Origin of the sequence: Sorangium sp. So ce836, assembly GCF_028553905.1 — a bacterium.
GTDB lineage: Bacteria > Myxococcota_A > Polyangia > Polyangiales > Polyangiaceae > Sorangium > Sorangium cellulosum_D.
The window spans coordinates 5,885,071-6,000,413 of record NZ_CP102233.1 but is presented as its reverse complement, the minus strand read 5'-3'; the positions used below and the strand labels follow the sequence as shown (position 1 = coordinate 6,000,413).

The 115,343-nt window shown below is 73.0% G+C and carries 83 protein-coding genes (2 of these 83 only partly in view); 43 read left to right on the top strand and 40 right to left on the bottom strand.

The genetic code is table 11. The features are described from left to right. The 4 genes from NQZ70_RS21670 to NQZ70_RS21655 all read right to left on the bottom strand — a co-directional run. A protein-coding gene (locus tag NQZ70_RS21670; protein WP_129575902.1) for a TIM-barrel domain-containing protein crosses the window boundary here: on the bottom strand, window positions 1-839 show its start. The gene continues 1,561 nt to the left of window position 1, outside the view; only the first 839 of its 2,400 coding nucleotides appear in the window; its start codon is at window positions 837-839; its stop codon lies beyond the left edge, outside the window. A gap of 101 nt (window positions 840-940) precedes the next feature. Further along, window positions 941-3,241: a peptide ABC transporter substrate-binding protein gene (locus NQZ70_RS21665; protein ID WP_129575901.1), complete on the bottom strand. Its 2,301-nt coding sequence runs from the start codon at window positions 3,239-3,241 to the stop codon at window positions 941-943. A gap of 45 nt (window positions 3,242-3,286) precedes the next feature. Next, window positions 3,287-4,303 (bottom strand): UDP-glucose 4-epimerase GalE, encoded by a 1,017-nt coding sequence (gene galE, locus NQZ70_RS21660; protein ID WP_129575900.1) that lies wholly within the window; start codon window positions 4,301-4,303, stop codon window positions 3,287-3,289. A gap of 171 nt (window positions 4,304-4,474) precedes the next feature. Continuing rightward, on the bottom strand, window positions 4,475-6,865 hold the full coding sequence (locus NQZ70_RS21655; protein ID WP_129575899.1) for a peptide ABC transporter substrate-binding protein: 2,391 nt from the start codon (window positions 6,863-6,865) through the stop codon (window positions 4,475-4,477). A gap of 128 nt (window positions 6,866-6,993) precedes the next feature. Between NQZ70_RS21655 and NQZ70_RS21650 the strand changes: the two genes are divergently transcribed. Beyond that, window positions 6,994-11,400 (top strand): hypothetical protein, encoded by a 4,407-nt coding sequence (locus NQZ70_RS21650; RefSeq protein ID WP_129575898.1) that lies wholly within the window; start codon window positions 6,994-6,996, stop codon window positions 11,398-11,400. A gap of 26 nt (window positions 11,401-11,426) precedes the next feature. Here the strand turns inward: NQZ70_RS21650 and NQZ70_RS21645 are convergent, their stop codons facing one another. Next, window positions 11,427-12,419 carry an OmpA family protein gene (locus tag NQZ70_RS21645; RefSeq protein WP_272828969.1) on the bottom strand — a complete coding sequence of 331 codons (993 nt, stop codon included), beginning with the start codon at window positions 12,417-12,419 and terminating at the stop codon, window positions 11,427-11,429. Window positions 12,420-12,657: 238 nt separating this feature from the next. Then, window positions 12,658-13,698: an RNA polymerase sigma factor gene (locus NQZ70_RS21640; protein ID WP_237245499.1), complete on the bottom strand. Its 1,041-nt coding sequence runs from the start codon at window positions 13,696-13,698 to the stop codon at window positions 12,658-12,660. A gap of 301 nt (window positions 13,699-13,999) precedes the next feature. On the opposite strand from NQZ70_RS21640, the gene NQZ70_RS21635 reads away from it, so the two are divergent. Then, on the top strand, window positions 14,000-14,425 hold the full coding sequence (locus NQZ70_RS21635; RefSeq protein WP_165374088.1) for an EVE domain-containing protein: 426 nt from the start codon (window positions 14,000-14,002) through the stop codon (window positions 14,423-14,425). 32 nt (window positions 14,426-14,457) lie between these two features. Then, a complete protein-coding gene (locus NQZ70_RS21630; protein WP_129575896.1) occupies window positions 14,458-15,204 on the top strand; it encodes a hypothetical protein in 747 nt (248 codons plus the stop codon). 225 nt (window positions 15,205-15,429) lie between these two features. Here NQZ70_RS21630 and NQZ70_RS21625 read toward each other — a convergent pair whose 3' ends face one another. Continuing rightward, window positions 15,430-16,251, bottom strand: a complete 822-nt coding sequence (locus tag NQZ70_RS21625) for a fatty acid desaturase (RefSeq protein ID WP_129575895.1) — start codon at window positions 16,249-16,251, stop codon at window positions 15,430-15,432. A gap of 337 nt (window positions 16,252-16,588) precedes the next feature. Between NQZ70_RS21625 and NQZ70_RS21620 the strand changes: the two genes are divergently transcribed. The 5 genes from NQZ70_RS21620 (at window position 16,589) to NQZ70_RS53135 (ending at window position 24,258) form a co-directional block, all read left to right on the top strand. Then, complete coding sequence (locus tag NQZ70_RS21620; protein ID WP_237245498.1) at window positions 16,589-17,575, top strand: fatty acid desaturase; 987 nt, start codon at window positions 16,589-16,591, stop codon at window positions 17,573-17,575. Between the two features lie 13 nt (window positions 17,576-17,588). Beyond that, the gene (locus NQZ70_RS21615) at window positions 17,589-18,440 is read left to right on the top strand and encodes a hypothetical protein (protein WP_129575894.1); all 852 of its coding nucleotides are present in this window, start codon (window positions 17,589-17,591) and stop codon (window positions 18,438-18,440) included. Between the two features lie 177 nt (window positions 18,441-18,617). Further along, window positions 18,618-19,517, top strand: a complete 900-nt coding sequence (locus tag NQZ70_RS21610) for an SIR2 family protein (protein WP_129575893.1) — start codon at window positions 18,618-18,620, stop codon at window positions 19,515-19,517. A gap of 44 nt (window positions 19,518-19,561) precedes the next feature. Continuing rightward, window positions 19,562-21,235, top strand: coding sequence for a hypothetical protein (locus tag NQZ70_RS21605; RefSeq protein ID WP_237245497.1), 1,674 nt, complete (start codon window positions 19,562-19,564; stop codon window positions 21,233-21,235). A 290-nt stretch (window positions 21,236-21,525) separates the two neighbouring features. Then, window positions 21,526-24,258, top strand: a complete 2,733-nt coding sequence (locus tag NQZ70_RS53135) for an FHA domain-containing protein (protein WP_324293062.1) — start codon at window positions 21,526-21,528, stop codon at window positions 24,256-24,258. Window positions 24,259-24,340: 82 nt separating this feature from the next. Here NQZ70_RS53135 and NQZ70_RS21595 read toward each other — a convergent pair whose 3' ends face one another. Beyond that, entirely contained in the window at window positions 24,341-25,051 is a 711-nt protein-coding gene (locus NQZ70_RS21595) for an HAD family phosphatase (protein ID WP_129575891.1), read from the bottom strand. Window positions 25,052-25,354: 303 nt separating this feature from the next. Here NQZ70_RS21595 and NQZ70_RS21590 point away from each other — a divergent pair, with 303 nt between their 5' ends. From NQZ70_RS21590 to NQZ70_RS21580, 3 genes are all read left to right on the top strand, one after another. Next, window positions 25,355-27,970 carry an RND family transporter gene (locus tag NQZ70_RS21590; protein WP_129575890.1) on the top strand — a complete coding sequence of 872 codons (2,616 nt, stop codon included), beginning with the start codon at window positions 25,355-25,357 and terminating at the stop codon, window positions 27,968-27,970. 1,160 nt (window positions 27,971-29,130) lie between these two features. Further along, entirely contained in the window at window positions 29,131-30,027 is an 897-nt protein-coding gene (locus NQZ70_RS21585) for a hypothetical protein (RefSeq protein ID WP_129575889.1), read from the top strand. Then, the gene (locus NQZ70_RS21580) at window positions 30,024-30,929 is read left to right on the top strand and encodes a DMT family transporter (protein WP_129575888.1); all 906 of its coding nucleotides are present in this window, start codon (window positions 30,024-30,026) and stop codon (window positions 30,927-30,929) included. The genes NQZ70_RS21585 and NQZ70_RS21580 overlap by 4 nt, the downstream gene beginning before the upstream one ends. On the opposite strand, the gene NQZ70_RS21575 is transcribed toward NQZ70_RS21580, so the two are convergent. From NQZ70_RS21575 to NQZ70_RS21565, 3 genes are read right to left on the bottom strand one after another with little or no spacing between them, the layout of a single operon-like run. After that, window positions 30,926-31,612 carry a hypothetical protein gene (locus tag NQZ70_RS21575; RefSeq protein WP_129575887.1) on the bottom strand — a complete coding sequence of 229 codons (687 nt, stop codon included), beginning with the start codon at window positions 31,610-31,612 and terminating at the stop codon, window positions 30,926-30,928. The genes NQZ70_RS21580 and NQZ70_RS21575 overlap by 4 nt on opposite strands. Beyond that, window positions 31,609-32,607, bottom strand: coding sequence for a hypothetical protein (locus NQZ70_RS21570; protein ID WP_129575886.1), 999 nt, complete (start codon window positions 32,605-32,607; stop codon window positions 31,609-31,611). Before NQZ70_RS21570 ends, NQZ70_RS21575 begins: the two co-directional genes overlap by 4 nt. Further along, window positions 32,588-33,583 (bottom strand): hypothetical protein, encoded by a 996-nt coding sequence (locus NQZ70_RS21565; RefSeq protein WP_237245496.1) that lies wholly within the window; start codon window positions 33,581-33,583, stop codon window positions 32,588-32,590. Before NQZ70_RS21565 ends, NQZ70_RS21570 begins: the two co-directional genes overlap by 20 nt. A gap of 415 nt (window positions 33,584-33,998) precedes the next feature. On the opposite strand from NQZ70_RS21565, the gene NQZ70_RS21560 reads away from it, so the two are divergent. The 5 genes from NQZ70_RS21560 to NQZ70_RS21540 all read left to right on the top strand — a co-directional run bounded on the left by NQZ70_RS21560 (window position 33,999) and on the right by NQZ70_RS21540 (window position 37,447). Continuing rightward, complete coding sequence (locus NQZ70_RS21560; RefSeq protein ID WP_237245495.1) at window positions 33,999-34,283, top strand: hypothetical protein; 285 nt, start codon at window positions 33,999-34,001, stop codon at window positions 34,281-34,283. A 68-nt stretch (window positions 34,284-34,351) separates the two neighbouring features. Continuing rightward, window positions 34,352-35,224 (top strand): DUF692 domain-containing protein, encoded by an 873-nt coding sequence (locus tag NQZ70_RS21555; protein ID WP_129575883.1) that lies wholly within the window; start codon window positions 34,352-34,354, stop codon window positions 35,222-35,224. Beyond that, window positions 35,208-36,122: a DNA-binding domain-containing protein gene (locus NQZ70_RS21550; protein WP_129575882.1), complete on the top strand. Its 915-nt coding sequence runs from the start codon at window positions 35,208-35,210 to the stop codon at window positions 36,120-36,122. The genes NQZ70_RS21555 and NQZ70_RS21550 overlap by 17 nt, the downstream gene beginning before the upstream one ends. Before the next feature lie 9 nt (window positions 36,123-36,131). Continuing rightward, a complete protein-coding gene (locus NQZ70_RS21545; protein ID WP_129575881.1) occupies window positions 36,132-36,563 on the top strand; it encodes a secondary thiamine-phosphate synthase enzyme YjbQ in 432 nt (143 codons plus the stop codon). Between the two features lie 131 nt (window positions 36,564-36,694). Beyond that, window positions 36,695-37,447, top strand: a complete 753-nt coding sequence (locus NQZ70_RS21540) for a 1-acyl-sn-glycerol-3-phosphate acyltransferase (RefSeq protein WP_129575880.1) — start codon at window positions 36,695-36,697, stop codon at window positions 37,445-37,447. 39 nt (window positions 37,448-37,486) lie between these two features. On the opposite strand, the gene NQZ70_RS21535 is transcribed toward NQZ70_RS21540, so the two are convergent. Beyond that, on the bottom strand, window positions 37,487-38,350 hold the full coding sequence (locus tag NQZ70_RS21535) for an SGNH/GDSL hydrolase family protein (RefSeq protein ID WP_237245494.1): 864 nt from the start codon (window positions 38,348-38,350) through the stop codon (window positions 37,487-37,489). A gap of 147 nt (window positions 38,351-38,497) precedes the next feature. Between NQZ70_RS21535 and NQZ70_RS21530 the strand changes: the two genes are divergently transcribed. Both NQZ70_RS21530 and dut read left to right on the top strand, forming a co-directional pair. Continuing rightward, entirely contained in the window at window positions 38,498-39,877 is a 1,380-nt protein-coding gene (locus tag NQZ70_RS21530) for a site-2 protease family protein (protein WP_237245493.1), read from the top strand. A gap of 49 nt (window positions 39,878-39,926) precedes the next feature. Further along, window positions 39,927-40,382 carry a dUTP diphosphatase gene (gene dut, locus NQZ70_RS21525; RefSeq protein WP_129575878.1) on the top strand — a complete coding sequence of 152 codons (456 nt, stop codon included), beginning with the start codon at window positions 39,927-39,929 and terminating at the stop codon, window positions 40,380-40,382. A gap of 22 nt (window positions 40,383-40,404) precedes the next feature. Here the strand turns inward: dut and NQZ70_RS21520 are convergent, their stop codons facing one another. Genes NQZ70_RS21520 through NQZ70_RS21510 form a run of 3 tightly spaced genes read right to left on the bottom strand, consistent with a single transcriptional unit; the run spans window position 40,405 to window position 42,817 of the window. Continuing rightward, window positions 40,405-41,313 (bottom strand): LysR family transcriptional regulator, encoded by a 909-nt coding sequence (locus NQZ70_RS21520; RefSeq protein ID WP_129575877.1) that lies wholly within the window; start codon window positions 41,311-41,313, stop codon window positions 40,405-40,407. An 8-nt stretch (window positions 41,314-41,321) separates the two neighbouring features. Next, the gene (locus tag NQZ70_RS21515; protein WP_237245492.1) at window positions 41,322-41,567 is read right to left on the bottom strand and encodes a hypothetical protein; all 246 of its coding nucleotides are present in this window, start codon (window positions 41,565-41,567) and stop codon (window positions 41,322-41,324) included. Beyond that, window positions 41,564-42,817: a serine/threonine-protein kinase gene (locus NQZ70_RS21510; RefSeq protein ID WP_237245491.1), complete on the bottom strand. Its 1,254-nt coding sequence runs from the start codon at window positions 42,815-42,817 to the stop codon at window positions 41,564-41,566. Before NQZ70_RS21510 ends, NQZ70_RS21515 begins: the two co-directional genes overlap by 4 nt. Window positions 42,818-43,312: 495 nt before the next feature. On the opposite strand from NQZ70_RS21510, the gene NQZ70_RS21505 reads away from it, so the two are divergent. Further along, on the top strand, window positions 43,313-46,054 hold the full coding sequence (locus NQZ70_RS21505; RefSeq protein WP_129575876.1) for a phosphoenolpyruvate carboxylase: 2,742 nt from the start codon (window positions 43,313-43,315) through the stop codon (window positions 46,052-46,054). Window positions 46,055-46,273: 219 nt separating this feature from the next. Continuing rightward, window positions 46,274-47,473, top strand: coding sequence for a 6-phosphofructokinase (locus tag NQZ70_RS21500; protein ID WP_129575875.1), 1,200 nt, complete (start codon window positions 46,274-46,276; stop codon window positions 47,471-47,473). A gap of 13 nt (window positions 47,474-47,486) precedes the next feature. Here NQZ70_RS21500 and NQZ70_RS21495 read toward each other — a convergent pair whose 3' ends face one another. The 3 genes from NQZ70_RS21495 to NQZ70_RS21485 form a co-directional block, all read right to left on the bottom strand. Next, entirely contained in the window at window positions 47,487-48,365 is an 879-nt protein-coding gene (locus NQZ70_RS21495) for an NmrA family NAD(P)-binding protein (protein ID WP_129575874.1), read from the bottom strand. A 104-nt stretch (window positions 48,366-48,469) separates the two neighbouring features. After that, complete coding sequence (locus NQZ70_RS21490; protein WP_129575873.1) at window positions 48,470-49,477, bottom strand: inorganic phosphate transporter; 1,008 nt, start codon at window positions 49,475-49,477, stop codon at window positions 48,470-48,472. Continuing rightward, window positions 49,474-50,091: a DUF47 domain-containing protein gene (locus tag NQZ70_RS21485; protein WP_061621730.1), complete on the bottom strand. Its 618-nt coding sequence runs from the start codon at window positions 50,089-50,091 to the stop codon at window positions 49,474-49,476. Before NQZ70_RS21485 ends, NQZ70_RS21490 begins: the two co-directional genes overlap by 4 nt. 131 nt (window positions 50,092-50,222) lie before the next feature. Between NQZ70_RS21485 and NQZ70_RS21480 the strand changes: the two genes are divergently transcribed. Beyond that, on the top strand, window positions 50,223-52,022 hold the full coding sequence (locus NQZ70_RS21480; RefSeq protein ID WP_129575872.1) for a HAMP domain-containing sensor histidine kinase: 1,800 nt from the start codon (window positions 50,223-50,225) through the stop codon (window positions 52,020-52,022). A gap of 35 nt (window positions 52,023-52,057) precedes the next feature. Here NQZ70_RS21480 and NQZ70_RS21475 read toward each other — a convergent pair whose 3' ends face one another. Then, window positions 52,058-52,546, bottom strand: coding sequence for a hypothetical protein (locus tag NQZ70_RS21475; protein WP_207217911.1), 489 nt, complete (start codon window positions 52,544-52,546; stop codon window positions 52,058-52,060). 170 nt (window positions 52,547-52,716) lie between these two features. Continuing rightward, the gene (locus NQZ70_RS21470; protein ID WP_129575871.1) at window positions 52,717-53,232 is read right to left on the bottom strand and encodes a peptidylprolyl isomerase; all 516 of its coding nucleotides are present in this window, start codon (window positions 53,230-53,232) and stop codon (window positions 52,717-52,719) included. A gap of 166 nt (window positions 53,233-53,398) precedes the next feature. Between NQZ70_RS21470 and NQZ70_RS21465 the strand changes: the two genes are divergently transcribed. Next, window positions 53,399-54,055 (top strand): hypothetical protein, encoded by a 657-nt coding sequence (locus tag NQZ70_RS21465; protein ID WP_129575870.1) that lies wholly within the window; start codon window positions 53,399-53,401, stop codon window positions 54,053-54,055. 272 nt (window positions 54,056-54,327) lie between these two features. On the opposite strand, the gene NQZ70_RS21460 is transcribed toward NQZ70_RS21465, so the two are convergent. Continuing rightward, window positions 54,328-56,211, bottom strand: coding sequence for an OmpA family protein (locus NQZ70_RS21460; RefSeq protein WP_129581485.1), 1,884 nt, complete (start codon window positions 56,209-56,211; stop codon window positions 54,328-54,330). Between the two features lie 2 nt (window positions 56,212-56,213). After that, the gene (gene traA / locus NQZ70_RS21455; RefSeq protein WP_237245490.1) at window positions 56,214-58,298 is read right to left on the bottom strand and encodes an outer membrane exchange protein TraA family protein; all 2,085 of its coding nucleotides are present in this window, start codon (window positions 58,296-58,298) and stop codon (window positions 56,214-56,216) included. 391 nt (window positions 58,299-58,689) lie between these two features. Here traA and NQZ70_RS21450 point away from each other — a divergent pair, with 391 nt between their 5' ends. The 3 genes from NQZ70_RS21450 to NQZ70_RS21440 all read left to right on the top strand — a co-directional run bounded on the left by NQZ70_RS21450 (window position 58,690) and on the right by NQZ70_RS21440 (window position 61,647). Further along, on the top strand, window positions 58,690-59,508 hold the full coding sequence (locus NQZ70_RS21450) for an SDR family oxidoreductase (protein ID WP_129575869.1): 819 nt from the start codon (window positions 58,690-58,692) through the stop codon (window positions 59,506-59,508). Window positions 59,509-59,605: 97 nt separating this feature from the next. After that, window positions 59,606-61,258 (top strand): SBBP repeat-containing protein, encoded by a 1,653-nt coding sequence (locus NQZ70_RS21445; protein ID WP_237245489.1) that lies wholly within the window; start codon window positions 59,606-59,608, stop codon window positions 61,256-61,258. 260 nt (window positions 61,259-61,518) lie between these two features. After that, window positions 61,519-61,647: a hypothetical protein gene (locus tag NQZ70_RS21440; protein WP_020736078.1), complete on the top strand. Its 129-nt coding sequence runs from the start codon at window positions 61,519-61,521 to the stop codon at window positions 61,645-61,647. 18 nt (window positions 61,648-61,665) lie between these two features. Here the strand turns inward: NQZ70_RS21440 and NQZ70_RS21435 are convergent, their stop codons facing one another. After that, window positions 61,666-66,033: a DNA topoisomerase 3 gene (locus NQZ70_RS21435; protein WP_129575867.1), complete on the bottom strand. Its 4,368-nt coding sequence runs from the start codon at window positions 66,031-66,033 to the stop codon at window positions 61,666-61,668. 491 nt (window positions 66,034-66,524) lie between these two features. Here NQZ70_RS21435 and NQZ70_RS21430 point away from each other — a divergent pair, with 491 nt between their 5' ends. The 8 genes from NQZ70_RS21430 to NQZ70_RS21395 all read left to right on the top strand — a co-directional run bounded on the left by NQZ70_RS21430 (window position 66,525) and on the right by NQZ70_RS21395 (window position 76,532). After that, on the top strand, window positions 66,525-67,967 hold the full coding sequence (locus NQZ70_RS21430; protein ID WP_129575866.1) for an ABC transporter substrate-binding protein: 1,443 nt from the start codon (window positions 66,525-66,527) through the stop codon (window positions 67,965-67,967). Window positions 67,968-68,122: 155 nt separating this feature from the next. Further along, the gene (locus NQZ70_RS21425; protein WP_061621928.1) at window positions 68,123-68,560 is read left to right on the top strand and encodes a chemotaxis protein CheW; all 438 of its coding nucleotides are present in this window, start codon (window positions 68,123-68,125) and stop codon (window positions 68,558-68,560) included. Then, entirely contained in the window at window positions 68,557-70,176 is a 1,620-nt protein-coding gene (locus tag NQZ70_RS21420) for a protein-glutamate O-methyltransferase CheR (protein ID WP_165374087.1), read from the top strand. Before NQZ70_RS21425 ends, NQZ70_RS21420 begins: the two co-directional genes overlap by 4 nt. After that, on the top strand, window positions 70,173-70,745 hold the full coding sequence (locus NQZ70_RS21415) for a chemotaxis protein CheW (protein ID WP_129575864.1): 573 nt from the start codon (window positions 70,173-70,175) through the stop codon (window positions 70,743-70,745). Before NQZ70_RS21420 ends, NQZ70_RS21415 begins: the two co-directional genes overlap by 4 nt. Beyond that, a complete protein-coding gene (locus NQZ70_RS21410) occupies window positions 70,742-72,214 on the top strand; it encodes a CHASE3 domain-containing protein (protein ID WP_129575863.1) in 1,473 nt (490 codons plus the stop codon). Before NQZ70_RS21415 ends, NQZ70_RS21410 begins: the two co-directional genes overlap by 4 nt. Window positions 72,215-72,223: 9 nt before the next feature. After that, window positions 72,224-74,293 carry a response regulator gene (locus NQZ70_RS21405; RefSeq protein WP_129575862.1) on the top strand — a complete coding sequence of 690 codons (2,070 nt, stop codon included), beginning with the start codon at window positions 72,224-72,226 and terminating at the stop codon, window positions 74,291-74,293. Continuing rightward, entirely contained in the window at window positions 74,290-75,396 is a 1,107-nt protein-coding gene (gene cheB / locus NQZ70_RS21400) for a chemotaxis-specific protein-glutamate methyltransferase CheB (protein WP_129575861.1), read from the top strand. The genes NQZ70_RS21405 and cheB overlap by 4 nt, the downstream gene beginning before the upstream one ends. Then, complete coding sequence (locus NQZ70_RS21395; RefSeq protein ID WP_129575860.1) at window positions 75,393-76,532, top strand: response regulator; 1,140 nt, start codon at window positions 75,393-75,395, stop codon at window positions 76,530-76,532. The genes cheB and NQZ70_RS21395 overlap by 4 nt, the downstream gene beginning before the upstream one ends. Window positions 76,533-76,551: 19 nt before the next feature. Here NQZ70_RS21395 and NQZ70_RS21390 read toward each other — a convergent pair whose 3' ends face one another. Then, entirely contained in the window at window positions 76,552-77,373 is an 822-nt protein-coding gene (locus NQZ70_RS21390) for a Uma2 family endonuclease (RefSeq protein WP_129575859.1), read from the bottom strand. A 488-nt stretch (window positions 77,374-77,861) separates the two neighbouring features. Between NQZ70_RS21390 and NQZ70_RS21385 the strand changes: the two genes are divergently transcribed. From NQZ70_RS21385 to NQZ70_RS21375, 3 genes are all read left to right on the top strand, one after another. Continuing rightward, on the top strand, window positions 77,862-79,337 hold the full coding sequence (locus NQZ70_RS21385) for a polysaccharide lyase family 1 protein (RefSeq protein ID WP_237245488.1): 1,476 nt from the start codon (window positions 77,862-77,864) through the stop codon (window positions 79,335-79,337). A 117-nt stretch (window positions 79,338-79,454) separates the two neighbouring features. Further along, entirely contained in the window at window positions 79,455-80,561 is a 1,107-nt protein-coding gene (locus NQZ70_RS21380) for a VWA domain-containing protein (protein ID WP_129575858.1), read from the top strand. 380 nt (window positions 80,562-80,941) lie between these two features. Continuing rightward, the gene (locus NQZ70_RS21375; protein ID WP_237245487.1) at window positions 80,942-82,015 is read left to right on the top strand and encodes a pectate lyase; all 1,074 of its coding nucleotides are present in this window, start codon (window positions 80,942-80,944) and stop codon (window positions 82,013-82,015) included. Between the two features lie 49 nt (window positions 82,016-82,064). Here NQZ70_RS21375 and NQZ70_RS21370 read toward each other — a convergent pair whose 3' ends face one another. Then, the gene (locus NQZ70_RS21370; RefSeq protein WP_207217910.1) at window positions 82,065-82,784 is read right to left on the bottom strand and encodes a hypothetical protein; all 720 of its coding nucleotides are present in this window, start codon (window positions 82,782-82,784) and stop codon (window positions 82,065-82,067) included. Then, window positions 82,781-82,924 carry a hypothetical protein gene (locus NQZ70_RS21365; protein WP_165373704.1) on the bottom strand — a complete coding sequence of 48 codons (144 nt, stop codon included), beginning with the start codon at window positions 82,922-82,924 and terminating at the stop codon, window positions 82,781-82,783. The genes NQZ70_RS21370 and NQZ70_RS21365 overlap by 4 nt, the downstream gene beginning before the upstream one ends. A gap of 78 nt (window positions 82,925-83,002) precedes the next feature. Here NQZ70_RS21365 and NQZ70_RS21360 point away from each other — a divergent pair, with 78 nt between their 5' ends. After that, a complete protein-coding gene (locus tag NQZ70_RS21360) occupies window positions 83,003-84,358 on the top strand; it encodes a sigma 54-interacting transcriptional regulator (RefSeq protein ID WP_237245486.1) in 1,356 nt (451 codons plus the stop codon). 1,099 nt (window positions 84,359-85,457) lie between these two features. Here NQZ70_RS21360 and NQZ70_RS21355 read toward each other — a convergent pair. The 13 genes from NQZ70_RS21355 to NQZ70_RS21295 form a co-directional block, all read right to left on the bottom strand. Then, the gene (locus NQZ70_RS21355) at window positions 85,458-86,279 is read right to left on the bottom strand and encodes a hypothetical protein (RefSeq protein WP_129575857.1); all 822 of its coding nucleotides are present in this window, start codon (window positions 86,277-86,279) and stop codon (window positions 85,458-85,460) included. Between the two features lie 28 nt (window positions 86,280-86,307). Beyond that, window positions 86,308-88,077: a serine/threonine protein kinase gene (locus tag NQZ70_RS21350; protein ID WP_272828957.1), complete on the bottom strand. Its 1,770-nt coding sequence runs from the start codon at window positions 88,075-88,077 to the stop codon at window positions 86,308-86,310. Window positions 88,078-88,325: 248 nt separating this feature from the next. Continuing rightward, window positions 88,326-89,495, bottom strand: coding sequence for a VWA domain-containing protein (locus NQZ70_RS21345; protein WP_165374086.1), 1,170 nt, complete (start codon window positions 89,493-89,495; stop codon window positions 88,326-88,328). 387 nt (window positions 89,496-89,882) lie between these two features. Further along, window positions 89,883-91,556 carry a pectate lyase gene (locus NQZ70_RS21340; protein ID WP_237245484.1) on the bottom strand — a complete coding sequence of 558 codons (1,674 nt, stop codon included), beginning with the start codon at window positions 91,554-91,556 and terminating at the stop codon, window positions 89,883-89,885. Between the two features lie 99 nt (window positions 91,557-91,655). After that, complete coding sequence (locus NQZ70_RS21335) at window positions 91,656-92,015, bottom strand: cupin domain-containing protein (RefSeq protein ID WP_129575856.1); 360 nt, start codon at window positions 92,013-92,015, stop codon at window positions 91,656-91,658. 24 nt (window positions 92,016-92,039) lie between these two features. Then, window positions 92,040-92,711 (bottom strand): bifunctional 4-hydroxy-2-oxoglutarate aldolase/2-dehydro-3-deoxy-phosphogluconate aldolase, encoded by a 672-nt coding sequence (locus NQZ70_RS21330; RefSeq protein ID WP_129575855.1) that lies wholly within the window; start codon window positions 92,709-92,711, stop codon window positions 92,040-92,042. 13 nt (window positions 92,712-92,724) lie between these two features. Next, window positions 92,725-93,813 carry a sugar kinase gene (locus NQZ70_RS21325; RefSeq protein WP_129575854.1) on the bottom strand — a complete coding sequence of 363 codons (1,089 nt, stop codon included), beginning with the start codon at window positions 93,811-93,813 and terminating at the stop codon, window positions 92,725-92,727. Window positions 93,814-93,824: 11 nt separating this feature from the next. After that, window positions 93,825-94,586, bottom strand: a complete 762-nt coding sequence (kduD, locus tag NQZ70_RS21320; protein WP_129575853.1) for a 2-dehydro-3-deoxy-D-gluconate 5-dehydrogenase KduD — start codon at window positions 94,584-94,586, stop codon at window positions 93,825-93,827. Between the two features lie 5 nt (window positions 94,587-94,591). Continuing rightward, on the bottom strand, window positions 94,592-95,932 hold the full coding sequence (locus NQZ70_RS21315) for an MFS transporter (RefSeq protein ID WP_237245483.1): 1,341 nt from the start codon (window positions 95,930-95,932) through the stop codon (window positions 94,592-94,594). A 137-nt stretch (window positions 95,933-96,069) separates the two neighbouring features. Further along, window positions 96,070-97,599, bottom strand: a complete 1,530-nt coding sequence (locus tag NQZ70_RS21310; protein WP_165374085.1) for a carbohydrate porin — start codon at window positions 97,597-97,599, stop codon at window positions 96,070-96,072. A 732-nt stretch (window positions 97,600-98,331) separates the two neighbouring features. Then, window positions 98,332-99,624: a TRAP transporter large permease gene (locus NQZ70_RS21305; protein ID WP_129575850.1), complete on the bottom strand. Its 1,293-nt coding sequence runs from the start codon at window positions 99,622-99,624 to the stop codon at window positions 98,332-98,334. A gap of 21 nt (window positions 99,625-99,645) precedes the next feature. Beyond that, on the bottom strand, window positions 99,646-100,311 hold the full coding sequence (locus tag NQZ70_RS21300; protein ID WP_129575849.1) for a TRAP transporter small permease: 666 nt from the start codon (window positions 100,309-100,311) through the stop codon (window positions 99,646-99,648). Continuing rightward, entirely contained in the window at window positions 100,311-101,363 is a 1,053-nt protein-coding gene (locus NQZ70_RS21295) for a TRAP transporter substrate-binding protein (protein ID WP_129575848.1), read from the bottom strand. The genes NQZ70_RS21300 and NQZ70_RS21295 overlap by 1 nt, the downstream gene beginning before the upstream one ends. Window positions 101,364-101,890: 527 nt before the next feature. Between NQZ70_RS21295 and pheS the strand changes: the two genes are divergently transcribed. The 3 genes from pheS (at window position 101,891) to NQZ70_RS21280 (ending at window position 108,572) form a co-directional block, all read left to right on the top strand. Further along, window positions 101,891-102,940 (top strand): phenylalanine--tRNA ligase subunit alpha, encoded by a 1,050-nt coding sequence (pheS, locus tag NQZ70_RS21290; RefSeq protein ID WP_129575847.1) that lies wholly within the window; start codon window positions 101,891-101,893, stop codon window positions 102,938-102,940. 31 nt (window positions 102,941-102,971) lie between these two features. Continuing rightward, window positions 102,972-105,416, top strand: coding sequence for a phenylalanine--tRNA ligase subunit beta (gene pheT / locus NQZ70_RS21285; protein WP_129575846.1), 2,445 nt, complete (start codon window positions 102,972-102,974; stop codon window positions 105,414-105,416). A gap of 759 nt (window positions 105,417-106,175) precedes the next feature. After that, complete coding sequence (locus NQZ70_RS21280) at window positions 106,176-108,572, top strand: glucosyltransferase-I (RefSeq protein WP_237245482.1); 2,397 nt, start codon at window positions 106,176-106,178, stop codon at window positions 108,570-108,572. A 164-nt stretch (window positions 108,573-108,736) separates the two neighbouring features. Here NQZ70_RS21280 and NQZ70_RS21275 read toward each other — a convergent pair whose 3' ends face one another. Beyond that, window positions 108,737-111,586 carry a serine/threonine-protein kinase gene (locus NQZ70_RS21275; protein WP_129575844.1) on the bottom strand — a complete coding sequence of 950 codons (2,850 nt, stop codon included), beginning with the start codon at window positions 111,584-111,586 and terminating at the stop codon, window positions 108,737-108,739. A 293-nt stretch (window positions 111,587-111,879) separates the two neighbouring features. On the opposite strand from NQZ70_RS21275, the gene NQZ70_RS21270 reads away from it, so the two are divergent. The 3 genes from NQZ70_RS21270 to NQZ70_RS21260 form a co-directional block, all read left to right on the top strand. Then, a complete protein-coding gene (locus NQZ70_RS21270; RefSeq protein ID WP_129575843.1) occupies window positions 111,880-112,893 on the top strand; it encodes a hypothetical protein in 1,014 nt (337 codons plus the stop codon). A 110-nt stretch (window positions 112,894-113,003) separates the two neighbouring features. Next, entirely contained in the window at window positions 113,004-115,070 is a 2,067-nt protein-coding gene (locus NQZ70_RS21265) for a glucosyltransferase-I (protein ID WP_129575842.1), read from the top strand. 98 nt (window positions 115,071-115,168) lie between these two features. After that, window positions 115,169-115,343: the beginning of a hypothetical protein gene (locus NQZ70_RS21260; RefSeq protein ID WP_129575841.1), read on the top strand. Its footprint extends 839 nt past the window's final position; the window shows 175 of its 1,014 coding nt (coding positions 1-175); it begins with the start codon at window positions 115,169-115,171; its stop codon lies beyond the right edge, outside the window.

Below are 115,343 nucleotides of genomic sequence, written 5' to 3'. Positions count from 1 at the left end.
ACGTCGAGGGGGAGGCCGCGCGATCGGTAGCCGCGGACGACGCCGCGCACGTCGTCCTCGTTCTCGTAGCCCCAGCGCGACTGATGTGCGCCGAGGCTCCAGAGGGGCGGCATCGCGGGGAGCCCGGTGAGCGCGGCGTAGCGCCGGAGGACGTCGGCTGGGCGCGGGCCGGCGAGGAGATAGACGTCGAGCTCGGGCCCCCACGACTCCCATTCGATGCGATCCGGGCGGCGCAGGGCGATATCGACCTCCGAGCGCCACGTCTCGTCGAGGAAGAGGCCCCAGGCGGCGCCGTCACGGAGGGCCAGGAAGAAGGGAATCGAGGCGTAGAGCGGGTCGGACTCGACGTGCGGCGGGAAAGCGTCGGTGTTCCAGAAGGTGAAGCGCAGGCCGCGCTTGTCGAGGGGCCCGACCTTCTCGCCGAAGCCGAGGTAGGCCTCGCCGGGCGGCGCCGCGAGCGAGAGGCGCGAGCGGCGCTCGTCGACGGGGAACGCCGGTCGGACGTCGCCGGAAACGCCCTCGCTGCGCGCGAGGGCGCGGCCCTCTCCGTCGCCGAAGGTCCATGTGCCCGAGGCGAGCGAGACCTCGAGAGAGGCGCCCTCGGCGCACACGTGGAGCGTGTCCCCCTCGCGGCGCGCGGAGAGCGGCAGCGCGCCGTCGGCCACCACGGCGAAGGACCGCTTGGGCGGCAGATCGGGGTGCGTGAAGCTCGTCACGGCGGACGAGGGGGCGTGGCGCACGCGCAGCACGCCGGGGCCTGGACAGCGGATCTCGACCGCGGCGCGGGCGCCGGAGAGGAGCACGTGAGCCGCGCCGATCGCGGCGTCGGTGAGGAGCATCTGGCGACTCTAGCCGGCTGTGGCCGCCCGGGCCACGAATCGCCCCGGTCGTTCGTCACGGCGCCACGTCATCATCGGAGACCCTCGTCGTGAGGCCTCGCTCACTGCGCACCTGCCAGCCGTCCCGGCGGCGGCAGCTCCAGCACGGGCGGGGGCTCGCCGGCCGGCCGGTGCTGCCAGTCGGGGTCGATCCAGAGCCATTTGACGAGCTGCGTGCTCCGCGCGTTGGGGACGTATCCCCTCACCCACGGCTTCACCAGCGTCGGCTTCTCCTCGAAATAGAGCGGGATCCGGCACATCCCGTCGAGCGCCCGCCGCTCGGCCGCGCGGAAGCGACGGATGCTCTCCCGCGGATCGGCGATCGCGGCGGCCCGGCGGAGCTCCTCGTCGAACTCCGCATCTGCCCAGCCGCTCCGGTTGTTGGGGCTGTACGACAGGAAGTTGCCGAGCCACGTCTGCGGATGGTTGTAGTCGGCGTACCAGGCCAGCCGGATCACCTGGAAGTTGCCGTCGCGGAGGTTCTTGAGCATCACCCGCCACTCCTCGTTCCGCAGCGTGGCGGAGATCCCGAGGTGGCGCTTCCACATGTCCTGGATGGCCACGGCGACCTGCCCGTGCCCCTCCCCCGTGTTGTAGAGGACCTCGAGCGGCGGAAACCCCTTCGCGCGGAGCTCGTCCCCCTCGCGGACGACCTCGTACCCGGCCTCGGCGAGCAGCGCGCGAGCGCGCGCGGGGTCGTGGCCGACCTCGGGGCTCGCGAACGGATCGGCGCCGCGCGCCCGGTCCTCCGCCACCTGCTCGGCGTAGCCGGATCCGGTGATGTCGGGCACGTAATGCGTCGCCGGCTTCCCCACCCGCGTGACCTTCTCGACGAGCTCGCGCTTGTCGATCGCGAGGTTCAGCGCCCACCGCACGCGCGCGTCGTCGAGCGGCGGCTTCGCCGTGTTGACCTCGTAGTACACGGTGGAGAGGTACTCGCTCCGCCGGAAGTCCTTCTTCCCGGACAGCCAGCCGAGGTGGTCGTACGGGAGCTCGGAGTTGTCGCCGACGTAATCGAGATCTCCCGCCTTGTAGAGCTGCAAGGTGGCGTTGTACTGGGCGATCTCCATCCAGACGATCCGGTGGATCCGGAGGGCGTCGTGGGCCCAGTACGCCGGATTCCGCTTCATCGTGATCTCGTACCGGAACTTCCACTCGTCGAGCTGGTAGGGCCCGTTGACGACGATGTTCTCGGCGCGAAACCAGAGCTCCGGCTCGCCGCGCGCCTCGAACGGCTCGATGACGTCGCGGCGCACCGGGAGCAGGGTGACGAAGCTCGTGAGATCGGTGAAGTACGGCGTGGGCTGCTCGAGCTCCACGTCGAGGGTGAGGTCGTCCCGGGCCCGCACGCCCACGGCGCTGTCGTCCTCGACGAGCTCCGAGGCGGCGACGAACCCGGTCACCCCGCCGCCGGAGGGCGGCGATGGCCGCGGCGCGGCGGGGTCGTACGTGGGGACGCTCGCGTGGGGCGCGACGAGCGCGTACTCGGCGGCGCCCCCGGGCGCGAGCAGGCAGCCCGGGAGGAAGCCGCGGCCCTGGGGTCCCTCGATCTCGAACCAGCGGTCGGCCGCGCCGTTGCAAGCGACCGGCGGGCCGACCCCGAGGAGGGCGACCTCGGCGCCGCGCCACGCGCCGCCGGCGGCCGCGTCGACGGGCGCGGGCGCCGGGGCCGAGCCGGCCGCGCCGAACGAGAGCCGCTCGCCGGCGCCGGTCTTCTCGTCGGGCTCGGCGTACGTCACCGAGGCGACCCCGGGGGGCGGCGCCGGGAGGGGCGGCACCGCCGACGTCACCCGGGCGGGCGACTGGCCGAGCACCACGACGAACGCGCCCCGCGGCAGGGAGAGCGCGGGCGGCGCGTCGGGCCGCGGCGCCGCGCGCAGCGTCGCGGCTTCGCGCAGCGCCTTGAGCTTGCCCAGGTTGAAGAGCTCGCCGTTCTTGAGGACGTGCAGGTTCGTCGCGGCGAGCGAGGCGGTGGAGGGGCGCAGCACGCGCTTCCACGCGTACTCGAAGTCGTGCGCCGTCACCGGCTTGCCGTCCGACCAGCGCGCCTCGGGCCGCAGGTGGAACCGGAAGATCCGGTTGTCGTCGCTCTGCTCCCAGCGCGTCGCCACCCCCTGGACCGGGCGGAGGTCGCCGGCGCCGTAAGCGGTCAGCCCCTCGAACATCTGCTGGAGCAGCGAGATGCTCACCGAGTCGACGGCCTTGCCGGGATCGAGGTATTCCGGCTCCTCGCCGTTGTTGACGTAGAAGGTCGCTGCGTCCTTGCCGGTGCGCGCCGTCGTCCCGACGTAGCCCTCGCTCTCGCCGGAGCAGGCCGCGAGCGACGCGAGGAGGGCGCCGAGGACTGTGCCTCTGTGGTTCAAATTCCCCCCATCACGGATCCAGGGACGCGCTCGGGAGATGCGGTGTCAGTCGGCGAACCCCTTCGGGTTCTGCTCCTGCCAGCGCCAGCTGTCGCGGCACATGGTCTCGAGGTCGCGCTCCGCGCGCCAGCCGAGGAGCTCCGTCGCGCGCGCCGGGTTCGCGTACACGGAGGCGACGTCCCCGGGGCGCCGCGCGACGATCTCGTAGGGGACCCGCTTGCCGCTGACCTTCTCGAACGCGGCCACCACCTCGAGCACGGAGTTCCCGCGCCCGGTGCCGAGGTTGACCGTGAAGCTGTCGCCGACGGTGAAGATGCGGTTCAGCGCGGCGAGGTGCCCGAGCGCGAGATCGACCACGTGGATGTAGTCGCGCACGCCGGTGCCGTCCGGCGTCGGCCAGTCGCCCCCGAACACCCGGAGCTTGTCGCGCCGCCCCACCAGCACCTGCGTGATGAACGGCGTCAGGTTGTTCGGAATGCCGTTCGGGTCCTCGCCGATGAGCCCGCTCTCGTGCGCGCCGACCGGGTTGAAGTAGCGCAGCGACGCGAGCGACCAGCCCCCGGTGGCCGCGACGTCGCGCAGGATGTACTCCACCATGAGCTTGGATTGCCCGTAGGGGTTGGTCGGCCCGAGCCGGCACCCCTCGTCGAGCGGCACGCGCTCGGGATCCCCGTAGACCGTGGCCGACGAGCTGAACACGAGCTTCCGCGCGCCCCGGGCGTCCAGCGCCTTGAGCAGGCACACCGTCCCGGCGACGTTGTTCTCGTAATAGGCGAGCGGCTTCTCGACCGATTCGCCGACCGCCTTGAGCCCCGCGAAATGGATCGTCGCGTCGACCGGGTGCTCGGCGAGCAGCCGATCGAGCAGCGCCGCGTCGCGGACGTCGCCCTGGACGAACGTCACCTGCTTGCCGGCGATCCGCTCCACGCGGTCGACGGCCGCCTTGCGGCTGTTGCAGAGGTTGTCGAGGACGACCACTCGGTAGCCCGCGCGGAGGAGCTCCACGCAGGTGTGCGAGCCGATGTAGCCCGCGCCTCCGGTGACCAGGATCGTCTTGCTCATGTCGTTCTCCCGAGAGGGTCCATGCTGCTCTCCGGTGGATGAGGCCATGGCCCAGGCCAGCGCGTCAACGGGGACGTCTCCATCACCCCGCGGCCGCTCGGCCCGCGAAATCGTTGCGCCGCATCATCGCGCCGCGCGGCCCGCGGGCGCTGCCGCGGCTGCCTGTCGCGCTCAGGGCGCGTCCGGCCCGCCCAGGGTCGGGCCGATCCGGCCCGGCGCGGGAAACTCGAGCTGCGGAAACGCGATCTCGTTCGACGGGTCGTCGCGCCACCGCGGGCCGATCCAGAGCCACTTCACGAGCTGCACGCTCCGCGCGTTGCCCTTGAACCCCTTGACCCAGGGCTTCACCAGCGTCGACTTCGTGTAGAAGTAGAGCGGCATCTTGGGCATGCGGTCGACGGCCCGCTTCTCCGCCCTGCGGAACGTCTGGATGCTCTCCTTGGGATCGGACGTCGCCGCGGCGGCGCGCATCAGGTCGTCGAACTCCCGGTCGGCCCAGCCCGTCCGGTTCTGCGGGCTGTACGAGAGCAGCGTGCCGAGCCAGGTCGCCGGGTGGTTGTACTCGCCGATCCAGCCGAACCGCACGACCTGGAAGTGGCCGTCGCGCACGTTCTTGAGCATCACCTTCCACTCCTCGTTCCGCAGCGTGGCGGAGACGCCGAGGTGGCGCTTCCACATGTCCTGGACAGCGACGGCGATCTGCTTGTGCCCCTCGCTCGTGTTGTAGAGGATCTCGAGGGCCGGGAAGTTCTTCGCCCGGTATCCGTCGCTCTCGCGGACGACCTCGTAGCCCGCCTCGGCGAGCATCGCCCGCGCGCGCTCCGGGTTGAACATGACGTCCGGCGACGAGAACGGGTCGACCCCGAGCCGCCTGTCCTCGGCGACCGCCTCCGCGTAGCCCGAGCCCGTGTAGTCCGGGACGTAGTGCGTGGCCGGCGTCTGCCCGCCGCGCGTGATCTTCTCGACGATCTGCTGCTTGTCGACCGCGAGGTTGAGCGCCCGGCGGACGCGGACGTCGTCGACCGGCGGCTTCCTCGTGTTGAACTCGAACCAGTACGTGGAGAGGTAGGGATATCGCTGGAAATCCTTCTTGGTCGACAGCCAGTCCAGGTGCTCGGAGGGAAGCGAGGAGTTGTCGCCCGCGTAATCGAGATCGCCCGCCTTGTAGATGTTCATGGCGGCGTTGTATTGCTCGATCTCCAGCCAGACGACGCGATGGATCTTCAGCTTGTCGCGGTTCCAGTACATCGGATTCCGCTTCATCGTGATCTCGTAACGGAACTTCCACTCATCGAGCGTGTAGGGCCCGTTGACCACGATGTTCTCGGGGCGGAACCAGAGCTCGGGCTCGCCGCGCTGCGCGAACGCCTCGATGACATCCTTGCGCACGGGGAAGAGGGTCACGTAGCTCGTGAGATCGGTGAAGTAGGGCGTGGGCTGCTCCAGCTGCACGTCGAGGGTGAGGTCGTCGCGGGCGCGGACGCCGACGGCGCTGTCGTCCTCGACGAGGAGCGCGTCGGGCACGAACCCGACCGGGGGCTCGCCCGGCGCGGCCGCGGGGGCCGCCGCGGGGTCGTACGTGGGGAGGTCCGCGTGCGGCGTGACGACCGCGTACGTCTCGCGGGGCGCCGCGCCGGCGGCGGGGGGGACGAGCAGGCAGCCCGGGAGGAAGCCGCGCGCGCCGTCCCGCGCGATCTCGAACCAGCGGTCGGCGGCGCCGTTGCACTGGCACGTCGGGCCCGCGCGGACGATGTCGACCACGGCGCCCTGCCAGCCGCCGCCGGGCGCGGGGCCGAGGGCCGCCGCGCCGCCCTCGCCGAACGAGAGCCGGTCGCCGGCGCCGCCTTTGCCGTCGCCCTTGGCGAACGTCACCGCGGCGGCGCCCTCGGGCAGCGCCGCGAGCGGCGCGATCGCGGTGTCGACCTGGATCGGCGAGCGCGCCAGCACCACGACGAACGACCCCTTGGGCAGCTCCAGGGCGGACGGGGCGTCCGGCCGGGGCGCCGCGCGGAGCGGCGCGGCCTCGCGCAGCGCCTTGAGCTTGCCCAGGGCGAAGAGCTCGCCGTTCTTCAGGACGTAGAGGTTCGTCGCGGCGAGCGAGGCGGTGGAGGGGCGCAGCACGCGCTTCCACGCGTACTCGAAGTCGTGCGCCGTCACCGGCTTGCCGTCCGACCAGCGCGCCTCGGGCCGCAGGTGGAACCGGAAGATCCGGTTGTCGTCGCTCTGCTCCCAGCGCGTCGCCACCCCCTGGACCGGGCGGAGGTCGCCGGCGCCGTAGGTGGTCAGCCCCTCGAAGAGCTGCTGGATCAGCGTGGAGCTCGCCGAGTCGTTCGACTTTCCCGGGTCGACGTACTCCGGCTCTCCGCCGTTGTTGATGTAGATCGTCGCATCGTCCTTGCCGACGCGCGACGTCGTCCCGGCGTACCCGCCTTCGCCCTCGCTGCACGCCGCGAGCGCGAGGCCCGCGAGCCCGAGCGCCGCGACGGCGCCCCGCGCCGCTCGACCGGCGCCCCCGCCGCCCCCCTCGCCGCCGGCACCTCGTCGCTCCGGAGCCCGTCGCATGCTGCGGAAGTAGCACGGGCCGGTAGGGGCAGGAAGGCAGCGGCTGCGCGGCCCGGGCGACCCGCCTCTTCGATCCGCGATCCCGTCGCAGCCCTCCCGCGGCCTTCGTGGTAGGTCGCGCGCCCGTCATGCTGCACGCTCGCGTGGTCGCCTCGTCGGCCGCTCTCTCGGTCTGCTCGGCGCTCGTCCTCGGGCTCCTCGCCGCCGGCTGCGGCGGCGCGAGCTCGCCGGGCGCCGCGCCCCCGCCGGCGGCGCGCTGCGATCCCGCGCGCCTCGACGCGTGCGAGCGCGCCCTCGCCGCGGCCCTCGCCGAAGGCCGCGCGCCGCGCGAGCTCGCCCTGGGGTACGTCGAGGCCCGCGCCGCCCGGGACGAAGGCGATCCGTGGGCGCGCCTGCTCCGCGACCTCGACCGGCGCGGCGGCTCGCGGCCGGGCGTCGCGATCGTCGTCGAGCCGGGCGCCGAGGCCGCCGCCAGGGCGCCGCGCGTGGGCGCGGCGGACGCGACCTGGATCCGCGCGGCGCCGCTGCCGGCCCCCGGCGCGCTCGGCGCCGACGCGCTGCTCCTCGCGCTCGGCGAGGCCCTCGGGTACGAGCACCTCATCCTCGCGCGCGCTCGCGACGGCGCGGTCCACATCTTTCCGCGCGACCCGCTCGGGCCGTTCATGGCCGGCCTCGCGCCGATCGCGCGCGGCGACGCGTCGCTCGCGCGCGCCGCGGACGACATCGCGCTCGCGGCGCTCGTGCGCCGCGCCTTCGGCGCCGCGGGCGCCTTCCGCTACGTCGAGGCCGCCCGCGCCGCCGACGCCCTCGCCGCCGCGCTGAAGGGGCGCGACCCCAACGACGAGCCCGCGCTGCGCGGCCGGTACGCGCTCCAGCTGCTCGGGACGGCCGGCGTCGCGCTCGAGGACGACGGCGACGCGATCGGCGCCAGCGCGCCCTCGGAGGATCCTCCGCCCGCGCCGAGCGACACGCCCTACGGCGATCTCCTCCGCGTGCGCACGGCCCGCGACGGCCGCGCGGCGTGGCGCGCCCGCGGCGCGGCGGTGCTGCGGGCCGTGCCCGCGGACCGGCGCGCCGCGCTCGACGACCTGCTCGGCAAGGCCCCGGGCTGCGGCCGGGACCTCGCCCCGCCCATGGACGGGCCCCGCGACCTCGTGTTCGCCGGCGCCCTCGCCCCCGGCGACGCCGCGGCCGCGCCCGCCCCGCCCGCGGCCGGGAGCTCCGGGGCCGCGGCGCCGGGCAGGCGGCTGCCGCTCGACGCGTGGCTTCCGCGCTACGAGGCGCTCGTCCGCGCCGTCGATCAGACGAGCACCGCGTGGGCCCACGCGCCGAGCCTGCTCTACGAGCGCGGCCCCGCGCCCGCCGCAGGCCAGGCGGGCAGCGCCGCGCGCCGGCGCGTCACCGAGCTCGGCCTCGCGCACCTCGCCGCGCTGCGCGCGCTCGCCGAGGCCGAGCCGCGCCGCTACCGCGCGCTCGCGCAGATCCCCCTCGCCTACAGCCCCGGGGTGCTCGCCGACGAGCGCCTCCGCGACGCCATCGTCGACCTCACGCAGGTCGCCGTCCAGCGCCGCATGGCCGACGCGCGCGACCCCGAGGCGGTCCTCGCCGCGGCGCTCGCCGGCGCCTTCGCCGGCATGTCGTACCCGCCCGAGGTGCAGCCCGCGCACTTCCTGGCCCTCCAGGGCGCGCTCACCGCGAAGCTGCGCGGCGACCTCACCGCGCAGGCCGGCTGGGGCGTCGCCGGCCTGTACGCCGCCGACGCGCTGGTCCGGCTCCTCTCGGATCGAGCGCCCGATCTCGCGTTCTCGTCGGCGCAGATCGAGCGCGCGCTCGCGCCCGCGCCGGCGCTCCCCTACCCCGGCCTCGCGGCGCTCGCCGCGAGCCTCTCGCGCTACGCCGCGCTCGGCGCCGCCGGCGCGCTGGATCCGCGCGCGACCGACGCGGCCCGGCTCCCCCCGGAGCGCCGGGCGGCGCGCGACGCGCTCCGCCGCGCCGTCGCGGGGCTCGCGGCGCCCGGCGCTCCCGGCGACGGCGCGCCGGGCGACGCGGACGCGCCGCCGCCCGGCCTCGTGGAGGACATCACCGCGCTCGCCGACGGCGTCCTCGCCGTGCTGCTCACCGAGCGCTCGCGCAAGCCCCCGCCCGCGAAGGACGCCTGCGCCGCCGCCGGGCGCGGGCCGAGCCCCGAGGCGCGCCGCGCGCTCGCCCGGCTCGGCGACGTCCGCCGCCGGATCCTGCTCGCGCCCCGCTACCGGCAGGGCGACGGCGCGTGGGCGCGGAGCGCGCGGCTCCTCGTGACGCTCCTCTCCGACGCGATCGACCTGCTCGCCGCGCCCGGCGCGGGCCGCGCGCCGCGCGCCGGCGCAGAGGAGCCGCGCGTGCGCTTCACCGTCCCCGCCGCGGACGCCGAGGCCGCCGTCGCCGCGGGCCTCGCCGGCTTCGGCGACCCTGGCCTCGCGGACGCGCTCACCGGCGGCTACGCGCTCGCCCGCGCGCTCTTCTCGTCCGCCACCGCGGACCGCTTCGCGCAGCAGAGCGGCGCGCCGCTCGGCCGGGTGCTCCGCGGGCTCTCCGCGGCGCTCCGCGACGGCCCGGCGCCGCGCGGCGCCGGGCAAGGCACGGCCGGCGTCGCCCTCCTCGACGCGCTCGCGTCGCTGCCCGCCTCCCGGACGGAGGGCGACGTCCGGGGCCTGTTCGTCGGCTATGCGAGGGCGCTCTCGGCGCTCGGGCTGCGCGACCAGGCCGACCTCGCGCTGCTCACCTCGCTCCTCGGCGCGGCCGTGCTGGGCGGGCCGCCGCCGCCGGAGGCCGTCGCGCTCGCGAACGAGCGCGGCAGCCGGGTCGCGTGGGCGCTCTCGTACCTGAGCGAGATCGCGAAGGCCCGGCGCGGCGTCGCCCCGGACCCGGCGGCCTACGCGGGCGCGATGCGCGCGGCGTCGGACGACGCCTGCCAGACGGCCGACGCGGGCGACGTGCTCGCGGTCATGGGCGCCGTGCGCGACTTCGCCGGCGGCCGGCGCGCCGAGGCGCGCGACGCGCTCGACCGCGTCCTCGCGTCCGCCGACGCGCGCGGCCTGCGCGTCCCGCGCATGACCTACCGCTACGAGGAGAAGACCGCGACCCGCGTCTTCTCGCTCAGCTTCGACGTCTCGTACGGCGCCGGGCTCCTCGAGGGGTCGACCGGCTTCCAGCTCGGCCTCGGCCTCCGCACCCGCGGCGCGCCCGAGGGCGCGCTCACGGCCGCGCTCGCGCCCGAGGGCTCGCCCCAGAGCGACGACGACGCCGCGCGCGCCTACGTCGGCGCGGCGGCGCTCGCGGCCGCCTACAACTTCCTCGACGGCGACGCCGAGCGCGGCGCGGCCGCCGCGCGCCGGGCGATCGCCGCGCTCTCGTTCGGCCTGCGGCTCGGGCCGCGGGCGCTGCGCCCGGAGCAGCCGCTCGCCTGGGGCCGCGACGCGCGCGCGCTGCTCGCGATCGACGCCCAGCTCGCCGCCGAGGCCGGCCACCCCTTCCTGGCCGGCGATCTCTGGACGCTCGTGCGCGGCCTCTTGCCGCCCGACGCCGACGACGCCGCGGTCCGGGCGCTGCTCGATCCGCTCCCCGCCGGGCTCGCCGCGGCCCCGGGCATCGGCCCGCTCGCCGCGAGGACCGCGCGCTCGCTCGCCGCGGTCGCCGGCCCGCTCGCGTGCACCGAGGCGAAGGTCGAGCTCGGCGGCTACGAGGAGCCCGCCTGCGACGCCTACCCGCTCGCGCTCTCGCTGCGCATCGCGGACGTGCTCGGTAAGCTGCCGCACCTCCGGCGCGCGGGCAGCGCGGCGGCGTGCCCCGTCCTGCGCAGCCTCGACGGCTTCCTCACGGCCGCGGAGCGGGGCACGTACGACCCCGACGCGTTCACGGCCGCGGTGGAGGCGCTGCGCCGGAGCGGCCGGCTCTACGACGCCGGCGTGCTGCTCTCGCGGCAGCGGCGCGAGGGGCACTGCGGCCCGCTCGTGCTCGCGGCCGCGCGCGCGCTCGGCCGCGCGCCCGCGCTCGGCCCGGCGCTGCGCGCCGATCTGCTCAGCGTCGCGGTGCGCTGCGCGGCCGCGGCGCTCGACGCGAGCGTCGTCGACGACGTCCTCGCGCTCGACGGCGAGACGCGCGCCCTCCCGGACCTCGGCCGCAACCTGAAGGTCGTGCTCTTCGCGACGGAGCTCGCCGTGCGCGCGGAGCGCTGGGACGTCCTCGCGAGGCTCGCGAAGCAGCCCGGGTTCGTCGAGCGGTGGACGGGGGAGAGCGACGACGCGGCGGCGACCGCGCACCTCATCGAGGCCGCCGCGGCCGCGCTCGCGGGCGAGCCGCCGCCGCGCGGCGCGGGCACGGGCGGCGCGCACGCGCGGCTCTGCGGCGCGCCTCCCACCGCGGATCGCGCCGCGCTGTGCGCCGACGTCGAGCGCCTGCGCGCGGGCGCGCTGCCCGAGGTGCAGCGAAGGCAGCGCGCGAAGGAGGCGCTCCAGCGCCTGCTCGCCGCCGCGCGCGGGCAGGCCGACGACCGGTAGCCGCCTGCCCGCCCGCCGCCCCGCGCCTACTTCACGCTGGCGGGCTTCGTCTCGGCCGGCTTCTGATCGGCGGGCTTCGCCGCGGCGGGCTTCGTGTCCGCGGGCTTCGCCGCGGCGGGCTGGGCGGCGGCGGCGGGCTGCGCGGCGGGCTGCGCCGCGGCGGGCTTCGCGTCCGCCGGCTTCGCCGCGGCGGGCTTCGCGTCGGAGCCCTTCGGGGCCGGGGCCGCGGCCGCGGCGCCCTTCGGCGCGGTGGCGGGCACGCCGGCCGGCTTGAGGCCCTTGGTGATGGCCGCGGCGCACGCGAGCTCGACGCCCGTGTCCTTGCCCTCGAACCGCATGATCTTGATCTCGACCCGGCGGTTCTTCTCCTTCGCCTCCTCGGTCTCGCCCGCGTCGGACGCGCAGTGCGCCCCGTAGCCGGCGGCCCGCAGCCGGTTCTTCTCGACGCCGAGCGCGGTCAGCGCCTTCACCACGGCGTCGGCGCGCTTCTTCGTGAGCGTCACGGTGGCGGCGTCGTTGCCGACCTTCTCGGAGTAGGCCGCGACCTCGACGAACTGGATCTGCGGATGGTCCTTGAAGATCTGGGCGATATTGGCGAGGAGCTCCTGCGAGGCGGGCTCGATATCGGCCTTGCCGGCGACGAAGGCGATCTTCGCGTTGAGCTTCACCTCATTGTTGGCGAGCTCGACCGGGGGGACGTCGGGACAACCGTCATCGTCCTGGTAATTGTTCTTGACCTCGGCATCGTTCGGGCACTTGTCGGCCTCGGCGACGATGCCGTCTCCGTCCGGATCGGTAGATTTACATCCGTCCTTGGCGTCCGGCGGCAGGCCGTCCTCTTTCTCGCCAACGCACTTGTCGGTGCCGTCGTCGAGCACGCCGTCCGCGTCCGCGTCGGGCGGCGGGGGCGGCGGCGCCGGCGGCGGAGGCGGCTGCACCGGCGCCGGCGGCTGCGCCTGCACCTGGGGCTCTTTCGCGCAGCCGGCGTTCGCGGCGAGCAGCGATACTGCGAATGCCATTCCAAGCCATCTCGTGGTTCGCATCTCGGGGGCTCCTCTCCTTGGCGTCCTTGATTGCGCCGAGCGCCAGCGTGTTTAGACGACTGCGCCGGAAACTGCGAGATTTAAACGCACGGCGAGGCGCGCGTCTCCCCCTCGGTCGGCGGCGCGTCGGACCCGCTCCGGAGACGACAGCGCCGCTGGCGAGCCATCGAGACTGGCTCCCCCGGGCGCTCCGTGGCTTGCCTGGCGGGCGGAGCTAGCGTTTCTCGGGCGAGAAATCCATCTTTTCGAGTGCGCCACTGCTCTTCAGGTCAGGCCCCTGTGGCTTCTTCGACTTGAGCAGCGGCCTCACAGGCGCCGACAAGGTGGGTGTCGGGGCGACGTTCTGGCGGGGCGGGGGCGCGGGGCGAACGTCGGTCTCGTCCAGCGCTCTCGATTTCTTGACGGGCAGCGGCTCCTGGATCGACCGCGGCGCCGGCGGCTTGTCCGTCGGCGCGCGGAGCCCGTCGAGCGCGCGCTCGCGCGCCGCCGCGACGTCGGGCGCGGCGGCGCCTCGCGGGTCGAGCCGGTCGGCCTCGTCGAGCTGGTCGAGGCACCGGCGCCACGCCGCCTCGTCGCAGGCGCGCAGCGCCTCGGCCCTCAGGGAGCGCGCGCGATCCAGCGGCTCGACGAGCGGCGACGGCGCCTCGACGGGCGGGGCGCTCGGCAGCGGCTCGGGCAGCGGCGCGACCTCGGGCAGGTCCCGCGTCGAGCGCAGGAGCCGGACGATGACGATCGCGAGGATCGCCAGGGCCGCGGCGGCGGCGAGCTCCGCGAGCCAGCGCTCCCGCATCCACCGCCGCATCCTCGACACGCGCTGCCGCACCCGGGCGGCGGGCACCCGCTCCTCGGCGGCGATGCTCTCGAGCTTCTCTCCCTCGCCTTCTCGGGCCATCCACGAGAGCGTCTGCCTCCCGTCGCGGTTCGCCGCGGCCTGCTCTTCGGCCCAGCGCGCCAGCTCGCGCGCCTCGACGGGCGGCGGACCGACCGGCAGGTCGGGCAGCTCGGTCGCGGTCTCCCGGAACGAGCGCCGGTGGTGGTCGGCGACCTTGTGGCGCGCGATCCCGAGCAGCCATCGCCGGAGCTCCGTCGGGTCGGCCGGGCGCGCGGGCGAGGCGAGCGCCTCGCAGAGGACGGTCTGCACCACGTCGTCGACCTCGCCGCTCGGCACCCGCCGTCGCACGAACTCCTCGAGGGCTCGGCGGATCCCCGGCTCGGCCAGGGGGTTCGTCGCGGGGGCGCTGGGCTCGGTGGTCATCGTCGTGCTCATCGCCCCTGCATCGCGCGGCGGCCGCGGAGTGTGACGCGCCCGCTCGAGAATACGGCAGATCTCGCTCGGGCGTCACACTCCGTCGCGCGGCGCCGGCGGCCGGGCGTGGGTCCTCCGCCCCCTGCTGCCGCCTCGAGGTCGCGCGGCGAACGCCGGACGGCGCCAAGATCGTGATCACCGAAGGAACGGGGGGTGCTAGGGTGCCCGGTCACATCGACGGGCTGTCCGTCGAGGATGGGGGCGCGACGGCCCGACCGGCGCCGCCCTCATGCCGCCCTGGAGATCGTGCATGTCTCGCCGTTACTGGCTGATGAAGAGCGAGCCTCAAAAATATTCGTTCGCGCAGCTCGTGCGCGACGGCCAGACGATGTGGGACGGCGTCCGGAACTTCGAGGCCCGCAACAACATGCGGGCCATGAAGCCGGGGGATCTCGTGCTCTTCTATCACTCGAACGAGGGCAAGGCGGTCGCGGGCGTGGCGCGCGTCAAGCGCGAGGCGTACCCGGATCCGACCGCCGAGGCGGAGGAGGACTGGAGCGTGGTGGACATCGAGCCGGTCGCCCCGCTCAAGGTGCAGGTGACCCTTGACACGATCCGCGGCGACGAGTCGCTGGCCGAGATCGCGCTCTTGAAGAAGTCCCGGCTGAGCGTGGTCCCCGTCTCGAAGGAGCACTTCGATCGGGTGCTGAAGCTGGGCAAGACCAAGATCGCTTGACGCGGGCACCCGGGGTAACGACTAATCCCGGCGTGAACCTCCGCCCCGGAGCCCGAGCCCTCGCCCTCCTCCTCCTCTCCAGCGCCGCGTGCGGCGGCCCGCCCACGCCGTCCCCGGTCGAGGGCGAGCCGATCTGCCCCGACTTCGAGGTCGGGGCGACGCGCGCGCCGATGCGCGGCAGCCTTCGCTTCCCGGTCACGCTGACGGTGCGCGACGGCAAGGACCCGATCACGCGCGCGACGCTCACCGGGCGCCGGTCGAAGGACGATCCGGTGAGCCGCGTCCTGCTCGCCGACGAGGACGCCGAGTACGAGCTCGAGTGGGCGCAGTGCGAGAACGAGCGCGCGCCGAGGGCGCGCACGCTGCCGCTCGAGACGAAGCACACCGCCGAGTACGCGTGCGGCAACGCGACGGTGTACAAGACCGACAAGCTCGTCACCCGCAAGGGCGACGCCGCGTCGCGCACGGTCCACTTCGCGGCCCCGCCGAAGCCGGAGTGCTGGGAGAGCGAGCTCCCGACGGCCCCGCCCGCCCCCTCGCCCACCGCGGTCGCCGAGCCGGCGCCGGCCGACGCGTCCGCCGAGCCGGCCGCCGCCGACGGGGGCGCGGCCGATGCGGGCGCGGTCGACGCGGGCGCGCGCGGCGCAGGCGCCACGCCGGCGGACGCCGGCGCGCCCCGCGGCGCAGGCGCTGCGCCCCGCGACGGGGGCGCGGGCGGCGCGCCGAAGCCTCCCAGCGCCGGGGCCGGGGACGCCGGCGTGACCCCGCAGGGCAGCTAGCGCGGGCGCGACGGGGGCGGCCCGCCGAGGCGCCAACAGAAGAGAAGAAAAAACGCAAAGGCGCAAAGGCGCAAGGGGGGAAAGAAGGCACACATCCCTGGCGTGCGCCGGCGTCCCGCATCCGCAAGGACGCTGGGAACGATCACCTTCCCTCTTGCTTTTTTGCGCCTTTGCGCCTTTGCGCCTTTGCGTTTCCTCTCGCTCTCTTCGGCCCGCTCGCAGCCGCTAGGAGCGCCCCGGCCTCGTGATGGGCAGCCCCGGCGTGAGCTTCGCCGGGTTGAACAGGCCCGCGCGCTTGTGGTGGTTCGCGTGCATGTAGATGCCGTGCCAGAGGAGGTTGCCGAGCCGGTAATATCCGTGGTTCAGGTTCACCGGCTTGAAGTCGCCGTCCGGCGAGGACGCGTTGTGCGTCGACCAGTTGAAGTGCACGAGGTGCAGAAAACCGACGATGGACGCGGGCACGAAGAGGAAGAAGAACCCGACCGGGCCGAGGAACACGTACCAGCACGCGATGAGCAACAGGTTCGTCGCGTAGCTCACGTACGCGCGGACCCGCTCGTAACGGCGGCTCTCGGGCGTATCGCCGTAAAGATCGAAGTAGATCTGCTGGAGCTGGCGCTCCACGTTCACCACCGTCTTCACCAGGAACACCCAGTAGCTGGCCACGACCGGGTGCGGATCCCTGTCGACATCGTCCGAGTAGCGATGGTGGCGCTGGTGGATCACCTCCCAGGACGCGAACCGCGTGAGCACCATGAGCCCGCAAAGCTCGCCGACGAGCCGGTTGATCGGCCGCGGAAAGTTGTTGTGGGTCGCGTTGTGGATGAACACGCTGCAAAGGATCTGCGCGTGGCAGACCAGCGGCAGGAGCAGCCAGAGGCGGCTGTCCCATCGCTCGATGAGCGGCTCGTGCCCGCCGAGGCGCATGCACGCGAGGAGGGCCACGCACGCGAGCGCGTAGAAACCGTCGTAATAAAGGTAAAAGTATCGGTTCCGCCGGAGCTGCGTGAATGGCAGCGACGTCAGCGTGGAAACGATCACCGACATGTGCTTGAGCCTCCCCCGCGCCCGAGGCGGCGCTGCCCTGGCGCGGAGAGGGCTCCACGCCGAGGGCCGCCTCCGCCTCGACGCGAACGCCATTGTCCAGACGTCTGGGGTACACCGGTTCCTCACTTCCGTCCATAGCTCTGTCCAGGATTCGCCGCCCGGAGCTGGATTTCAACGCGCGCCGCTGGAACCGCGCGGGCTCATCGATGTGCGAAGGGTGCGAATGTGAGTTCGCGGCTCGCCGTCGTTCCCGGAGCTGCGACGCGACCGTGCGAGGCGCCTCCGCGCGGATCGCTCAACGTTGTTGGAGCTGGACAACAGTGATAGTGATGGTGGGGTGACAGCCGAAGTCGCCACACGAGCTCCAGCATCCGGCGGCGAGGAGCGCCCGCGGCGCGCGCCGTGGCTCGTGAAGCACCCTGCCGAGCGGCGCCAGATCGGGATCGTCGCCGCCTACCTCGGCCTGCTCGCGGCGATGTTCTGCGCGCCCGCGTGCCGCAACGTCGTCGCGTTCGCGGCGGCGTGCTGCCTGAGCTTCCTGAACGCCGTGGTCATCCACAACCACCTGCACCAGGGCATCTTCCAGAGCCGCCGGCTGAACATGCTCTTCCGCTGCGTGCTCAGCTTCGGCGCGCTCTACCCGGCGTCGGCGAACGTCCCCTCTCATAACCTGGTGCACCACCATTTCGACGACGAGGGCCAGCCCGACTGGGCGGCGCCGGAGCACGTCTCGTTTCGCTGGAACCTCCTCAATCTGATCCATTTCCCCAACGTCGCTGGGCCGAACACCTTCGCCGGCGTCGCGCGCTGGAACGCGCTCGCCGGCCGGCCCGCGCACGTCCGGCAATACCGGCTCGAGACGGCCTTCGCCTTCGGGCTCACCGGGGCGCTCCTCCTCGTCGATTTCTGGACGGCGCTCTTCTTCGTCGTGCTCCCGCAGCTCTACGGCGCGCGCTGCATCCTCCGGATCAACCTCATCCAGCACGACGGGTGCGACGTCCGGAGCGAGTGGAACCACTCGCGCAACTTCGTCGGACGCGCCTTCAACTGGATCATGTGCAACAACGGTTACCACACGATCCACCACAACCGGGCCGGGCTGCACTGGTCGGTGCTCGCCGAGGCGCACCAGCGCGAGGTCGCGCCGCGCATCGATCCGGGGCTGAACGAGCCGAGCATGCTCGGCTACCTGCTCCGGACCTACGTGCTCCGCTTCGATCGGCCCGCCCCCCGCGACGTCGCCCGGGCGGAGCGGTCCGCGCCGCCGATCGCGCTCTCGCCCCGCGAGCTCCGCCGCGCGGAGGCCGAGGCCGCCAGCGTGTAGGGCGCGCCGAGCGATGCTGACGCGCGAGCTCATGGGCGCCCTCGCCCTGGCCATCCTCTGGGTGAACACGCTGCTCATCGCCGCGGCCGCGCTCAAGCAGCTCGCGGCCGTCGCGGCGACGCTCCGGCGGCTCGGCGCGCGCCTCGATCGGCGCGGCGCCGCGCCGATCGAGGCGCGCGTCCTCCGCGGCGACGGGCGCGGCGGCGCGCTCGCCGGCCACCGGATCGAGCAGGTGGGCCGCGCGGGCGCCGCGGGCTCGGCGCGCGAGGAGATCGTCTTCGCCGACAGCGGCCGCGGCGGCGAGATCTACGGCGGCGCCGTCGTCGCGGGCGGGCGGGAGATCGCGATCGCGCCCGCCGTGGAGGGCGAGGTCTGGGTGTCGCGGGCCGAGGTCCGCGCGGCGTCCGCCTGCCCCTCCGAGGCGCGCTTCGACGAGGCCTACGAGCACGCGCGCAGGCCGCGCGGCTTCTCCCGGACCGTGGAGGCCCGGATCTGCGCGGGCGCGCCGGTGTGGCTGATCGGCGACGTGGAGCGGGACGTGGACGGCGCGGATCGCATGCGCCCCGCGCTCGTGTCCAGCGTGGACCCGCGCGCCGTTTGCCGGCGGAAGGTCGCGCTGCTCTCGCTCGGCGTGGCCGGCGTCCTCGCCGGCCTCGTGGGCTGCACCGCGCTCGCGCTGTCGCGGCCGCGCTTCGGGCCCCTGAGCACCGCGGGCGGCGCGCTCTGCCTCGCGTTCTTCCTGCTCGTCCAGCCGCTCGGGACCGCCCTGCGCGACGCCGCGCGCCTCCCGAGCGCGGCGCCCGCGCGCGGCCGCTGGGTCCGGCGGCGCGCGGGCGCCGCGTCGCCTCGCGTCGCCTCCGGCTAGGCGAGACGAGCCGATCGAATCGCCTGGCGACAGGAGCCGATCGAGCGTGACGCGATGCGCGCGCTCCGCGCATCCCGTGAGGTTGCCGCCAGCGCAGCGCGCCCGTCGACGAGGCTCAAAGCTCGGCGCCCGAGCCACCGGCTCGGTCGTACGTGGTAGGTTAGCAGCCGAGCATCGATGAACTTTCCACGCAGCCTGGTCGAGGCTCTCGGCCGCAAGCAGCTCGTACCCTTCGTGGGCGCGGGCGTCGCCATGGCGGTGCGGCGGGCCTCGGATGGAAGCTCCCTCTTCCCGAGCTGGCCTGCGCTGCTCTCCGCGGCCGCGGCGCGCCTCGAGGAGGAGGGGCGCAACAAAGACGCGGCGCTCGTGAGCGCGCTCCTCGCGCTCGACGCGCCGCGGCTCCTCGAGGCCGCGCAGGAGGCGAAGCGCGCGCTCGGACCGACGTGGAGCCGCTTCCTCGTCGAGCAGCTCAGCCCCGATGCGAAGGACGTGCTGCCCGCGTCCCTCGAGCTCGCGCGGCTCGTGTGGGGGCTGGGAAGCCAGCTCGTCATCACCACGAACTACGACGCCGTCCTGCGCTGGGCGTGCCCTGATCCCGGCAACCTGCGCGAGTGGAACATCGAGACCCCGTCAGGGCTCGTCGAGCTCCTCCAGGGCGCGATCCAGCGGCCCACGGTGTGGCACCTGCACGGCACCATCCACCACGTGGACGACATCATTCTCACGCCCGACGGGTACACGACGCTCTACCCGCAAAGCCCCACGGTCGAGGTTCGCTACAGGGCCGCGCTGGAGTCGCTGCGCACCCAGATGGCGGGGAGGACGCTGCTGTTCGTCGGCGTCAGCCTCGAAGACCGCGTGTTCGGCGATCAGCTCCGCTGGGTCGCTCAGGCCTTCCGTGGCGCGGCCGGACCGCACTTCGCGCTCGTCCGTCGCGAGGACCGGAAGGCGTTCGAGCGGCGTGCGGCAGAGCTGCCCGTCGAGATGGTCGAGTTCGAGGCGTTCGGAGAGCCTCTGCACGCGCAGCTGCGCGCGCTCGCGGCGGCGGCGCCGGAGGGCAGGCTGGGCCCTCGTTAGCCCCTCGCCACGGAGGCACCCGTGGCGAGGGGGCTCCCCTCGGCGTGCCGCGCGAGGGCGACGCTGACGAAGGAGCGCCGCGCGCCGCGCCCGGAGACGTGACCGGCTGGGCCGAGCGGCTCCGCGCCTCGCGGCTATGGGACCTGGCCGCGGCCGACGTGGAAGTGGCCCGCACCCGGGAGGAGACAGCGGCGCTCGCCGCGGCGTGCGCGGCGCACGCCGCCGAGTCGACCGCGGCAGCCACGGAGGCTCTCGGCTTCGCGGACCCGTGGCGCGACGATGCGCTGCCCGGAAGGACGATCGCCGGCCTCGAGGTCCTGCTTGGCGCCGCGCCGCTCGATCCACCGCTCAATGCCGTCGAGGTAGCGCTGCTGACGATCGCTCCGGTCGCTCGCGAGACGCTCCTGCGCGCCGCGTTGCTCGACCTCGCCCGCCACCACCCGGCGTCGTTCGCGCAACGACCGGGCGCGGCGGGCCTGCGCCTCGAGCTCGAGGCGCAGCACCGCATGAGCCGCGGGCTGGTCGTGATCGCCGAGGCCGCGCCGGGCGCCGACTCGCCGGCGGCCCGCGCGATCGCGGCCGCGCTCGCGAGCCGGGCGGCGATCACCTCGCCCGAGACATGGAGGCGCCTCCCGCCAGCGCTGCGGCACGCGCAGGGCCAGGCCGCCCGCGGGCTCGCCGCGCTGGAGCGCGTGGCGCCGCTCACCGAGCTCGCGCAGGTCGCGGGCGCCCCGCTCGATGGGCGCGGCTCCCGCGCCCCCGCGGGCTTCGGCGCGCGCGAGCTGTCGCTGCTCACCCTCGACGATCGAGAGATCGGCGTCCGCGAGACGTTCCTTCTGCACCTCTCGCAGATCGCCGGCATGATGGCGCTAGACGCCCGCGCGCTGCCGGACTGGGCGCTCGCGACGCTCGGCACCTCGGACCCGGCGAGCCCCGCGCTCTGGGCGGCGACGCGGGACGGGCTCACCTGGAGCGTGCGGGCCGAGCAGCTCGCCATGGCTGGCTCGTGCCCGCACCCGGCGTTCGATCTGCACCTCGACGCGGTCGTCGGACAGCTCCGGACGCTGCTCGATCGCGCGGCAGCTTCCTGGATCTCGCGCCGCGGGGCGCCGCGGAGGGCGGCCCCGTTCCCGAGCCGGGTCGATCGACGGAAGCTCCGCCCGACGCAGCTCGACGACGGCCGGCCCTGCTACGAGCAGCCGCCGCCGCAGCTCGCGATCCCGCAGGATCGCCTCGTCGACCTCGCCCCGCGGCTCGTCGCGCCCGGCTCCCCGTCGGACATCGCGCTCGGGCTCTACCGGAACGCCGTCGACGCGTGCCGCTACCGGCAGGCGCGGCAGGTGTACGCCGAGCGCGCCGTCGGCGCCCCGCCACGCCCCTACTTGGGCGAGATCCGCATCGAGCACGGGCAGGACGAGCGCGGCGTCTTCGTCGCGTGCCGCGACTCCGGCGCCGGGATGGATACCGAGACCTTCCAGGCTTGCTTCGCCGCCGCCGGCGCGCCGCTCTGGCGACATCCTGGCTTCCTCATCGAGGGGCGCGCTGGGCGGCCGTGGGCCCATCGCCGCCGGGCTTCACGCCCATGGGGCACGACGGCCACGGCATCGCCGCGCTCATCGCCACGGCGACCGAGCTGGAGGTCGAATCGCAGGCGCTCGACGCGGAGGGCCGCCCCGGCGAGCGCTTCGTCGCGCGCATCACCTCCGCGGGGCGCGTGATCCGCCTGAGCCGCCTGCCTCCGGGCGACGGTGGGACCCAGGTGCGCGTGTACCTCCGGGGCGCCGCGCTGCAGGGCGACTTTCTCGATGAGCTCGCGGCTCGGCTCTGGGTCGCGCCGTTCGCCACCGTTGCCACCGCCCCGTCCGGCTCGAGGACGTGGCCCGCCGGGGCGCTCACCACGGACGCCGGCGGCGCGTGCGTGGCGGCGCGCAATCCCGCCTTCTGGTGGGTCGACGGCGAAGGGGCGCTCCTCGGGAACGGGCTGCGCACCGAGCGCGCGCTGCCGGGCATGGTCCTCGATGTCGCGCATGACGATGCCACCAGCGTGGATGACGTCCAGATCTGCGCGATCGCCGAGCGCGAGATCGAGGCGCTCCTCGGCGCCGGGATCGTCTCCACGGCGTGGCTCTGGGAGCTCGAAGGGGCCTTCCCGAAGCTCGCCGGCGCGATCGTGGCCGCGCTCCGGGGCGCGGGCGCGCGGGTCCCGCACAGGGTCCCCGGCCGGTCGGCCGACGGGCCACGGACGTACGAGGTTCCCGTCGCTGCGCTCGGGGTGTCGCGCCTGGATTTCGGGCTCTTCATCTGGGGCCCCACGCTCCCTCCCACGACGGCGCCCATGCGCGAGTCTCATGATGACCAGGAGCCGCAACCCCCGCAGCGGCGGGTATTCTCCGAGCACCTCACAAGAGAGGCGCCCGAGTGGCTCATCGCATCGCGGCTCGCGGCGTGGGCGTCGATCGGGGTCGATGCGCGCGGCTGGGAGTTTCGGCCCGAGCACCTCGACGTTCCCCTGCCCCCCTGCCCTCCGCTCCTGCCCGGGGATGCCATCGCGCTGTCCATGAACCTCGACGGCCGCGCTCCCTGGGTGACCACCGAGATCTCCCCCGAGCACGTCGTGAATGCGGCGGTGCAGCTCGGCGAGCCCATCGGCGCCGCGGCCGCGCGCTTTCAGCGCTTCGCCGGCCTCGGCGTCCGGACGTCCGACGCGAGCTTTTCGCTCCTCGCGGACGTGCAGCTGAGCGCCGAGGAGCCGCGCCTCGTGTTCTTTCGCGGCGCGCCCGAGTGGCAGCAGGTGCTGGTGACCGCGGAGCGCGGGTGCACGTACGGCGAGGCGTGCGCGTGGCTGCGACGGTTCGAGCCGCTCGGCATCGCCACCGTGCCGCCCCCCGAAGGCGCCGCCGCGCTCCGGTTCTCGCGGCAAGAAGTCGCCGCGCTGACGCAGCACGGCGACCACGCCAGGGGGCGCATCAGGGCGGCCAGCCTGATCGAGGCGGCGCTCTCCGCCAAGATGCCCGTCGACGCCCTGCACGACCTGATGCAGCGCCTCGGCGCGGTCGGGATCGAGGTGCCGAAGCTCGACCTCGATCAGCTTCGCGACTGGCTCGATCACCCCGCCGACTTTGCCATGTTGAGGGGTTTCCTCGACAGCGAACAGCGGCTCTCGCGCGTCTCGCTGGTGCGCCTCTCGGCCGCGACGCGCGCGCCGATCTCGGCCCTCCGGGATCTGGCGGACGCGTGCGCGGCGCTGGGGATCCCATGCGACCCGCTCCCGGAAGATCCGTCCGATTCCCCGCTGGACGCATCCCATCTGCAGCTCGTGTCGCGCCACCTCAACGGGCACGCCCCCTGGAAAGAGCGGCCGCTCGACGTCGCCGGCCCCGCGGACCTCGCGGTCGTCGCATGGAGGGACACGGTGCTCTGGGAGTCGCACATCACGCTCGAACAGATGCTGAGCGCGCACGATGCGGTGGGCGATGCGATGCTCAAGACGATCGTGCTGCTCCGCCGCCTGGGCGACGCGGTGCCGCATGTCACCTGGCTCGCGCTGGCCTGCCTCTCGGAGGCAGGCAACGGCATGGCGCCGTGGCGCACGGGTCGGATTCCGGTCACGCATGTGCTTCGCGTCGCGGCTGACGCCGGCGTGCCGGTCGGTGAGGCAGCGAACGCGCTGCTGCGCGCCTTCGGGGGCTCGGGCTTGGCAGGCCTGTACGCGCGCTGGGCCGCGCTCCGGGACACGCGCGTTTCCCTTTCCCAGGTCGCGTTGCTGGAGGAGCTCGATCTCCCCGATGACATCGGCCACGAGGACGCCATCGCGTTCCCGCAGCTCCTATTTGCTGCTGTCCGCACCGGCTTGCCGCTAGACTACCTGCTGGAGAGCCTGTCGTGGCTGACGTCCCTCGGCGTGCGTCTGCCGCCGCCAACGGGGATATGGGAGTGGGGCACGGAGGACGTGCTGGTCCTCTCGAAGAACCTCGACGGACGGCCGCCCTGGGTCGGGCCAACGATCGACGCCGGGCACCTGCTGCGGGCGGCGCATCAGCTCGCGCTCCCCCTGGGTTCGACGCTGGATCGGGCAGCGCGGCTCGCCCGCGTGGGCTACCGCCTCGACGTGCCCGCGTCGAACGCCGACGCAGGCGCGATCGCGAAGGAGGATCTCGTGGTGGCGTCCGTCCGCCTCGACGGAGAGGCTCCGTGGCTGCGGGGCCGGGTCGACGCCGCGCATGTTGAGGCCGCCGCGGCCGCCAACCGCGAGACCCCGGAGGTCACGTGGCGCCGGCTGCAGCGGCTCGCGGCTGTGCTCGCACTGGAGCTGCCGCCCGAGCCGACCGCGAAGGCCGCGCCGGGCGAGGCGCCCGCGGGCGCAAAGGCGGACGGGGCGATCTCGGAACGTCACGCGGTGCTCTACGTCGTCGGCCAGCAGGGCCCACTGCGTCGCTTCTCGCTGGACCGCCCTGAGGTGGTCATCGGGCGCGACCGGCAGTGTGACGTGCCGCTCGACGACCACGCGGCCTCGCGCCGGCACTGCCGGCTCGCGCGCCGCGACGACGGCAGCTTCCTGCTCATCGACGAGTGCAGCCGCAATGGCATCTACGTGGGAGGCAAGCGAGTCTTCACCCAGCGCCTGATCGAGGACGCCAACATCCGCATCGGCACGACGCGCCTCCAGCTCCGGTTCACCTCCGGCCCTGCGAGCGGATCCGGCGAGGAGCCGGCATCCAGCGAGGAGCCAGCGATCTCCTAGGCCCCGCGCGGGGCGCGCATCGCCGCCGCGGACACGCCTGCATCTGGTGGCAGGACGACCGCCCCCATCCGCCTCGCTGGGCTCACCGCCCGACGTCCCGGTCGGCCGGCCCTGACAGGGCCGCCGAGGGATGCGGCGGGTCGAGCAGCCGATCAACCGCGTCCTCGGGCAGCTCGTCGAGCCGCTCGACCGAGAGATCCGCGCCGAGCGCCGCGTGCCGCGGGCCCACGCCGATCACCTTCATGCCGCCGCGCTTGCCCGCGAGGACGCCGGCGGGCGCGTCCTCGACCGCCACGCACCGGCCCGGCGGGACGCCCACGGCCTCGCCCGCGCGGAGGAACACCGCGGGGTGCGGCTTGCCGTGTGACACCTCCTCGCCGCTGACGACGGCGTCGAACGCGCCCGCGAGCCCGGTCGCGGCGAGGATCGCGTCGATGTTCTCGCGCGGCGCGGAGGACGCGATCGCCATCCGGAAGCCGCGCGGAGGGAGCGCGCTCAGCCACGCGCGCACGCCGGGCAGCGGATCGATCCCCGACGCGGCCACCCGCTCCCGGTAGCGCCGCTCCTTCGCGCCGGCGATGCGGGCGATCTCGGCTTCCGCGATCCCCGGATCGATCAGGCGGCGGAGCAGATCGTCGTTGCGCATCCCGAACACCGCATCATGGTCGGCGCGGTCGTAGGTGCGCCCCTCGGCCGCGAGCGCGTCTCGCCAGGCGGTGAAATGGAGCTCGCTGGAGTCGATGAGCGTCCCGTCCAGATCCCAGAGAACGGCCTTCGGCCGCGAGAGCGACATGGAAAGACACTAGCACCCGCCGCTCCGCGGAATCTCCACGGCGCCGGAATCCCCGCCGCCCGGCGCGCACGCCCGTCCGCTGATCGCAGGGTTCCCCGCGGGCGGCCGGTCGCTGCGTCGCGGATTTCTGCTATCGCTCCCCCGCGATCCTCGGGCCGCCTCCCGGACCTCGGCCGAGCCCGGCCGCCTCGCCGAGCGCGCTCCGCTGTTCCGCGGGGAAGCTGTTCCCTACGTAGGGCGTAGTTCACCCCGGCGCGTTCGCGCCCTCACCGTTTCCAGGCCCCCGGATCCCCCGATCTCCTCATGTCCTCTCCGCAGATGCCACCCGCGACGCCTCGCCCGCCGACCTCGCCTCCCCACGCCTCCTCTCCCGCCGCGCCGCCCTCCTCGAAGGGGGGCGGGCTCGCCGCGCGCCTCGCCGACCTCCAGGTGAACCGGCCCGCGGTGCCGCTGCTCGCGACCGGGCTCCTCACCGTCATCGCCCTCTTCCTGGCGACGCGGCTCACGGTGCTGACCGGCTTCGAGTCGCTCCTGCCGGCGTCCCGGCCCAGCGTGCAGGAGCTCGACCGGGTCGCGGCCAAGACCGCCGGCGTGTCGACGCTCTTCGTCGTGCTGCAGGGCGGCGACGGCACGCCCACGGTCGCGCTCCAGAGGGCCGCGGACGCGCTCGTGCCCGAGCTCGAGCGGCTCGGGCCGCCGTGGGTCGGCAGCGTCGAGGACGGCGTGCACGAGGCGTTCCGCTATCTCTCGCCGCGCGCCGGGCTCTACGCCGATCGCGACCGGCTCACGAAGCTGCGGGACGACATCGAGGCGCGCTACGCCTACGAGGTCAACAAGGCGACCGGCGCGCTGCTCGACGACGACGAGCCGCCGCCCGAGGTGAACGCCCGCTCGATCGAGCAGAGCCTCGGCCTGAACGGGATCGACGCCGGGCGCTACCCGGACGGCTATTACCAGTCGAAGGACGGCAAGACCGTCGTCGTCGCCATCCGCTCGAAGGTGCTGGGGAGCGATTTCGCCGCCGGCAGCGAGGCGATCCGCCGCGTGCGCGAGGTCGTCGAACGCGTGCGCCCCGCCTCGTTCGACCCCGGGATCACCTACGGCCTCGCCGGCGATCTGCAGACCGGCATCGCCGAGTACGCGGCGATCAACGAGGACCTGACCGACGTCGGCGTCGCGGGCGCCGTCCTCATCGCGGCGGTCGTGTTCCTCTATTACCTGCGCCTGCGCATGCTCGTCGCCATGCTGATCACGATCGGCACCGGCGTCGCCTGGACGTTCGGGGTCACCCAGCTCGCGATCGGCCACCTCAACATGGCGACCGGGTTCCTCTTCTCGATCGTCGCCGGCAACGGGATCAACTTCGGCATCATCTACATGGCGCGCTACCTGGAGGCGCGCCGCGGCGGCGCGAGCCTGCTCGAGGCCGTGCGCGTCGCCCACCGCGAGACCTGGCTGCCCACGCTCACGGCCGGCTGCGCCGCCGGGGCCGCCTACGGCTCGCTGCTCGTCACCGAGTTCCGCGGCTTCCACGACTTCGGGCTCATCGGCAGCGCCGGCATGGTGCTCTGCTGGGTCGCCACGTTCCTCGCGCTGCCGAGCCTCCTCGCGGTGATGGAGCGGCTCAGCCCCCTCGATCGGGAGTCGCCGGGCCTGTTCGGCAGGCTCCGGCGGCGCACCCAGGGCGGCATCGCGTTCGGCGAGCCGTTCGCGCGGCTCGCGGCGCGGAGCCCTGCCGGGCTGACGGTCGCCGGCCTCGCCCTGGCCGCGGTCGGCCTCGTCGCGACGGTCGCCTACGTGCGCGCCGATCCGATGGAGTACGACCTCCGGAACCTCCGCAACGACGAGAGCGCGCGCGCCGAGCAGATCCGGCTGAGCGCGGTCGCGGAGGAGATCACGGGCTACGTCGGCACCGACGGCATGGCGATCCTCGTGGATCGGCCCGAGCAGGTCGAGCCGCTGCGCGCGGCGCTCTACGCGCGGCGCGACGCGGCGCCCGAGGGCGAGAAGCCGTTCAAGGAGATCTACGCCCTCCAGGATCTGGTCCCGAAGGATCAGGCGGCGAAGATCCCGTTGCTCCTCGAGATCAAGGAGCGCGTGCTCCGGGCGAAGAAGCGCGGCCTCATCGGCGACGAGGACTGGAGCCGGATCCAGGCCGTCATTCCGCCGGACGATCTCGCGCCGTTCGGGATCGAGGATCTGCCGGCGGGGGTGGCGCGGGCGTTCACGGAGACGGACGGGACGCGCGGGCGCATCGTGTACATCAGCCCGATCACGCCCGAGAGCGTGCACGACGCGCACTACCTGTTCCGCTGGGCGGACGCGTACCGCGAGACGCGGCTCCCGGACGGCAGCGTCGTGCGCGGGTCGGGGCGCGCGGTCATCTACGCGGACATGTGGGCGGCGGTCATCGACGACGTGCCGCCGGCGGTGCTCTTCTCGCTGGCCGCGACGGTCCTCGTCGTGCTCGTCGCCTTCCGCGGCGGCCGCCCGGCGTTCGCGGTGCTGGGCGCGCTGCTCGTCGGCGTCTTCTGGATGGCGGGGCTGCTCGTGCTGATGGGCGTGAAGCTCAACTTCCTGAACTTCATCGCGCTTCCGCTGACGTTCGGCATCGGCGTCGACTACGCCGTGAACATCGTGCAGCGGTACGCGCGCGAGGGCGCCGGCGGCGCGCTGACCGCCGTGCGCGAGACGGGCGGCGCGGTGATCCTCTGCAGCCTCACGACGACGCTGGGCTACCTCGCCCTGGTGCGCTCGCAGAACCACGCCGTGCGGAGCCTCGGCGTGGCCGCGGTCCTCGGCGAGCTCGCCTGCCTCTTCGCCGCCGTGCTGGTGCTGCCCGCGGCGCTCCTCTGGCGCGACCGGCGCCGCCCGAAGGGCGAGGAGAGCTTCCTCGCGGTCGGCCGCCCGACGACCTGAGCGCGGCCGCGGCGGCCCTGCCCGATCCATCGCGACACGCTGCGTCCGCCCCCAGCCGGCGGGCACGATCTGGAGCGGCCCCCCCGGCGCCAGCCCCTGCGGGAGCACTCGATCCGTTACGGCCCCCCCGGCGCCAGCCCCTGCGGGAGCACTCGATCCGTTACGGCCCCCCTGGCGCCAGCCCCTGCGGGAGCACTCGATCCGTGACGCCCCCCCGGCGCCAGCCCCTGCGGGAGCATTCGATCCGTGACGCCCCCCCGGCGCCAGCCCCCTCCTGACGGTTGCGATCCGCTGCGCCCCCCCCGGCGCCAGCCCCTCCTGACGGTTGCGATCCGCTGCGACCCCCCGGCGCCAGCCCCTCCTGACGGTTGCGATCCGTTGCGACCCCCCGGCGCCAGCCCCTCCTGACGGTTGCGATCCGTTGCGACCCCCCGGCGCCACCCTCTCCCAACGGATCCCATCCGTCGTGGCCCCCGGATCGCAGCCCCTTCCCACGGAGCCGGTCCGCCACGGGTTCCTGCCGCCATCTCTCCCCGGACGGCGCGAGCTCCACCACGGCCTCGTGCGGCTGACGGGAGGCGCACTGCATCACGCGGAGCGGCACCGCTGCGCGAAGCGCTCCTTGATGGTGACGAGCTCCCTCGCGGTGACGGCAGCGATCGACGGGACGACATTCCGAGGTCCCTGAAGATCTCCCCTCGCCGCCGCGACCGCGGGCGAGATGCGAACGTGGGTGGCGCTCGGCTCTGAACAGGAATGCGGGGGAGGCGCGAAGAAAAGATAAACAATCTTCGAGCCTTCCTCCGAGCCCTCCCCCGGCGACCGCGACCGCTGCCCAAATGGGGCGCCTGAACAAAGTGGATATCGGATCGACGCGCCCGTCGCAATCGCGCATCAAGGACGCGACACGCGCGAATTTGACCCGATACCCACAACATTGATGCGCCTCGCACGGTTCGTTGCGTTACGGTGCGTGTCGGGTGGGGATTCGCCCATGCCTCCCGCGCGTCAGGGAGGATTGAGCTTTCTTGTCGCTCCAGCCGACCGGCGCGCGCCGACGGCCGCCCTGCGGCGGCTCTCTCCGCGCGGTCCGCCGCCGCGCGCCGGCGGCCGTGGGCCACCCGATCCAGCGCACATCGCTGCACAGGGGAGTCGAACCCATGCTCAACAAAGTCCAGATCCGGAAGTCCAATGCGACCGTAATGGAGGAGATGCAGGCGTGGTTCCGTGATTGCCTCGGCTGCGTCGCGGGAAGGCGAGAATTTCTGCTCGGGCGGTACATGATCACGGTGCTCGACGACATCGACACCGGTACAGGCGTGCTGGACACGTACCGCGAGTTCAGGCGCCACGCGCTCGCGTACGAGAAGGTCGCGTGCCTCTTGATCTTCAACAACCCCGAGCTCTACGCGGGATCCGGCTGCACCGCGCTCGACGCCATCTCGTACCTGGCGCGGCAGATCGCCCCGCTCGCGCACGAGCACCCCGAGCGGCTCATCCGCGGCGGGAGCGTGCACCAGCGCCACGCGCTCAAATGCCCGGTCACGGGGGCCCTCACGATCTTCGACGACTTCGACGCGATCGCGTTCTGCCCGCAGGCCGACGACAGGGATGACCCGCTCTATGACCCGCTGATGGCAGCTCCGTATCCGTGCATCAACATCAGCTCCGACGTGTTCGGGTTCTCGATGTTCGCACGAGATCGCTTCCTCCACAGGTACAACAGAGACATATTCGGCGCACCCGCGGATGACGCCCTTCGTCGGCATTTGACAGAATGCGCGGCGCTCTGGCAGAAGATCGCCGCGCGGACCATCCGCAACTACATCGCGATGACCGACACGACGCTGTGTCCGACGTACCTGTCCGAGGATGAGCGCTACTGGATCGCCAACCACCAGGATCCCGCGTTCGCCGAATCGGAGAAGCGCGCCTACCGCCACGAGATGCCGGTGACCTATACGCCGCAGATCATCGAACGCTGGATGTGCCGCATGGAGGGCCGCTCCGACGGCCCGGTCCGCGCGGTCACCACGCGACCCGGGGAGAGCCTGTGAAGACCGTCGCGCTGTCCTGCTTCTTGCTCAACACGATGCTCTGGGCGACGTTCTACGCCGTGTCGAAGGAGGCGCTCGCGCGCATCGACAACTTCGTGTTCTCGTTCCTCGAGGTGGGCTCGCTCCTCCCCGCGGTGGTGCTCATCCTCTGTCTCTCCTGGCGCCGCGAGAGGGCGGCGTTCACCCGGGCGCTCGTGGTGAGGGGCGTGAAGCTCGGGAGCGTCCTCGCGCTCGCCATCTTCACGAGCACGCTCGCGCTGAAGCACACCACGGCGACGAACACGGCGTTCTTCCCCTCGCTCAACGGCATCATGGCCGCGCTGATCGCGCGAGGGTTGCTCAAGCGGCCCATCGCCGCGACGACGTGGATCGCCGGCCTGGTCGCGTCGGCGGGGGCGCTCCTCATGGTCTTCGAGGGCCCGATCAACGGAGCGCACTGGCGAGGAGACCTGATCGCGCTCCTCGCGGCCTTCTTCTACACCTGTTACATCTTCCGGGTGGATCACGACATCCACCAGGAAGACTCGTCGCCCTGGCCGCTCTTCGGGATCGAGGTCGCGACCATGATCGTGCTCACCGGGCTCGGCGCCGCCGTCCTCGGCGACTGGAGCGCCGTTCACCCGGTGTTCCCCAAGGATCTCTTGGTCATCCTCTACATCGGGTTCGGGACGACCCTGCTCCCGACCGCGATATCGATCTTCATGCAAAAGCACGTGTCGCCGGTGACGGTCGCGTTCATCTACGTCTTCGAGCCGATCTGGAGCGCGCTCCTGGCGCGCCTCTACCTCGGCGAGGCGCTGACCCTGCGCGGGTACCTCGGGGGAGCGCTGATCATCTCGGGCGCGCTCATGCACACCTGGCACACGGTGAGGCCCACTGCCCCCGCGCTCGCCGAGGCCTAGCCGCGGCGCTTCATGTAGTCCCAGATGCCGCGATCGAAGGTGGCCGGGTCGACGCGCAGCAGCTCGGCGGCGCGGCAGACGACCGCCTTCGCGTCGGCATACCCTCTCACCTCGACGCCGGCGGTCTCGAGGAACCGCAGCACGTGGACGTCGATCGCGCACGTCCGGATGCCGCAGAGCATCTTGAAGTAGTCGACCGTCTTGTCGCCGATCCCGCTCAGGCGCTTGAGCCGCTCCTGGCTCCCGTCGAGCTCGATCCAGACGCGAAGATCGGCCTCGGTCTCGACGTGCGCCTCGCGGAGCAGCTCTGCCGTGCGCCGAACCAGGAGCGGCTTCCGCCCCCGGAACCCGAGCAGGGTGGACGGCTCGATCCGCCGCAGGAGCTCGAGGAAGGCGGTCGTCGTGACTGCCTCCGGGTGGCGCGCGCGGAGCCGCTCGACCCTCGGCTTCACCACGGTCTCGTAGCTGATGCCCGCCTGGAGGACCGCCTCGGAGATCGTGGCGCCCATGTGGGCATGGATCTCCTCGTCGACGCTCGCGGAGAGGAGCCCGGGAATGCGCCCCGCGAACGCCGCGAGCGCTCGCGGGCGCGTGTCGGTGCACGAGGTCACCGCGTCGAAGCCCGCATGGAAGCCACGCGGGGACGCCTCGTCGTGGCTCGCGTCCGACGTCCTCGATGTCACGGCGCCTCGCGCAGATCGGCGCAGCAGCGCACGCCGGTCGAGTAGTCGTAGTACGTGAAGTCGTGCGACACCACGCGCGCCATGCACCCCTCCCGGGTCGCGCGCGCATAGAACCCGCCGACGAAGGTCCCCTCCGCATCGTCGATCCACTCGTCCAGGTTCCCCACCATGTCCGCGATCGCGTCGCCCTCCCACGCGCTCGCGCACGTCGCGGTCTCGCCCGTCCGCCGGAGGAGCGGCGCCCCGCCGACGCGCACCAGGTTGAGCCGCGGATCGCTGTGCCCGAGGCTCACGTCGCGGTGGAGCACCGCGGCCGGGTGCGCCTCGCGGAAGACATTGCACTTCCCGTCCGCGTACGTCGGCCCGTACGGGAACCGCTCGTCGCGCTCGCCGCGGCACGCCGTCCGCCACTCGTCGAGCGTGCAGAGCCGCTTGCCCGCGTTCCGGCACGCGAGCTCCGCCTGCGCGCCGCTCGTGTAGCCCTGCGGGAGCACGCCCCGGCGCGACACGGCGCGCGGCTCGAACTCGCGCTGCTTCTGCCACCCGGGCAGGAGCGGCAGCTCCATGCGCCGCGCCTCCGCGTCCCCGAGCTGGAGCCGCATCTTCGACCACGCGCGCTCCACCGACGCGGCCCCCTGCCGCGACGGCGGGTAGAACGCCGAGATCTCGAGCCCCGTCTCCCGGTCGAGCAGCACCGCCTCGTAGCGATCCACGCAGAACCGGCGCGCCACCCGCACCATCTCCGGCGGGCAGCGCGGCTCCGCGATCGGCGCCGGCGCCCTCGGCCCGGGCGGCGCCCCCACGAGCGGCGGCGCCACCTCCACGGCGCCCGCTCCCGCGTCCGCCGCGCCGCCCTCTCGCTCCGAGCGGCAGCCGGCGAGCGCCGCGCACGCGAGCGCCACGGCCGCGAGCGACGCGCGCCCGCGCGCCGCGCCCGCGAGGCGGCGACGGCCGGCGCGAGGCCGGGCGGAGCGCTCAGCGGATCGCGCCGGCATAGGGATCCATGGACGCGGGCGCCCGGCAGAAGAAGCGGCGGAGCACGAGGTAATGGTGGACCGGCAAGAGCAGCGTCTGCTCCCGCATCGAGAGCCCCATCCGGCTGATCTCGGCGCCCGGGAACGGCGTCTTCGGGTAGCAGCGGACGATCCCGGAGAGCGCCTCGTACTCGTCGAGCAGCCCGAGCACGTGCCCCACCTCGTGCGCGAGCACCGGCAGCGACCAGCCGGCCCGCATCGCGCTGAAGTACGGCGTCCGCCCGCAGGTCGGCGAGAGCGGCACCGCGAGGTCCACCCGGAGCGCCCCCCCGCGCGCGTCGTCCCCGAGCACGAAGTCGAAGTCGTAGCGCACCGGCAGCCCGAAGGCGCGCGCGTCGCGGTTCCAGTACCCCTCGACCTCGGTCGACCAGCGCGCCAGCAGCGCGCGGATCGCGGCCGGCGTCGCCCGCGTCGAGAACTCGCCGGAGCCCGGGCAGGCGTCCGTCGACCCGGAGCGCGCGTACGGCGTCCCGCGGCACGCGATCGCGCCCCCGAGCGCGCCGGCCAGCCCGCAGTCGGGCAGCTCGAGCCGGGCACCAGCGCCTGCCGGCGGCTCGACCGCGATGCGGACCTCGACCTCCCAGGCGCCGCCGCGCCGCCGCACGAGGTAGCTCATCGGGCCGAAGAACAGGCCATAGTGCGGCATCATCCCGGCGATCCGCCGCTCCCCCTCCGGCGCCTCCCCGTGGAAGACGTCCCGCGGCGCCGGCAGGCACAGGTAAGCGTCCTTCGCGATCGTGTCGGCCAGGATGTCCCGGAACGTGGCCTCGCGGCCTTCGAGGACGGCCCCGCTCATCGCCTCGAGCTCCGCGGCCGCCGCCGCGATCGAGACCTCGCGCGCGGAGCCCGCGCCGCCAGGCGTGCCGGCCTCGTCGCGCGCGGCCCCCCCGCAGCCCGCCGCCCCGAGCGCGAGCCCCGTGAGCGCCGCGCGACACACGTCGACCAGACCGCGCCACCCCGGCCGCGCGGCTCCACAACGCGCCGGCCGCGGCGCGCCGCCGTGGACGCTTTGTCTTGCGCGTGCGCGCCGAAGCGAGCTACGTCGTACCTGGAACGCCGCGCGCTGGCCGGCCGTCCGAGCCGCAGAGGACACGCCGCCGGACGCGGTGCGCGCAAGGGGGGCTCGCGTGGGCCTGGAGGTCAACGCCGCTCACTTACGGGGAGTTGGAGGAAGAATCAACGCGTCCGAGGTGAAACCGCGCAGCCGGTCGGGCGTAAGGACGCGTAGCGAAGGGCTCGGCGCGGTCGAGGAGACCGGCGAGGCCCGAGGAGCCCAGACGCGCGTGCCGCCATGCGGGCGAGGCGCGCGATGGGCTCGGTGCTCTCGATGAATGACGAAGGTGGAGGCTCCGATGGCAATGGATATGGGCAAGTCGTTGGCGTTCACGGCGGTGTCGGGCATGGTGGCGGGCCTCGCGGGCTGTGCCTCGTCGCCGCCGCCCGCCCCCGAGACCGGGGCCTCCCCGGCCGAGCCGGCGGCCGCCGAGGCGCCCGCGGCCAGCGCCAAGGAGTGCTGCGCCGGCAAGAACGAGTGCAAGGGCAAGGGCGGCTGCAAGAGCGACACCCACGGGTGCGCGGGCCAGAACGAGTGCAAGGGCCAGGGCGGCTGCAAGCCGGCCGACTGCGGCGGCCACTGAGACGCTGAGCCGCGCGACGCCCGGCCCGCGACCCCGCGGGCCCGGGCGTCGCCGCGACGTGGTGACCCATGGCGAACCTCGATCGCGCGAACCTCGAGCGCATGCGGCTGGGGCTCCCCGACCTCGGCGTCGGCGTCGGGCTGCGCATCCCGCACTACCGCCACATCTTCGAGCACCGGCCGCGGGTCGACTGGTTCGAGATCATCAGCGAGAACTTCATGGTCGACGGCGGCATGCCGCTCGCCAACCTCGAGCGCGCCCTCGCGAGCTACCGCCTCGTGCAGCACGGCGTCTCGCTGTCGATCGGCAGCGCCGATCCGCTCGACTTCGACTACCTGCGCCGGCTGAAGGCGCTCCTCCGCAAGGTGGGCTCGCCGTGGGTGAGCGATCACCTCTGCTGGAGCGGCGCGCACGGGGTCCACCTGCACGACCTGCTCCCCCTGCCCTACACGGACGAGGCCGTGCGGCACGTCGCGGCGCGGGCGCGGGCGGTGCAGGACTTCCTCGAGGTGCGGCTCGCCCTCGAGAACGTGTCGAGCTACCTGACCTTCACGTCGAGCCGGATGAGCGAGTGGGCGTTCCTCTCGGCCGTCGTCGAGGAGGCCGACTGCGGCATCCTGCTCGACGTCAACAACGTCTACGTCTCCTCGCACAACCACGGCTTCGATCCGGGCGCCTACATCGACGGGGTGCCGCACCACCGGATCGTGCAGATCCACCTCGCCGGCCACGCGGACCAGGGCAAGTACATCCTCGACACCCACAGCGATCGCGTGGCCGACCCCGTGTGGGCGCTGTACCGGCGCGCGCTCGGCCACACGGGCGACGTGTCGACGCTGATCGAGTGGGACGACGATCTGCCGGCGTTCGAGGTCCTCGCGGCCGAGGCCGAGAAGGCGCGCGCGATCCGGGAGGAGGTGGCGCGTGCGCGCGCCGCGTGACGCCGCGCCCCCGGCCGGGCTCGCCTCGCTGATGGGCGAGCTCACCCGCCTGTTCACGGCCGGCGCGCCGCTCCCCGACGACCCCGAGCTCGCCGCCCGGTGCCGCGCGCACGTCGCCGGGAGCGATCGCCTCACGCCCGCCGAGCAGGCCGACATCTACCGGCGGCAGTTCTGGCTGCGCCACCGCGACGCCCTGCGCGAGGACTTCCCCGCGCTCGCGCACGTCCTCGGCGACGACGGCTTCGACGCGTTCTGCCGGGCATACCTCGCGGCGCACCCGCCCGCGAGCTTCACCTTGCGCGATCTCGGGCGGCGCGTCGCCGACTTCGCGGCCGCGCACGAGGGGTTCCCCCCTGCCCTGCGGGATCTCGCGCGCGACGTGGCGCGCTACGAGCAGGCGCTCGCCGATCGGTTCGACGGCGCCTCGCCGCCGCCGCTCGATCCGGCGAAGGTGACGGGCATGCCGGAGGACGGCTGGTCCACGGCCCGGATCGTCCTCCATCCGCTGCTCGCGCTGATGCAGCTCCGCTACCCGGCGCACGCCCTCCGCGGCGAGCTCCGGCAGGGCAGGTCGCCGGCGCTGCCCGCGCCGCGCCAGGTCCGGCTCGCCGTCTTCCGCAGCGACGCCGATCTCACGATGCGCTGCGAGGAGCTCGAGCCCCCGGCGTTCGCGCTCCTCGAGGCGCTCGGGCGGGGTGTGCCGCTCGTGGCGGCGTGCGAGGAGGTGGCCGCCGGCGTCGACGAGGCGGCGGGCGTCGACGAGGCCGCAGGCGCTCGCGAGGCGGCGGGCGCGGCGCTCGGCGCGCGGGTCGGCGCCTGGTTCCAGCAGTGGACGAGCTGGGGGCTGATCGTCGACGTCGCGCACGTCGCGCCGGGCTCCGGCGCCGAACGCGGCTAAGATGGCGCGGTGACCACCATCGTTCAGCGCACGCTCGAGGTCCGCACGAGCGGCCGCGGTTTCGTCGACATCACGCGCGAGGTCGCGCGCGTCGTCGCCAGCGCCGGCGTCGACGTCGGGCTCTGCGCCGTGTTCCTCCAGCACACCTCGGCGAGCCTCGTCATCCAGGAGAACGCCGATCCGGCCGTCCTCCGCGATCTGGAGCGCTGGATGTCGCGCCTCGCGCCGGAGGGCCGCGACTACGAGCACGACGACGAGGGCCCCGACGACATGCCCGGTCACCTCCGGAGCGCCGTCACCCGATCGAGCGAGGTGATCCCGATCTCCGGCGGCCGCCTCGCGCTCGGGACATGGCAAGCCCTGTATGTCTGGGAGCACCGTAGTTCTCCACACGCGCGCCGCGTGGTGGTGACCGTAACCGGCACCACAGCTGCGGGTTGAGTGGTATACTCGAAGCGTTCGCATCCCGGATGAGCTCGGCGCCCCCGGAGGGCCGCTCGTCCGCTGCCCCCGGCAGGGCCTGATGGCGCGAGCGCGCACGCGACCTCTCACCCTTCAGCGGAATCAGAGCGATGAGCCTTCATACGACGTTCATGGGGATCTTCGACACGGCCCGGATCTGCGTTCCGACCGTGGTGGACGCGATGATGAGGCGCGTGACGCTCGAGCGTTGCGATGAGCGGCTGGACTGGTGGGCGCGCAAGGTCCTCGAGGACGCCGACGTGGATCTCGTGGTGCGCGGGCGCGAGCATGCCGCGGGGACGCGGCCGTTCGTGGTGATGTCAAACCACCAGAGCCTCTTCGACATCCCGGTGGTGTTCCGGGCGATCCCGGGGCGGCTCCGGATGATCGCGAAGAAGGAGCTGTTCAACGTCCCCGTGTTCGGCCAGGCGATGAGGGCGGCCGGGTTCATCCGGATCAACCGGAGCGATCACGTCCAGGCGAGCGCGAGCCTGCAGGTCGGCGCCTCGATGCTCCAGGACGGCACGCGGGTCTGGATCGCCCCGGAGGGCACGCGGAGCCGGACCGGCGCGCTCCTGCCGTTCAAGAGCGGCGGGTTCCGGATGGCGATCGAGACGAACACGCCGATCCTCCCGGTCGCGATCGACGGGACGCGGCATGTGCTGAGGGCGAAGGATTTCGTGGTGCAGCAGCACCACCGGGTGGTGGTCACGATCATGCCGCCGATCGATCCGGCGCCCTACGGCGCGGGCGGGCGCAACCGGCTCATGCGGGACGTGCGCGCGGCGATCGCGGGCGCGCTCGGGCACGATCCGGGGCTGGTGCACCGCGGGGTGGGGGTGGCGACGTCGTCGCCGGCGTAGGCGGAACGCCGGGGGGCTAGACGCCCCCGGGCTCCGCGCTCAGAGCCTCTCGACCTGCCGAGCGGCGGCCGGCTCGCTCTGCTGGAGCGCGCTCTCCGGCGGCTGCGCCCGCGATCGGTGCTCCTCCGGCGGGGACGGCCGGAGCGCCCAGGGGCTGCGCTTCGACGCCTCGCCGCCCTCGTCCTCGCCCGGCGGCAGGTGCTCCGCCGTGAGCCAGGCCCAGAAGGCGTCGGCCCAGCGCGCGCCGCCCACCTCGTTCGGGTGGATCTTGTCCTTCTTGCGCGGGAGGGGGCCGGGGACCAGCGCGTCGGAGTCGAAGAAGCGGCACGGCGCCGAGTTGGTCCGGATCACGTCGATGATCCCGGTGTCCTTCCGCCAGAGCGGAGGGGAGACCCACACGCACGGGCGGCCGCCGATCGCCTTGACGATGCGCCGGACCGCGCCGGCGTGGGCCGGGGGATTGACGTTCTCGACCTCGTTGGCGCCGAGGCTGATGATCACGAGATCCGGCTGGTAGTTCGCGACCAGGAGCTCCATCCGGGAGGCCCAGGTCACCGTGTACGAGCTGGTCTCCGCCTTCACCGCGTAGCGGACGCGGTGCGCCTCCATCCGCGGACGGAGCGCCTGCGCGAACCCTGCGAGCGCGAACGAGTCGCCGATGTGCAGGACCGCCGTGTTGGGCGGAACCGAGAACTCCGGCGGCGCCGCCGGCGGCGGCGCGACGGCGGCCGCGGGCGGCGCGGCGGCCTCCGGGGGGCGGGCCTGGGCCGGCGCGACCTCGGACGGCGGCGCGGCCGGAGGCGGCGGCGCGGGCGGCCCCGGCGGCGGCGCGGCGCCGCACGCCATGCCGGCCGCAGCCACCCCGGCGAACGCCCATTTCCTGACCCGGATCTCCCTGCCCATGCTCGCTCCAGCGCCGCGTCCAGCGCGCGGCCGGAGGCGCCGGAGGGGCACGCGGCCGCGCGAAAAGGTCGCGCGGCGCACTCTAGGGCAGGCCGCGTCCGCACGGCAATCATTGAGCAGACGGCCCGCAGGCCTTATTACATGCGCATGAGCTTCCGTCTGTTTGGAGTCTCGGTCGACGTCCAGCTCGGGTTCTGGCTCTCCGCCGCGCTGCTCGGGTTCGGGATCTTGGCCAGGGAACAGTACCAGCAGTTCCTCGTGTGGGTCCTCGTGGTCTTCCTGTCGGTCCTCATGCACGAGTTCGGTCACGCGTTCGCCATCAAGCGGCACCGGATCGAGCCGGAGATCACGCTGCACTTCATGGGGGGGACGACGACATGGCGGTCGCTCCTGCCGCTCGGGCGGCTCCAGCACGTGATCATCAGCCTGGCCGGCCCCTTCGCCGGGTTCTTCGTCGCCGGCGTCCTGCACCTCCTGCTCCTCTATGTCCCGGCGCTCTACGCCCTCCCGATCATGGTGCTGAGCGGGATGGAGATGCTCATCACGGTCAACGTGTGGTGGGGCATCCTCAACCTGATCCCCGTGCTCCCGTTCGACGGCGGCCACGTCCTCGAGCACGCGCTCGGCCCGCGGCGGGGCCGGCTGACGGCGGCGATCTCGGGCGTCTCCGCCGTCCTGCTCGCCATCTTCTTCCTCCGCGCGGGGTTCTTCTTCTTCTCGCTGATCCTCGTCATGTCCGCCTTCCAGAGCCTGCAGCGGTTCCGCAGCGAGCCGGCGGCCTCGTCGCCGACGATGAACCGCCGGCGCGCCGCGCTCCACGAGGAGCCGGTGCCGCCCGAGACGGCGGTGCTGCTCCAGCGGGCGCGCCGGGCCGTGGAGGACGAGCGGACGGACGAGGCGATGGCGCTGGCGAACGAGGTGCTCGCGCAGTCCCCGGCGCCGCCGAAGCGCGCGATCCGGGAGGCGCACGAGCTCATCGGCTGGTCGCACCTGCTCCTCGGCGACACGAAGCGCGCGGGCGAGGCGCTCGCGCAGGCGCGCAAGCACGGCGAGCCGGATCCGGCGCTGGTCGGCGCGGTGCACCTCGCGCTCGGCGAGCTGAAGCAGGCGCGCAAGGCGCTGGAGGCGGCCCGCGAGGCCGGCGACGACCGGAAGGAGGTCGCCGGGCCGCTGATCCGCGTGCTCGTCGAGCAAGGCGAGGTGGCGCGGGCGGCCGCGGTCGCGCTCGACATCGTGGAGCAGCTCTCCGAGGACGACGCGCGGAAGATGGCGGAGATCGCGTTCGCGCACGGCGCGTTCGACTGGTCGGCGCGGCTCTACGAGGCGATCTTCCGCCGCGCGGGCCAGAGCGAGGACGCCTACGGCGCCGCGCGCGCGAGCGCCAAGGACGGAAATCTGGAGGGCGCGCTCGATCTGCTCCGGCGCGCGGTTGAGGCCGGCTTCTCGGATCGGGCGCGGGCGTGGTCGGACACGGCGCTCGAGGCGCTCCGCGGCTCGGGGCTGGAGGCGGTGCTGCCGCGCCCGTGATCGCGGAATCCTGACGGGATCGCCGGGGCGCTGAACTAGGCTCCGGCGCGTGCGCATCCAGGTGTCTTTCCTCCGGGTGGGATCCGTCGAGGTCCCGCCGCCCGCCTACCAGTCCGAGGGAGCCGTCGGGCTCGATCTCTGCGCCGCCGTCGACGCGCCGGTGACGCTCGCGCCCGGGGAGCGGAAGCTCCTGCCCACGGGCTACGCCGTCGCCCTCCCCGACGGCTACGAGGGGCAGGTGCGCCCGCGCTCGGGGCTCGCGCTCCACCACGGGATCACCGTGCTCAACTCCCCCGGGACGATCGACCCGGACTACCGCGGGGAGATCAAGGTCGTCCTGATCAACCTCGGCGCAGCGCCGTTCACCGTGAGCCGGGGCGATCGGATCGCGCAGCTCGTGATCTGCCCGGTCGCCCTCGCCGACGTGGTCCTGGTCTCCGCGCTCGCGCCCACGGCGCGCGGCGCGGGCGGCTACGGCTCGACGGGCGTGCGCCGCGAGCCCTAGCGCCGCGCGCCTGGGGCCCGGCTCACCGCGACCTGAGCTCCTCGACCAGGAAGCTCCACACCGCGGACACGCGGGGGACGCCGCGCAGGGCGCGGTGCCCGACGAGCCAGAGATGATCGGTCGGCCACTCGGCCGCGCTCGCCTCGAGCGCGCCCGCGAACCCGAGCGGCGTGAGCGCGTGAACGCGCAGGTAGGGCTCCGGGACCAGCACGGCGCCGAGGCCGATCTCGGCCGCGGTGATCTGCGACCGGAAGAAGCTCGTGCGCAGCGCGATCTCCGCGCCGGGGGCGTGGCGCGCGAGCCAGAGCGCCGGAGGGAAGCTGCCGAGGTCGCGATCCCAGGTGATCCACGGCAGGGCGTCCCAGGCCTCGACGCGGCCGGCGTCCCTCGCGACCTCCGCCGACGCCGCGGCGACCCAGCGCCCGGACGCGAGCCTCGTCGCGACGAGGTCCGCGCCCTCCGGCCGGACCGAGCGCAGCGCGAGATCCGCCTCGCGCCGGGTGAGATCGAGCACGCGCACGGACGCGTCGAGCTCGATCCGGATCCCGGGGTGGCGCGCGCGGAGGCGCGCCAGCGTGGGCACGACGAACGAGTCGGCGAAGCCGGGGGCGACGCTGAGGCGCACGACGCCCTCCGCGTCCGCCTCGGCGCCCGAGGCGTCGCGCGCGAGGCGCCGGTGCGCCGCCTCCATCGCCTCGGCCGCGGGCAGCACGAGCTCGGCGACGGGCGTCGGGACGAGGCCGTCGCGCGTCCGATCGAAGAGGCGCGCGCCGAGCGTCGCCTCGAGCGCCGTCAGGCGGCGGCTCACCGTCGAGGTGTCGAGGCCGAGCCGCGCGCCCGCCTGCCCCAGGCTGCCGTGGCGGTGGATGGCGAGGAAGATGCGGATGTCGTCCCACCGCGCGTCGCCGATGTCCTGCGATCTCGCGGCCATGGAGCGCGCTAGCGATCCGACGCGAACAGCCGGAAGACCGCGATCCCGATCCCCAGGACCACGAGGCCCACCGCGACGTGGAGGAGCCGGAGCGGGCCCACGCCGATGCGCTCGCCGCCGAAGAGCAGCGACGCGGCCCCGAGATCGAGGAGCGTGATGACGACGGCCGCGCCCGCGAGCCGCACGGGCAAGGCGAACATGGCCATGAGCTCCGACGCGCTCAGGCTGGGGCGCGCGGGCGCGCGGGCCGTCATCGGGGGCGGCATCCGCGACGGCGCATACGACGGCCGCGCGAACGGCGGGGGCGCCGGGGGAGACCAGTCGAGCGCGAGCGGCACGACCGGCTCGGTGGGCAGGCTGTGCGCCGGGAGGCGGCCGCCGCGCTCCGGCAGATCGAGCTCCCGCGCCGAGTCCGCGAACGCCGCCGGCGACGTGAGGCCAGCGCCCGGGAGATCCAGCGCGCGCGTGGATCGCGGCGCCGCGGGCGCCGCCGAGGGGCGGCGGGCGCCGGGCGGCGCGGGGCCCGGCCGGGCAGCGCGAGCGGCGGCGCGCTCGGCGGCAGCCCGAGCGCCTGCTCGACCTCGTCCCAGAACGCGCCGAGGTCCCGGAAGCGATCGCGCGGGTCCACGGCCAGCGCGCGCCGGAAGGCGCCCTCGAGCGCGTCGGGCACGAGGACGCCCTCGTTCCTCGGGGTGGGGCGGCGCTTCTCGTCGAGCACCGTGCCCATCATGGCGACGTGATCCCCGGCGATGATCTCGCGGCCGGCGAGCGCCTCGACCGCGGTGACCGCGAGGCCCCAGACGTCGGTCCACGGGCCCGTCTTGCCGAAGCGCTTCGGCGCCCACTGCTCGGGCGCGCCGTACGCGGGCGTGAACGCCGTCGAGAGGCCGCCCGACGTGGTCGCGGTCTGGCCGGCCATGAGCGTCGCGGCGTCGCGGGCGCGGGCGATCCCGAAGTCGAGGATCTTCACGACCTCGGCGCCGTGGATCTGGGCGAGGAAGATGTTGGCCGGCTTGAGATCGCGGTGCACCACGCACGTGGGGCCGCTCGGCCCGGGGAAGCGGTGCGCCGCCTCGAGCGCCCGCGCCACCGGGGTGAGCAGCCGGATCGCCTCGAGCGGCGAGAGCGGCGGCCGCCGCTCCGCGGCGCGGGCGGCAATGTGGCTCGCGAGCGTGCTGCCCTCGAGCCACTCCAGCGCGATGAACGGGACGAAGACGCCGCCCGCGGTCGAGATCACGTCGTGGTGCAGCGGCCGGACCACGGCGGGGATCGCGGCCGAGAGGCGGAACAGGAGCTCGGCCTCCTCGCGGAATTTGTCGAGGAACTGCGCGCGCAGCTGCTCGGGCAGCGTCCCCGGGACCTTGAGGCATTTCAGCGCGACCGGCGCGCGGAACGCCTCATGGTACGCGCGGTACACGACGCCGAACCCCCCTTCGGCGACGACCCGCTCCACCTTGAACGCCCCCTGGGTCGTGCCGACGATCCCGAAGACGTCATCGGCCATCCGCCGGAGCGTACACGAGCTCGATGCGGCCTCGAAAGGCCCGGAAGCATTGACCTCGCGGCGCCTGCCCTGCCTGCGCCCTACCTGCGCTGCCTACCCGCGCGCACAGGGCGCCTCGATGGCCGGGCTCCCGCCCACCACGCTTCCGCTCCCGCCTCACCACGAGCGCCCGATCGGATCGCACTGCCCCCGCGATGTCGGGCGCAAACGCAAGAGAAAGAGCAATCATTCTGATGGCTTCCATCTTCACGTGAAATCTTTCTTCTCAGCAAAGGCGCCCGCGAGCTCAGCCGGCGGCCCTCGCTGCCGCCCCGCGACGGCGCTCCCGCCGCGCTCCGCGGCCGTCGCGAGCGCCCTCGCTCCCCTGCCCCGGCACCCCGGCCGCGCCCCCACGCATTCTGTAAGTTACGTAACATTACCTCCGGGGGCGCCCGACAGTCCGCCCGGGCCACACTCGGTGGTCCGTTTTACGCCGCGTCGCGCTAGGCTCGCCGCATGCCGCCGCGTCGCCGCGAGGTCGATCGACCTCTTCGTAAAGAAGTTCGCCTGCTTGGCCGCCTGCTCGGTGAAGTGCTGATCGAACAGGAGGGGGAAGAGCTCTTCGCGCTCGAGGAGCGCATCCGCACGCTCGCCATCCGGAGGCGTCGCGGCCCGAGCGACGGGCGCGCGCACGCCGCGGCGGAGCTGAGCAAGCTGCTCGCGAGCCTGCCGCACGATCGCATCGAGCCCGTCATCCGCGCGTTCACCGTCTACTTCCGCCTCGTCAACCTCGCGGAGCAGCACCACCGCATCCGCCGCGCGCGCGCGTACGCGACCGACCCCGACGCGCGCCCGCAGCGCGGCTCGCTCGAGGCCGCGATGCGCGCGCTCAAGGACGCGGGCGTGCCCGCGGAGCGCGTGCGCGCCGCGCTCCGCTCGCTCGACGTCACGCTCACCCTCACCGCGCACCCGACCGAGGCCGCGCGGCGCACCGTCCTCGAGAAGCTCTACCGCATCGCGCGCAACCTCGAGGAGCGCGACCGCTGCAAGCTCACGCCGGACGAGTCGGCGAAGAAGCTCGCCGAGATCCGCGAGGAGATCACCGCGCTCTGGCAGACCGACGAGGTGCGCCGCGATCGGCCCACCGTCGGCGACGAGGTGAAGAACGTCGCCTGGTACATCGAGGAGATCCTCTGGGACTTGCTCCCCGAGCTCCCCGCCGCGCTCGAGCGCGCGTTCGAGGCCGCCTACGGCGAGCCGCTCGACGCGGAGTTCGTGCCGCTCCGCATCCACTCGTGGGTCGGCGCCGACATGGACGGCAACCCGCTCGTCGTGCCCGCCGTGCTCGAGGACGCGCTGTTCGCCTACCGCATCCGCGGCCTGCGCCGGCTCATCCGGGCGGCGCGCGAGCTCGGCGGCGCGCTGTCGCAGTCGCTCCGGCACGTCACGCCGCCGCCGTGGCTGCTCGCCTCGATCGAGGAGGACGCCGCCGCGATGCCCGAGGTGGCCGCGCACTTCGGGCCGCGCACCGAGGGCGAGCCGTGGCGCCGCAAGCTCCGCTTCATCGAGGCGCGCCTCACCGCGACGCTCGAGCACGCCGAGCACGGCCGCGCCGAGGCCCGCGCGCGCTACGGCCAGGGCCCCGCGCTCGAGGGGCGCGCGTTCGTGCGCCCGGAGGAGCCGACGCTCGCCGCCCCGTACCGCGAGCCCGCGGAGCTCGAGCGCGACCTCGCGCTCGTCGCCGACAGCCTCCGCGCGGCGCGCTCCGGGCACTCCGGCGAGCGGCGCGCCCGCGCGCTCCTGTCGCAGGTGCGCGCGCTCGGGTTCGCGCTCGCCGAGCTCGAGATGCGCGCCCCCGCCGAGGACGCCCGCGCCGCGGCGGCCGAGGTCGCACAGGGCCGGATCGAGCCGGCGCAGATGGGGCCGGAGGCGCGCCGCGTCTTCGAGGCGCTCCAGCGGATCGCCGCCGCCCAGCGCGACAGCGGCGAGTCGGCGTGCCGCACGCTCATCCTGTCGATGACCCATAGCGAGAACGACGTCCTCGCCGCGCTCGCGTGCGCGAAGGCCGCCGGGCTGTGGGACGAGGCCCGCTCGTGCGCGCGCATCGACGTGGTCCCGCTGTTCGAGTCGCTCGGCGCGCTGAACGACAGCGCGCGGATCCTGCGCGCGCTGCTCGCCCACCCGGAGTACCGCCCGCACGTCCTCGCCCGCGGCGTGCAGGAGGTGATGATCGGCTACAGCGACTCCGGCAAGGAGGTCGGCCTGCTCGCGGCGAGCGCGGCGCTCCGGCGCGTGCAGGAGACGCTGCCGAAGATCGCCGCCGAGGCCGAGCTGCCGCTCCGCGTCTTCCACGGCCGCGGCGAGTCGGTGGCGCGCGGCGGCGGCCCGGCGCACCAGGCGCTGCTCGCCCTGCCGGCCGGCAGCGTGGGCGGCCGCTACAAGGCGACGGAGCAGGGCGAGGCGCTCGACCACAAGTACGCCCGGCCCGAGCTCGCGATGCGCACGCTGGAGCTCATGCTCAGCGGCGTCATCCTGCACACGCTGGGCGCGCAGCCGCGGCCGCCCACCGCGTCCGAGCTGCGCTACGCCGCCGCGTTCGACGAGCTCGCCGAGACGGGGCGCCGCGTCTACCGCGGGCTCGTCTGGGAGGAGCCCAAGTTCGTGGAGTTCTTCACGGCGGTGACCCCGATCGACGAGATCGCGCGCCTGCCGCTCGGCTCGCGCCCGAGCAAGCGGCGCGCGGGCGGCCTCGAGTCGCTGCGCGCGATCCCGTGGGTCTTCGCGTGGACGCAGAACCGGGCGATCCTGCCGGGCTGGTACGGCGTCGGCAGCGGCCTGGAGGCGATGGGCCAGCGGCCCGAGGGCGCGGAGCTGCTCAAGGAGATGATGGCGTCGTGGCCGTTCTTCCGGGCGGTCATCGACAACGTCGAGATGGTGCTCGCGAAGGCCGACATGAACATCTTCGCGGGCTACGCCGAGCTCGCGCCGGCCGCGGCGCGGAAGGCGGTCGCGCCGAGGATCATCGCCGAGTACCGGCTGACGCGGTCGTGGCTCCGGCGGCTCACGGGCAACCGGCGGCTGCTCGACAGCAACCCGACGCTCCAGCGGTCCATCTCGCTGCGCAATCCTTACGTCGACCCCCTTTCATTCCTGCAAGTCGAGCTCCTGCGGGCGAGCCGCGGCGGGGACTCCGATCGGGATCGCTCGCTCCTGCTCACGCTGAACGGCATCGCCGCCGGCATGCGAAATACGGGGTGAGCGGCGCGCTCCGCGTCGCTCGTCGACGCGGCGCGCTCGCCGACGATGCGTCGCGCGTCGACGCGGCGCCCTCGCCCTCGCCCGACGACGCGCGACGCGGCGTGCTCGCCCGACACCACGCGGCGCGGCACGATCGACGCCCAGCGTCGCCGGGCGATGCTTCGAACGCGTGACAATCGCTCGGCCAACGCGGGCGTCGCGTGGTAGAAGGCCGGCGCCATGACCAGCATCGTCGAGTTCGGACGTCCCGACACCCTTCCGGCATCGGACAAGCGCCTGCTGCTCGTCTTCGACGGCGGCAATGCCCCCGGCTACTCCTCGGTCGCTGTCGCGCTGACCGAGGAGGCGGCGCGACGAGGCTTCGAGGTGTGGGCCGCGACCGAGGGCTTCCGCTCCCTGACCGCGGACGCGCGCGCCCAGCCCCACTTCGAGCGCCTCATCATGAGCCGCCGCCAGCGCTACTCCCTGCTCGCGCAGGGCATCCCGGCGCGCTCGATGGGGCGGCGCGTGCTCGACGCCGGCAGCGACTTCCGGAGCGAGCGCTACACCGGCTTCCTCGATCGCGAGAAGCGCAAGCAGGCCGCCGTGACGTTCAAGGAGCAGGGGTTCACCCACCTCATCTGCGTCGGCGGCAACGGCACGTTCGAGGGCATCAAGGCGTGGCTCGACGAGTTCGAGGTTCGCCCGCAGTCCGGCTTCGTCAACGTCTCCATCGACAACGACCTGGAGGGCGATCGCGCGATCGGCTTCCTGTCGGGCGTGGAGACGGGCGCCAACATCGCGCGCGGGCTCTACGAGGACGCGTACACGCACAAGCGCATCTACATCCTCGAGATGATGGGCAACCGCAGCGGGCGGCACGCGCTCCACTGCGCGGTGGCGGCGCGCGCGCACCTCATCGTGCTCCCCTTCTTCCGCTTCCCCCAGGACGTGCTGAGCGAGCTCGCCGACGGCCTCGGGCGCGCCGACTACGCGCTCGTGATCGTCGCGGAGGGCTACGAGGCCGAGCGCCGCCGCAAGGAGCACCCCGGCGTGTCGGCGAGCGTGTTCCTGAAGCAGCAGCTCGAGGGCGCGGGGCTCCGCGACACGCCGGACAAGCGCGTCATCGCGGAGCCGTTCAGCCGGTACATCCGCGGCATCCGCCCCGCCTTCCTCGACGTGTCGGCCGCCTTCCTCAAGGCGTCGCTGCTGCTCTCGGCCTTCGACGAGGGGCGCACCGAGGTGATGCCGTACGTGCTCGCCGCGAACGACGTCGGCGTGCTGGATTTCGCCTCCATCCGCCGCGAGGACGGGGTCGAGCGCGCGTTCCTGCCGCTGCTCGACCGGCTCGACCTGCAGCGCTTCAAGACCTGGATCCTCGACCACTTCATCAGCCTCGGGGGCGGCCGGACGAGCCGCGCGCCGGGGTCGAACGGCTGAGGGCGGCGCCGGCTCAGGCGACGGCGCGGGTGAGCGCGCCCGCGAGGTGCTCGCGCGCCCAGTCCTCGAAGCGCCGCCACCCGACCTCCTGGGCCAGGGCGTGGAGGGCCGCGACGTCGACGCCGGGGCCGCCGCGGGCGAGCCAGCGGAACATCGCGGCCAGGTCCTCGCTGCGCGCGCGCACCTCGGCGAGCGGCACCTCGGCGTAGCGGATCTCGCGGCCGGCCACGCGGGACAGCGCCGCGCCGGCCTCGGCGCCGGTGATCTCGTCGGACGCGAGCTCGATCCGCCGCCCGAGGAAGTCGCGCCGGCGCTCGAGCACGAGCGCCGCGAACCGCCCCATGTCGTCGGCGGCGAGCTGCTGGAGCCGGCAGCCCGCCGGGAGCGGGACGGCGTAGACGCCGCGCTGGAGGCCGAGGAGCGCCGCGGGCGAGAGCAGGTCTTCCATGAGGTGGGCGGGCGCGAGGATCGTGCAGGGCACGCCGAGCGCGGCGATGCGCCGCTCGGCGGCGGCCTTGCTCTCCAGGTAGGGGATCCCCGTGCTCCGGTCGGCGCCGGCGGCCGAGGCGTAGACGAGGTGCGCGCCGCCGGCGGCCCTCGCCGCCTCGGCGGCGGCGAGCCCGCGCCGCACCTCGGCGTCCCGGGCGCCGGGGCCGCCGTCGAGCGGCGCGCCCGCGGCGAAGACCGCGTCGACGCCGGCCGCCGCGCGCGCGGCGGCGCGCGGCTCGTCGAGGCTCCCCTGGACGACCTCGGCGCCGAGCTCGATGAGCCGCGCCGCGGCCGGGTCGCCGGGCCCGCGGGAGAAGGCGCGCACGCGGTGCCCTCGGGCGAGCAGCGCCCGCGCGACCGCCCCGCCCTGCGCCCCCGTCGCCCCCGTCACCAGCGCCCGCATGGCCGCGCTATGGGGATACGGGGCGGGCTTCGTAAGCCCTCGCCGCGCTGGGCGAAGGCGCCGGGAGCGCCGGGCGCGGCGCGCCGCCGCGCCCGGCCGGACGATCAGGGCACGCCGCTGATGAGGCGCGCGACGGTGTAGACGGCGGCGGCGAGGATGGCCGAGGCGGGGATCGTGAAGATCCAGGCCCAGACGATGCGGCCGGCGACGCCCCAGCGGACGGTGGAGAGGCGCCCGCTGGTGGCGCCGACGCCGACGATCGCGCCCGTGATCGTGTGGGTCGTGCTCACGGGGATGCCGAGCGCCGTGGCGCTGAAGAGCGTCGCCGCGCCGGCCGTCTCGGCGGCGAAGCCGCCCACTGGCTTCAGCTTCGTGATCTTCATGCCCATCGTCTTCACGATGCGCCAGCCGCCGGAGAGCGTGCCGAGGCCCATCGCGGCGTGGCAGACGAGCACGACCCAGAGCATCGGCTTCGGTTCGTGGCCGCCGTCCTGGAGGCCGGCGGAGATGAGGAGCGCCGTGATGATGCCCATCGTCTTCTGCGCGTCGTTGCCGCCGTGCCCGAGCGAGTAGGCGGCGGCGGAGAGCAGCTGCAGCCGGCGGAAGCGGGAGCTCACCTTGCCGGGCGTCCAGCCCTTGGCGAGCAGCCGGATGCCGTGCATGAGCGAGAACCCGATGATCGCGCCGAGCAGGGGCGACACCAGGATGAACGCCGCCGTCTTGCCGAAGACCGTCGCGTCGAGCACCGACAGCCGCCCCGCGCTCTTCACCGCCGCCCCCGCGAACGCGCCCATGAGCGCGTGCGACGACGACGACGGCAGCCCCCACCACCAGGTGAGCAGGTTCCAGATGATGGCGCCGAGCAGGCCGCCCAGGATGACGTTCGGGGTGATGAACGCCGGCTCGACCCCCTTGGCGATGTTGCGCGCCACCGTGGGCTCGAAGAGGGCGAACGCGATGAAGTTGAAGGCGGCGGCCCAGATCACCGCGGTGCGGGGCGACAGGACGCGCGTCGAGACGACGGTCGCGATCGAGTTCGCGGCGTCGTGAAAGCCGTTGATGTAGTCAAACACCAGCGCGATCACGAGGATGGCGAGGATGTAGGTTGTCATGCGTGCTCGAGCACGATGCCCTCGATGATGTTCGCGACGTCCTCACAGCGGTCCGTCGCGTTCTCCAGGAGGTCGTAGATGTCTCGCCACTTCATCACGAGCAGCGGGTCGTTCCCCTTCTTGAAGAGCGCCGCCAGCGCCGTGCGATAGTGACCGTCGGCCGCGTTCTCGAGCTTGTTGATCTCGACGCAGAGCTCGAGGAGGTTCGGCTGCCGCTTCAGGTCCCTGAGCGACTGGACGGCCGAGCTCATGGCGGTGCACGAGTCGACCACCGCCTGCGCGAGCTGCCGCGCCTCCGGGAGGGCGCTGCCGACCTCGAAGAGCACGATCCGCACGCTCGCCGCCTCGATGCAGTCGAGGACGTCGTCGAGCCGGGTGATGAGGGCGTGGATCTCCTCGCGGTCCAGCGGGGTGATCCAGGTCTGGTGGAGGGCGGCCAGACATCCGTGGGTAATTTTGTCGCCTTCGTCCTCGAGGTCGGAGATCCGCCTCGCCAGCGCCGGCGCTTCGTCGAGCTGGTCGAGCATCTCCAGGAGGAGCTCGCTCGCCGCGACGCTCCGCTGCGCGTGGTTGGCCAGCGCGTCGAAGAAGACGGCATCACGGGTCAGTCCCATGGAGCGGGCCGTTTACCCGTCTCCACGCATCACGTCAACGAGTCGTCACGGACCAGACAAAACTAGGTAACATCATCCACTTCGCCCCGTCGCGCACGTGGCGCGCGCCGGGCGCTCGGCACGCGGGTGACATGGGTATTCGGAGCAAGCTCATCGCGTTCGCCGTGGGGATCGCGGTCCTCGCGGCGGTGGTGTTCGACGGCTACGTCGTGAAGACGCTCGGCGCGGAGCTCGGGGAGCACACGGCGGCCGATCTGGCCGCGCGGACGGCGCTCGTCACCGAGGCCGCCGCGAGGGCGGGCGACCTCGCGGCCGAGGCCCCCGCGCTCGCGTCGGCGCTGTCGGCGCGCGCGGGGGCGCGCGTCACGCTCATCGATCCGAGCGGCGCGGTGCGGGGCGACTCGTCGGTCGCGCCGGAGCGGCTCGGCGACCTCGAGGCCCACGCGACGCGCGACGAGGTCGCCGACGCGCGGCACCACGGCGTGGGGCACAGCGAGCGCGTGAGCAAGACGACGCGGATGAGGATGCTGTACGCGGCGCAGCGGCTCGACCGGCCGGACGGGCCCTGGGTCGTGCGGCTCGCGTTCGAGCCGGTGGCGATCGATCGCACCCTGTCCGCCGCCCACACGCGCGTCGTGGAGGGGACGCTCCTGGCGCTCGCGCTCGCCGTGGGCGCGGCGCTCGCCGGGGCGAGCGCGCTCTCCGGGCGGCTCGTCTACCTGACCGGCGTCGCGCGGGAGATGCGCGTGGATCTGAGCCGGCGCGCGCGCGTGCAGGGGCGCGACGAGATCGCCGCGCTCGGCGGCGCGCTCGACGAGCTCGCCGAGAGCCTGGAGCGCTCACGGCGCGAGCTCGGGGGCGAGGGCGAGCGGTTCGGCGCGGTGCTCGAGTCGATGCGCGAGGGCGTGCTCGTCACGGACGAGCGGGGCGACATCACGCTGGTCAACCCGACGCTGTCACAGCTGCTCGGCATCCGCGGGGACCCGGTCGGTCGCCCGCCGCTCGAGGTGCTCCGCTCCGCGAGCCTGCACGAGCTCATCGAGGAGGTCGCGCTCGCGCGCGCGGCGGCGACGCGCGAGATCCAGATCGCGCCGGCGTCGCCGGGCGCGGCGGGGCCGCCGGGCCGCCGGATCCTCGTCGTGAACGCGGCGCCGCTCGCGCTACCGGCGCAGGGCCGCGGCGCGGCGGGGGTCGTCGCCGTCTTCTTCGACGTGACGGAGCTGCGGCGCATCGAGGGGCTGCAGCGCAACTTCATCGCCAACGCGTCGCACGAGCTGCGCACGCCGGTCGCGTCGATCCGCGCGAGCAGCGAGACGCTGCTCGGCGGCGCGCTGGACGACCCGGCGGCCGCGCGGGATTTCGTCGAGGTGATCGAGCGGAACGCGGCCCGGCTGCACCGGCTCGTGAACGACCTGCTCGACCTGTCGCGCATCGAGGGCCGCGAGCGGTCGCTGTCGCCGGGCACGCTCGACCTCGCGGCGCAGGCCGAGGCCGCGGTGGCGCTCCTGCGCGGGCGCGCCCGGGAGAAGCGGACCGAGGTGACCGTCGACGTCGCGCCGGGCACGCTCGTCGAGGCGGATCCGCGCGCGCTCGATCAGGTCCTGACCAACCTCGTCGACAACGCGATCCACCACACGCCGGAGGGCTCACGCGTGGACGTGCGCGCGAGGGCCGCGAACGGGCGCGTGATCCTGGAGGTCGAGGACGACGGCCCCGGCATCCCGGCGGCGCACCAGGCGCGCGTCTTCGAGCGGTTCTACCGCGTGGATCCGGGGCGCTCCCGCGCCTCGGGCGGCACCGGGCTCGGCCTGTCGATCGCGAAGCACCTCGTGGAGGCGATGAGCGGCGACATCACGGTGTCGACCGGCGAGGCCGGCGGCGCGCTCTTCCGCGTGACGCTGCCGGGCGGGGCGGCCGCGGCCCCGAGGTAGCCCGGGCTGCGCCCGCTGGCCGCGCGCGGCGGGCGCTACGGCGCGCAGGCGTCGCGGCAGTCGTCGAACGACTTCTGGCACGCCGCCGGATTCTCGATCTGCGGCAGGCCGCCGTCCGCGGGGAACTTCGGCGTGAGGCAGGTCTGGAGGATCGACTGGCACTTGGCGGCGCACGCCGCGAGCTTGCCCGAGAGCGCCCCCGCGTCGGGCGTTCCGGTCGCGCCCCCGTCCTTCGGCGCGCCGCCGTCGCCGCCGTCGGGCGCGGCGCCCGCGTCCGCCTTGGTGCCCGCCGCAGGCTGCGCCGGGGAGGCCTTCGCGGGCGCCGCGGGCGCGGCCGGCGTCGGCGTCGCGGCGGGCACGGTCCCGGTCGCCGCCGGCAGCGGCGCCGCCGTGGTCGGCGCGGCGATGTCGGCCGGCGCGGGGCCCGCGTCCTCGGGATCGTCGCTCGACTTGCACGCCGCGATCAGCAGCGCTGGGGAGGCGATCATCACGGCGAGGGCGGCGAAGAGCTGGTGGGCGCGCATGGGTGCTTCATGCTGCGCCTCCGCCGAGAACGCAACCCTCGGGCGAGGCGCGCGAGCCGCAGGCGCGCGGCGCTGGGCGGCGCGCGTGACGTGCGAGACGCGGGGGGCGCGAGGCGCGCGCGGGTCGAGTAGAGCGGTCTCGAACAGGGGCCCTGTGCGCGACAGGAGGGCTATTCGGTCCTGAAGATCACGTGGAATCCATAGCGGGTCTCCACGACGTCGCTGAGCTGGTGGGGGTCGAGCTCGAACGCGGCGTCGGCGAAGGGCGGCAGGACGTCGGCGCGCTCCACGGTGCCGAGCGAGCCGCCGCGCGACGCAGCGCCCGCCTCCTCGCTGTACTGCGCCACCACGTCGTCGAAGCCGGCGCCGCCGCGGATCTTGTCGCGCGCCTCCATCGCGCGCAGGCAGGCCTCCTCGCGCGTGCGCGTCGCGCCCTCGGCGCGATCGGCGCCGGCGTAGCGGACGAGGACGTGCTTCACGCCGATGCGCGCCGGCTCGTCGGCGCGGGGTTGCCGCTTCGCGTTGGCGGCCGCGAGGCACGCGGCGGCGCTCGGGGCGCTCGCCTCGGCGATGGCGCTCTCGCCCGGGGCGGCGCGCGGCGCGGGCTGGGGCGCGCCGCACGCGGCGGCGAGCGCCGCGCCGAGGGCGAGAGGGACGAGACGAGGGTGTCGTTCGAGCGGGCGCATCGCCGCGAGCATAGCCAGGCGTTCACACGATCGGAACACGGGGCGCGCGGGTGCGCGCCCGTGTGGGCGGTGGTCCACCTGCCGGGAGGCGCCTGTCCTGCGGATCGGCGTCGCGCGCGATGCGCGGGGTTTGCATCGCGCGTCGCATCGCTGGTAAGAAGGCACCATGCAGCGCCTCCTCCTCTCGGCGGCACTGGGTGCCGCGCTGATCGCCGGTTGCAGCACCCCCTTCCGGGACAAACGTACGCCTTCCGGCGAGTTCTGCAGCGACATGCACGTCGTACCGGCAGGCCAGCTGCCCGATCGCGAGTACCATCGCCTTCAGCCGATCGCGAGCGATCCCGAGGCCCGGACCGAGGCGGAGCGCCTCGAGTCGCTCCGCAAGGCTGCGTGCGCCGTGGGCGGCGATGCGGTCATCGAGGCGGTGAACGAGGAGATCCGCACCGAGGACGGCCGTTATGCCAGCGTCGCGAGCGGGACCGCGGTGATCTGGGTCCGCCGCACGGAAGGCGAGGCGAAGCCGCTGACGTTCCATCCGGCCACGAAGCCCGGCGACTCCGCGGCGGCTCCCGAGCCGGAGGCGCCGCCGGCGGAGGAGGCTGCGCCTGCGACCGACGAGCCGTACGAGGACGCCGCTGCGCCTGCGGCTTCGGCGACTCCGGGCAAGCCCGGGCAGCCGTCCAAGCCTGGAGCGAAGCCCTCGTCGCCGTCCGCGGCCACGTCGGCCAAGCCGTCGTCGTCCGCGCCCTCTCCGTCGCCGTCCGCGGCCACGTCGGCCAAGCCGTCGTCCCCCACGCCCCCGAAGCCGGCGCCCAAGAAGTAGCGCGACCCGGCGCTTCGAGCGCCGCTGCGTTCTTGTGACCGGCGCGGCGCTCGACCTGCGCGTCGAGCCCGTGCGCCGCGCGAAGCACACCGCCACCGTGGGACGGGCAGCCTGCCGCGTCCCGTCGTACCTCCGCTCTCCTGCCTAGAGCGACGCTCGAAGGAGCAGAAGCTCGAACCGCCAAGCCGCCAAGACCGCCAAGTCTTGTTCTCTTCTTGGCGTTCTTGGCGTTCCTTGGCGGTTCATCTCGCGGTCATCACCGCCATCGACATCTAGCGCGGCGCCGGCGTCGGCTTCTGCGGCGGCGCCGGCGGTTGACCGGACGAGGAGGGCGCCGGCGTGGTGCTGCCGGACCTCGGCAGCACCCCCGACTTGCTCGGGAGCCCCCCCGCCTCGCCGCGGTTCGGCAGCGGCGCCGCGCCGCCGGGCACCGCGCCCGCTGACGGGAGCGCCGATCCGCCGCTGGGCAGCACGTTCGGCTTGAGGACCCCCTGGCCCGGCAGCGTGCCCTGGGTCGGCAGCGTGCCCTGCGTCTTCTGCGGCAGCACCCCGCCCGACGGCAAGAGCTCCTCGCTCCCCTCGGGCGAGCCGGTGAGCGGCTTCGGCGCCGCGGAGCCGTAGCGCAGGATGCGGAAGACCACGCGCCGGTTCTTGGACGTCATGAACTGGCAGTCGGGGCTCAGCTGGTCGTCGGGCCCGACGCAGCCCGTGTCGTCGTAGATCGGTTGCGCGTGCCCGTACCCCTTCGCCTGCAGGCGCGACGGGTCCACGCCCTTCGCGATCAGGTAGGCCATGACGCTCGCCACGCGGCGCTGGGACAAGGCCAGGTTGTAGACGTCCGTCGCGCGCACGTCGGTGTGGCCCTCGATCCGCACCTCGCGGATCTCCGGGTTGTCGATCAGCACCTGCGCGACCGCCTCGAGGGTGGGATTCGAGTCCTCCAGGATGACGTCCCTGTCGGTCGCGAAGTGGACCTGCTCGGTGATCACGATCTCGTCGCCGCGGACGAAGGCGAGCGGGCAGCCGTCCTTGCCGTGCGGGCCGGCGGGCTTGTCGGGGCACTTGTCGTCGCGATCGAAGATGCCGTCGCCGTCGGTGTCCAGGTCCGGACAGCCGAAGTTCTCGGGGCTGCCGGGGACGTCGGGGCAGCGGTCCGCCGCGCCGATGAGGCCGTCGCGATCCGGATCGTCGTTGTCGCGCTGCTGGAGGCGGTTGATCTCCTCCTGCTCCTGCGAGGTCTTCGGCTGCCACGTGATGACGTTGAAGAAGCGGATCGCGGGCGCGCCGAAGCCGCACGCCGCGCCGAAGCTGCCGCCGAAGGTGATGGTGATGCCGTGCTTGGTCTGCCAGCGCAGGCCGAGGAGCGCCTCCGCGGGGATCTGCCCGGGGTCGTCGGGGTAGCTCGTGAGCGACGGGTAGCCGTACACCTCGCCGATGACGGACAGGCCCCAGCGCTGCACGACGTACTGCTCGGCCGCCACGCCGAACTGCGCCATGTCGCCGACGCGCACGCCCGAGAACTGGTTGTCGGGCCGCAGCCAGATGCCGGCGTTCGCGGCGAGGAGCAGGCCGAAGTTGAACCGGTAGTCGGCGATGAGCGTCGCGCCGCCGCTCAGCGCGCCATCGCTGGCGAACGCGTTCTGGTCGCCCGTGGGGAAGTTCAGGTTGCCCGAGATCGCCATCCCGAACCCCTCCTTGACCTGCTCCTTGCGGTTCAGGTACGGGAGCGAGATCTTCGTGGAGAGGCGGAGATCGCCGACGGTGGTGCTCTTCACCGAGCCCTCGGTGCCGAACCGGCGCAGGTTGCCGCCCTCCTGGAAGAGGATGAGCGGCATGGCCATCGTGACGTCGAACACGTCGAAGAAGCCGATGCCCGCGAGGAGGGCGAGCTCGAGCCGACCGGTGATGGCGTTGACGGTCTGCTTCGTGTCGTCGCCCGCGAGCAAGAGCACGAGCGGGTCGGCCGCGATGTCGCTGTAGAGGCCGATGGTCGGCGAGAGGTTGCCGATGACCTCGGATTTCTGGACCATCACGAGGTCGCGCGGGGCGGCCGCGGGGCGGAAGACCTGGGCGTCGAAGCGCCCCTCCTCCGCGAGCGCGGGGCGCTCGGCGAGGAGCCCCGCGAGCGCGAGCAGCGGGAGGAGGAGCCGGCGCATTCTCACGAGGCACCTCCGCTGCGCCGGCGGCGCGTCCGTTCGAGCAGGGCCAGCATCGCGAGGGCGAGGAGCCCGGCGGGCCGCGGGTCGGCGCCCTTCTCGCCGACGACCGAGACGCTGCAGATCTCGGCGAGGGTGCCGCCGCACGCGACGTTGTCCGGCATCGGGCCGAGCGCGCACTCCTTGGCGTCCGCCTCGTCGGTCCAGCGGCAGTGCTCGTTGCCGAGGCAGTCCAGGTTCGACTTGCAGGAGATGTCGCAGGTGTTGTTCGACAGGTCGCAGGTGTTGCCGCAGGGGCACTGGGTGTCGGCGTAGCACTCGACGCACCGCTGGCCGTCGCAGTACGGGGTGTCCTCGTCGCAGGTCGCCATGCATCCCGGGTCGCACTCGTGCGTCTCGGGGTTGCACGTCGTGCCGGCGCACTGCTCGTCCGAGGTGCAGCGCACGCAGACGGCGGACTCGGCGAACTGGCCGGAGCAGAACGGCGTATCGCCGCCGCAGCTGTCGCAGCGCGTCCCGCAGCGCCGGTCCTCGACGCACGCCTTGCACTCGCCGCTCAGGCAGTACTGGCCCTCGGAGCAATCCATGTCGTTGCGGCACGCGGCGCACGCCGTCCCGACCGGCCCGGGCAGGCAGAACGGCACCGGGGGCGTCTGCGGGTCGTTCGGGTCCTCGGGGTGCATGCAATCGACGCAGCCCTCGCCGCAGCAGTTGGGCAGCGCGTTCGTCGGGAGGGGCCTGTCGACGCAGTGGCCCGTGGGCACGTGGCACACCTTGTCACCAGGGCACTGCGCGTCGGTGAGGCACTCGACGCACATCTCGATCCCGCCCGGCTCGACGGCCGCGCAGTCCATCTGCGTGCCGTTGATCCCGTTCGGACAGCAGTTGCACGAGTTGCCGGCGCACCGGTCGGGCGTGTCGCACGGCGTGCAGGCGTGGTCGACGCAGATCTCGCCGCGCGGGCAGTCGGGGTCGACGTTGCATTCGTTGCAGACGTGCGTCTCGGGATCGCAGCTGAAGCCCTCGCGGCAGTCGTCGTCGGTGCGGCATTCAGCGCACTGGAACTCGTCGTTCAGGTTGATGCAAAACTGCTTGTCGCCCTCGCACCGAGAGCAGGACTCGCCGCAGAAGAACGCGGTGTCGCACGGGGCGCAGAGCGCGGCCTCGTTGCAGTAGTAGCTGCCGGGACAGCCGTTGTTGCCGGCCTGGCCTATGAACTGGCGATTGCACTGCTGGCACTGATCGAGATCGGGGAACGACGGCGAGCCGCTCAGCGTCTGAAAGAACTGGGTCGGCTGGAAGAGGGTGAAACCATCGCTCGCCAGGCTCCGGGCTCCAGGCTCACTCGTGCCGAGCTCGTAGTCGGTGAAATCACCGATCAGGTACGACATCTCGAGCGCCGAGTGCTCCGCGACCGCGACGTAGAGGATTTCGACCGGATACAGGCCGGGCTTTTCGAACGTCACGGCGTTCGTGGTGCGCCATGTAGGCTGGCCGAGCCTCGTCGGGCGGACGAGCACGGAAACCGAGCCGAGGTTCAGATCGAAGAAGGTCAGGCTTACGGCGTCGTCCGTATAGAAACCGAAGTGAATCGGCTTGTCGGCGAGATCCGGCGTGACATTCAGAAAACCCCGGAACCGCGTGGCGAACGACGTGTTCGGATTGTTCAGGTCGTTGACGTACGCGCCAGGATTATCCGGATCGGGCTCCCGGTAGAATGCGCACCCGCCGAACTCGCATTCGGGCGACATCGATCCCGTGAAGTCGCCGTGGCTCAGCTGGAGTCCGGTGTTGTTGTTGTTGCTGAGATCGAAGACGGTCCGGACGACCTTCTCGAATCGGCCCGTCCTGTAGGTCTTGTGCTCCTCCATGAAGGCGTTGATGCCGGAGTTGTACGTCTCTGCAGTGAGCAAGCCGAAGTCACGGAGCGGATCCGTCGAGATGGCCGACGCGGAGCAGAGGCCGGTGCCCTCGACGTCCAGCGGATCCATGTAAGGCTCGTAGACCTTGACCGGCGCGGCGTGGGCAGACGCCGGGAGCAGCGTGAAGAGAGCCGCGGTCGCCAGAACGGCTCGTCGATTGCGCATGGCTCTGCCGGTCCTTAGCATCGACTCTCCAAGAGCACGGTCAGTAGGCTAACCGGTGGCCGTAGCGCTCCGCAAGAAAAGAAGGCGGGGGGCGCCGTCTCCAGGTGTAGGGGACGGCCCTCCACCTTCCCGTGCTTCCATGCCGGCGGGGACGGCCGGCGCATCGCGGCGGCAAGCGACGGCTCCCGCTGGAGCGTGGGCGCTATCACCGCAATGCGTTGATGCCGCCGCTGGGAAGTGCGCCCGCGTCGGATGACGTGCGCGTGACTGTGCGGCTAACGCTCTGCGGCAAGGGTCGCGACGGCGACTCCTCTAGAGCTTCCGCGCTCGCCCTGCCCAGGAACAACAGTCTGCTCGCGATCCTGGACGGCTCGGCGTAAAGGAGTGCGCCATGACCACGACCTCGGGTCTTGCCATCGTCACGGGTGCGTCGTCCGGCATCGGGGCGGAGCTCGCGCGGCAGCTCTCGGCGCGCGGGCAGCCGGTGCTCGCCATCGGCCGGCGAGCACACCGCCTTGAGGAGCTCTCTGCGCAGGCTCGCGCCGCCGGCCACGCGCCCATCCATCCGTTCGAGCTCGACGTGGCCGCCGAGGGCGCCGCGCAGCGGGTGCGGGACCGGGCGCGCGCGCTGGGCGGCGCGGGCTGGCTGGTCAACAACGCGGGAGCGACACGGCTCGGGCCGTTCCTGGAAGGCGATCCCGCGGCGCATGCCATGCTGGTGCGGCTCAACTGCGAGAGCGTCGTCGCGCTGTGCGCGGCGATCGTCCCCGACCTCGTGGCGCGCGGCGGAGGGCGCGTGCTCAATGTCGCCTCGCTCGCAGCGTTCCAGCCGACCCCGGGGCACGCGGTCTACGGCGCCACGAAGGCGTTCGTGCTCTCGTTCTCCGAGGGCCTGGCCACGGAGCTCGAGGGGAGCGGCGTCACCGTGACGGCCCTGTGCCCGGGACCGGTGACCACCGAGATCTTCGACACAGGCGCGCCCGGTGTGCCGCGCCGGAAGCTGCCGTTCGAGCTCTCGGCCGAGGCCTGCGCGTCCTTCGGCATCTCCGCCGCCGATCGCGGCGATGTGGTCGCCGTCCCGACCGCGTTGAGCAAGGCCACGGCTCAGCTCTCGCGCGTGCTGCCGCGCGCGGCGATACGCCGGCTCTCGGCGCGAATCGGGCTCCCGCTCCTCGGCTATGGCGCGCCTCCGCGAGGCGGCCGCGGCTAGGACGAGAGCTCGATTCCCGGCGACCCATCGATCCGCGGAGGCGGCGCGCGCGGCTCTGCCCGTGATAGCCTCAGTTCCGGCGCCTGCTCTACCGCCCATGCTGCGGCTCTGGAGCGCGCGGAAGGTCATGCGAGCACGAGCACAATTTCACGTCCTGCTTTCCTTCGTCGGCCTGGGCCTCTGCGGCAGCGGGTGCGCCCTGCTGCTCAGCCTCGACGAGTTCGCGGATCGGCCGCCGGACGGGGCGGGCGGCGGCGGCGCAGGTGGCTCGGAGGGTACGGACCCGACGTGCACGCCCGACGCTTCGGAGGCGTGCTACGCCGGTCCGCCGGGCACCAGGAACGAGGGCGCTTGCCGTGAAGGGACACGCACCTGCGGCGCCGAGGGGACCTGGGGCGCGTGCGAGGGCGAGATCTTGCCGGCGGTCGAGCGGTGCGATGCCGCGGAAGACGAGAACTGCGACGGACTGGAGTGCATCGTCTGGGCGACCGCGTACGAGCAGACCGGAAACATTTACCCCATGGGCATCGCAAGCGACGCCGAGGGAAACGTGTTTGTCAGTGCCGCCTTTTTCGGCACGATCACCATTGACGATGCGACATTCGCCTCGGCCGACACCACAGACGTTCTGCTCTTGAAGCTGAGCCCGGCCGGAGATGTCCTGTGGGCCAGGAAGTTCGGGGACTCTTCCTCAGACAACCCGTGGGGCCTAGCCATAGATTCCCGCGGAAACCCGGTGCTAGGAGGCCGAACCGACAGCGGGGCAACCGACTTCGGCGGTGGGCCGCTTCCACGGGGAGCCTTCGTCGCACGAATGGATGCGTCGAGCAAGCACACCTGGAGCAAGGGCCTCGGCGGCGGCTTGGACGGCGAGATTTCTGCCGTCACGATCGACGCAGACGATAATGTCGTCGTGGTGGGGTCTTTCAACGGGCCGATCGATTTCGGCGAGGGACCGATCTCGCCAGACGGCAGCTCGGATATCATCGTGGCGAAGCTGGACGGCGCCAAAGGCCTCGTGACCACGCCCGGCTGCTGGACGCGCAAGCTCGGCGGCACAGAGGCGCAGGAGGCCAGCGCTGTGGCGGTGGACCGATCGAACAATATCTTCGTCGCCGGCTTGTCCAGCGGACCTCTCGACCTGGGAGGCACGGTCGAGATCGAGAGCAGCAGCTTCGTCGTGAAGCTGACGCCATCGGGCGTCCCCGCCTGGGTCACGACGCTCGGCGAGGCGGCGTCCGTGCAGGCGAGGGGTATCACCGTGGACGCCTCGGGGCGACCTGTCGTGGTGGGATATTTCAGGGACGAGTTGAAGGTGGGGGCACACACACTGACGGCCTCGGACGACAACGATGCGTTTGTCGTGCAGCTTGAGGCTGACGGCACTGTCAGCTGGGCGCGTGTTTTCGGCGGCGACGGGGATCAGTGGACGGGCGGCGTCGCTCTGGACCCCGACGGCAACATCGTCGTTGTCGGACACGCCACCAGCCAGATCGATTTCGGCGACGGGCCGCTCGCGACGAACGACACCCAGGGCTTCGTTGCGAAGCTCACCCCTGATGCAGAGCTCGTATGGAGTCGCCTCCTAGGTCGTCGCGTCAGCCTGAACGCGGTCGCGACCTCCCCCGAAGGCGAGACCCTCGTCGCGGGCTGGACGAAAGCGGTGGACGCCGACTTCGGCACGGGCCCCCTCCCCTGGACCAGCGACGGCACCCTCCAGCACCTCGTCGTCGCCAAGCTGGGCCGGTAACGCGCCGCCGCTCCGGCGTCACCGCCGCCGTCTCCAGCGCCCGCGCCGCGACCGGGCTCGTCGCCTCTCGCCGCCGCAATTTCAACGCTCCTCGCGCGCAAACGCGTAGCGAAACGCCCCAGTGTGGCGCCCGCGCCGACGTCCCCAACGCCCAGCGAGCGAGGCCATCGGCTTCTCGCAGGAAAGTCCGACGTCGCCCGATGGCACCTCCGTTGCTTCGTCGAGATCGAGCACCCCGACACGGGGCCGGAGGTCCATCGATGAGCAAGATTCTACGTGGGATTGCGGCAGGCTATGGCGCGAAGAAGCTCGGGGGCGGGTGCTTCAGCACCATCCTCATCTTCGTCCTGCTCTGGTGGGTGCTGGGCCACTTCGGCATCTTCCGCTGATCGCCGGCCGCGCGCCCCTCAGCGCGACCGGCCCTTCTTCCGCTGCGCCTTGCGCGCGAAGAACGCCCGCCGCGCGTCCGACGATTTCGCGCCTTGCCGCTTCTTCACCTTCGGCGGGGTCTTCGCGAGCGGGACGTCGACCGGCGGCTCGCCGAGGCGGCCGCGCGGCGTGAGCGACGCGCGCTGGTAGGTGATGAGCTCGCCCGCCTTCTCGAACGAGTCCTCGCGCACCTCCACGAGGCCCGCGCGCACGAGGCCGCCGAGGAGGTGCTCGAAATCGCGCCGCTCGAGCGATCCGTCGGCGAACGCCTCGCGGTAGAGCCGGCCGGTCGGCTGCTCGCCGTCGCGCAACGCCGACAGGATCCTCGCGATCGCCTGCGCCTCGTCGCGGCTCGGCGCCCGGAACTCCCGCGCCGCGCACGCGGCCGGGGCGCAGACGTCGCAGAGGCCGCAGGGCTCGCCGGTGTCCTCCTGGTCGCCGAAATGGCGGACCAGGTGCAGCATGCGGCAGCCGTGGCTCTCGGTGAACCGCGCCATCTGCACGAGCTCGGCGAGCTTGTGGCGCCGCTGCGCCTCGTACGGCCCGCGCCACCCCGGCTCGCCCAGGGCCACGCCCCCGTCCTGATCCACGCGCGCGCCGCCGTGGATCCAGAGCTTCTCCAGCGCCTTGTCCGCGACCTCCGGATCCATCCCGAGATCGCCCAGGATCTCCTCCCGCGGGCGCGGCTCCGCGGAGAGGGTCCCCTCGATCCGCTGCAAGACCGCCGGATCGGGGTAGTCGCGCTCGTGGAAGAACTCGTGCATTCGCCGGTCGACATAGGAGTGCATCAGCACGGCCCGCGACGGGAGCCCGTCGCGGCCGGCTCGGCCGATCTCCTGGTAATACCCCTCCAGGCTCCCGGGCAGCCCAGCGTGGATGACCGTGCGGACGTCGGGCTTGTCGATGCCCATGCCGAACGCGATCGTGGCGACGATGACCTCGGTGCTGCCGTCGAGGAACGCCGCCTGGATCCGGTCGCGGACCTGCGGGGCGAGGCCCGCGTGGTACGCCTCGGCGGGGAGGTCTTCCGCGAGGCCGGCGGCGAGCGACTCGGCCTCCTTCCGGGTCGGCGCGTACACGATCGCGGGCGTGCGGCCCTCCTGCCCGAGCAGCGCGCGCACCCGGGCGAGGCGCTCTCCCGGGCTGACCTCGAGGAGCTCGATACCCAGGTTGCTCCGCCGGAAGCCGTGAATGAAGCGCGCCGCGGAGGCGAGCCCGAGCTGCTCGACGATGTCGTCTTGCACGACCGGCGTGGCGGTCGCGGTGAGCGCGATGACCGGCGCTGGACGCAGCGCCGGGAGCCGCTGGCCGAGCATGCGGTAGTCAGGGCGGAAGTCGTGGCCCCACTTGGAGATGCAATGGGCCTCGTCGACGGCGACGAGCACCGGCTTTCTGCGGGCGAGCAGCTCGGGGAAGCCGGGCACGCGGAGCCGCTCGGGGGCGATGAACAGGAAGTCGAGCGCGCCGTCCAGGTAATCGATGCAGGCCTTGCGGGACTCGGCCCGGCTCCGGCCGGAGTGGATCCGCTCGGCGGCGAACCCGCACGCCCGGAGCTTGGCGGCCTGATCCTCCATGAGGGCGATGAGCGGGCTCACGACGAGCGTCGTGCCGCCGCGCGCGATCCCGGGGAGCTGGTAGCAGAGCGATTTGCCGGCGCCGGTGGGCATGACGAGGAGCACGTCGCTCCCCGCGGCCGCCGTCCGGCAGACCGCCTCCTGGTAGCGGCGGAACGCGCGGAAGCCGAAGCACTGCTGGAGCAGCTGGAGGAGATCCGCGGGCCGGGGCGCCGGCGGCGACGGAGCGATCGACGCGCGCGCCGCGGTAGGCGCGACGCCCGCTGTGGGGCGCGGAGGCGAATCGACGGCCGCGGCGCGCGCCGGCGGTGGACGCGAGAGCGCCGCCGGCGAGGCGACGTCCGCGGCGGCGCGCGCCGGCGGCGGGGGCGAGAGCGCCGCGGCGCGCGCCGGGCGTGACTCGACCGCCGCGGGGCGCGCCGGGCGTGACTCGACCGCCGCGGCGCGCGCCGGGCGTGACTCGACCGCCGTGGCGCGCGCGGTCGCCGCGGCGGACGAGCGCGCCACGGCCGCCGCACGCGTCCTGGCCGGCAGCGCGGATGCGGCCGCCGCCGCGACCGCCGGAAGGGCGCCGCGCGACGCGGTGACCGGCGCGCCCCCCGCGCCGCCGGCCGGCGCGCGCCGGGGCGTCGCGCGCGGCGCCTCGCGGTCGCGCCGGGCCTCCGCCGTCGCCGGCGCAGCGCCGCGGCCGCTCCCGAGACCCGGCCGCTCGCCGCGCTCCGGAAAGGGAGACGACCGCTCCTCCGGCCGAGGCGCCGCGCCCCCGGCCGGGCGCCGCCCGGCGCTCACCTCCTCCACCACATGGCGCACGTACGACTCGATGCCCGCCATGAACGAGGCCAGATCGCCGCCGCCCCGGGCCATGCGGGCGAGCTTCGCCTCCCACGCGCCCGTCATCGCGGGGCTCTTCACGTCCGCGTGGACGACCTCGATCAGCCCGACGCCCTTGTCGGTCGCGTGCAGGAGCTTGCCCTTGCGCACGAGGTACTCGCGCCGGAGGAGCGTCTCGATGATCGCCGCCCGCGTGGCCGGGGTGCCGAGGCCCGAGTCCTTCATCGCCTCGGAGAGCTCCTTCTCCTCGAGGCTGCTGCCCGCGGTCTCCATCGCGGTGAGCAGCGTGGCCTCGGTGAAGCGCGGCGGCGGGCGCGTCTTCTTGGCCAGCGCCTGCGCGTCGAGCACGAGCTGGACCTGCCCCCGCGCGAGGCCCGGCGGGAGCTGCTGATCCGCGGTCTCGCGCTCGCCCTCCCCCTCGTCCGCCTCGCGACCCTCCCCTCCCTCGCCTTTGACGTCCGATTCCGCCTTCTTGCGCGGCCTCGCCGGCGGCTTGCCGAAGCCGATGTCGAGCACCTTCCACCCGACCTTCTCCACGACGCTGCCCGCGCTGTGGTAGCGATCCACGATCGGCGCGCCGGCGCCCTCGCCCCGGGCGCGCGTGGTGATCGCGGTGATGACCGTGGTGATCGCGGTGACGTGATCCTCGTGCCACGCCGAGAGCAGGCGGCGGCAGACGAGATCGAAGATCTTCTGCTCGTCCGGCGAGAGCTCCGCGCGCGAGGCCCGGGCGCCGGTGGGGATGATGGCGTGGTGATCGCCGACCTTGCCGTCGTCGACGAAGCGCTTGCCGAGCGGCCGGGTCCCCGTCCCCGGGGCGAGCATGCCCTGGTAGGCGCCCTCGATCGCCTGCACCACGGCGCCGAGCGTGGCGGCCACGTCCGTCGAGAGGTGCCGGCTGTCGGTGCGCGGATAGCTGATGAGCTTCCTGCGCTCGTACAGCGCCTGGGCCACCTCGAGCGTCCTCTGCGCCGAGAAGCCGTAAAGGCGGTTGGCGTGCCGCTGGAGCTCGGTCAGGTCGTAGAGCAGCGGCGGCGGGAGGCGGCGGGACTCGGACCTCACCGCCTCGACGCGCGCCTCGCCGCGCCGGGCCCGCTCGATGATGCGCCGCGCCTCCTCGCCGTCCGGCGGGAGGCGCCGCCGCGACGGCGCGGTCTCGGCCTTCTCGCCCTCGCCCGCGGGGCCCGGCGGCTCGCGCGGATCGCTGGCGAGCGGTTTGTCCCGGAAATACGTGCCCTTGTAGGACGCTTCCGCCGCGCCCTCGCCGCCCTCCCGGAGCGGGCAGAAGGTCGCGACGACCTCGAGGTACGGCTCCGGGACGAACCGCCGGATCGCGAGCTCGCGCTCGACGACGATGGACAGCGTGGGCGTCTGCACGCGTCCGACCGAGAGATCCTGATCGAAGACGAGGCTGTAGGCGCGCGAGAGGTTCATGCCGACGAGCCAGTCGGCCCGGCTGCGCCCGCGCGCGGCGTCGGCGAGGCCGTCGTAGCCGCGGGCGTCGCGCAGCCGCCGCAGCCCGCCGCGGATGGCGTCGGGGGTGAGCGACGAGATCCAGAGCCGGTCGACCGGCTTCTTGCAGCCGGCGGCCTCGTAGATGTAGCGGAAGATGAGCTCGCCCTCGCGGCCCGCGTCGGTCGCGCAGATGACGCGCTCGACGTCGCGCCGGCCCAGGATCTTCCGGACGATCTCGAACTGCGCCCGCGTCCCGGGGAGGACGACGAGGGGGAACCGCGCGGGCAGCATCGGCAGGAGGTCGAGCCGCCAGCGCTTCCAGGCGGGGTCGATCTGGTGCGGCTCGGCGATGGCGACGAGGTGCCCCACCGCCCACGTGACGACGTAGCCGCCGCCCTCGAGGAAGCCCTCGGCGCGCCGCGCGGCCCCGAGCACCGCGGCGATGTCGCGGGCGACGGCGGGCTTCTCTGCGACCACGGCGATCATGCGAAGACCATGCGACCACCGGGAGCCGCGGGCGTCGCCCGCGCCTCCCGCGGGGGCGTTGATAGCGCGTGCCGCGCTCGGGCGGTATGGAGAAGCGCGCCGGGCGGCCGCGAGCGGCGTGCGGCGCGTGGGCGGACCGGTGGCGCCCTCGATCGCCCAGAGAAATTCCACCGAACGGCGGGAACGCAGCGCCGAGGCCGATGCCCCCTCGGAGGCTCCCCTCCCCGCCTCCGTGCTCCGACGACGGTACGTCCAGCGCGCGTCACGCGATGTCTCCAGCCGCCTCTCGAAACACGGGCGACATGGACTCGGTCCTATCGTGGACGGTCGCGCGTGGCCGCCTGTCGTCCTCGAAGGACGGTGATGACACCACGTCGTCCGCGCGCCTGACACACCACACATCGGTCGACTCCCGATCTATCCATCCGCGCTTGACAGCCGCTCACCGCCGCTGCGAGCATCGACGCTCTGCGACGATAAGCACCCTTCCTATGACGAAGCTCTGTCCGTGGCGGTGGTTGCTCTGCCTCATGATCGCCGCGCTCGGCGCCGCGTGCACTCCGCCTGAAAAGAAGGTGATCCGCGTCGCCGTCGGCACGCAGAACGCGACGATCAACTGCGCCACGGGCGGGCTGCTCCTCCGCGAGCTCGACCTGCTCAAGCGATATCTCCCCAGAGAAGGGGCCTACGAGGACGTCCGTTACGACATCCAATGGAGGGACTTCTCGTCGGGGCCCCCGATCACGGCCGAGATGATCGCCGGCGGCCTCGATTTCGGCATGATGGCCGATTTCCCGGCGGTCCTGAACGGCATCGCGTCGGAGCAGGCGGGCAAGCGCAGCATTTACATCGCGACGCTGGCCGGCAGCGCCGCCGGCGCCGGGAACGGGATCGTGGTCCCGATCGACTCCCCGGTGCACGGCGTGCCCGATCTCAAGGGCAAGCGGGTCTCCGTGCCGTTCGGCTCGACGGCGCACGGGATGCTGCTGCGCGCGCTGAGCGACGCCGGCCTCGACCCGGAGCGGGACGTCACGCTCGTGTCGCAGCAGCCCGCCGAGGCCGAGGCGGCGCTCCGAGACAACAGCATCGACGCCCACGCCAGCTTCGTCCCCTTCGTCGAGCTGCTCCCCTTCCGCGGCGCCGCGCGCAAGATCTACGACGGCGCCACCACGCAGATCCCCACCTCGCACGGCATGCTGGTGCGCGCCGCCTACGCGGAGGAGCACCCGGAGGTCGTCGTCGGGCTGCTCCGCGCGATCATCGAGGCGGACCGCATCTTCGAGCGCGATCCCGAGCGGTACAGCGAGATCATCGAGCAGGTGACCGGGGTCGACGCCGAGGTGGCTTACATGTTCCACGGTCCCCTCGGGATCCAGACGCGCGACGTCACGCTCAAGCCCCAGTTCGTCCGCGGGCTGCGGATCGCGGCCGACACGCTGGCGCTCCTCAAGCGGACGAACGCCTCGCTCGACGTCGACCGGTTCGTGGACGATCGCTACATCCGGCAGGCGTGCGCGGCGTCCGGCGTGAGCTACGAAGAGCGGCTCGCGCGCCACGCCAAGGTGCCCCTCGCGCAGCGCGACGCGCGCACCGGGGCGCCGATCGCGGAGCCGAAGCGGGCCGCGCAGCTCTGGGTGGCCGGCGAGGCCAAGGTGCGATCGTACGAGAACGCGGCCTCCGCGCTCGCGGCGCGCCAGGCGCTCTCGGCCGAGGGGAAGCGGCTGCGCGCGATGTTCGTGCACGACCGGCACACGGGCCTGAAGCTGCTGGCCGAGCAGGCGTGGTACGCGGAGACGGAAGACGGCGACCTCGACGCGTTCCTGTCGAGAGACTACGCCGAGACCTGGGCCCGCGAACGGACGGGCGACGTGAGGCAGCTCGACGATCTCAAGATCTTCTACCCCCCGCTGGAGCAGCAGCCCGGCGCGCCGTGACGTCGCCGCACGCTGCGTCCACGTCTTCAAAAGCATTCGGGAATTGGGTAACGTGACGAGAGGGTCGCGCCCGGGCGCGGCAGGTCCCTCATGAGGTACGTCGCAGGAGACCCCACCGCGCCGCCGAGACCTGCGCGTCGGAGGAGGAGAGGCGGTTGAGAGCCCTGGTCGTCCGCGTCCGCTCGTGGGCTTGCGCGCTCCCGCTCACCGCCGTGGTCGAGACCATGCGCGCCCTCGACGTCCTGAGCGTCCCCGGCGCGCCGCGGTTCGTGCGGGGGCTGGCCGTCATCCGCGGGGCGCACGTGCCCGTGATCGACCTCGCGGCGCTGTTCGGCGTGGCCGACGGGCAGCGCGGGGCGCGCCTCGTCTCGGTCCGCGCCGGAGCGCGGCCGCTCTCGCTCGAGGTCGACGAGGTGCTCGGCATCAAGGCGCTCGACCCGGCCGCCCTGGAGCGGACTCCGCCGCTCGTCGCCCAGGCCCTGCCAGAATGCGTGGACAGCCTCGGCTCGCTCGACGGGCAGGCCATGGCGCTGCTCGAGACAGCGCGGCTCCTGCCCGAGGCCGCGTGGTCGGCCCTCCGAGGCACGGCATGAGCTCCGCCGAGCGCGACCTCGGCCCGCTCGAGGAGCTCCTGGAGGAGCGCCTCGGGCTCTCGCGCGCATCCCTGCACCTCGGCGCCGATCTCGAGGCCGTGCTGCGCGAGCGGATGCGCGCCCGGGGGTGCGCCGATCTGGGCGACTACCGGCGAGCGCTCGACCGGCCGGAGGTCGCCCGCGAGGAGCTCCACGTCCTCGCGGGCCAGCTCACGGTCGGGGAGACGTACTTCTTCCGGGAATGGCAGCAGATCGAGGCCTGCGTCGAGGTCGCCCTGCCGGAGCGCTTCGCCGCGCGCCAGGGCGGCGAGCCGATCACCGTGCTCTCGGCGGGCTGCGCCTCGGGCGAGGAGGCGTACACGCTGGCGATCGCGCTCCACACCGCGTACCCGGGGCTCCTGCCCCACCGGATCAAGGTCGTCGGCGTCGACGTCAACCCGGGCGCCATCCGGAAGGCGCAGCGGGCGCGGTACTCGGAGTGGACCCTGCGGGCGGTCCCGGACGACATGCGCCAGCGCTTCTTCACGCGCGCCGGGGCCGACGTGGCGCTGCGCCAGGAGATCGGGAGCCTCGTCGAGTTCCAGGTCCGGAACCTCCTCGACGACGACCCCGCCTTCTGGCGGCCCGGCGCGTTCGACGCGATCTTCTGCCGCAACGTCCTCATGTACTTCGCGCCGGAGAAGATGGCCGAGGTGCTCGACCGGTTCCACGGCGCGCTCGCGCCGCGCGGCTTCCTGTTCCTCGCCTCGAGCGAGTCGCTCCGCGCCGCGAACGCCGCGTTCGAGGCGGCGCACTCGCACGGCATCTTCTACTACCGGCGGAGCAGCGCGCCCCCCCGCCCCGCGCGCGGCGACGCCCCGCGCGCGAGCCGCTGGGTCGCGCGCATCCACGAGGCCTCCGCGCGCGTCGCCGAGGTGGCCCAGCGCGTGTCGCCGCCCCCGCGGGGCGACGCGCCGGCCCCTCCGACCGCGCGGCGCGCGCTCCCGTCGACGAGGCCGCCGTCGACGAGGCCGCCGTCGACGAGGCCGCCGTCGACGAGGCCGCCGTCGACGAGGCCGCCGTCGACGAGGCCCCCCTCGACGAGGCCCCCGGCGCTGGCCGAGCTCACGGCGATCGACAGGGCGCTGGAGCTCATCGGCGGCGAGCGGTTCACCGACGCGATGGCGGCGCTCGCGGCGCTGCCCCAGCGGGCCGCGCCGAGCGCCCGGGTCGAGCTCCTCCGCGCGGTGATCCTCTGCCAGCAGGGCGATCTGGCCCGCGCCGAGCGCGCCTGCCAGCGCACCCTCGACGCGGGCGACGCCGGGGACAGCGGCGCGGCCCACTACGTGCTCGGCCTCTGCCAGGAGCAGGCGGGCGACGCCGCGGGCGCCGCGCAGCACTACAAGGCCGCGGCGTCGCGCGATCCAAGCTTCGCCATGCCGCACCTCAGGCTCGGGCTGCTCGCGAAGCGCGCCGGCGACCTCGCGACCACCCGGGACGAGCTCGGCCGCGCGGCGGCGCTGCTCGTCGCGGAGCGGCAGGAGCGCCTCGTGCTGTTCGGCGGCGGCTTCCCGAGGTCGGCGCTGATCGGCCTCTGCCAGGCCGAGCTCACGGCCCGGGGAGGGCGCGCCGGATGAAGCGCGCCCAGCTCGCCGAGCGCCTCGCCGCGCTGCAGGCCGCCTTCGACGCGTCCTTCGCCGAGCCCGCGCGGACCCGCGCCGACGAGCCGGCGCGCGCGCTCGCCGTCCGGGCGGGCGACCGCAGGCTCCTCGTGCGCGTCGAGGAGCTCGCCGCCGTCGAGCCGTGCCGCCGGATCGTGCCGCTCGCCGGCGGCCCCCCGGGGCTGCTCGGGCTCGTCGGCCTCCGCGGCCGGCTCGCCGCGGCGTACGACCTCGCCGCGCTCGTCTCCGGCCGGTCGCGCGCCGGCGTGGACGCGGCGGCGGCAGGGCCGGCGCCGCGCTGGCTCCTCGTCTGCGCCGAGCACCCCGACATCGCGTTCGCGATCGACGAGATCGAGGGACATGCCAGCATCCCGCGCGAAGGCGCGCGCTCCGCCGCCGGCGAGCGCGAAGGCGCGGGCGAGCTCGTCACGGAGGCCGTCGAGGTCGACGGCGGGCCGCGGGGCCTCCTCCGCGTCGCCGCCGTCGCGGCCACCGTCCTGCGCAGGGCCCAGCGAGGGGCAGAGCGTCCCAAGGAAGATCGATGAAGACCAACTGGACCATCCCGCAGCAGATCGTCGCCAGCCTGTTCTTCCCCCTCGTCGTGCTGATCCTGCTGGGCGTCGTCTCCGTCCACAAGACGGCGAGCCTGCTCGAGATCAGCCAGGAGCTGAAGCAGACCTACCGGGTGCTCACCGAGCTCGACGAGCTCCACGCCCACTTCCTCGACGCGGAGACGGGGCAGCGGGGGTTCATCATCACCGGCGACGACGCGTTCCTGGAGCCCTACGAGATCGCGCTGCACTCGATCGACGCCGACTACGAGGAGCTGCGCCGGCTGACCGAGGGGAACCTGGGCGCGCAGGAGCGGCTCGACCGGCTCCGGCCGCTCATGCGGGAGAAGCTCGAGGAGATGCGCCTCTCGGTCGAGCAGCGCCGCCGCGAGGGCGCCGAGGCCGCGGCGGCGACCGTCGCGAGCGGCCGGGGCCGCCGCGCCATGGATGACATCCGCGCCGTCGCCGGCGAGCTCCGCGCCGAGGAGATGCGCGCCCTCGCGGCGCGGGAGCAGGAGGCCGCGGCGAGCGAGCAGCGCCTGCTCGTCACCCTCACCGCGGGCTCGGCGCTCACCGTCCTCGTCGTCGCCGCGGTCGGCTTCCTGATCATCCGCGGCATCAACCGCCGCATCCACTCGGCGACCCGCCGCATCGAGAGCTCCGCGACGGAGCTCCAGGCCGCCGCCACGCAGCAGGCGCAGGGCTCGAAGGAGCAGGCGACCACCTCGACCGAGGTCTCCGCCACCATGCGGGAGCTGCTCTCGACGTCCCACCAGATCGCCGAGAGCACGCAGCGGGTGACGCAGATCGCCGCCGACACCGCCGCGGCCGCGCGCGCCGGCGACGAGACCGTGAAGCGGGCGCGCGAGGGCATCGACGGCGTCCAGCGCCAGGTCGAGCAGATCGTCCTCCACATGCTCGATTTCGGCAAGAAATCCCAGGAGATCGGCGGGATCCTCCAGATCATCAACGAGCTCGCCGAGCAGACGAACATCCTCGCGATCAACGCGACCATCGAGGCGGCCGGCGCGGGGGACGCGGGCCGGCGCTTCGGGGTGGTCGCCGACGAGATCCGCAAGCTCGCCGACCGCGTGGGCGGCTCGACCAAGGAGATCCGCGCGCTCATCGAGGAGATCCGCGCGGCCGCGAACACGACCGTGATCGCGACGGAGAGCGGCTCGAAGGCGGTCGACGCGAGCGCGCGCCAGTTCGGCGAGGTCGCCACGAGCTTCCGGCAGATCTCGGAGCTCGTCAGCAGCACCGCCGAGGCGTCGCGCGAGATCGAGCTCAGCACCAAGCAGCAGGCCACGGCGGTCGAGCAGGTCAACGCGGCGCTGCTCGACGTGGCGCGCACCGCGCGCGAGACGGAGGCGAGCTCGTCGGTCACGCTGAAGACGTCCTCCGAGCTCGCGACGCTCTCGAAGGACCTCGTCCGCCTCATCCAGCGGCCAGCCGGGGCGTAGGAGCACCGCTTGGGAAGCGACCTCTACAAATACTTCCGAATGGAGGCCCAGGAGCTCGCGGACGGGCTCGCGTGGAGGTTGCTCGATCTCAAGGAGCAGGGCGGCCAGGGGGAGTCGCTCGACCAGTGCTTCCGGCTGGCGCACACGCTGAAGGGCGCCGCCGGCGCGGCCAAGCAGCTCAAGGTCGCCGAGCTCGCCCACACGGTCGAGGACGTGCTCACGCCGTTCCGGCGGGACCACCAGCCGATCCCGGCGGCGCACATGAGCGAGCTCATGCGGCTCATCGGGCTCATCCGCGACGAGGTGTCCCGCCTCGCCGCGGAGGAGCCCTGCGACCCCGAGCGCGGCCGCCCGGCCCGGCGCAGCGCGCACGAGGACGTGGCGCGGGTCGATCTCGCCCACGTGGGCGCGCTGGCCGACGAGATCGGCGAGGCCATCGTGCAGCTCGAGTCGCTGCGGAGCAGCGCGGAGGCGCTCGATCGGGCCGAGCGCCTCACGGAGGCGCTCGGGGCCGTGAGCTCGCCGGAGGAGGCGGTGCGCAACCTGGGGGAGCTCGGCGCGCGGCGGGCGGGGGGGCTGTACCGCGAGCTCTGCGCGGCGCTCGGCACCGCCCGCGCCGAGCTCGCGCGGGGCATCGACCGGCTCTCGACCGAGCTCCGGCAGGCGCAGGCGCGCACGCGCGAGCTGCAGCTCCTGCCGTGCGCCGGCGTGCTCGAGGCGGTCGAGCTCGCGGTGCGCGAGGCGGCGGAGTCGCTCGGCAAGCGCGTCGATTTCCAGGCGAGCGGCGGCGACATCCGGCTCGACAGCGCTGTGATCTCCGGGCTGCGGGACGCGGCGCTGCACATGGCGAGGAACGCGGTCGACCACGGGATCGAGCCCGAGGGCGCGCGCCGCGCCGCCGGGAAGCCGGCGGCCGGCCAGATCCGGCTCCGGGTCGAGCAGCGCGGCAGCCGGGTCGCCCTGGTCTGCAGCGACGACGGCCGCGGCGTCGACGTGGCCGCGGTCCGGAGGGCGGTCGTGCGCGCGGGGCTCCGCCGCGAGGAGGAGGCGTACGACCTCACCGCGGAGGACGCGCTGGAGCTCATCTTCGGGCCGGGGGTGAGCACGTGCGAGGCGATCACCTCGCTCTCGGGCCGCGGCGTCGGCCTCGACGTGGTGCGCGAGACGGCGGCGAAGCTGAGCGGCACGGCGAGCGCGCAGAGCCAGCCCGGGCGCGGGACCACGATCGAGCTCGTTGTCCCGATCTCCCTCTCGTCGGTGACCGCGCTGCGGATCGAGGACGGCGGCCACCTGGCGCTCCTGCCGCTCGACGCGGCGCGGCTCGCGCTCCGGCTCGAGGCGGGCGCGATCGTCCGCGGCCCGGAGCGCGACGCGATCGTGATCGAGGATCGCGTCGTGCCGTTCGCGCGCCTCGCCGCGGTGCTCGGCGCGGCGGAGCCGGAGGGCGAGCCGCGCTGCGCGGTGGTCGTCGGCGCGGGCCCGTCGCAGGCGGTGCTCGGGGCCGATCGCCTCCTCGGCGCCGTGCCCGTCATCGTGAAGCCGCTCCCCGCGGCGGCGGGGGCGCCGCCCGCGGCGCTCGGGGCGAGCCTCGACGTGCGCGGCGACCCGGTGCTGGTGCTCGATCCGCGCGGCCTGGTCGAGCTCGTGCGCGCCGCCGGCCCGAGCGGCGCGCCGAGGCGCGAGCGGCGCCCGCCGCCGCCGATCCTCGTCGTGGACGACTCGCTCACCACCCGGATGCTCGAGCAGAGCATCCTCGAGTCCGGCGGGTACGAGGTCGATCTCGCGTCCTCGGGCGAGGAGGGGCTGCGCAAGGCGGCCGAGCGGCGTTACGGCCTGTTCCTCGTGGACGTGGAGATGCCGGGGATGAGCGGCTTCCAGTTCGCCGAGCGCGTCCGCGCCGATCCGGCGCTGCGCGAGACGCCGCTCGTCATCGTGACGTCGCTGTCGTCGGCGGCCGATCGCCGCCGCGCCAGGGACGCGGGCGCGGACGACTACATCGTGAAGGGCGAGTTCGACCAGCGGCGGCTGCTCGACACCGTGGCGGAGCTCCTCGCTCGAGCGCGGGGGGCCCCGTCGTGAGCCGCGCGCCGCAGGCCGAGCCCCGCATCCCCTCGCGGAAGATCCGCGTGCTCGTCGCCGACGACTCGCGCACGGTCCGCAGGCGCATCGTCGGCGCGCTCGAGGCGGACCCGGAGATCGAGGTGGTCGGCGAGGCCGGCGACGGGGAGGCCGCGATCGCGCTGTGCGAGCAGCTGCGCCCCGACGTGCTCACGCTCGACATGATGATGCCCAAGGCGAGCGGGGTCGCGGTGACCGAGCACGTGATGGCCTACTGCCCCACGCCGATCCTCATCGTCTCGGCCTCGCTCGAGCGCGGGGAGGCGCTCGGGACGTTCGACGCGCTGGCCGCGGGCGCCGTGGACGTGCTCGACAAGCCGGCGGCCGGCGACGAGGGCGACGCCTGGGATCTGCGGCTCGTGAGCGCGGTGAAGCTCGTCGCGCGCATCAAGGTGATCACGCACCTGCGCAGGAAGCTCCGGCCCGCGCGCCCCCTGCCCGCCGCGGAGGCGCCGGGCGGCGCGCGCACGGATGACGGCTGGTGCCGGGTCATCGCGATGGGCGCCTCGACCGGGGGGCCGTCGGCCATCGTCGAGGCGCTGAGCCCGCTGCCGGCGTCGTTCCCCGTGCCCATCCTGCTCGTCCTGCACATCGGCGCGCCGTTCGCGCCGGCGTTCGCCGAGTGGCTGGCCGGGCGGCTCGCGATCCCGGTCTCGATCGCGGCCGACGGGGAGCCGCTCCCGCGCGCGGGCCGGCCCGGCGTGAGGCTGGCGCTGCCCGACCGGCACCTCGTGGTCCAGAAGGGGCGGCTCCGCCTGACCGACGGTCCGGAGCGGCACTCGTGCCGCCCCTCGGTCGACGTGCTCTTCGAGTCGATCGCGGTCGAGGTGGGCGAGCGCGCCGTCGGCTGCCTGCTCACGGGCATGGGCCGCGACGGCGCCGAGGGGATGCTCGCCATGAAGCGCGCGGGGGCGACGACCCTCGCCCAGGACGAACCGTCGTCGGTCGTGTTCGGGATGCCGCGGGAGGCCATCGCGCGGGGCGCGGCGCAGCACGTCTTATCCGCAGGGGCCATCGGCCCTACTTTGCTGGCGCTGTCCAGGAGCAGAAGGGAATCGCCATGAAGCCGCACGTCCTGATCGTCGATGACAGCCTCACGATACGCATGGATCTCCGGAGCCTGCTCAGCACGGGCGCCGGGTTCGTGGTGACGGCGTGCGAGACAAAGGCGCTTGCCCAGAAGGTCCTGAGGACGAGGGCGTTCTCCCTGGTGATCCTCGACGTGCTCCTGCCGGACGGCGACGGGCTCGACCTCCTCCGGGAGATCCGCACCTCGGAGGATCTCGCGCAGACGCCGGTCATCCTGCTGTCCACCGAGATCGAGGTGAGGCACCGGATCCACGGGCTGAGCATGGGCGCCGACGAGTACGTCGGGAAGCCGTACGACGGGAGCTACCTCGTGCATCGGGCGACGGAGCTCGTGAGCGAGCGAAGCAGCGCGCGCCGCGCGGCGGAGGGCGGCGGCTCGGGCCTGAGCGGCAAGAAGATCCTCGTCGTGGACGACAGCCCCACGTACCGCGCCTCGCTCGCGCACGTCCTGCGGCAAGACGGCTGCGACGTCATCCCGGCGCAGTCGGGCGAGGAGGCGCTGAGCCTGCTCTCCGTCGAGGGGGTCGACTGCGTGATCATGGACCTCCTGATGCCGGGGATGGGCGGCCTGGAGGCCGCGCGGCGGATCAAGCAATCGAGCGGCACGAGCCACATCCCCGTGGTCATCCTGACGGGGCACGACGACGCCGCGACGCGGGCGGAGGGCGCGCGCATCGGCGTCGACGACTTCGTGCTGAAGGCGCCCGAGCTGACGATGCTGCGGTCGCGGCTGCGGGGCCTGTTCCGGAGCAGGCCAGCTCCGGCCGCGGGCGGCGGGGCCGCCGCGCGGCGCGCCGGGAGCAGCCCGGATCTGCCACCGCCGAGCTCGCGCGCCGGCAGCCGCGCGCGCAGCGTGTTCCCGGGGGCCGGCACGCTGTTCGATCAGGTCGTCGCGGTGAGCGGGCTCTCGAGCGTGATCGGGCCGAGCACCATCGTGCGGGCGTGCCGGCGCGCGGGCATCGAGCCGTGGTCGATGTCGCCCGAGGACCTCCACCGCGCGCTGCCGGCCATCCGCGAGACGCTGCGCATGTTCCTGAACGAGGAGGACTCCGAGCGCGGCATCGCGGCCATCAGCCTGCTCGCGCGCGACGCGGCGTCCGCCGCGAGCTGAGCGGGCTCGCTGGGCCCCGCTACTCCGCGAAGACGTCGTCGAGGGAGCTTTCGCTCATCGCGCGCATCAGCCAGCGGTGCAGCATCGCCGGCTCCTGACAGGACAGCACGCGAGCGCGCACCGGCTCCGGACACGGGCGCCCGCGCATCTCCAGCGCCGCCAGGAGCGCCTCCCTCAGGCCCAGCATGGCCTGCTCGGCCTGCGCCTGGGCCTGCTCGGCTCTCGTCTCCAGATCGCTCATCATTCCCTGGAGCCGATCGATGAGGTCGGCGGAGCCGAACAGCTCGGCCATGCCGTAAAAGAACTGGAGCTTGCCGCCGCTGACGGCCAGATCGAGGCCCAGCACCGCCGATGAGTAACGTCCCATCTGCGGCACGATGCGCTGGTAGCGCGGCGCATCCGGGCCTGGCAAGCGGTAGCCGTGGACCTGCTGCCGCAGCCGGTCGTACACGAAATACTCCGGGATGCGCAGCCGCGCGTAGCGCTCGACGTTCGCGACGAGATCCTTGTTTCTATCGCCCTGGTGGAGCACCTTGAGGACGAGGCTCAGGCCTCTGCCCTCCTCCGCCACCACCCAGGCCATTCGCGGGTCGTCCTCGGGCTGCGGGACGTCCAGCACCGCGAGGATATCCGGGACGAAGACGTCTTCGCCCGGGTAGAGCACCGCCAGCTCCTCGGCCAGATAGATGACGCGGCCCGTCGAGCCGAAGTGCAGCGTCAGCATGTCGATCGCCCGCCCCTTGGCTTTCTGGTGAGGACGCCCTTCGGCCATCGCGCTCCGCGGGTCCGACAGGCTCTCGAGGATCCCCACCAGCAGCCGCTCGCGCTCTGCGGGCGTCATGGCGCGCCACTCCTCTTCCGTCGGCGCCACCAGCGGAGGGCGAGGCGTTTCGGAGGCGGGGTGAACCATGCCAGGACCCTAGCACCAAACGCAGCCGCGGCGGGCAAGGCCCCGGGCGCCCCGCGCCGGACTGCCGCCGGCGTGCGTCGGCGCCGTCAAGCACGTCAACCCGCGGTTGACTGGGCGAGCTCACGGCGCGCCGCGACAACGGCTCTGGCGCCGTGAGCGCGGCTTCCAGCGGGCGGGAATGCCCGCCGGCGGGCGGCTCGGAGGAGGCGGCACCGACATTGCTTGTCGCCCCATCACGAACGAGGTGCGGCGCCGCGGTCCGGCGGCCGGCACCTCACGCGTGGTCTGGGCTGCGCGATGCGCCGGGCCGCGCGCGCATCGAGCGCGGCGACGGTGAGCCGCGGTGAGCGGCGGTTGCCGGCCCGAGCTCGGCGCCTGGAGCGCCCGGGTGCGGTGGCTCGACTAGAAAGGATGTGTTCATGAAAGGCGCTGTTCTCTCGTTGGTCCTCCTGGGTTGCGCGGTGCTGGTCGGCTGCTCCGGCGCAGCGAGCTCGCCCGGGCCGAGCGAGGACGCAGCCGGACAGGGCGGCACTGGAGGCGGCGGCGGCAGCCCGGGCAGCACGAGCGGGCAAGGCGGCGGCGCGACCTCGGTCGGCCACGGCAGCGCTTCGGGCGCGGGCGGCAGCGGCAGCGGCGCTGGCACCGGTGCGGGCGGCCAGGGCGGCGGCGCGGCCTCGAGCGGCCACGGCGGAGCGGGCGGCTCGGCCATCGTCGGCTCGGGCGGCGCCGGTGGTTCGGGACCCGTCGAGGACGCGGGCACGGTGATCAAGGTGACGACCCTCGACGCGGACGGCCCGGGGTCGCTGCGCGAGGCGATCGAGGCGCCTGGCCGACGCATCATCGTGTTCGAGGTCGGCGGGATCATCGATCTGAACAGGGCCCGACTCGATATCACCGAGCCGTTCGTCACGATCGCCGGCCAGACCGCGCCCTCGCCGGGCATCACGCTGATCCGCGGCGGGATGAGGATCAGCACGCACGACGTGCGGATCCAGCACCTCCGCTTCCGCATGGGCGACGCCGGCGCCGCGCCGGCGTCCGGGTTCGAGCCCGACGTCACGACCGACGGCGCCTCGGCGCACGACATCGTGATCGACCACTGCTCGGTGGCCTGGGGCGTCGACGAGAACCTGTCGGTCTCCGGCCCCCGCTTCGACGGCCCCGCCGGCACCTCGCGCCGCGTCACCCTCAGCAACAACATCATCGCCGAAGGGCTCGCCGAGTCGATCCACGAGAAGGGCTCCCACTCGATGGGCACTCTCGTGCACGATCACTGCACCGACGTCACCGTCGTCGGCAATCTCTACGCCCACAACAACGAGCGAAACCCCTGGTACAAGGGGTTCGCGACCGGGGCGATCGTGAACAACGTCGTCTATGACCCCGGCAAATGGGCCATGCGGCTCGGCCCCGTCGTCCGGGAGTGGGAGAGCTCGGGCGTCACGCCCGAACCCCCCAGGGTCAGCATCGTCGGCAACTACATGCGGCACGGCGTGAGCACGATTCCAGGGCTCCCGATGGTGGGCACCAACTCGATGGGATCCGCCTACATCGAGGACAACATCGCCGTGGATACCCTCGGCGCAGCGGCGCCCATCGCCTCCCCGCAGATCGTCGTCCTCCCCGAGAAGCCCGCGTGGCCCGAGGGCCTCGTGGCGATGCCCGCGGCGTCGGTCCTGGACGCGGTGCTCGCGCACGCGGGCGCGCGGCCCAGGGAGCGCGACGAGGTCGATCTGCGCATCGTCGCAGAGGTCGTGTCCGGCGGCGGCATGCTCGTGGACAGCCAGGACGAGGTGGGGGGCTACCCGACGGCAGCGCCGACCGCGCGGCCGCTGGTCGTCCCGGCCGAGGACATCGAGGGCTGGCTCGAGCGCCTCGCCGACGAGCTCGAATAGCGGGCGTCGCCCGCGCCGTCGCCGAGCCCCGGCGCGCGAGGCTGCCGCTCCCCACGAGCAGCGGCCTCGCGGTGGTCGCTCGGTGACGTCACCAGGATTCCGCTACCAGGAGGCATCATGCTGAGAGGATCATCGATCTATTCCGTCGTCGTGTTGGCAGCGCTCTCCGGCTGTGCGTCGGGCATCGAAAGCGACAGCAGCAGCAGCAGCGGCGAGCCGAGCTCGGGCGAGCCGAGCCCCGTCGAGCCCGGGTACGGCGACGGGACCGAAGACCCGGGCGGCGTTCCGGGAGACCTCGACCCCGACGCGGACCCCGGCGAGAGCGTGGACTGCGGGCGGCAGAACTTCGATGTCGAGCGCAGGCCGGCCAGCATCCTCTTGGTCCTCGACCGCTCCGCGTCGATGCAGGACGATCCGAGCGGGGACGAGGGCACGCCGACGAAATGGGAGCTCGTCGTGCCCGCCTTGCAGGAGGTGATCGCGGCGACGAACGAGGCGGCCTCCTGGGGCCTGAAGGTGTTCCCGCAGGGCGACAGGACAGGCTCGTGCACGGAGGAGAGCTTCCCGCGCGATATCCTGATCCCGATCTCGGACAACAACGCGCCCACGGTGAACCAGGCGATCTCGAGCACGACCCCCGAGGGGGACGGCACGCCCACGGGCGACGCCATCAACGAGGCGGTCGAGTACCTGCGATCGATCCAGAACGACGACCCCAAATACATCCTGCTGGCGACGGACGGCGACCCGTCGTGCCCCAAGAGCGACTCGGACGAGTTCGCGGTGCAGGCGGTGACGAACGCCGCCGCCGCCGGCTTCCACACGTTCGTGGTCGGGATCGCCTCGCAGCAGAGCAAGGTGAAGGCGCTCAACGGCCTCGCCGTCGCGGGGCTCGAGCCGCGAGCGGACCCGGATCCGCTCGCGCCCAAGTTCTACCTCGCGGCCACGAAGGACGAGCTCGTGACGTCGCTGCTGACGATCACGGGAGAGGTCTCGACCTGCCTGTTCCCGCTGAGCGCGCCCCCGCCGAACCCGGACCACGTCGGCGTGTTCGTCGGGGATCAGGCGGTCATGCAGGACACCACGGGGATGAACGGCTGGAATTACACGGGGCCCGACATGACGACCATCCAGCTGTACGGCGCCGCGTGCGAGCAGGTGGCGAGCAGCGGCGCCGGCTCGGTCAAGGTGATCTTCGGCTGCAAGGACGACCCGATCTACTGAGCCGCCGGGCGCGCTCCGCCCGCGCGCGGAGCGCCGGCGCGTCAACCGCGATCGTCAACCGGTGTCGACCCCGCGTTGACACGGAGGCCGCAACCCACGCCCGCGCCGCAGCCCGACGCCCCGCGGCGCCCCCTGGATCGCCGCTTGCATTCTCGTCGACCGCCGACCGCCGACCGCCGACCGCCGACCGCCGACCGCGGACCGCGTAGACCGCTTCGACCGCGCGGCCCGCTCGACGACGTGGAGCGTGGTTTCGTGATTGCCCCCTCGACGGGGTTGCGTCGAGAGATCGACGGGCGCCGGCCGGCGTCGTGCACGCGCTCCAGGACGCGGGTCGTCCATCGTGAATCCAGAAGAGAGGTAGCGAGATGAGATTCGGATTGAAGTCAGCTTTCACTTTGCTGCTCGTGCTCGGCGCCGCCGGCGCCTTCCAGCTCGGCTGTTCGGACGACGCGGCGACGCCGGACGACGGCGAAGGGGGCAGCAGCTCGAGCAGCAGCGCCATCGCCAGCGGCGGGAGCACGACCACGGGGAGCGGCGGCGGCGGCGGCAGCCCGAGCAGCACGTCGGCGAGCAGCACGTCGGCGAGCACCACGGCCGCGAGCAGCACGTCGGCGAGCACCACGGCCGCGAGCAGCACGGCCGCGAGCACCACGGGCAGCGGCACCGGCGGCGCGGGCGGCGAGGAGCCGCTCGGCGACGAGATCCCGATGGAGATCCCGACGCCCACGAACGGCGCCGGCGAGATCAGGACCCAGACGACGGTGCTGAAGAACGCCGCCAACGGCGGGCAGAACGTCTACGACTTCAACAACCAGAAGATCGGCGTGAACAACACCGCCGATTGCGACGACGGCGAGGGCCAGAAGACGGTGTTCGAGGTCGAGGACGGGGTCACCGTCAAGAACCTCATCATCGCGGGCGGCCTGCCCGCCGGCAACGGCATCGTCTGCAAGGGCGACTGCACCCTCGATCACGTCTACTGGGAGGACGTCTGCGAGGACGCGGCGACCAACAGCAAGGACGGCGCGACGATGCGGATCAACAGCTCGATCGCCCTGCACTCCGCCGACAAGATCTTCCAGCACAACGCCAAGGGCGGCTCCACGACCATCGTCACGAACTCGTACATCGCCGACTTCGGGAAGCTCTGGCGCTCCTGCGGCGACTGCACCGCCAACGGCGGCCCGCGCAACCTGATCCTCGACAACGTCCGAGTGGACAAGGTCAAGACGACGGTCGCGGGCGCGAACCAGAACTACGGGGACACGGTCACGATCACGAACCTCTACGTCAAGGGGGGATACAACGAGCGGGACGACAAGCCGAAGATCTGCCAGGAGTACCGGGCCGTCACCGACCACATGGGCGAGTCGGAGAAGCTCCACGGCGGCGCGAGCCAGTGGAACACCGCCACGTGCCACGTGAGCAAGAGCGACATCAAGAGCTGGTGAGCGCGCAACCGCGCGAGCGGCGGCGCCCGCTCCGCTCTGCCCCGCTCCGTTACGACCCCACCCCGAGCTTGCGGCGCAGGTTGTCGCGCGCGCGCGCCTCGAGGCGCCCCCGGAAATACGGCGACAGGAAGATGTGCTCCGCCGCGAGCAGCCGCTCGAAGAAGGCGCGCCGGCCCGCGGCGTAGCGCTCGGGCGGCACGGCGCCGTACTCCGCGGCGATCGCCCGGTCGTACGCGTCGAACGCCGCCGCGTCGCTGCCCAGGATGGCCATGTCGCAGTCGAGGAACAGCGCCTCGTCCTCGCCCACGTCCGCGGGCGCGAGCGATCCGTGGCGCGCGGTGAGCAGGATGAGCCGCGCGATGAGGCCCTCGTCGAGCCCCTCGCCGGGGAGCCAGCGCGCGACGGCCTCGCGCGCGAGCTCGGCGCTGCGCTCCTCGTTGTCGCGGCGGCCGGGCGCGTACACGGCGTCGTGGAAGAGCGCGGCCAGGAACACCTCGCGCGGCCGCCGCCAGCCGACGTCGCGGCCGACCTCGGCCACCCGGCGCAACACCTCGCGCACGTGGGCCAGGTCGTGGTACGCGCGCCCCGGCTCGCCGTAGGCCGCGCGCACGGCGCTCCACAGCGGCTCCGGTAGGACGAGCCCGCCCGGCGCCTCCGGCGGCGCGCCGCCGGCGTCCGCGTCGGCGCGCGCCTCTTCGGCCGCGCCCGCGGGCGCCTCGCCCGCTTCGCTCGCCGCGCCCGCGCCGCCCGGCCTCGCGGGAGCGGTCACGCGAGCACCAGGTCCTCGGGGCGGAACAGCTCCCCGTCGCACGTGGCGATGCGGCCCTTCTCCGTGGCCTTCGCGTGGCGCGTGGAGCGGGTGACGCACTGGGACAGGGTCTTGGCCTCGGCCGGCGTGAGCTCGAGCATCGGCGCGAGGATACCCCGGCGCGGGCCGTTCAGCGCCCGGGGCGCACCGCGCGCTGGAAATCCGCCAGGAATTCGGAGATGCTGACCCTCCCCCTCGCCGCCCGTTCAATGCACGACCCCACCCGGACGATCACGACCCTCCGCAGCGACGCGGTCGAGCTCCCGGACCTGCGCGTCTTCGTCAGCCCCCAGAAGAGCCCGCCGATCGAGGCCACCCTCGGCGTCGCGCCGCTCGTCCTCGGCACGAGCGGCGAGTGCGATGTCGTCATCCCCGACTCCCGCGTGTCGCGCCGCCACTGCCAGCTCCGGTTCACGCCGCGCGGCATCGCCCTCACCGACCTCGGCAGCAAGAACGGCACGTTCATCAACGACGTCCTGATCGTCGAGGGCTTCCTCACGCCGGGCGCCGTCGCCTCGCTGGGCGGCGTCCCGCTCACCGTGCGCGTCGGCGGCGCCCCGGTCGTCGTCCCGCTCTCCACCTCGGCCAGCTTCGGCGAGGCCCTCGGCAGCAGCGTCCCGATGCGCGCGCTCTTCGCCCGCCTCGAGCGCGCCGCGGCCACGTCCGAGACCATCCTCCTCCTCGGCGAGTCCGGCACGGGCAAGGAGGTCCTCGCCCGCGCCATCCACGAGGCGAGCCCGCGCAGCGGCGGCCCGTTCGTCGTGTTCGACTGCAGCGCCGTCGCCCCCAACCTCATCGAGGCCGAGCTCTTCGGCTACACGAAGGGCGCCTTCACCGGCGCCCAGGCCGCGCGCGCCGGCCTGCTCGAGGAGGCGAGCGGCGGCACGCTCTTCCTCGACGAGATCGGCGAGCTCCCGCTCGATCTCCAGCCGAAGCTCCTGCGCGCCCTCGAGGCCCGCCAGGTGCGCCGCATCGGCGCCGCCGCGTACACGTCCTTCGACGCCCGCGTCATCGCCGCCACGCACCGGGACCTCCAGGGCCGCATCGGCGCGGGCACGTTCCGCGAGGACCTCTACTACCGGCTCGCCGTGGTCGAGGCCGTGGTGCCGCCGCTGCGCGAGCGCAAGGAGGACATCCCGCTCTTGGTCGAGCGCTTCCTCGCGGCGCAGGTGCCGCCGCGAGCGCTCGCCGATCTGCCCCCGAACGCGCTGGAGCTGCTCCGCGGGCACCACTGGCCGGGCAACGTGCGCGAGCTCCGCAACACGGTCGCGCGGCTCGTGCTCTTCCCGCACCTCGCCGAGGAGGCGATCGTCAAGGTGGCGCCGCGGCCCGCCGACATGGGCGTCGTCCAGTTCGCCTCGCTGCCGCTCCGCGAGGCGCGCGACATGGTCGTCGAGCAGTTCGAGCGGACGTTCATCGCGATGAAGCTGCGGGACAGCGGCGGCAACGTCGCGCGCGCCGCCGCGTCGATGGGCGTCTCCCGGCAGCTCGTCCACCGGCTGATGGAGCGCTACGGCATCCGCAGCAAGGGCTGACGGGGCGCGCGGCGGGCGGCTCCCCAGGCCGTGGACGGTGAGGTTCGGGGAGCTCCGCGAGGTGAGCGCGATGCCGTCGAGCCCCGCGCTCGAGAGCCGGCAGGGGCACGCAGGAGGGGGCTGGCGCTGCGCAGGAGCCGTCCAACTGTAACGAAGGCTACTCCACGGGCCGTGTAGGAGGAGCTCGGGGGCGGCGCAGGAGGCGCGCAGTTGTAACAAAGGACACTCCGAGGGCTGCGCAGGAGGGATTCGGGGGCGGCGCAGGAGCGCGGCGGAGCGGCGCAGCAGGGTGTCGCGGGATGCGCAGGAGCGCGGCGGGGGACGCGCAGGAGCGCGGCAGGGCGGCGCAGCAGGGTGTCGCGGGACGCGTAGGAGCGCGGCGGGGGACGCGCAGGAGCGCAGCGGGGCGGCGTAGGAGGCGGTCGGGAGATGCGAAGGAGGGCGGCGGGGCGGCGCAGCAGGGACGGCGGCAGGCAGCAGCAGGGCGGCGGCACCGTGCAGGCGCGCAGCCTCTGCGCACAGGACAGGATCCGGGCGCGCACTCTCACGTCGAGGCCGCAGGGGGACGCGCGGCGGACGCTGCGGCCCGGGTCGTTCACGAGTCGTTCACGATGCGATCCGTCGGCTGCTCGGGTTGCGGGGTTGGCAGCGGAGCGGCGCGCGTTCCAGCAACGGGAGAGACCGCAAGGGCGCAAGAGGCGCAACGGGACAGAGATGGAATTGTATTCTCCTCTTCACCTTGCGTCCCTTGCGCCCTTGCGGTCCTCTTCCATGAATCGATTTTCGCCGAATTTCAGCGGACGCCTGAGCCGCCTCGCATCCGCGGCGCTGGCCGCCATCCTGTGCTCAAGGGGTGGCTCGTGGGGATGGATCCCCTCGAAGCGCTCGAATCGAGGTGGGCGGAGTCCTCTTCGGCCTCTCTTGGCCTCGGCAGTACCCTGCGAACACACCCCTTTGCAGACCTCCGCGCATGGTCGATCGGTCCGCCGTCCGTCGCATCGTGAGCATCGAGCCATTCGAGCTTCACATCGCGGAGATCCTGGCGACACTCCTTCTCTGAACTCCGCATCCGGTTTCACGGCGCCCCGGGCGAGGGCGCTCAGAACGAGCCGCGCAGCGAGAGCGCAGCGCCGTCCGGCAGCAGGGCGGAGCCCGTGGCCGGCGCCACGGGGACGACCGGATCGAGCTGGAAATACAGCACCGCGCCGACCCCCGCGACGACGAGCCCCGCGCCGGCGCTGATGGCGGCGGCCGTCCAGAGGGTGTCGATCGCCTCGACCTCGTCCGCCGTACACCCGGGCGCGCACCTGCTGCGGAGCTCGCTCCGGTCGACGTGCCCCTTGATGCCGAGGAACGCGCCCACGCCGAGCGCCACCGCGCCGGCGCCGGCGAGCACGAGCGGCCAGCGCTGCCGCACCGGCGCCGCGCCGCCGCGCGCCCCGGCCGGCGGCGCGGCCGCGGGGAAGCGCACCGCGATCGGCAGCGCCTTGTCGCCCGGCGACACGGTGACCACGGTGACGACGCGCGTCCCCGCCGCGTCCTCGAAGGTCAGCGTGTGGCGCCCGGGATCGAGCTCGATCGGATCCTTCGGGAGCGCCTCGACGAGCGGCGCGCCGTCGAGGAGCACGCGCACGCGGCCCGGCGCGTGGCCGTCCGCGGACGTGGTCGACAGCGCGACGCTGGGCATGTCGCGCTCGACCTGCTCGCTCCAGCTCTGACAGTCGCGGGCGAGCGTCGCCGGGCACGAGCTCACGCACAGACGGAGCTCGGCGCGGGCGCGCCGCAGCGCCCGGTCGCGGACGAGCTGCTGCGCCTGCTCGTACGAGGCCGCGCACGTTTCTCCCACGCCCTGAGCGCGGGCGCGCGAGCCCGCGAGGAGCGTGACGGCTGCGACGAAGGCGACGAGGAGGCCCCGTTTCATCGCAGCGCAGGCTACACGCTTCCGTCCGTCACAGACACTCACGCTTGATCCGCCGGATGCCGTCGCCGTCCAGGTAGTAGGGGGGCACGCAGCGCGACCGCGGCCGCGCGCTGCGCGCCGGGGCCGCAGTGCGCCCCCCCGCGGCGCGGTCCGGGGCGGCCGCGCGCGTGGCCGACGCGGCCTCCGTGGGGGCGCTCGCGGAGGCCGCGGGCGCCGCTGCGGGCGCGCTCGTGGCGGGCGCCTCCGGCACGGCCCCAGAGGCCCCTGGCGCGGCCCCAGAGGCCTCCGGCGCGGCCCCAGAGGCCTCCGGCGCGGCCCCAGAGGCCTCCGGCGCGGCCCCAGAGCCCTCGGCGGCCCCAGAGGCCTCCGGCGCCGGCGCCGACGCGATGGCCGGCGCCGAGACCCTCGCGGGCGCCGAGGGCTCGCCCGAGGGCTCGCCGACGCCGGCGCGCTCGTCCGGCGCGGCCTCCGGCCGCGCGCCACAGCCCCTGCCGACGACCACCGCGAGCAGGAGCGCGGCGGCCCCGAACGCCAGCGTCGACGCGCGGACGAGCTGCGCGTTCACCCGCCGCGCCGGACCCGCCGCCGCGATCGGCGTCGCGAGCGCGGACGCCACCGGCCGCGCCATGTCCTCGACCGTCCTCGTCATCGTCGCGACCGTCACCGAGGCCCGCGCCGCGCGCGCGCGGTGCCCCGCCGGCAGCGCCGGGCGCGTGTCGATCTCCCGCGGCGGCGCCCGGTCCACGGCGGCGGGGCCCGACGGCGGCAGCGCCGGAGCCGCGCCCCGCGGCGCCGGGGCCACGCCCCGCTGCGCCGCGATCGCGCTCCGCTGCGACGTCTCGATCGCGGCGAGGCTCTTCGCCCGCGCCTCGAGCAGCGGCCCCGCCGTCGCCTCGACCCACGCCCCGACCGCGCGCGGGCTCGCCGGCGAGAGCGCGTCCTCCAGGGCGGCCGCCATCTCCAGCGCGGTCGCGTAGCGCCGCTCGGGGTCCTTCTCGAGCCCCCGGAGCACCACCTCGTCGAGCGCCCTCGGCACCTCGCCGTACGCGCTCGGCGGCTGGACCACGCCCTCGAGGATCCGCCCGTAGATCTCCGCGTCGCACTCTCCGGTGAACAGCCGCCGCCCGGTGAGCACCTCCCACAGGACCACCGAGGCAGCGTAGATGTCGGCGCGCCGGTTCAGGGGCGCGCCGCGGAGCTGCTCCGGCGCCATGTAGCTGAGCTTGCCCTTGAGCTGCCCGACGCGGCTCACCTGGCTCCGCACCGCCGCGCGCGCGATGCCGAAGTCGAGCACGCGCGCGATCCCGTCCTCGCCGACCAGGATGTTCTGCGGCGACACGTCGCGGTGGACGATCTGGAGCGGGGCGCCGTCCTCGTCGGTCGCCTCGTGCGCCGCGTGCAGGCCCGCGAGCGCGCCGGCGACGATGGCCGAGCCGACCGGCTGCGGCACCTTCTGCCCTTGCCTGCCAGCCTCGCGCAGCAGGCTCGAGAGCGACTCGCCCGCGATGTACTCCATGACCACGAAGAGCTCGTCGTCGGCCTGGACGCTGTCGAGCGTGGTGACGACGTTCGGGTGGCGGATGCGCACCGCGAGCCGCGCCTCGTCGAGCAGCATCGACGAGAACTCGGGATCCCGGGCGAACTGCGGGTGCAGGCGCTTGATCGCGACGGTGCGCGCGAAGCCATGGGCGCCGACGAGCCGACCGAAGTGGACGGACGCCATCCCCCCGGAGGCGATCACGCCGTGGAGCGTGTATCGATCCAGGGTCCTCCGCTCGCGCTCCTGAGCCGCTTCCATCGTCGCTCTGTTTTACAACATCTCGGCAGCGTTGCTGGACGGTAACATGCGCCCGCACGGTCGACGGCGGGAACGCCGGGCACCGCCGCGGACAACCGCTTGCGTGCGCGCGGCGCGTCGGATCCGCGCTCGGCCGAGGTGAGATCGATGGAGGTGCAACTGCGTGCGTCCACAGTGTCAACGCACGGTTGACACGGATCGGGCGCGGCGGCGGATCGGGCGCGCGGCGCTCGCGCGGCGGCGTCCGGCTACAGGGGGACCTCGATCACGCTCTCGCAGGTGAAGTCGACGCTCAGCTGCGCCGCCGCGTCCGCCTGGACCGTCGTGCACGTGTCGACGCAGAGGACGATCTGCGTCGGGCTCGCGGGCTCGTCGTAGCGCCAGGCTCCCTCGGTCGCGCAGCCCTGATCGTACGCGAGCTCCGTGGCCGCGTTCGCGCCGTCCGTGTAGACGACGCGGACCTTCTCCTTGTCGAAGCTGCTCCCGTCGGGGGGGAGCGGGATCGCCATCGTGCACGAGACCGCGGCGCTGCGGATCCGCTCGATGGCCGCCTTGAACGCGGCCGTGGTCTGCGAGGGATCGCCGGTGTCGATGAGGACGGCGCCCTCCGTGCCGCCCGCGGCCGCGATCTCGTGCAGGTCGTCGAGCGTGTCCGGCGCGCCGTCGATCGGCGGGTTCTCGACCCCGATGACGTACGTCAGGATGCTGTCCGCGAGCGCCGCCCGGGCGTCGGCGACGACGGCGTCGATCGTGTCGGAGGCCTCGTCGCAGCCCTGCGGGTAACCGTCCGTCACGAGCACGATCGCGTATTTCCCGGGGTTCTGCTGGCGCTGCGCCTCGATGAGCGCGCTCGTGCCGCGCATCACCCACGCGGTCGGCGTGCCGCCGCGCCAGTCGCTCGACGTCGCCGGCTCGATCGCGTCGAGCGCCGCGCCGAACGCCGGAGAGGGCAGCGGCGTGAGCGGCACGTCCGGCGTCGCGTAGATCTCCGCCGAGCACCTGTCGTCCTCGGCCGGGAAGAACGTGAGCGACGCCGTGAGCCCCTCGGACCCGGGATCCGCGAAGAACTGCCGGGTCGCCGCGACCACGGGATCCCACTTGAGCGACTTGTCGTGCCACTTCTTGTCGCCCTTGCCCATGCTGCCCGACACGTCGAACGCGAAGGCCAGGTACACCGGCTGGAGCGACGCCGCCGCCGTCTGGGTCGCGCACGCTCCGCCGCCCGCGGGGCTGCCGCTGCCCGCGCCGCTCGATCCTGGCCCGAGCCCGCCGCCGATGTCGAACGAGCCCCCCTCCCCGCTGGAGCTCCCGCCGGAGCTCGCCCCTTCGCCCTCTCCGCCATCGCTCGGGCTGCTGCCGCACCCGAGCCCGACCGCAGCCACGCTCAGCACCGCCATGGCAACTGGAAGCAATTTCATACGTCGTCGGCTCCTTGCACCACCGCGTCCCGCCCTCGCGCCGCAGGCATCGAGTCACCGGGATGGCGCGTGGTCCCGGGCCTCCGAAGCACGCCGGGTGCCAGGGCGCGGGAGCCTGTGGCTTCGATGCAGCTCTTCACGGTGATGTTGCCGACGTTGTTGTCCCCGTCGAGGCCGCGGACCGTCATGAAGGAGATTGAACCACCGAGGCGCAGAGGGCACAGAGGGAAGAGAGATTGAGAGAGAAAGAAAGAGAGAGAACTTTCAACTCTCTTCTCTTCCCTCTGTGTCCTCTGTGCCTCTGCGGTTCCTTCTCATCCCATCAGGAGCGAACCTGGGCGACGCGGCGCCAGCGGGTACGGGGCGATGGCGGCCGCCTTCGGGCGCTCACTGCACGGGCGCGACGTAGGCGATGAGGACGCCCATGTTCTTGATGAAGCTCTCCACGGTGATGCCCGTCGGCGCCTCCTTGGGCGGGTACCCCGCCGGCGCCTTGCTCGGCTCGTAGGGCGAGGTGTCGTTCAGGTCACCGACGTGCGTCGTTGCGTAGGTGTCTTCGAGATAAGGCTCCGCGGTGCCCGGGCCGATGGGGGGGTTGGTGATGTACGTGAGCTTGACCGGCCAGTAGCCCTCTTGGTTGAGCTCGCTGACGACCTTCTGCGCATCCGCCTCGGTCACCGGCGTGGTCGTCATCGCGCGGCCGACGTAGAGATCGCTGAGCGACACCTCGCGCAGCGAGAAGTACTTCGGCAGCTCCGCCGGCTCGTCGGTCTTCAGGGGCGAGCCCGCCGTCAGCTCCTCGGGCGATTTGGCCTTCAGCTCGTCGTAGCGCTTGCGCATGGCGGCGATGTCGAGCTTGCGCGCCTGCCCGTAGTGGCCGATCGGCTTCTCGGGGTCCTTGTCGAAGTAATACTCGCCGTTGACGACGTTCGAGCCGCGCCGGTGGACGTAGAGCGGAACGTCGGTCCCGATCTCGATGTACGTGGGGTGCGTGCGATCGGGGAAGAGCTCGATGAGCTCCGGCGTGAGCTTGACCTTATCCAGCCAGTCCAGCGCCTCGGGCACGCGGGCGATGTATTTCTCGTCCCCGGTCAGCTCGTAGAAATTGAGGAGCTGCTGGATGTTGTTGGCCGTCGTGTGCGTGGTCAGCGCCGTGGGCTCGTACGTGCGCGCGCCCACCGGCTCGCCCTCGAGCGTGAACTGCAGACCCCACGCCGGCTGCGGCGCGGGCTGCTGCATGGCGACGAAGTTGTCCATGGCGCGCTCGATGTTGTCGAGCAGCTGAGGCTGGCCGAGCGCCATGCGGCACATGATCAGGAACTTGACGTTCTCCCCGGCCACGTCGTCGTTGAAGGTGACGAGGCTCGTGTAGTCGGGCACGCCCTCCTCCTTGCTCATCAGCGGGAAGCGCTGCGGCCAGCCGCCCCCCGGGTACTGGGCCGTGGTGACGAAGCTGATCGCCTTCTCGAGCGGCCCGCGGAACCGCTCGTCCTTCTTCTCGAGGTACATGCGCAGGAGGAGCTGCGAGGCCACGGCGGTGCCGGCGTCGTCGAACGTCGCGTTGCCGTAGTAGTGGTGGAACTCCTCGAGCCGCCATCCGTTCTGGCCGATCTTCGTGTACCAGCTCTTGAGCGACTCCTCGCCCGCGAAGTCGTGGATGTAGTTCCAGCCGCCGGCCTCGTGCTGGGCCTCGATCAGGGCCAGCGCCACCTGCTCGGCGGCCTTGTAGAAGAGCTCGTCGCCGGTCGCGTGGTAGGCGTCCAGGTAGGCGTGACCCATCGACGGCGTGCCGGGCGGCTGCACCCACAGCATGGTGCGAAACGCCTCCATCTCGCCCCAGCTCTGGGAGAGATCGGGGAGGTAGCTCCACACGTACCCCCCCTTGTACGCGACCTTCTCGCTCATGAAGGTGGCCGCGCGCTTCATCGCCTCGTAGTACGGCGCCATCTCGGGCGGCACCTCCGGGCTGGGGCCCGGGCCGGGGCCCGGGTCGCTGTCCTCGCCGCAGGCGGCCAGCACGACGGGCAATAGAATCGACATCGCGAACGTTCTACGTTTCATAGGTTCCTCGGACGCACGGGCCCGCCTCGTCGGTCGCAGGGCCCGTCGATAAGACATCATTGTGGATGGTGAACTCGAGACGCTGGCCGGGCCCTGCGCTCAGGGCATGTAGTCCTCGCGCGCCGGCGTGAACACGTCGAGCACGACGCTCGGCTCGAACGCCCAGGCCTGGTGCTCGACGCCCCCGCGGACCACGAAGCTGTCCCCGGCGCGCACCTCGAACTCCTCGTCCGCGCACGAGAACTTGAGGTGTCCGGAGATGACGTAGACCAGCTGATCGTGCGGGTGGCTGTGGCGCGCGCCGGCCCAGCCGATCTCCATGTGGTGCTCGACGAGCATCATGTTCGCGTTGTGGGCCAGGATGCGGCGCTTGAGCCCCGGCTCGGGCGTGAAGAACACGACCTCGCGGCTGCGCACGCGCATGAGGCTCGGGACGTCTCTCTTTTGAAGGCTGCTCATGGTTCTTCTTCTTCCTCGATACGGCTAGGCCCGCGCGCCGCCCTTGAGCTCGGCCCGCGCGGCGCTCACCACCGACATGAACTCTCGCGCGCGCTCCGTGAGGATCTCGTCCTTGCCCGCGGCGAGCGCCGCGGCGTCCACGAGCTCCCCGCCGACCCCGAGCGCCACGGCGCCGGCCTCGATGAAGTCCCTGGCGGTCGTCAGGTTGACCCCGCCGGTGGGCAGCATCTTCACGTCCGGCAGCGGCGCGCGCAGGGCGCGCAGGTACTTCGCGCCGCCCATCGCCGAGCACGGGAACACCTTCACCGCGTCGGCCCCGGCGCTCCACGCGGTGATCACCTCGGTCGGCGTGAGCCCACCGGGGAAGACCGCCTTGCCGAGGTCGTGCGCCGCGCGGATGACCTCCAGGTTGAGCCCCGGGCTCACGATGAACTCGGCGCCGGCCTCGATGCACCCGCGGGCTGCGTCCGCGGTGAGCACCGTGCCCGCGCCGACGAGGACGTGGCGCCCCATGCGGGAGGCGATCTCGTGCATGACGGACAGCGCGTCGGGGACCGTCATCGTGATCTCGATGACCTCGATGCCGCCCGCGCGGAGCGCGCGAGCGGCCCGCACGGCGAGCTCTCCGCTCGGCGCGCGCACGACGGGGACGATGCCGATCTCCTCGATACGGCGGACGACTTGCTCTCGGTTCATGGTTCTACCCTCGTCACCGCTCGATCCGCGCGCCGCCGCCGCCCATGGCCCGCCGCACCTCGGCGAGCGACGCCATCGAGGTGTCCCCCGGGGTCGACATCGCCAGCGCCCCGTGCGCCACGCCGCACTCGAGCGCCCACTGCGGGCCCTGATCGGCCAGGAGGCCGTAGATGATCCCCGAGGCGAACGAGTCGCCGCCGCCCACGCGGTCCAGGATCTCGATGTCTCGCTGGGGGACCTCGTAGAACTCGCCCTTGTAGTACAGGATGCCGCCCCAGCCGTTCACGCTGGCGGTCTTGGCCGTCCGGAGGCTCGTGGCGACGACCGAGATGTTGGGGTACGCCGCGACGACCTCGGAGATCATCCGGCGGAACCCGCTCGTGTCGAGCTGGCTGTAGCTCGTGTCCACGCCGGAGATCTCGAATCCGAGGCCGGCGACGAAATCCTCCTCGTTCCCGAACACGCAGTCGACGTACGGCATGAGGGCCCGGTTGACCTCGCGCGCCCTCTGCTGGCCGCCGAAGTTCTTCCACAGCGAGGGCCGGTAGTTGAGGTCGTAGGAGATCCGCACGTCGTGCTCGCGCGCGACCTCCATGGCCTCGCGCGCCACGCCGCCGGCCGCCTCCGACAGGGCGCAGAAGATGCCGCCCGTGTGGAACCAGCGCGCGCCGCGCTCGCCGAAGATGGTCTTCCACGGGAGGTCGCCCGGCTTCAGCCTGGACGCGGCGCTGTGGCCGCGGTCCGAGCACCCGGCGGCGGCCCGCGGCCCGAAGCCGCGCTCGGTGAAGTTGAGGCCGTTGCGCACCTCCCGGCCCACGCCGTCGTAATCGACCCAGCGCAGCAGCGACGTGTCGACCCCGCCCTGGAGCATCAGATCCTCGATGAGCCGGCCGACCGCGTTGTCCGCGAGCGACGTGACGATGGCGGTGCGGAGCCCGAAGCAGCGCCGGAGCCCGCGCGCCACGTTGTACTCTCCCCCGCCCTCCCCGACGTCGAACGTCCGCGTCGTGTGGACGCGGCGCTCGCCCGGGTCGAGGCGCAGCATGACCTCACCGAGGCTCACCTGATCCCACGCACATCCTTTTGCATTGCGAATCTGCATCTTCCCGCTCCTCAACGGCTCATCCAGCCGCCGTCGACGACCAGCACGTGGCCGTGGATGTATTTGCTCGCCTCGGCGCACAAGAAGAGCGCCGCCCCCGCGATGTCGCTGGCCTCGCCCCACCGGCCGGCGGGGATGCGCTCGAGGATCTGGCGGCTGCGCGCCTCGTCGGCCCGGAGCGCGGCCGTGTTGTCCGTCGCGATGTAGCCGGGCGCGATCGCGTTCACGTTGACGCCCCTCGCCGCCCACTCGTTCGCGAGCGCCTTGGTCAGCTGCGCGATCCCGCCCTTGGACGCGGCGTAGGCGGGGACCAGGATCCCGCCCTGGAACGAGAGCAGCGACGCGATGTTGACGATCTTGCCCGACCCCTGCTCGAGCATGTGCTTGCCGGCGATGCGCGACAGCCGGAACGCGGACGTCAGGTTGACCTCGAGGAGGAGGTCCCAATCCTCGTCGGAGTACTCGACCGCCGGCGACCTCCGGATGAGACCCGCGTTGTTCACCAGGATGTCGAGGCGCCCGAGCTCGGCCTTCGTCCTCCGGATGAGCTCCTCGTGCGCCGCGCGATCGGCCAGATCCGCGGCCGTCCCGATCGCGCGCCGCCCGAGCCTCCGCGCCGCCTCCATCGTGGCCTCGCCCGGCTCGTCCTTGCCGTGACAGGCGATGTCCGCGCCCGCGGCCGCGAGCGCCGTCGCGATGGCCGCGCCGATCCCCACGGCCGAGCCCGTCACGAGCGCGACCTTGCCGTCCAAACGAAACGGTTCGTTCGTCATACTAACTATCCTTGGTTCAATCGCGCGGCCTCGAGCCGCGGCACGAGCACATGAATGATGGCGAGCGCGAGGAGGTACGCGGACGCCGCCATGACGAAGAGGATCGAGTAGCTCCCGGTGAGCTGCAGGACGTGGCCGGCGATCTGCGCGATGAGCATGCCGCCGATGGCCCCGGCCATGCCGCCGAGCCCGACGGCCGACCCGACGGCCTGCGACGGGAACATGTCGGTGGTGAGCGTGAACAGGTTCGCCGAGAAGCCCTGGTGCGCCGCGGTGGCGAGGCCGAGCAGGAGCACGGCCACCCACAGCGAGTCGGTGCGCGTCGCGAGGAAGACGGGCGCGACGCCGAGCGCGCACACGAGCATCGCGGTCTTGCGCGCCGCGTTCGCCGTCCAGCCGCGGCGCATCAGCGTCGAGGAGAACCAGCCGCCGGCGATGCTGCCCACGTCGGAGAGCAGGTAGATCGTGACGAGCGGCGGCCCGATCTGGAGCAGGTTCAGCCCGTGCTTGCGGTTGAGGAAGTCGGGGACCCAGAACAGGTAAAGCCACCAGAACGGATCGGTCATGAACTTGCCGATCGCGAACGCCCACGTCTGGCGGTGCGGGACGAGGGTGAGCCAGCCGATCTTGCCCGGCGCCGGCGACGGCTCGCTCGTGATGTACGCGCGCTCCGCCGGCGAGACGCGCGGGTTCTGCGCGAGGGGGGTGTAGAGGATCAGCCAGGCGACGATCCACAGCGCCCCGATCGCGCCGGTCAGCGCGAACGCGGCGCGCCAGCCCCAGGTCACCGCGATCCACGGCACCACGAGGGGGCACACGATCGCGCCGATGTTGGTGCCGGAGTTGAACAGCCCGGTCGCGAGCGCGCGCTCCTTCTTCGGGAACCACTCGGCGATCGTCTTGAGGGCGCCCGGGAACATCCCGGCCTCGCCGACGCCGAGGGCGAACCGGGCCGCCGAGAGCCCGCCGGCGCTGCCGACGAGCGCGTGCCCCACCGCCGCCAGGCTCCAGAACCCGACGGCGAACGAGAAGCCGCGCCGCGTCCCGATGCGGTCCATGAGGCGGCCCATCGTCAGCATCCCGATGGCGTAGGCGGCCTGGAACGACGTGACGATGTTGCCGTAATCGATATCGTTGTAGCCGAGGTCCTTCTGGAGCGTCGTCTTCAGGACGCCCAGCACCTGGCGATCGACGTAGTTGATCGTCGCGGCGGTGAACAGGAGGGCGCAGATCACCCAGCGGTAGCGCCCGACGCCGGTGAGGACGACCGCCGCGGCGTCGTCGCCGGAGCTCCGCTCGGCCCCCGCGTGCAGCGGAGGAGCGCTCGCGGCGACATCAGGTTTCATGACCATGGGCACCTCCCCACGTCCTTGCGAGCGGTCGGCAGCTCATGACTTGAAGTTCCTCATCTCTTTGTTTGTTCAGAGCCATTACGTTGAATCCAGTCTCACGGCGCGAGCTGGCGGAGGACGCGAGCTCTGCGTCAGAACGCCGGGCTCGCCTTGAAGATCCACTCGACGTTCAGGCCGAAGAAGTGCTCCCACGTGCGCTTGCTGAACACGTCGTCCTGCGGATAAAGGGCCATCGCGCCCTCGTCGCGCCGGGTCACGAGCCAGATGAAGCGGAACTGCGGGCGCTTGAAGTCGCCCTTGCCCGCCGCGTTCAGGAACGGCACGAGCCCGAAGCGCACGAGGCTCGCGCTGTGGTGGCTGGCTCCGGGGTGCGCGCCCGGCGCCGCGGGGTCGGCCGGCGGCGGGACCCGCCCGCGCCGCTGCGCCTGGTACGAGCCCTCGACGGCGATGCCCCCCCAGTCGCGGATGTAATAGTGCGGCCGCACGACGAAGATGCCCTCGTCCAGATCGGCGAAATCGAACTGCTCGCTGGCGTTGCGGAACGAGCGCACGTATCCCGCGGCCATCAGGCCGAGCTTCCCCGTCTCGTAGTTGCCGCTCATGGTGAACATGAGCTCGTGCGCGCCGGACGCGGTGCCGTCCGGCGCGGGCTGCGAGGGGGCGCCGAACTCGCCGTACGCCGCGAGGTCGCCCGCGTAGCGGAGGAACAGGTGCAGGTGCCCGTTGTCCACGCCGGTGAACGGGCTGATCTGCGCGCCGATGACGTACCCGGAGTCGCGCGGCAGCCGCTCGTAGACGCCGGCCTCCGCCGTCTCGCGCGTGCCCGACGGCAGCTGGTGCAGCTCGCCGTAGAGGATGCCCTTGACGCCGCCCTTCTCCCCGACCGGAACGGTGTGGCTCGCCTTGAAGCTGGTGATGAGCCGCTGGCGATCGAGGAGGTTGACGTTCGCCGTGCCGGGCTGGTTGAGCGCCGGCGCGCGCTCCACCGTCTGCAGATAATACGGCGTGAGCGGCCGGTTGACGCCGGCGTGCGCGGCGAAGTACGTGCGCTTCGAGGGCAGGTCGTAGCGGGCGCCCCCGCCCAGCGCGTTCAGCCAGTCGAGCGGCCAGAAATCGAGCAGCTCGGCGTTGTCACCGCGGTAGAGGCGCGAGCCGATCCACACGGACAGCCCCTTGACGCCGAGGTCTCGCTCCTCGACGAAGGCGTTGCGCACCGACATGTTGATGTTCCACGGCCGCGCGTTGTTGTAATGGAGGACCGGGCCGTCCACGACGAGGCGGACGGCGGCGCGCGTGGTGGCGCCGGTGGACTCCCAGTAATCTTGCCGCTCCAGGTCCAGCTGGATGAACGTGGACTCGTCGAGGCGCGAGCCCCTCAAGACGATGTCGGCGTCGCGCCCCGGCCCGAGCTCGGCGTCCGTGGCGGCGACGGCGCGGCTGACGGCGCCGAAGAAGAACCCGCTCTCGGCCGGGGGCGGCGGCGCGGAGGGCTCTTCTTTCTGCACCGGCTGCTGGGAGGGGGGGACGGCCGCGGTTCCGGCACCTCCGGCGTCGGGCGCCGGAGCCGCGCCCTGGGCGGGCGCCGCCGCGGCGGGCGGGTCCGTCGCCTCGGGCGCCTGGTCCGGCGCCGTAGGAGGAGGCAGCGGCTGCCCTTTCGCCACCGAGGGAGCCGCGCCGAGGGCGGCGCCGAGCAGCGCGCAGGCCAGGGTGCGCGCGCTCGCGAAGCGGGTAGATCGCGCGGCCGCGCCTCCGCCTGCCGAGCGCGCGCGGCATCGCGAGCCACGCGGAACATCATGCCCAGATTGGCAACAGGGATTGACGATGGAATTCAAGAGTGCGCCGATCTCGTGAAGGGTTGGGCCTGCGCCTGCGCGATCAGCGGGGCCGTCGTCGAGGCGAGCGACGCCCGACAGCACGCCTTGTGGCTCGCTCCGCGTGTGGTGCGCTGGCAGCGTCCATGCTCGATTGCAAACCACGAGCCAACGGCACACGGCACCGTCGCGGCGCCGTGGCGCGCGCGACGTGCGATGTGGCGCTCCGAGCCCGGGCTCGTCCGCAGCCGCTTTGGGCCGGGTTCGACACGAGCGCACGGCGCCGCCGAGGCGCCCCGGCGATGACGTGGCGCGCTCCGCCTGAACGACACGCGACTTCCCGCGCGACGCCGTAAACCACGGGTTGACATAGGCGACAAGCGTGGTTGACGCGCGCAGGATGCGGCGCTGTCGCGCACGGGCGCCTGCGGGCGCCGCGAGCGCCCGATGAGCTTGCGATGCGAGGAGGGGTTTGAAGGAGCGCCGGAGCGGAGCTCCTCCGGCGGTGCGCGGGGCGGTGTCGGCGTCGAGAGCGGCCTTCCCGCCCTGCCGACGCGGGCGGGGCGGGCGCGGGGGCGCGCCTCAGAGGTTGAACTGTGCCGGGAGCCAGAGCGAGAGCTGGGGCACGTAGCTGATGAGCATCAGCGCGACGATCATGGCGGCGAACATCGGCAGCATCGGCCGGACCACCCTCGCGATCGTGGTCTTGCCGACGCCGCAGCCCACGAACAGGCAGGTGCCCACCGGCGGGGTGCACAGGCCGATGCACAGGTTCGTGACCATCAGGACGCCGAAGTGCACCGGGTCGATGCCCATCCCCATGACGACCGGGAGGAAGATGGGCGTGAAGATCAGGACCGCGGGCGTCATGTCCATGAAGGTGCCCACGACGAGCAGGAGCACGTTGATGATGAGCAGCGTCGCGAACGGGCTCTGGGAGATCCCCAGCATCGCCTGGCTGACGCTCTGGGGCACCTGCTCGAAGGCGAGCACCCAGCTCATGGCCTGGCTGGCCCCCACCAGGATCATCACCACCGCCGTGGTCTTGGCGGACTTGAGCAGGATACGCGGCATGTCCCTGAGCTTGACCTCACGATAGAACAGCGTCCCCAGCAGGAATGCGTAGGCCACCGACACCGCGCTGGCCTCGGTCGCCGTGAACACCCCGGCGAGGATCCCGCCCATGACGATCAGGATCAGGAGCAAGCTGGGGATCGCCTGGGCGAAGCTCCGCGCGACCTCGCGGAGCGGGACCTTCTCGCTCACGCCCACCGGCTGCTTGCGGTTGGCCAGGAACGCCACGACCATGATGCTCAGGCCGACGAGGAGGCCCGGAACGACGCCGGCCAGGAACAGCGCGGCCACCGACACATTCCCGGCGACCACGGCATAGACGATCATGATGTTGCTCGGGGGGATGAGCAGCCCGGTGGTGGCCGAGGTCGTGGTCAGCGCGACGCTGAACTCCCTCCCGTAGTTCTTTCGCTCCATCTCGGGGATCATGAAGCCGCCGATGGAGGAGACCGCCGCCGCCGCCGAGCCCGAGACGGCCCCGAAGAGCATGCACGTCAGCGTGTTGACGTACGAGAGGCCGCCGTGGAAGCGGCCGACCACGGCGCTCGCGAAATCCATGAGCCGGCGGGCCATGCCCCCTTCGCCCATGAGCAGGCCAGACAGGACGAAGAAGGGAATGGCGAGCAGCGGGAAGCTGGCGATGCCGGTCGAGATGCGCTGCGCCACGATGTAGGCCGTGGGCACGTCGCCCAGCGAGGCGATCGTCAGCACCGTGGAGAGGCCGATACAGACGGCGACCGGCACGTTGAGGAGGAGCAGCGCGAAGAAGCTGAAGACGAGGATGAGGACTTGGATTTCCATGGCGGGCCCGGCTCTGGAAGGTTACGCGTCGGTGACGGGCTCGCCTCTCCTCGGCGACACCCGCCCGGTGAACAGCTCCACCAGGTTTTCGATGCAAAACATGAGGAAGAAGACCCCGCTGATGGGCACGGCCAGGTACGCGTAGCCCACCTGGATGTCGAGCGCGGGCGACGTCTGCTTGGACTCGAGCGTCTTGACGACGAGCGTCCAGCCGCCGTAGATCAGCGCGAACGCGGCGAAGGACGCCACCAGGAGCTCGATGGCGATCGCCGCGACGCGCTGGGCCGCCGGATCCATCTTGCCGACGAAGTAATCGACGCCGAGGTGCGCTTTCTCGCCGTAGGCGAGCCCGGCGCCGAGGAGCGAGATCCAGACCAGGAGATAGATGGCGAGCTCCTCGGTCCAGCGGCTCTGGTTGCCGAGCACGTAGCGGGAGAAGACGCCCCAGAGGGTGTCGAGCGTGAGCACCGCGAACGCGGCGACGAGCACGACCTCCAGCGCCCTGATCAGGCCCGCGTGCAGCCTGTGCAGCGGCCCGGCGACGGCCGGCGCTCGACGCCCCGCGCTCGGCGCGCCGGCCGGGCCATCCCGGCCCGCCTCCGGCGCTTGTACATGCGACGGGGGCTCCTGAGGAGCGCTCGTCTCCTCGTCGAGCAGGAGCCCTACCCTGCGCTCCTGGGCGTCCATCACTCGACCTCCTGGACGCGCTTCACCAGCTTGCTGAGCTCCGTGCCCTCGATACGGTCGTACATGGGCTGGACCTGCTTGCGGAACGGCTCCTTGTCCGGCCGGTGGATGGTCACCCCTGCCTTCTTCAGCGCGTCGAGGGATTCCTGAGTGCTCTTCTTCCACGCCTCGCGCTGGAAGACGGCCGACTCGTCGGCCGCCTCCTGGATCCACCGCTGGACCTCGGGGCTCAGCGACTCCCAGATCTTCTGGCTGAACAGGATGATGTCGGGGATGCTCGTGTGCTCGTCGAGCGAGTAGTGCTTCGTGACCTCGAAGTGGCGGCTCGTGAAGAGGCTGGGCGGGTTGTTCTCGGCCCCGTCGACCATCCCTTGCTGCAGCGCGGAATACAGCTCGCCGAACGCGATCGGCGTCGGCGCGGCGCCCATCTGCGAGACCATGTCCATCGCGGTCTTGCTCTTCATGACGCGGATCTTCTTGCCCTGGAGATCCGCGGGGCTCATGACGGGCGCGTCCGTCGTGTAGAAGCTCCGGCTCCCGGAGTCGTAGTAGCAGAGGCCCCTCACGCCCACCTTCGCCCCGGCCGCGGCGAGCTCCTTGCCCACGTCGCCGAGGAGCACCTTCCAGAAATGGTCCTCGTCCCGGAAGAGGTACGGCAGCCCGAAGAGCGCCATCTCCGGGATGAAGCTCTCGAGCGGCGCCGTGGAGGTCTTGACCATCGCCAGCGCACCTCGCTGAACCTGCTCGATGCTCTCGGTCTCGCTGCCCAGCTGCCCGTTCGGGAAGATCTGCAGTTGCACGGCGCCGCCGGATTTCTTGTCGAGCTGCTTCGCCATGTACTCCATGGCGACGTGCACCGGATGCGCCTGATCGAGCGCGTGCGACAGCTTCAGGACCACTCTCTTCGTGCCGGCGCTCGCCGCGCCGGCAGCTTGCCTTTCACCAGCGCCCTCCGCCGACGCGGGGCGGGCCAGCACGGAGAAGGCGCCGGAGGTGACGATGGTCCCCAGCAGGCAACCGAGCACGAGGAAGGAGACGGCTTTCTTGTCCATATCGATGCACGCTGGAATCGGGGTTATCGGTGAGGGTTGAACCGCGCGGCGCGGCGCGGCGGCCCGGAGGCCGATGGCAGCCCGCGGCAGGCACGCCTCGACGGCGGCCGCATGCGGAGCTCAGGGGCGCTCGGCAAATGGACCGCGGTTTTGCAATCGCTGCGCCAGGGAGGGATCTGCGCCCTCCCGTAGGCGCGGGACGGGCCAGCGTGGCGAGCGCGTGGGAGGCGAGGAGGGCGCCGAGCAGGTAACCGAGCGCGATGAAGAAGGCGGCGATGTCAACCCGGAGTTGACCGTGGTGACAACCGCTGTTGCGCGGCGCCGTCGCGCGCCGCCCGCGCGGCGCGGGGCGCGGCGTCGCGCGGATCGGGCGTTCGCCTCGGGCGATGGCCGCCGGCCCCTCCCCTCCACGCGCCGCGCGGCGCGCTCCGTCGCCGCCGCCCGCGCACCGGACGTCCCGCACGCGGCGGCGCAGCGCGGGTGGTCATGTCTTGCGTTGCCAGGGGCTCTGGGGTAAGGGGGCGGCAATGAGTGGTCCCGAACTCGGCCGCCTCATCGACGAGGTCGATCGCACGGTGGACGTCCAGTTCGCCGCCGTCGGCGATCTCGATGAGCTGAACCGCCTGTATGCCAGCCTGCTCGGGCGCCGCGGCTCGCTCAATGCCCTGATGAAGCAGCTGCCCGGGGCGGCGCCCGAGGAGCGCAAGGCGCTCGGCCAGCGCCTCAACGCGGTCAAGGGCCGCGTGGAGCGCGCCCGCGAGGAGGCGACCGCCCGGATCAAGCGGGCCGCGCGCGATCGCGAGCTCTCCGCGCCGCCCCTCGATATCACCCTGCCCGGCCGCTGGCGCGCGCCCGGCCGGCCGCACCCCATCATGCGGACCCTCGACGAGATCGTGGATATCTTCGTCGGGCTCGGGTTCGACGTGGCCGAGGGGCCGCAGATCGAGCTCGCGCGCTACAACTTCGATCTCCTCGGGTTCCCGGCGGATCACCCGGCCATGGACATGCACGACACGTTCTACGTGGCCGGCGATCCGGGCCAGAACGTGCTCCTCCGCACGCACACGAGCCCGGTGCAGGTGCGCGAGATGCTCTCCCACCCTCCGCCGGTCATGATCGTCGCGCCGGGCGTCGTCTACCGGCGCGACGACGACGCCAGCCACAGCCCCATGTTCGTGCAGATCGAGGGGCTCGTCGTCGACCGCGACGTGTCCCTCGGCGACCTCAAGGGCCTGCTCGAGGTCTACAGCCGCCGGATGTTCGGCGAGAACACGAGGACGCGCTTCCGGCCGAGCTACTTCCCCTTCACCGAGCCGAGCGCCGAGCTCGATGTCTCCTGCCTCGTCTGCTACGGCGAGAACCGCGCCTGTCCGCAGTGCAAGGGCACCGGCTGGCTGGAGGTGCTCGGGTGCGGCATGGTCCACCCGACGGTGCTCCGGAACGTCGGAATCGACCCGGAGCTCTACACGGGGCTGGCGTTCGGCATCGGCGTGGATCGCACGGCCAACATGAAGTTCGCCGTCGACGACATCCGCGCCTTCTACGAGAACGACGTCCGCTTCCTCGGAAGCCTCTAGGCGACTCCCCTCGCGCCGGAGCCCGACTCCCATGTTGATATCGTACAAGTGGCTTCAAGAGATCCTCGGCGCCGATCCCGGCGTCGACGCGGTGACGTCGGCGCTCGGCCGCGGCGGGCTCGAGGTCGACCGCGTGACGCACGTCGGCGCCGCGCTGCGCCCGGTGGTCCTCGCGAGCGTCGAGGCGACGCGGCCCCACCCGAGCAAGAAGGGCCTCACGCTGGTCCGCGTGGACGCCGGCGGCGCCGGCGGAGGCGTCGAGGTGGTGTGCGGCGCGCAGAACGTCCCGGCCCCCGGCGCCGGCGCGCTCGTCTGCTATGCGCCGGTGGGGGCGCAGGTCCTCGACCGCAGCGGCGCGCTCGTCACGCTGACCGAGAAGGCGGTCGCCGGCGTCCCGTCGGCCGGCATGCTCTGCGCCGAGGACGAGCTCGGGCTCGGGTCGAGCCACGAGGGCCTGTTGATCGTCGAGGGCGGGCGCCCGGGGCAATCGCTGCTCGACTGGGAGCCGCGCCTCGAGGACTGGATCATCGAGCTCAGCGTCACCCCCAACCGGCCGGACGCGCTGGGCCACCTGGGCGTGGCCCGGGACGTGGCCGCGGTGCTCGGCGTCCCCTTCCAGCCGCCGGCGGTCGCGCGGCCGCAGGCGAGCGGCGGCGCGGCGCGCGCGAGCGTGGAGGTGCGCGACAAGGAGCGCTGCCCCCGGTATGCCGGCCAGGTGATCGAGGGCGTCAGCGTCGGTCCCTCGCCGCTCTGGGCGCGGGTGCGCCTCGGCCGCCTCGGGGTCCGGCCGATCACGAACGTCGTCGACGCGACGAACCTGGTGATGCTCGAGCGGGGGCAGCCGCTCCACGCCTTCGATCTCGACGCGCTGCGGCTGCCGATCGAGATCCGGAGGGCGCGGCAGGGCGAGGCGTTCGTCGCGCTCGACGGGCAGAAGCTGTCCCTGAACGAGGACGACCTCGTGATCGCCGACGCGGAGCGCGTGGTGGCGCTGGCGGGCGTGATCGGCGGCGCGGACAGCGGCGTCACCGCGACGACGCGCCGGGTGTTCCTCGAGTCGGCGTACTTCGAGCCGCGCGGGATCCGCAGGTCGGCGCGGCGCTACGGCTTCCACACCGAGGCCTCGCACCGCTTCGAACGGGAGGTCGACCTCTCGGGGGTGCCGCTGTCGCGCGATCGCGGGACCGCGCTCATCTGCGAGCTCGCCGGCGCCGAGGCGGCGGGCGAGCCGATCGACGCGTACGTCGCGCCCCGCGCCCCGCGCCGGCTGACGCTGCGGCTGCCGCGGTACAAGCGCATCATCGGCGCCGAGGCCCCGCCGCGGGCGCGCGAGATCCTGGAGACGCTCGGGGTCTCGATCGTGGAGCAGCAGGCGGATCGGCTGCTCGTCGAGGTGCCGGCGCACCGGCCCGACATCGTGGAGGAGATCGACCTCATCGAGGAGGTGGCGCGCGTCGCCGGCTACGACCAGATCCCGAGCAGCCTCCCGCGCGTGGGCGCGGCGCCCGCGGGCGCCCGGGGCGATTACCGGCTCCGGCGCAGGGTGCGCCAGATCTGCACCGGGATCGGCCTGCACGAGGCGGTGACGTACTCGTTCCTGTCGCCGCAGGAGCTGAAGGCGTCGCGCTTCGAGGTCGAGCCGCTCCTCCGGCTGCTGAACCCGCTCTCCGAGGAGAAGTCGGTGATGCGGCCGTCGCTCGTCCCGGGGCTGCTCACGGTCGCGCAGCGCTCGCAGCGGTACAACGTGCCGCGGGTGCGGCTGTTCGAGGTGAGCCAGGTGTTCCTGCCGCGCCAGGGCGGCGCGGACGGCGCGGGCCAGAAGGCGCGGGTCGAGCGGCCGCCGGTGGACGAGCCGACCCGGCTGACGGTCCTGCTCGCGGGGCCGCGCGACAGCTATCTCACGCGGCCCGAGGACGTCGACTTCTACGACGGCAAGGGCGTGGTCGAGGCGGTGCTGGCGGAGCTCGCGGGCAGCGTGGCGCCGGAGCTCGACCTCGAGGGCGAGCCGCCGCCGTGGGCGCACCCGCGCAAGGGCGCGCGCGTCACGCTCGACGGCCGCGCCGTGGGGTACGTGGCGGAGCTCCACCCGGACGTGCGCGACGCGCTGGAGATCACGACCGGAGCGGTGGTGGCGGAGCTCGATCTCGCGGCGGTGGCGGCGGCCTACCGCGCGCCGGTGGCCGCGAAGCCGAGCCGGTTCCCGGCGATGCGGCACGACGTGGCGCTGCTTTTGCCGCTGGACGTGCCGGCGGGCCAGGTGCTGGAGCTGCTGCGGACGACGGCCGGGGAGCGCTGCGAGAAGGTCGAGCTGTTCGACCGGTACCGCGGCGGCGAGCTCCCGCCGGGGACGCACTCGCTCGGGTTCGCGCTGTGGTTCAGGTCGCCGGAGCGGACGCTGACCGACGAGGAGGTCGATCGGTGGACGAAGGCCGCGGTGGACGCGGCGAAGGCGCGGTTCGGGGCGCAGCAGCGCTGAAGCCGGGCGAGGCGCGGTGAGCGGGCGGCGGGCGGCGGTGGATCCGCTGTGGCACGCCGTGGAGGGCGCCCGAGCGCTCGGCGGCGCGGATGCGGACGGCTCAAGGCTCGGTTTCAGCGACTCGTATGCTCCGGCGCGTCCGGTAGGCCAGGTTCCAGGAAGGCAGGCTATCGCAGGCGTCGACGGGACCATGACAGCCGAAGCCGCCACCGCGTCGCCCCGAACCGCCACCGCGTCGCCCCGAACCGCCACCGCGTCGCCCCGAACCGCCACCGCGTTGCCCTGAACCGCCCCGCACCGGCGTTTCGCGCCCGAGCCTCCCGGGGGCCCCCGGGTCTGGCCCGGGGGCCCCCGGGTCTGGAGCCATCTTCGCCTCAGACCTCGGGTTGCCGGCGTGGCGCTTCCCAGGTGGCAAGCGTTGCCCTCATGGCAAAGATTGCCATCGCCGGTGGCAGAGGCGCGGCAAGGATTGCCATCGCGCCGGCCCCGCGCCCCGACGCCGCCGCGCGTCGCCCACGAGGACAGCAGACGCGACGGCTCGGCGCGCAGCGGGTGCGCGCTCGCGGCCCGCGGCCGTGCCAAGGCGGCATGTGGCCTGCTGCTTGCTGCGTGCTGGAGATGCCGCCCGTGGACCGCGCGCTCGTTCCTCGATATCTCCTTGGCGGCACCGCCGGAGCGGCGGCCCTGGCCTTGCGATGACCCGGGGCGATCTGCCGGGCCGACGAGAGCGAAAGCGACGAGGGTACGATGTGGGCATGGATGCGCAGGCGGAGCATGGAGCGGAACCGGAGCGTCGTCGCGCGCCCTCCGCGGGGCGGCTGGGCGCCTCGTCACGTCGTGGCGATGGCGATCGGGATGGCGCCGATCGCCGCCGCGGGTGCATGCCTCCAGGGCGCGGTCTCTTGCGGTGACAGCTTTTGCCCGATCGACCATGAATGCGTCCTGCCGACCACCGGCAGACCCCAGTGTGTCGTCCCCGGCTACGGCCACAGCTGTGGCAACGGGATCCCCGAGGACGACGAGGTCTGCGACGACGGGAACACGAACGACGGCGACGGATGCAGCGCCGACTGCACGTCCGACGAGCGCTGCGGCAACGGCGTCGTCGACGGTGTGCGGGGCGAGATCTGCGACGACGGCAACGACCGAGGCGACGACGGATGCAGCGCCGACTGCACGTCCGACGAGCGCTGCGGCAACGGCATCGTCGACGTGAACCGCGGGGAGACCTGCGACTGCGGCGCTGACGAGATCGAGTCGACCGACCCCATGTGCCGCGGCGGCCAGAACGCGGAGCTTCGCGGGTATTGCAGGCACGACTGCGAGGTGCATTGCGGCGACGGGGAGCTGGCACAGGATGAAGCCTGCGATCCCGGCGTGACGATCACGACGTCCTGCGTCAACCTGCGCTACGATTTCGGCCGTCCGGGGTGCACCAGCTCCTGCGATGATCTGTCCGTCGGCTCGTGCGGAAGCTGGAACTGGCGTCGGCAGGATCCTGTTACATCGGGGCCGCTGAACGCCGTGTGGGAGAGCGGGCCGCAGGATGTCTTTGCCGTGGGCATCAACGGCGCGATCCTGCACTACAACGGTCAGGACTGGCGGACCATGCCGTCGCCCACGTCGGCCACGCTGAACGGCGTGTGGGGGAGCGGGCCGCAGGACGTCTTTGCCGTGGGCTATGGCACGATCCTGCACTACGACGGTCATGAATGGCAGACCATGACCTCGCCCACCTCGGACCCGATCGCGATCAAGGGCGTGTGGGGGAGCGGGCCGCGGGAGGTCTTTGCCGTGGGTGATAACGGCGCGATCCTGCGCTACGACGGCCAAATGTGGCAGCGCATGGCCTCGCCCACATCGACCTTGTTGCACGACGTGTGGGGGAGCGGGCCGCAGGACGTCTTTGCCGTGGGCTATGGGACGATCCTGCACTACGACGGTCGGGAATGGCAGCCCATGACCTCGCCCATCCCGGAATTCATCACGATCAGGGGCGTGTGGGGAAGCGGGCCGCAGAACGTCTTTGCCGTCGGTGACGACAGCACGATCCTGCGCTACGACGGCCAGGAATGGCGGCCCATGACCTTGCCCACACGGGTGGAGGCGTTCTTCGACGTGTGGGGGAGCGGGCCGCAGAACGTCTTTGCCGTGGGTCATCTGGGCAATATTCTGCACTACGACGGCGAGGGCTGGCAGCACATGCCCTTGCCCATCTCGGTGGAACAGCTGTCTGGCGTGTGGGGGAGCGGGCCGCGGGATGTCTTCGTCGTGGGCGACAGCGGCGCCATCCTGAGCTACAACGGCCAGAGCTGGCAGCCCATGACCTCGCCCACGTCGGACTGGCTGTCCAGCGTGTGGGGGAGCGATCTACAGGATGTCTTCGCCGTGAGTGACAAGGGCACGATCCTGCACTACGACGGCCAGGACTGGCAGGCCATGAGCTCGCCCACGTCGGACGCGTTGAGCGGCGTGTGGGGGAGCGGGCCGCGGGACGTCTTCGCCGTGGGTTCCAACGGAACGGCGCTGCACTACGACGGCCGGGACTGGCAGCCCATGACCGTGCCCACAGGGCTGCAACCGTTGTCTGGCGTGTGGGGCAGCGGGCCGCGGGATGTCTTCGCCGTGGGGTACGGCGGCACGATCCTGCGCTACGACGGCCGGAGCTGGCAGGACATGCACCAGGCCGAATCGCTGCCGTGGCTCCGTGGCGTGTGGGGGACCGGGCCGCAGGATGTCTTCGCCGTGGGCGAGCACGGCACGATCCTGCATTACGACGGCCGGGACTGGCAGAAAATGGACGGAATCGACCCGCCCACATCGACAATGTTGAACAACCTGTGGGGGACCGGGCCGCAGGATATCTATGCCGTGGGGTACGGCGGCACGATCCTGCACTACGATGGCCAGGGCTGGCAGAAAATGGACTCGACCACGCTGGTCGATCTGTACAACGTGTGGGGGACCGGGCCGCGGGATGTCTATGCCGTGGGTGCGTTCGGCACGCTCCTGCACTACGACGGGATCTCCTGGATCAAGCTCAACTCCACGACAGACCGCCCTCTCGTCGCGGGGTGGGGCGCTGGGAGCTCGTCCTTCGTCGTCGGCGACGGCGGCGCCATCTACCGTCACAGCCGGACGGCGCCGCCGCTGTAGCCGCGCCGCCTCGAGCCCACGGAGCGCTCCAGCGCAGCGCGCCGCACCCCGAAACGATGTCTGGAGCGCCCTCCTCACCGCCCGTCCGCGCCGACCTCGCCGCCGCGGGACGACCGTCGCGACGTGACGAGGCCGTCCCCCACCCCCCCGAGGCGTGGCTCCGGCTACTTCAACTTCTCGTCGATCTTCCCCACGGTCCGCTGGATGAGGTGCTCCTGCTCGCGCTTGCTCTGCAGCATCGCCTCCGCCGCCGCCCTCGCCTTCCGCTCCTCCTCGGTGGCCTTCGCCTCGGCCTTTCGCGCCTCGACCTCGGACCGCTGCGCCGTGTCCCGCGCCGCCCGCGCCTCGCCCGCCGCCACGCCGGCCCGCTCTGCCTCGGCCTTGGCGCGGTCCCGGGCCTCCTCCGCCTCGCGCTGCATCGCCTCGGCCCGCCTCCGCTCGGCCTCGCTCTCGTGCCGCGCCCTCTCGGCCGCGCTCCGCTCCGCCTCCTCGCTCGCGAGCGCCTTCTTCAGCGTCTCCTCGGTCCTGCGGATCGCGTCGAGCTGCGCCGTGATCACCCCGTTCTGCCGGCTCAGCTTCACGATCCCCGCCCCCGCCGCGACCACCAGGAACGACAGCGCCGCGATCGTCCCGGAGACGAGCCGGCGCCTCCGGCGCCGCGTCTCGTCCGCGAGCCGGAGCACCGCCTCCAGGAAGAGCCGCTCCCGCTCCGGCAGCGCGCCCCGGTAGCGCTCGCGAAAGCCGCGCGCCTCCTTCGCGACGTTGCCGCGCCAAAGCGTGTCCGCGGCGCGGCCGCTCGCGTCCCACAGCCTCGCCGCCGCGCGCAGCCTGTCCAGGAACGCGGCGTCCTCCTGGCTCTCGTCGAGCCAGCGCTTGAGCGTCGGCCACCGCTCGATCAGCGACTCGTGCACGAGCTCCACCGTGCTGCCCGCGCGGTCGCTCCCCTTCTCGATCGCCACGAGCCGCCCGTCGGCCAGCTGCCCCACGACCCGCTCGATCTCGCCCGGGTCCCCGGGCAGCTCGCACAGCTCGCCCAGGCTGGCCACGGCCCGCGTCCGCTCCGGCGTCACCAGCCGCTCCAGGACCGCCCGCGCGAGCTTCGCCTGGCGCTCGCTCATCCCGGCCAGCAGCGTGTCGGCGTGGCTCGCCAGCGCGCCCGCCACCCCGCCGATCGCCTCGTAGCTCGCCCGCGTGAACAGCCGGCGCCCGCGATCGCGCATCTCCCAGAGCCTCGCCGCGGTGAACTGGAGCAGCGGCAGCGCCCCGCGCGTCGTCGAGAGCGCGTCGAGGATGCCCTCGACCATCGCCGGGTCCTCGATCTCGTGCCGAACGGCCTCGATCGGCCTCACCAGCGCCTCGCGCAGCCCCTCGCGCCCCATCGGCCGGAGGAACACGAGGCCGCGGGTCATCGCCGCCATGAAGTGCTCGTGCTCGGCCATCCGCTCGAGGAAATCCGACCGCACCGACAGGACGACCCGGAGCGGAGAGGACGCGTCGTCGGCGATGCCCTCCAGGCACGCGAGGAACGCCGCGCGCTCGTCGGCCGGGGCGCCGAGCGTGACGAGCTCCTCGAACTGATCGATGAACAGCAAGAGGCGCCGCTGCGCCCGGGCCGCCCACCCGCGCAGCGCGGCGCCGAGCAGGCCCGGCTCGCCGCGCAGCCGCTCCACCAGGGCCGCGCGCGTCCCCGCGCCGCTGTCGACGGCGAGCGCCTGCACGTCGGTGCTCAGCGTCACCGCAGGGCTGCCGAGGAGCTCCGCGAGCGCCGCCAGCGGCTCGCGCCCGGGCCGGAGGACCAGCGCCTCCCAGCCCTCGCCGGAGCGCTTGAGCGCCGGGATCACCCCCGCCCGCACGAGGGACGACTTCCCCACGCCCGACGCGCCCGCAATCGCGAGCAGCGGCTGGCTGCGCAGGCGCGCGACGACGCCCGCGAGGTCCTGCGCGCGGCCGAAGAAGCGGTCGGCGTCGGCCTCCTGGAAGGACGAGAGGCCGGCGAACGGGCTCTCGTCGCTGCCGAGGTGGATCTCCCGGCGCCCGGGCAGGAGGGGCAAGAGCTCGGTCAGGAGCTCCTCGGCGGAGGCGTACCGCTCGGCCTTGCGCTTGCGCAGGCAGCGGTCGATGATCGCGCCGAGCGCGCCGACCTCCGGGTGGCGCGCGCCGACCTCGGGCATCGGCTCGTCGAGGCGCGGCACCGCGACGAGGTCCGGCATCCTGCACGGCGCGAGCGGATGAGCGCCGAGCACGAGCTCGTAAAGCATGATGCCCACGGCCCAGACGTCGCTCGACGGGTCGATATCCCGCCCTTCCCACTGCTCGGGGGACATATAAGGCAGCGTGCCGACCGCCGCTCCCGGGTGCGTCAGGCGCACGTCGTCGACGGCGGGGCGCTCGGCGACCAGGCTCGTCGCGTCGTCGCGCAGCTTGGCGATGCCGAAATCGACCACCTTGATCGCGCCCGAGGCGTCCAGCATGACGTTCTCCGGCTTGAGATCGCGATGGACGATGCCGGACGCGTGCGCGCTCGCGAGCGCGCGCACGACGGGGACCATCATCTCGACGGCCAGGCCGGGCGGGACCGGCGCCGCCCGCGCCCGGCCGGGGGCGTCGGCGGGCTTGCGCTGCTTCATCCACGCACGGAAGCTCTGCCCCTCGATGTACTCGAGCACCATGTACGGGAATCCGTCGTGCTCGTTCACCTCGTGGATCGTCACGATATGCTCGTGCTTGCAGCGCGCGGTGGCCTGCGCTTCGGCGAGGAAGCGCTGGACTCCGGTGCTGCTCAGCTTCGTGAGGAGCTTGATCGCGACGAGGCGAGCGAGCCGGAGGTCGCGCGCCAGGAAGACGACGCCCATGCCTCCCCGGCCGAGCTCGCGCAGGAGCTCATAATGGCCGATGCGGGCGCCGGGGGACGGCGGCGACTTGCCTGGCTCGCGCGACGACGGCGGCTCGACCGTCGCGCGCATCGTCTGGGTCCTGATCATCTCGCGAGCGCCCGCGACCACGGCCGGGAGCATAGTACCGTTCCGGCGCGCGGCCGCATCCCTTTCACGCGACGGAGCACGACTGCGCCCCTCCCACACGGCCTCCGGTCAGATCACCCGGCTCCGAGCGGCCCAGGCGACCTACGGCACGTCCGGGCGCCGGCTTGCTGGGCAGGAGCGCCCGTGCGATCGTCGCCTCTCCTCTCCTTGCGCTCGACGCGGCGATCGCGATATGCGCGCGACGTGACCGGCGAGCCCGGGCGCGCGCCGAGCGGGTGCGGGAGCGCAGGTCCCACGGACGCCCCGGCGGAGAGGCGCTCGGCTTCATGACGACGACCCCCAAGCGATCCGTTCGATTCGTGCTCTCGACAGCGCAGCTCCTCCTGTCGATCGCCCTCGTGCCCCTGTGCGCTGGGCCGGCGCGCGCCGAGGAGGCGCCGCCGGGGCCATGGCACCAGGGCGTCTCCGAGGAGCGAAAGCAGCGGGCGCAGGCGCTCTTCGAAGAGGCGCGCGAGCTGCACCGGCGCGCGATGCTCGCCGAGGCGCGGGCCAAGTACGAGGAGGCGCTGGCTGTCTGGGAGCAGCCCGAGCTCCGGCTCTATCTCGGGCGGGTGTTGAAGCTCATGGGCCTGCCTCTCCTGGCCCACGAGAACCTGCGCCTCGCCCTGCGCTGGGGGCCCGGCTCGCTCGACGCCGAGAAGGAGCAGGAGGCGCGCGCGGCGATGCGAGCGCTGGTCGAGCGGGAGCTCGCCGCCATCGAGATCCGCTGCGACGAGCCGGGCGCCGTCGTGCTGATGGATGGCCAGCCCTGGTTCGTCGGCCCTGACGTCGAGCGCCGGATGGTCATGCCGGGAGAGCACGTCATCACGGCGAGAAAGGACGGATATTCGACCGTCGTAAAGCCCATCCTCGTCTTCGCCGGCAAAGAGGCCTCGGGACGGGTCGCCCTGAGCGCCGATACCGTCGTCAGCAGGCCGCGGTGGGCCACGTGGCTCCCGTGGGCCACGCTCGGGGCGGGCGCGGCCCTGGGCGTCGCGGGCGGCGCGCTGATGTGGCATGCCGACACGGACCACGACGATGCCCACCGGCGCATCCGGGACGGCTGCGTTCCGACGTGCGCAGCGTTCGATCGCGACGCGTACGATCGCAGCGTCCTCGAGAACCGGCTGTGGATCGGCGCCCTCGTCGCCGGCGGAGCGACCGTGATCACGGGGACGGTCCTGCTCTTCATGAACAGGCCCGAGGCCCACCGCGCCCCGGATCGCGGCGGCGTGACGATCGAGCTCCGGCCCGCCGCGTCGCTCGAGGGTGCGATGCTGTCCGGCCGGGTCGTGTTCTGATCCGACCGAGGGAAAGGCGAGGTAGAATGCGAAGGCGGGACGAGGATGCGAGCCCAGCGGTCTCGGGCCTGTGGCGAGGCGGACGAGCGATCCTCCATGCGGCTGCGGCCGTGCTCGTGCTGGCGTTGCTCTGTATCGGGGGTGCGTGCCTCCAGGGCGGGATCACGTGCGGCGACGGGCTTTGCCCGTTCGGCCACATCTGCGTCGTCTACGAGGAGCGTGCCCCTGCGTGCGTCGAGTCGACCAGGGTCAACACCTGCGGCAACGGCGTCGTGGAGGCCGGCGAGGACTGCGATGACGGCAACCAGGTCGGCGGCGACGGCTGCGGCAGCGAGTGCGTGCATTGCGGAGACGGGGCGCTGGCAGCGGATGAGATCTGCGACACCCAATTGCCGGTCACGATATCCTGCGTCTCGCTGAGCTACGATTTCGGCCGCCCGGGGTGCGTCAGCTCCTGCGATGACCTATCCACCATCCCGTGCGGAAGCTGGAACTGGCGTCGGCAGGAGCGCGCGACATTGCAAGCGTTGCGGGCCGGTTGGAGCTGGGAGCAGGAGGCGTTTGCCGTGGGTGACGGCGGCGCGATCGTCCACTACAACGGCCAGTCCTGGCAGGCCATGCCGTCGCCCACGTCGGAAGCGTTGTCGGGCGTGTGGGGGAGCGGGCCGCGCGATGTCTTCGCCGTGGGTTCTGAAGGCACGATCCTGCACTACGACGGTCAGGGCTGGCAGGCCATGCCGTCGCCCACGTCGGAGGCGTTGTCGGACGTGTGGGGGAGCGGGACGAGCGATGTCTTCGCCGTGGGCGCTCGGGGCACGATCCTGCACTACGACGGTCAGGGCTGGCAGGTCATGCCCTCGTCCGCGGCGGAAGCGTTGTCGGGCGTGTGGGGGCGCGAGGCGCACGATGTCTTCGCCGTGGGCGCTCGGGGCACGATCCTGCACCACGACGGTCAGGGCTGGCAGGTCATGCCCTCGCCCACGGCGGAAGCGTTGTCGGGCGTGTGGGGGAGCAAGGCGCACGATGTCTTCGCCGTGGGTGATCATGGCGCGATGCTCCGCTACGACGGTCAGGGCTGGCAGGCCATGCCCTCGCCCACATCGAAGGCGTTGTCGGGCGTGTGGGAGAGCGCGCCGGACAATGTCTATGTCGTGGATGTCGAGGGCACGATGCTGCACTACGACGGCGAGGGCTGGCGGCGCATGACGTTGCCCACGACGTTGCCCGAGGAGGATTCCTGGCGGCAGGTACGGTTGCATGGTGTGTGGGGGAGCGGACCGCAGGACGTCTTTGCCGTGGGGAACGGAGGCACGACGCTGCACTACAACGGCCAGGACTGGCAGAACATGACCTGGCCCACGACAGCATGGTTGCATAGTGCGTGGGGGAGCGGACCACACGATGTCTTCGTCGTGGGTAATCAAGGCACGATCCTTCGCTACGACGGCCAGGTCTGGCAGGAAATGGACTCGTCCACAACGACTGCATGGTTGAACGGCGTGTGGGGGAGCGGGCCGCGGGATGTCTTTGCCGTGAGTTCTGAAGGCACGATCCTGCACTACGACGGCGGCCCGAAGTGGTACGCCATGCCCTCGCCCACATCGAGGGCGTTGACCGGGGTCTGGGGGAGCGGACCGCAGGATGTCTTTGCCGTGGGTGATCGGGGCACGATCCTGCACTACGACGGCCAGGGCTGGAAGGACATGGACCCGCCCGCATCGGAGGCATCGTTGAAGGGCGTGTGGGGGCGCGGGCCGCGGGATGTCTTTGCCGTGGGTGATCGGGGCACGATCCTGCACTACGACGGCCAGGGCTGGCAGAAAATGCCCTCGCCCGCACCGGAGGCATGGTTGACCGGGGTGTGGGGGATCGGGCCGCGGGATGTCTTTGCCGTGGGTTCAGAAGGCACGATCCTGCACCACGACGGCCAGGGCTGGCAGACCATGAGCTCGACCACGCTGATAACGCTGAATGGCGTGTGGGGGACCGGGCCGCAGGATGTCTTTGCCGTGGGCGAGTTCGGCGAGCTCCTGCACTACGACGGGACCTCCTGGCTCAAGCTCGATTCCACGACAGATCGCATCTTTTTCGCGGTCTGGGGCACCGGCAGATCGTCCTTTGTCGTCGGCGAGGGCGGCGCCATCTATCGTCACACCCGGACGGTGCTGCCGCAGTAGTCGCACCGCCGCGAGCTCAGGCGCCCGCTGCCGCCCCCGACGGCGCTCCCGGGCGCCGGCCAGGTCCCACGGACGCCCCAAGGAGGCGGTCAGCTGTCATGACGACGACCCGCAAGCGACCCGTTCGATTCGTGCTCTCGACAGCGCAGCTCCTCCTGCCGATCGCCCTCGTGACCCTGTGCGCGGCGCCCGCGCGCGCCGAGGAGGCGCCGCCAGGGCCATGGCACCAGGGCGTCTCCGAGGAGCGAAAGCAGCGGGCGCAAGCGCTCTTCG

What these genes read in the sequence shown, in the direction of transcription:
- galE (WP_129575900.1), bottom strand. Translation starts at nt 4,303, where the DNA reads ATGAGCAAGACGATCCTGGTCACCGGAGGCGCGGGCTACATCGGCTCG.
- NQZ70_RS21655 (WP_129575899.1), bottom strand. Translation starts at nt 6,865, where the DNA reads ATGCGACGGGCTCCGGAGCGACGAGGTGCCGGCGGCGAGGGGGGCGGC.
- NQZ70_RS21650 (WP_129575898.1), top strand. Translation starts at nt 6,994, where the DNA reads ATGCTGCACGCTCGCGTGGTCGCCTCGTCGGCCGCTCTCTCGGTCTGC.
- NQZ70_RS21645 (WP_272828969.1), bottom strand. Translation starts at nt 12,419, where the DNA reads ATGGCATTCGCAGTATCGCTGCTCGCCGCGAACGCCGGCTGCGCGAAA.
- NQZ70_RS21640 (WP_237245499.1), bottom strand. Translation starts at nt 13,698, where the DNA reads ATGACCACCGAGCCCAGCGCCCCCGCGACGAACCCCCTGGCCGAGCCG.
- NQZ70_RS21635 (WP_165374088.1), top strand. Translation starts at nt 14,000, where the DNA reads ATGTCTCGCCGTTACTGGCTGATGAAGAGCGAGCCTCAAAAATATTCG.
- NQZ70_RS21625 (WP_129575895.1), bottom strand. Translation starts at nt 16,251, where the DNA reads ATGTCGGTGATCGTTTCCACGCTGACGTCGCTGCCATTCACGCAGCTC.
- NQZ70_RS21615 (WP_129575894.1), top strand. Translation starts at nt 17,589, where the DNA reads ATGCTGACGCGCGAGCTCATGGGCGCCCTCGCCCTGGCCATCCTCTGG.
- NQZ70_RS21610 (WP_129575893.1), top strand. Translation starts at nt 18,618, where the DNA reads ATGAACTTTCCACGCAGCCTGGTCGAGGCTCTCGGCCGCAAGCAGCTC.
- NQZ70_RS53135 (WP_324293062.1), top strand. Translation starts at nt 21,526, where the DNA reads ATGGTCCTCGATGTCGCGCATGACGATGCCACCAGCGTGGATGACGTC.
- NQZ70_RS21595 (WP_129575891.1), bottom strand. Translation starts at nt 25,051, where the DNA reads ATGTCGCTCTCGCGGCCGAAGGCCGTTCTCTGGGATCTGGACGGGACG.
- NQZ70_RS21590 (WP_129575890.1), top strand. Translation starts at nt 25,355, where the DNA reads ATGTCCTCTCCGCAGATGCCACCCGCGACGCCTCGCCCGCCGACCTCG.
- NQZ70_RS21585 (WP_129575889.1), top strand. Translation starts at nt 29,131, where the DNA reads ATGCTCAACAAAGTCCAGATCCGGAAGTCCAATGCGACCGTAATGGAG.
- NQZ70_RS21570 (WP_129575886.1), bottom strand. Translation starts at nt 32,607, where the DNA reads ATGCCGGCGCGATCCGCTGAGCGCTCCGCCCGGCCTCGCGCCGGCCGT.
- NQZ70_RS21560 (WP_237245495.1), top strand. Translation starts at nt 33,999, where the DNA reads ATGGCAATGGATATGGGCAAGTCGTTGGCGTTCACGGCGGTGTCGGGC.
- NQZ70_RS21555 (WP_129575883.1), top strand. Translation starts at nt 34,352, where the DNA reads ATGGCGAACCTCGATCGCGCGAACCTCGAGCGCATGCGGCTGGGGCTC.
- NQZ70_RS21540 (WP_129575880.1), top strand. Translation starts at nt 36,695, where the DNA reads ATGAGCCTTCATACGACGTTCATGGGGATCTTCGACACGGCCCGGATC.
- NQZ70_RS21535 (WP_237245494.1), bottom strand. Translation starts at nt 38,350, where the DNA reads ATGGGCAGGGAGATCCGGGTCAGGAAATGGGCGTTCGCCGGGGTGGCT.
- NQZ70_RS21530 (WP_237245493.1), top strand. Translation starts at nt 38,498, where the DNA reads ATGAGCTTCCGTCTGTTTGGAGTCTCGGTCGACGTCCAGCTCGGGTTC.
- NQZ70_RS21520 (WP_129575877.1), bottom strand. Translation starts at nt 41,313, where the DNA reads ATGGCCGCGAGATCGCAGGACATCGGCGACGCGCGGTGGGACGACATC.
- NQZ70_RS21515 (WP_237245492.1), bottom strand. Translation starts at nt 41,567, where the DNA reads ATGACGGCCCGCGCGCCCGCGCGCCCCAGCCTGAGCGCGTCGGAGCTC.
- NQZ70_RS21510 (WP_237245491.1), bottom strand. Translation starts at nt 42,817, where the DNA reads ATGGCCGATGACGTCTTCGGGATCGTCGGCACGACCCAGGGGGCGTTC.
- NQZ70_RS21505 (WP_129575876.1), top strand. Translation starts at nt 43,313, where the DNA reads ATGCCGCCGCGTCGCCGCGAGGTCGATCGACCTCTTCGTAAAGAAGTT.
- NQZ70_RS21500 (WP_129575875.1), top strand. Translation starts at nt 46,274, where the DNA reads ATGACCAGCATCGTCGAGTTCGGACGTCCCGACACCCTTCCGGCATCG.
- NQZ70_RS21495 (WP_129575874.1), bottom strand. Translation starts at nt 48,365, where the DNA reads ATGCGGGCGCTGGTGACGGGGGCGACGGGGGCGCAGGGCGGGGCGGTC.
- NQZ70_RS21490 (WP_129575873.1), bottom strand. Translation starts at nt 49,477, where the DNA reads ATGACAACCTACATCCTCGCCATCCTCGTGATCGCGCTGGTGTTTGAC.
- NQZ70_RS21485 (WP_061621730.1), bottom strand. Translation starts at nt 50,091, where the DNA reads ATGGGACTGACCCGTGATGCCGTCTTCTTCGACGCGCTGGCCAACCAC.
- NQZ70_RS21480 (WP_129575872.1), top strand. Translation starts at nt 50,223, where the DNA reads ATGGGTATTCGGAGCAAGCTCATCGCGTTCGCCGTGGGGATCGCGGTC.
- NQZ70_RS21475 (WP_207217911.1), bottom strand. Translation starts at nt 52,546, where the DNA reads ATGCGCGCCCACCAGCTCTTCGCCGCCCTCGCCGTGATGATCGCCTCC.
- NQZ70_RS21470 (WP_129575871.1), bottom strand. Translation starts at nt 53,232, where the DNA reads ATGCGCCCGCTCGAACGACACCCTCGTCTCGTCCCTCTCGCCCTCGGC.
- NQZ70_RS21465 (WP_129575870.1), top strand. Translation starts at nt 53,399, where the DNA reads ATGCAGCGCCTCCTCCTCTCGGCGGCACTGGGTGCCGCGCTGATCGCC.
- NQZ70_RS21460 (WP_129581485.1), bottom strand. Translation starts at nt 56,211, where the DNA reads ATGCGCCGGCTCCTCCTCCCGCTGCTCGCGCTCGCGGGGCTCCTCGCC.
- traA (WP_237245490.1), bottom strand. Translation starts at nt 58,298, where the DNA reads ATGCGCAATCGACGAGCCGTTCTGGCGACCGCGGCTCTCTTCACGCTG.
- NQZ70_RS21450 (WP_129575869.1), top strand. Translation starts at nt 58,690, where the DNA reads ATGACCACGACCTCGGGTCTTGCCATCGTCACGGGTGCGTCGTCCGGC.
- NQZ70_RS21445 (WP_237245489.1), top strand. Translation starts at nt 59,606, where the DNA reads ATGCTGCGGCTCTGGAGCGCGCGGAAGGTCATGCGAGCACGAGCACAA.
- NQZ70_RS21440 (WP_020736078.1), top strand. Translation starts at nt 61,519, where the DNA reads ATGAGCAAGATTCTACGTGGGATTGCGGCAGGCTATGGCGCGAAGAAG.
- NQZ70_RS21435 (WP_129575867.1), bottom strand. Translation starts at nt 66,033, where the DNA reads ATGATCGCCGTGGTCGCAGAGAAGCCCGCCGTCGCCCGCGACATCGCC.
- NQZ70_RS21430 (WP_129575866.1), top strand. Translation starts at nt 66,525, where the DNA reads ATGACGAAGCTCTGTCCGTGGCGGTGGTTGCTCTGCCTCATGATCGCC.
- NQZ70_RS21420 (WP_165374087.1), top strand. Translation starts at nt 68,557, where the DNA reads ATGAGCTCCGCCGAGCGCGACCTCGGCCCGCTCGAGGAGCTCCTGGAG.
- NQZ70_RS21415 (WP_129575864.1), top strand. Translation starts at nt 70,173, where the DNA reads ATGAAGCGCGCCCAGCTCGCCGAGCGCCTCGCCGCGCTGCAGGCCGCC.
- NQZ70_RS21410 (WP_129575863.1), top strand. Translation starts at nt 70,742, where the DNA reads ATGAAGACCAACTGGACCATCCCGCAGCAGATCGTCGCCAGCCTGTTC.
- NQZ70_RS21395 (WP_129575860.1), top strand. Translation starts at nt 75,393, where the DNA reads ATGAAGCCGCACGTCCTGATCGTCGATGACAGCCTCACGATACGCATG.
- NQZ70_RS21390 (WP_129575859.1), bottom strand. Translation starts at nt 77,373, where the DNA reads ATGACGCCCGCAGAGCGCGAGCGGCTGCTGGTGGGGATCCTCGAGAGC.
- NQZ70_RS21385 (WP_237245488.1), top strand. Translation starts at nt 77,862, where the DNA reads ATGAAAGGCGCTGTTCTCTCGTTGGTCCTCCTGGGTTGCGCGGTGCTG.
- NQZ70_RS21380 (WP_129575858.1), top strand. Translation starts at nt 79,455, where the DNA reads ATGCTGAGAGGATCATCGATCTATTCCGTCGTCGTGTTGGCAGCGCTC.
- NQZ70_RS21365 (WP_165373704.1), bottom strand. Translation starts at nt 82,924, where the DNA reads ATGCTCGAGCTCACGCCGGCCGAGGCCAAGACCCTGTCCCAGTGCGTC.
- NQZ70_RS21360 (WP_237245486.1), top strand. Translation starts at nt 83,003, where the DNA reads ATGCTGACCCTCCCCCTCGCCGCCCGTTCAATGCACGACCCCACCCGG.
- NQZ70_RS21355 (WP_129575857.1), bottom strand. Translation starts at nt 86,279, where the DNA reads ATGAAACGGGGCCTCCTCGTCGCCTTCGTCGCAGCCGTCACGCTCCTC.
- NQZ70_RS21350 (WP_272828957.1), bottom strand. Translation starts at nt 88,077, where the DNA reads ATGGAAGCGGCTCAGGAGCGCGAGCGGAGGACCCTGGATCGATACACG.
- NQZ70_RS21345 (WP_165374086.1), bottom strand. Translation starts at nt 89,495, where the DNA reads ATGAAATTGCTTCCAGTTGCCATGGCGGTGCTGAGCGTGGCTGCGGTC.
- NQZ70_RS21340 (WP_237245484.1), bottom strand. Translation starts at nt 91,556, where the DNA reads ATGAAACGTAGAACGTTCGCGATGTCGATTCTATTGCCCGTCGTGCTG.
- NQZ70_RS21335 (WP_129575856.1), bottom strand. Translation starts at nt 92,015, where the DNA reads ATGAGCAGCCTTCAAAAGAGAGACGTCCCGAGCCTCATGCGCGTGCGC.
- NQZ70_RS21330 (WP_129575855.1), bottom strand. Translation starts at nt 92,711, where the DNA reads ATGAACCGAGAGCAAGTCGTCCGCCGTATCGAGGAGATCGGCATCGTC.
- NQZ70_RS21325 (WP_129575854.1), bottom strand. Translation starts at nt 93,813, where the DNA reads ATGCAGATTCGCAATGCAAAAGGATGTGCGTGGGATCAGGTGAGCCTC.
- kduD (WP_129575853.1), bottom strand. Translation starts at nt 94,586, where the DNA reads ATGACGAACGAACCGTTTCGTTTGGACGGCAAGGTCGCGCTCGTGACG.
- NQZ70_RS21315 (WP_237245483.1), bottom strand. Translation starts at nt 95,932, where the DNA reads ATGAAACCTGATGTCGCCGCGAGCGCTCCTCCGCTGCACGCGGGGGCC.
- NQZ70_RS21305 (WP_129575850.1), bottom strand. Translation starts at nt 99,624, where the DNA reads ATGGAAATCCAAGTCCTCATCCTCGTCTTCAGCTTCTTCGCGCTGCTC.
- NQZ70_RS21300 (WP_129575849.1), bottom strand. Translation starts at nt 100,311, where the DNA reads ATGGACGCCCAGGAGCGCAGGGTAGGGCTCCTGCTCGACGAGGAGACG.
- NQZ70_RS21295 (WP_129575848.1), bottom strand. Translation starts at nt 101,363, where the DNA reads ATGGACAAGAAAGCCGTCTCCTTCCTCGTGCTCGGTTGCCTGCTGGGG.
- pheS (WP_129575847.1), top strand. Translation starts at nt 101,891, where the DNA reads ATGAGTGGTCCCGAACTCGGCCGCCTCATCGACGAGGTCGATCGCACG.
- pheT (WP_129575846.1), top strand. Translation starts at nt 102,972, where the DNA reads ATGTTGATATCGTACAAGTGGCTTCAAGAGATCCTCGGCGCCGATCCC.
- NQZ70_RS21280 (WP_237245482.1), top strand. Translation starts at nt 106,176, where the DNA reads ATGCGCAGGCGGAGCATGGAGCGGAACCGGAGCGTCGTCGCGCGCCCT.
- NQZ70_RS21275 (WP_129575844.1), bottom strand. Translation starts at nt 111,586, where the DNA reads ATGCTCCCGGCCGTGGTCGCGGGCGCTCGCGAGATGATCAGGACCCAG.
- NQZ70_RS21270 (WP_129575843.1), top strand. Translation starts at nt 111,880, where the DNA reads ATGACGACGACCCCCAAGCGATCCGTTCGATTCGTGCTCTCGACAGCG.